The following is a 110,204-nucleotide window of genomic DNA, read 5'->3' as shown; positions in this document are numbered from 1 at the left end:
CGCGGCCGCTCTCGCAATTCGATCCGGCCGACCTGCCGAACGAGCCGGGCAAGCGCATCGTGCTCTCCTGCGCCGCCGGGGTCCGCTCGCGCCGGGCGCTGGAATACGCACAATCGGCCGGGCTCGATATCGACAGCCACTATGCCGGCGGCTTCAAGGACTGGCTGATGCATGGCGGGCCGGTCGCGCAGGACTGAGCGCCCGAGCCTCATTGGTAAGACGTGTCATTCGTAAGACATATTGCAGAAGACGGAATTGGATTGATGACGACCCGAAGCATTCTCCGCGGTGCCACCTGCGCCGCCGCCCTCGTCCTCGCTGCGCCGGCCCCCGTCTGGGCGCAGGGCGCGGCGACCGTGCCCACCAACAGCGCGAGCAAGGCACAGGACGAGGATCTCCAGGCCGCGATCAGCAAGTCGAACGCCTATACGGCGCTGATGAACCGCACGCTGCGCGCCATCCAGTCCTGGGAGCGCTATGGCAGCTGGGTCGACATGAAGAAGGGCCCGACCGGCAGGGAGCGCTACATCACCTACGGGCTCTACAGCGTCTATGACGTCACCAGCGAGACCAAGAAGGCCGAGGAGGCGATGGCGCGCGAGCCGAAGCTGCCGGCGATCGACGAGACCATGGGCCGCTACATCAAGGCCTATCAGGAGCTGGCGCCGCTGATCACCAAGGCCGAGCGCTACTACGACCGCAAGGACTATCGCGACGACAATCTCGCCGAGGGCCAGAGGCTGCATGCGCTGATGGTGCCGGCCGCGAAGACCTTCCTCGAGGAGCGCGCCAAGCTCGACGCGCTGATGCGGGTCTACAAGAAGGGGCTGGACCAGCGCGAGCTTGCCGCGACCGAACAGCGGGAAGGGCGCTCCGCCCGCTGGCAGGTGCGCAACATCATGATCAATGCGCGCGCCGTGATGGACCTGATGCCGAGCAACGAGAGCCCGGTCGTCGATCTCAAGGCCTTCAATGCCGCCGTGGCGGACTATGCGGCGGCGATCCGCGAGATGGACGCCTTCAAGGACAAGGAGCCCAAGGGCATCCCCTTCATCGAGAGCCAGGCGAGCTCCTGGCTCGGCAAGCTGCGCGATTTCAGCGAGAAGCTGGCCAAGAGCAAGGGCGATGTCCGCCGCGGCGCCGCGAACGACGCCAACTGGATCGTCAACAACTACAACACCATGGTCTCGCTTTCGGAGACGGCGGTCCGCATGTCGCGGTGAGGCGTAATGCTCCGAGCGCACCCCGGTGCATCCTGTACCGGGGGGCTGACGTGGCGCGATTTCTGTTTCAGTCTTTCATCAGACCTAACTGAGGATATGCCTCATGCGTCCCATGAAATTCGGTTTCGGCCAGCCGGTGCGGCGGGTCGAGGATCAGCGCCTGACGACCGGCACCGGCCGCTATACCGACGACATTGCCGCTGAAGGGGCGCTGCATGCCTTCGTGCTGCGGTCGCCCTATGCCCATGCCCGCTTCACCATCGGCGATACCGAGGCGGCCCGGAAGCTGAAGGGCGTCAAGCTGATCCTGACCGGAAAGGACGTCGCCGGATATGGCGACCTGCCCTGCAAGGGGCATATCGAGACCGTCTCGGGCGGGATGTCGCAATCGCTGCCGGTCCCGGTCCTTCCGGCCGACACGGTGCGCCATGTCGGCGAGGCCGTGGCCTTCATCGTCGCCGAGACCCTGGCGCAGGCGCGCGACGCGGCCGAGGCCATCGAGATCGACTGGGACCCGCTGCCGGCCGTGACCGGCATCGCCGAGGCGCTGGCGAAGGGCGCGCCGCAGGTTTGGGCCGACCGGCCGGGCAACGTCGCCTTCGAGGCCGAACAGGGCGACCGCGAGAAGACCGAGAAGGCCTTCGCCAAGGCGGCGCGCACGGTCTCGCTGACCATCGTCAACAACCGCCTCGCCTCCAACTACATGGAGACGCGCGCCTGCATCGCCGAATACGACAAGGCGGATAAGCGCTGGACGCTGACGCTGGGCAGCCAGGGCAGCCACGGCATGCGCGACCTGATCGCCAGCTACGTGCTGAAGGTCGACCCGAAGCGTATCCGGGTGGTGACGCCGGATGTCGGCGGCGGCTTCGGGACCAAGATCTTCCTCTATCGCGAATATCCGCTGGCGATGATCGCGGCCGAGAAGCTCAAGCGGCCGGTGCGCTGGGTTTCCGACCGCAACGAGCATTTCCTCGCCGACACGCATGGCCGCGCCAATCTTTCGACGGCCACGATGGCGCTCGACGCCAAGGGCCGGTTCATCGGCCTCAAGGTCGATCTTTCGGCCGAGATGGGTGCCTATCTCTCGCAATATGGGCCCTTCATCCCCTGGGTCGGCACGACGATGACGCCGGGCTGCTACAATATCCCGGCCGTGCATGTGCTGTTCCGCGGCGTGCTGACCAACACGACGCCGGTCGATGCCTATCGCGGCGCCGGCCGGCCCGAGGCCGCCTATCTGATCGAGCGGCTGGTCGACGCCATTGCCCGCGAGACCGGCAGGACGCCGGATGCGGTGCGGGCGCAGAATTTCGTCAAGCCCACGGAGATGCCGCACCGGACGCAGACCGGCCCGGTCTACGATTCCGGCGAGTTCGAGGGCCATATGCGCCGCGCCATGGAGGTGGCCGGCTGGAAGGACTTCAAGACCCGCCACAAGGCCTCGGCGAAGGCCGGCCGGATCCGCGGCATCGGCATGGCGAGCTATATCGAGGCCTGCGGCGGCGGCGGGCCGGAGAGCTCGACCGTGATCCTGGAGAAGGACGGTACCGTCACCGTGCTGATCGGCACCCAGTCGAATGGGCAGGGGCACGAGACCGCCTATTCGCAGCTCGTCTCGCAGCATCTCGATATCCCGATGGACCGCATCCGCGTGGTGCAGGGCGATACCGACCGGGTCGAGACCGGTTCCGGCACCGGCGGTTCCCGCTCGATCCCCGTCGGCGGCGCGGCGCTGAACAAGGCGACCGAGATCCTGACGGACAATCTCAAGCAGCTTGCCTCCGAAAAGCTCGAGGCGGCAGTCGGCGATCTCGAAGTCGTCAATGGCGCGGTCCGGATCGTCGGCACCGACAAGGCGCTGGACCTCGCCGCGATCGCGGCCTTGCCGGGTGCGACGCCCGCCATGCTGAAGGTGCATCAGAGCTGGACGCCGCCGGAGGCGACCTATCCGAACGGCACTCATATCTGCGAGCTGGAGATCGACCCCGGCACCGGCGGTACCGAGATACTGAACTATGTCGTGGTCGACGATTTCGGCGTGACGCTGAACCCGCTGATGCTGCAGGGCCAGGTCCATGGCGGATCGGCGCAGGGTATCGGCCAGGCGCTGATGGAGGAGATCCGCTTCGATCCGGACGGCCAGATGCTGACCGCGACCTTCATGGACTATGCCCTGCCGCGGGCGGTCGACGTCCCGAATTTCCATTTCGAGACGCGCAATGTCCGCTGCCTCACCAACGCCATCGGCGTGAAGGGCGCGGGCGAGGCGGGCGCGATCGGCGCCTGCCCGGCGGTGATGAACGCGGTCGTCGACGCGCTCGACCGCGCCGCCGGCATCAAGGCGATGGACATGCCGGCAACGCCGCTCAAGGTCTTCACCGCGCTGAAGGAGGCGGGGTATCGGCTCTGATGCAAGGGTGCATTTGCGCTCTTGCAAATGCACTCACGGAAAAGCGACTTGGCGAGGTCATGGTCATTCGTTGATCTAGAGGCCTTCTAAACGGCGCCGCCCGGCGCCGCTGCCTCGAAGGGGATATGAATGATCCGTACCGCTCTCGTGCTTGCCGGCCTCGGGCTCGGCCTTACCGCCGTCATGGCGCAGTCGAACCCGATCACGGAACGCCAGCAGGCGATGAAGGCGGTGGGCGCCGCGACCCGCGAGGGCGCCGCGATGGCCAAGGGTGAGGCCGCCTTCGATAGCGCCAAGGCGCAGGCGATCTTCAAGACCTACGCCGATGCCGCCAAGAAGATGCCCGCGCTCTTCCCCGACAGCTCCAAGACCGGCGGCGAGACCACGGCGGCGCCCAAGGTCTGGGACGATCAGGCCGGCTTCAAGGCGGCCTTCGCCAAGTTCGAGACGGATGCGGCGGCGGGCGCCACTGTTGCCAGCCTCGATGGATTCCGCACGGCGTTCGGCGCGGCAACCAAAAATTGCGGCGCTTGTCACGAGGTCTACCGCGTCAAGAAATGAGACCCGGCGCCCTGTCGGAAAAACTGGAAGCGGGCGGTCGATTCTGGCCGCCCGTTTTTTCATGACCTGTTTTTCCCGGCTTGCGGGAGCCATCCCGGCTGCGCCACCTTAGAACTGTCGCGGTTCGCGACTGGCTGCCGCCGGAAGCCACCGATTGCGCCTAGTGGAGATGCCGATGCTGTTGCTGCGCCGCCTGTTCGTGACCCTCGTCGTGCTGGCGGCCCTCGCTTTCGCCGGCTTCTACGTCCTCACCGATCCCCGCGTCGTCTCGCCCTCGCCCGAGATCGGCGCGCTGCCGGCGGCGGATATCGAGAACGGCAAGCTGCTGTTCGCGGCCGGGGGGTGCGCCTCCTGCCACGCCACGCCCGGCCAGGACGACAAGCTGAAGCTCGGTGGCGGGCTCGCGCTCGCCTCGCCCTTCGGCACCTTCCACGCGCCGAACATCTCGCCACATACGCGCGACGGCATCGGCAACTGGGGCGTGCAGGACTTCGTCGATGCGATGGCGGCCGGCGTCTCGCCGAACGGCCAGCATCTCTACCCGGCCTTTCCCTATACCTCCTACCGGCTGATGCCGCCCAAGGCGCTGGCCGACCTCTTCGCCTATATCCGGACGCTGGCGCCGGTCGAGGGCAGGGCGCCGCCGCACGAGCTGCCGTTTCCGTTCAACATTCGCCGCATGGTCGGTGGCTGGAAGCTACTGTTCTTCGAGGGGGCGGCCTTCCGGCCCGACCCGACCAAGAGCGAGAGCTGGAATCGCGGCGCCTATCTCGTCAACGGCCCGGGCCACTGCGCCGAATGCCACTCCGCCCGCAACGGGCTCGGCGCGATCATCCCCGCGACCCGCCTCGCCGGCGGGCCGGATCCGGAGGGCAAGGGCTGGGTGCCGAACATCACCCAGTCCGAGAACGGCCTGGCGAAATGGTCGAAGGAGGAGATCGCCGAATTGCTCAAGACCGGCTTCACGCCCGATTTCGACAATGTCGGCGGGACGATGGCGGCGGTGGTGCGCAACATGGCGCAACTCCCCGATACCGACCGGATGGCGATGGCGGAATATCTGAAGTCGCTCCCGGCGGTGGAGGGGCCGCCGCGTCCGCAGGCGAAATAGCAGCGGAGGCGCGCGCAGATCCGCGCAGGCCTATCGGAGGCGAGCTCATCGGCCCTATTCTCGGCCCATGCGTTTCAAGGCCCTGATGGTCGACGTCGATGGCGTCGTGATCGTGCACCCCGATCCGGAGGGCTGGTCGGTGCATCTCGAGCGCGATCTCGACCTGCCGAAGGCGCTGCTGCAATCGGCGTTCTTCGCGCCGCACTGGCAGGACATCATCCTGGGGCGGGCGGGATTGCGGGAGCGCCTTGTGCCGGTGCTTGCGGAGATCGCCCCCGGACTCAGCGCCGACAGGCTGGTGCGGTACTGGTTCGAGAACGACGCCCATCTCGACCATGGCTTGCTGGCGCAGCTTGCGGCCCTCCGGGCGGGCGGCATCGCGCTGCACCTCGCCACGGTGCAGGAGCATGAGCGCGCGCGCCACATCTGGGACGAGCTCGCGCTGAAGCAGCATTTCGACGGCATGCACTATGCGGCGGCGCTGGGCTGGGCCAAGCCGGAGGCGCAGTTCTTCCGCGCGGTCGAAGCCCGGACCAGCTTCTCTCCCGGCGAGATCTTCTTCATCGACGACAAGGCGGCGAATGTCGAAGCGGCGCGCGCGGCAGGCTGGAGCGCCGCGCTGTGGGATGGAAGCCGGCCGCTGGCCAGCCTCATGGCGGAAGCGGCGGAGCGCCCGCAGGGCCTGGCGTAAGGGGACGATCCTAGGCCGCCCTGACGACCTGTCCGGGCTTTGCGACCTCGATACGGTTGCGGCCGAGCATCTTGGCCCGGTAGAGCGCGTGATCGGCGGCGGCCAGAAGCGCGATCAGGTCGGTCTCCTGGCTGCTGGCCTCGGCGAGGCCGATGCTGACCGTGGCGGGAATCGCGAGTCCGTCGCTTCGCGCCGCTGCCTCGGCGAAGCGCCGCGCGATGCTCTGTCCGATCAGGCGCGCTTCCTCGCCCCTCATATTGGGCAGCAGGATCGCGAACTCCTCGCCGCCGAGCCGCGCGCTCATGGCGGAGGGCCCCGCGATCTCGCGGGCGATATCGGCGAAAAGCTTCAGGACACGATCGCCCGCATCATGGCCGTACCGGTCGTTGATCGCCTTGAAGTGATCGAGGTCGATGGCGAGGAGGGAATGCGATGCGCCCCTCGCTTCGCTACCCAGATGCCTGGGAGCGAGCTCGAAGAAGCCCTGGCGGTTGTTGAGGTCGGTCAGGAAATCGGTGCGGGCCGTTGCCAGCAGCCGGGCCCGATCCTCCTCCCGCACCAGTGAGAGCAGGGACATCGACATCGCCACGGTGAACAGCACGGCCTCGTACATCGTGCTCTTGGCGACGATGACCAGCACTGCCTCGCCCTGGACCGCCGCGAGGATCGGCACGGCGAAGGCGCGCAGGGCGTAGAACAGGCTGTGGCAGGCGAGGACGGCGATCGCGATCGGGCGGGAGCGCAGCCCCTGCGCGACCCGGCTGCGATGCAGCGCGAGCGCGGCCAGTGCACAGACCAGCGCGATCGGGAAGGCGCCGACATGGTTCCAGAACAGGCTGACCGAAGCCTGGCCGGCCAGAAGCCAGGCAGCGCCGAGCGCAGCGAGCAGCGTCGCGGTGAGGATGAGAGGCAGCCTCCGCCCGTCCAGCGCCAGAATCCCCTGCAGCACCAGGAGATAGCCGAGGATCATGACCAGATTGGTCAGCGCCGGTCCGAAGGCTCCGGCAAGAAGCTCCCGGTTCATCGCCAGCACGCATCCGAGGGCGAACACAGCATAGGCGCATGCCCAGAGGCCGAGCTCGCGCGACCGCTGGGCATGCGCCTTGCGCTCCCAGAGGGTCATGGCGGCTGCCACGAGCAGCGTTCCGGTCGTCAGATACCAGAGGGTCGGAAGATCCATCGGTATCGCCGTCAGCGGTGCCTGCGCTCGGCTTCAGGCATGATCAAGCTCCCAGCTCCCCGGCGCGGGAAACGTTCTAGTCCAAACAGGTTAATGTCAGCTTGTGGGGGGAGCTCTCCGGCGGATTCGCGTCGAGACCGAGAGGAAACTTGAAATCAGGGATGGCGATGTCGTTCGCGGCGGACGAAAATAATATCCGAGGTCGCGGTCTATATTTGCTTCTCTAAGCTATCGTCTTGTTGATCTGATCCTGCATCCATTTTGGTAAGATCGAGCATTTGGCCAGTCGACGGCAAGTAGCGGTGTCGAACGCCGAGCGTTTGCCTTGTGGTCGATCGTTCCATGCCGCCGGTGCCTGCCGGCGGCCCGCTGTCATGGGGGCTCCCGAGCGGGCGCCTACTCCATCACCGCGGCCTTGAGGATGCAGACCATGAGCGCATGGCCCGGCTCGTTGCCGACGCAGCGGACGACGTGGCGGCGGTCGCAACGGTAACGCAGCGTCTCGCCGGCCTTGGCGCGCTGGACGATGTCGCCGACCTCGACCTCGAACTCGCCCGAAGTCACCGACAGCGACTCGATCGAGCCGCGCTGATGGCCCTCGGAATCGAGTTCGCCGCCGGGCTCGGAGCTGACATCGTACCATTGCAGCCATTCGACGGTCTTGATCCAGCCGATGATGGCGAGCTTGAGCTTGCCGTCCTCGGAGACGAGGATCGGTGTGTCGGCGCGGGTCGTCTTGTCGATGAAGGGCTCTTCCTCGCCGCTGGAGAGGACGCGCTCGATCGAGATGTCGAGCGCCTGCGACAGCCGCCAGATCGTCGCCAGCGTCGGGTTTGTCTCGTTGCGCTCGATCTGGCTGATGATCGACTTGGCGACGCCGGACTGCTCGGCGAGGTCGGAGAGCGAGAAATTATAGGCCTTGCGCAGGCGCTGGATGGTCTTGCCGAGCTGGCCCGAGATGACCTGAGCCCCGGATTCAAGCTCCCGCCCGCCGCGCTCTTTCGTCTCGATTCCCATGAATTCGGCCCCTTTCGACTGTGAGGCCGTTTGTAACGGCGGACGATCGTTTGAACAAGCGAACAATGCCAGATCGTCGACGACAGGTCGGGTCGGGAAGGCCGCGTCAGGCGCTCAGGTCATCCGGCTGGGGCCGACCTCGCGCTGCTCGCGCCGCGCCAGGCCGAGCTGGCGTTCGCGCAGGATCACGTAGATGCCGGAGGTGACGACGATGAAGGCGCCGACAAGGATCGCCGCCGCCGGCCATTCGCCGAACCAGAACCAACCGATCGCGACCGCCCAGAGCATGGTCGAATATTCGAAGGGTGCGATCAGCGAGGCGTCGCCATAGCGATAGGCCTGCACGATCAGGATCTGGCCGAGGCCGCCGAGGATGCCGATGACGAGCATCAGCAGCGCGTCCTTGAGATCCGGCATGTTCCAGCCGAGCAGGATGGTGGAGAGGCCGAGCAGGCTGGTCAGCAGCATGAAGTAGAAGACGATGGCGCCGGTGCGCTCGGTCTGGGTGAGAAGGCGGACCTCGACAGAGGCGAAGGCCGAGCAGAAGGCGCCGGCGAGACCGAGCGCCGCGCCGAGCGCGGCATTGCCGCCGACGGGATGGCTGCCGGCGCCGAGATGCGGCGAGAGCATGATCAGCACGCCGACGAAGCCGATCGTCACCGCGCTCCAGCGATAGATGCGGACGCGCTCCTTGAGCACCAGCGCGGCGAGCACGACGACGGCGAGCGGCGCGGCATAGCCGATGGCGACGGCCTCGGAGAGCGGCAGGAACTGCAGCGCCGCGAAGCCGCAGAACATGCCGGTCGAGCCCATGATGCCGCGCTTGAGATGGCCGCGCAGATTGCTCGTCTTCAGCGCCGCCGGCAGCTCGGAGCGCCAGGCGAGCCAGAGGAGCAGGGGGATCATCGCGAAGAAGGAGCGGATGAAGACGATCTCGCCGGTCGGATAGCGCGTGGAGATCGACTTGATGGCTGCCGACATCAGCGTGAAGGCCAGCGCCGAGACCAGCTTGAGGGTGATGCCGAGAAGAGGGGACAAAGCGCGCGGCCGAGAGCTCGAACGGTTTCGAGCGAAACCGTTGCTCCTTAGAGCATGTCGAAGCCGGGAAGCGAAGCGAGAACTCTGCAACCCGGCTAGGCGGTGGGCGAGGGAAACCAAGCCGTCATTGCAAGGAGCGAAGCGACGAAGCAATCCAGGGGACGTCGAGCGCAGCCGCCCCTGGATTGCTTCGCTGCGCTCGCAATGACGGTGACGTTCGTCAGAACGTTCCGCGGAAGGCGCCGCCGTCGATCAGGAAGTTCTGGCCGGTGAGATAGCCGGCATGGGCGCTGGCGATGAAGGCGCAGAGCTTGCCGAACTCGTCGGGCGTGCCGAGGCGGCCGGCGGGGACCGCCGCGAGCCGGCGCTTCACGGCTTCGTCCATGCTGATGCCCTGCATCTCGGCCGCCTTGACGGTTGCGACCTTGATCCGGTCGGTGTCGAAGACGCCGGGCAGGATGTTGTTGATGGTGACGTTGGCATGCGCGACCTCGCGGGCGACGCCCGAGAGGAAGGCCGTGAGGCCGGCGCGAGCGGCCGAGGAGACGTCGAGCCCGGTCAGCGGGGTCACGACGCTGGCCGAGGTGATGTTGACGATCCGGCCGAAGCCACGCTCGACCATGCCGTCGATGACGCGCTGCACCAGCTCCAGCGGGGTCGCCATGTTCTGGACGACGCCTTCGAGCAGCCCTTCGCGCGTCACCTGGCGGAAGGGCTTGGGCGGCGGGCCGCCATTGTTGTTGACGAGGATGTCCGGATTGGGCGCAGCCGCCAGCAGGGCGTCCTGGCCGGCCTTGGTCGAGACGTCGGCGACGACGGCGATGACGGTCGCGCCCGTCGCGGCGCGGATCGCGGCGGCGGTGGCCTCGAGCGTGGTGGCGTCGCGGCCGTTGATCACCACGGTGCAGCCCGCCTGGGCCAGCGCTTCGGCGCAACCGCGGCCAAGCCCCTTGCTGGAGGCGCAGACGATGGCCGTGCGGCCGGCAATTCCGAGATCCATGACGTGCTCCGATCAGTCGGGGAAGCGTGTGATGCCCCTACCCAGACCATGGATTGGCCGCGCCGTCATCAAAGCGCAACGCAAATCAGACACACGCCGCGAGCAACGCAGCAGCGGGAGCTTTCCGGCATGGCCGACGAGGACGACGCGAAGCAGGTTCGCAGCATCTTCATCTCGGATCTGCATCTGGGGACACGTGGGGCACAGGCCGATCTCGTGCTGGAGTTCCTGCGCGCCTACGACGCGCCGACCATCTATCTCGTCGGCGACATCATCGATGGCTGGCGCCTGAAGAGCGGCTGGTACTTCCCCCAGGCACATAACGACGTGATCCAGAAGCTGCTGCGCAAGGTACGCAAGGGCGCGAAGCTGATCTACGTCACCGGCAATCACGACGATTTCCTGCGCGATTTCACGGGGCTGCAATTCGGCGGCATCACGCTGGTCGACGAGATCGTCCATGAGACGGCCGACGGCCGGCGCCTGCTCGTGATCCATGGCGACCTGTTCGACCTCGTGGTGCGCAACGCCAAATGGCTCGCGCTGCTCGGCGACTGGGCCTACACGGTCGCGCTCGGGCTCAACATGGCCCTCAACAAGGTGCGCCGCTGGCTGCAGCTGCCGCACTGGTCGCTCTCGGCCTGGGCCAAGCACAAGGTCAAGAATGCCGTGAACTATATCGGCGAGTTCGAGACCTGCCTCGCCGCCGAGGCCCGCCGGCACGATGCCGACGGCGTGATCTGCGGCCATATCCACCACGCGGCCTATCGCGAGATCGACGGGCTGACCTACATCAACACCGGCGACTGGGTCGAAAGCTGCACCGCCTTCGTCGAGCATTACGACGGGCGCTTCGAGCTGATCCGCTGGCCGCAGGGCCGGCTGAAGGGCGAGACGGCGATGCCGGTCGTCGTGCCGGCACGCCCTGTCTCCGTGCCGGATCTGATCGAGGCGGCGTGATGCGCGTCCTCGTCGCCACCGACGCCTGGCGCCCGCAGATCAACGGCGTCGTGCGTTCGCTGGAGCGGATGATCCAGGCGGCGCCGGATTTCGGCGTGACGGCGCAGGCGCTGACGCCGGAGGGCTTCCACCAGATCGGCCTGCCGAGCTACCCGGACATCCGGCTGGCGCTGGCGACGCGCCGGGCGCTCGCGGCCCGGATCGCCGAATTCGGGCCGGACCATATCCATATCGCGACGGAAGGGCCGATCGGCTGGCTGGCGCGCGCCGTCTGTCTCGCCCAGAAGCGACCCTTCACCACGAGCTACCATACGCGCTTCCCGCAATATATCGCGGCGCGCTGGCCCATTCCCGAAAGCTGGAGCTACGGGCTGCTGCGGCGCTTCCATGCGCCCGCCGCCGCCGTCATGGTCTCGACTGCGACGGTGGAGGAGGAGCTGCGCGCCAACGGCTTCGAGAAGCTGGTGCGCTGGGGCCGGGGCGTTGATCTCGGACAGTTCCATCCGCGCCCGCAGAGCGTGCTCGACCTGCCGCGGCCGATCTTCCTCAGCGTCGGGCGCGTGGCGGTGGAGAAGAATCTCGAGGCGTTCCTGTCGCTCAGGCTGCCGGGCAGCAAGGTGGTGGTCGGGGACGGCCCGGCGCGCGCAGATCTCCAGCGCGCCTATCCGGAGGCGCATTTTCTCGGTGTCAGGCAGGGCGAGGAGCTAGCGGCGATCTATGCCTCGTCGGATGTCTTCGTCTTCCCGAGCCTGACCGACACCTTCGGCATCGTGCTGCTGGAGGCGGCGGCGAGCGGCCTTCCGGTGGCGGCGTTCCCGGTCCAGGGACCGCGCGATGTCTTCGCCGGCAGCGGCGCGGCGGTGCTCGACGCGGATCTGCGCGGGGCTGCGATGCAGGCGCTCAGGGTTCCGCGCGAGGCCTGCCTCGAGCTCGCGACCCGCCATAGCTGGGCGAGCAGTGCGGCGCAGTTCTACGGCCATATCAGGCGGGTGGCGCAGCAGGCCGGCTATCTGCCGCGCGAGGCCGAGGCCGCCTCGACCGCGGGCTTCACAGCCTTCGCGAGCGCGCGTGGCGCGGAAGCGCGGGGGCTGCCGCGGCGCCTGACGGCTTGAGCTGGGCGCGGAAGCCGTCGCGCCGTTCATGCACCGAGGCGATAACCAGGCCCATCGGCACGCCGAGGCCGACCAGCGCCGCCTCCGACAATTGCAGGCTCGCCTCGATGGTTTCGGGCACGGCGTCGTTCACGCCGATCTCGTAGAGATGGCGGGCATGGGCCGCGTCGCGGGCGCGGGCGACGATGACGATGTCGGGCCGCAGCGTGCGGGCGGCCTGGACGATGGCGTCGACGGCGCGGGTATTGTCGATCGTGACGATCAGCGCGGTGGCTTCCTCAAGGCCGCAAAGGCGCAGGAATTCCGGCCTGGTCGCGTCGCCGTAGAAGGCCGGGCGGCCGGCCCGGCGCTGGGCCGTGATCAGCGACGCGTCCGAGTCGATGACGATGTGCGACTTGCCGTGCTCGTCCAGCATCGAGGCGACGAGCCGGCCGACGCGCCCGCCGCCGACCACGATCGCGCGCGGCGCATGATCGGCGGGCGGCAGGACGGCCGCCTCGTCGGGCAGGACGACGGCCGGCGCGAGCTTCTGGGCGAGATTGCGCGCGATGCGGGCGAGCAGCGGCAGCGTCACCATGGTGAGCGAGACGGCCGCGAGCGCGACGCTGGTCGCGCTGTGGTCGATCAGCTCGGCCCCGGTGGCGGCGTTGAGTAGGACGAAGGCGAACTCACCGCCCGGCGCGAGCAGGATCGCGGTCTCGAGGGAGGTCGCGCTGGACAGCCGGAACTGGCGCGCCAGCACGAAGATGATCGCCGCCTTGGCCAGCAGCAGCCCGGCTGCGACGGCGAGGATGGCCAGCGGGCTGGCGGCGATCTCGGCCGGGTTCACGCCCATGCCCACGGTGAGGAAGAAGACGCCGATCAGCAGCGATTTGAACGGGTCGATCGTGACCTCGATGGCGCGGCGGAACTCGGTCTCGGCCAGCAGCAGCCCGGCGATGAAGGCGCCCAGCCCCATGGAGAGGCCGGCGGCGGCGGCGATCAGCCCGGTGCCAAGCGCCGTCAGCAGGGTCGCCGCCATGAAGCTCTCGGTCGACTCGGTCGAGGCGACCAGGCGGAAGAGCGGCCGCAGCGCCAGCCGGCCGATGACGATGATGGTGGCGATGGCGGCGATCGCCTGGATGAAGGCCTGGGCCAGGCCCGCGAGCAGCGAACCGGCGCCGTTCTGCGCGTCGAGGACGTTGATCAGGAAGAGCAGGGGGATGACCGCGAGATCCTGGCAGAGCAGGATCGCGAAGCTGGAGCGGCCGGCCGAAGTCGTCATCCGCCGCTTGGCGGCGAGGAGCTCCACGACCATCGCGGTCGAGGAGAGGGCGAGGCCGAAGCCGATGATCAGGGCCGCCGTCGTTGGCTGGCCGACCGCATAGGCGACGAGCCCGATTGCCGCCGCGCTCAGGCCGACCTGGCCGAGGCCGAGGCCGAAGACCAGGCGCTTCATCGTCATCAGGCGCTCGAAGGAGAGCTCCAGCCCGATGACGAAGAGCAGGAAGGCGACGCCGAGCTCGGCCGGGCCGGCCAGCGCCTCCGGGTTCGAGACGGTGATGCTGCGCAGCAGCGGAATCGAGGATGCCAGGCCGCCGAGCCCATAGGGGCCGAGCAGCGCGCCGCAGGCGACGAAGGCGATGATCGAGTTGACCTTGAGGCTCTTGGCCAGCGGCACGATCACCCCGGCCGTCGCGAGCACGACGACGGCGTCCTTGAAGACGGAAGGATCGACGGTGGAGGCCACGGGGCGACCTTGCGATTCGAAGAGGCTGGGCGGTGCCGCAATTCTTGCGGTTTGCGGCGGCGCAACACAACCTTCGAATCGCCCTGGCGGGAAGAAATTCGCCTTGCCTGCCGAGCGCTTAGGCAAGAGGGCTCAGATGGCGGCAGCGAGGGCTTTTCGCGCCCGCCCGGGATGGGTTAGCGTCCGCTCGCTCAGAAGGAACGATCATGCGCTTTGCCGGTACCGAGAACTACGTCGCGACAGAAGACCTCACGGTGGCCGTGAATGCCGCGATCCGGCTGGAGCGCCCGCTGCTGGTGAAGGGCGAGCCCGGCACCGGCAAGACCGTGCTGGCGGAGGAGGTCGCAGCCGCGCTCGGCGCGCCGCTGATCACCTGGCACATCAAGTCGACGACCAAGGCGCAGCAGGGCCTCTACGAATATGACGCGGTGAGCCGCCTGCGCGACAGCCAGCTCGGCGATCCCCGCGTCTCGGACATCGCCAACTACATCAAGCGCGGCAAGCTCTGGGAGGCCTTCGCCGCGCCGGCGAGGCCGGTGCTGCTGATCGACGAGATCGACAAGGCCGATATCGAGTTCCCCAACGACCTGCTGCTCGAGCTCGACCGGATGGAATTCCACGTCTACGAGACCGGCGAGACCATCAAGGCGGCGCAGCGGCCGGTGATGATCATCACCTCCAACAACGAGAAGGAGCTGCCGGACGCCTTCCTGCGCCGCTGCTTCTTCCACTACATCCGCTTCCCCGACGCCGAGACGATGCAGCAGATCGTCGAGGTGCATTTCCCGGGCATCAAGAAGCGGCTGATGGAGGAGGCGCTGCGCCTGTTCTTCGAGGTGCGCGAGGTCCCCGGCATCAAGAAGAAGCCCTCGACCTCCGAGCTGCTCGACTGGCTGAAGCTGCTCGTCGCCGAGGATATCGGGCCGGAGGTGCTGCGCGAGCGCGACCCGCGCAAGCTGATCCCGCCGCTCCATGGCGCGCTGCTGAAGAACGAGCAGGACGTCTCGCTGTTCGAGAAGCTCGCCTTCATGGCGCGGCGCGAGAGCCGCTGAGGCCAGGGACCGCCTCGCAGGGCGGGATCGCGGTGGCCAGATCGACCTTCGGATCGGCCTCCCCGACGGCCTCGCGCAGATCGACGTCGCGCGTCAGCAGGACATAGTCCTGCGTCTCCGACGTCTTCAGATAGCTCGTCATCGGGATCGGCTTGCCGGAGAGGTCGCCGAGCCGGCAGGCCTTATCGGCCATCAGTGCCAGGCTGCCGCGATTGCCGCTGTTCTGCGGCCCGACGAACATTTCGTCCCGGAAAGCGCTGACGCGGGCAGCGTCGCCGTCGCTCAATCTGAACACGGCGAAGCGCCGTCCGGGCGTCGCCACCACCGGCAGTTTCGCCAGCTCGCTCGCATCGCGCACCTCCTCCAGCACCACCTTGCGTTCGTGGCGGCCGCCGTCCTGCGGCAGGGCCACGATCGTCATGGCGATGCCGCCCGGAAGCGGGCGGATGTTGGCCGGCAGGCTGACGCCGGCCCTCAGCTCGGCGAGCCGGGTCGTGCGGATGTCGACCTTCGACAGTTTCGGCAGGGAGGTCAGCGGGACATGCCCGCAGCCGGCGAGCAGGCCGGCAAGAAGGAGGCAGGCAGGCGTGGCGGTACGCATGGGAACCTTTGAATCAGCTTTTGACATTCAAAAATTCATCTATTAGTTTAATTTTGTCAATCGAGGGAAGAATCATGCCCGTCTCATCCCTGCCGGCTTCCGCATTCTCCCGGGAGACGAGCGATCGCCTGCGCAGCGTCAGCCGATGGGCACGCGCCTTCAGCTATGCCGCAGGATTGCTCATGCTCTTCGGCCTGATCTGGCTGTGGACCGATCCGGAAGCGCTTGCCCGCCATGCCCGCAGCGCGATCGGCATCGTCTCCGGCCCGGTGATGCCGTCGGCACGGGGCTACTGGGCGGCGTTCGCGCTCGCCTGGCTCCCGGCCGGGCTCTTCGTCCTGGCGATGCTGCGGCTGGGGCGGCTGTTTCGGGCCTTCGGCGAGGGGCGGGTTCTGGTCGAGGAGAACGCCGCCGGCCTGCTGCGCGTGGGCTGGCTTCTGGCGGGTTTCGGCGCGGCGACGCCAATTGTCCGCGCCGCGCAGAGCGTGGCGCTGACCTTCGACAATCCGGAGGGCCAAAGGCAGATCGCGCTGATGCTCGACCCCGGTATTTTCGCCGCCCTGGCCGCGGGAGCGACCCTCATCGCCTTCGGGCTCGTCCTGCGGGAGGCGATCCGGCTCTCGGACGAGAACCAGAGTTTCGTGTAAGCCGACATCATGCCGATCGTCGTCGAACTCGATGTCATGCTGGCGCGTCGCAAGATGCGCTCGAAGGAACTCGCCCAGCGGATCGGCCTGACCGAGCAGCAGGTCTCGCAGCTCAAGTCGGGAAAGGTGCGCGGCATGCGCTTCGACACGCTGTCGCGCATCTGCGACGTGCTGCAATGCCAGCCGGGCGATCTGCTGCGTTACGAGCCAGGTCCCGAAGCCGCCGAGGATTGACCCACGCACATCGCCGGCGTCGTCGCCGGGCGGCGTCACATGCTTCAGCCGATCCCGAGCAGGGGGCGGGCGTTGAGCGCCGCGACCAGGGCCGCAGCCGTCGCACAGCCATAGACGAGGGCGAAGGCATCGACCGCCAGCGGCGCCGCCGCCCTGCCAAGCGCCGAGGCGACCAACGCGAAGACGGGCAGGATCTGCATCGCGTGCAGGGCCAGGAAATGGGCGACGCGCAAATCGCCCGCGCTCAGCGACCAGCCGAAGAAGGGGACGACGGCCGCCGAAGGCGCGGGCGTGCCGACCGTGTGCGCGCCGGCCGCGCTCAGGACGGCGCCGGAGAGGATGCCGAGAACGCATGTCAAGGCGAGGCCGAGAATGAGCGCGCGGCGCAGTGCCGGCGGCAGCGGCACCGCATCCTTGCGGGCGAGGCCATAAGCGAGGAGCCCGCTCGCCGCGGTGAAGAGCACGGCGGCGACCCCCATCGCGGCGTAGAGGACAATGGCGGCGAGGCTGTCGCGGTTGTAGTGCGAGGCTTCCCCGCGCGAGGCGCGCCAGGCGATGTAGACGAGCTCGAAGAACAGCAGGGCGATCACCGGCCAGACCAGGAAGCGGCCGGGCCGGGAGCGCTGGAAGCGCTCGCTGGTCAGCGGCAGCAGGACCGCGAAGGAGAGCAGGTAGATCGCGATCGAGATCTCGAATTTCAGTGGCTTCAGCCAGACATTGTCGCCGGTGAAGAGGCGCGGATCGGCGGCGTAGGCGAGCGCGGTCGGGATGGCGAGCAGCAGCATCGCAATCCCCGCCGCCGTCAGCCGCGGCTCCCATTCGAGCACGCGGAACGGGGCGGGCAGGCGGGCGAGGAAGCGCGGGATGCGGTCCTCGCTCGCGATCCGCCGGCAGGCCTGGATGAGTTGGTAGAGCAGATAGCCGGCCGGCCCGAAGAGGAAGGTCAGGGCAAGCACGGGGATCATCGCCGCATGCGGCACGCCCTCGCGCTGCGCGCTGCGGAGCAGCCAGGCCCCGATCAGCAGGTCGAAGGCGAGGTAGTGAACCCAGCCCGCCAGCAGCAGCGGCCGTGCGGCGAAAAGGCTGGCGACGTCATCGAGCGATGAGAAGCCGCCCTGCGCATCGTGCCAATTCACCGCGATCAGGACGAGATAGCCGATCGAGAGCAGCACCGGCACGACAATGCCGGCGATGGTGAGCCCGATGCGCCAGCGCGGCGCCACGATCAGGAGCAGCCAGCCGCTCATGGCCAGCTGGCCGGCGCTGGAGAAAGCAGCATCGAGAGTCAGGACCGGCATGACACCCTCCGAACTTAACAGTGTTTAGTTGCAGGATGTTTCTGGCGCTATATCTTAACAGCGTCAAGATAATTTTGACGCTGTTAAGATCCGCAGAGAGCGCAATGGCCGAAGCGACGTCCCGCCCCGCGCGTGGGCACTACCACCACGGCGCCCTGCGCCAGGCGATGATCGCGGCTGCGGAGGACGTGCTGGCCGAGCGCGGCCTCGGCGGCTTCACCCTGCGCGAATGCGCCAGGCGGGCGGGGGTTTCGCCGGCGGCGCCTTCCCATCATTTCGGCAATCTGACCGGGCTGCTGACCGCGATCGCGACGCTGGGCTTCGACGATCTCGCGACGGCGATGGAAGCGGCGATCACGGCTGCGGAGGAGCAGGGAGGCAATCGTCTGGCTGCGATCGCACGGGCCTATGTCGAGACGGCGCTCGGCAATCCCGGGCGGTTTCGGGTCGTCTTCGGCCAGCGCGACATGGACCGGCTGGATCCGGCCTTCAGGGCGGCTGCGACACGCGCCTTCGGCATCCTCGTGCGCGAGGTGCGGCTGAGCCGTGGCCTGCCGCCCCTTGCGCCGCCCGGCGAGAAGCCTGCGATCCATGTCCTCGAGCCCGATTTGCCGGAGGTGCTGCTGGCCTGGTCCGTCGTCCACGGCTTCTCGACGCTGCTGATCGACGGTGCCCTCGATTTCCTGGGAGGCGAGGGGGGCAGGCAAGCCCTTCTCGACAGGAATGCGGGCCGGTTGTTCGCAATGCTGGCAGCCGCGCTTCCCACCGCGGAAGGGCTCGCAAAACCGAGCGGTCGCGATTAGGTTCTTGCCATGCGACGCCTCATGCTTCTGCGCCACGCCAAATCCCACTGGCCTACCGGTGTGGCCGACCGCGACCGACCGCTCGCCACGCGCGGCCGGGAAGCCGCCCCCGTGATGGGGCGCTATCTCGCCGAGGAACTGCTCCTGCCCGATCTCGTGCTGATCTCGCCGGCGAAGCGCACGGTCGAGACCTGGGAACTGGTCGCCCCCATGCTGGCGGAGAAGCCGGCGACGCAATACGAGCCGCGCATCTACGAAGCCAAGGTCGAGCGCCTGCTCGATGTCGTGCAGGAGATCGAGGGCGATGTCCGCACCCTGCTGATGATCGGCCACAATCCGGGCTTCGTCGAACTGGCGACGCTGCTGACCGGCCATGGCGACCGCTATGCGGCGGCACGGATGAGCCAGAAATACCCGACCTGCGGGCTCGCCGTGCTCGACTTCGCCGTCGATGACTGGCGCGATGTCGCCGAGCGCGGCGGAAGGCTCGACCGCTTCGTCACCCCGGCTTCGCTCGGCGAGGGGCCGGACGAATGAGAAGGCGCCCGCGACGTCGGCCGCCCGGCACGGCCGCCAGCGCTTCCTCTGCATGAGCGACGCTTCCTATCTCGACAATGCCCGCAATGCGGCGCTGGCTTTCGGCGACAGCCTGCTCGGGCTGGCGCGGCCGCGCCTGCGCATCGGCGTCACCGGCCTGTCGCGCTCGGGCAAGACCGTCTTCACCACGGCGCTGATCCAGAACCTGATGGAAGGCGCGAAGCTGCCCGTGCTGAAGGCGGCGTCCGAAGGGCGCATCGCCCGGGTGCGGCTGGTGCCGCAGCCCGATCCGGACGTGCCGCGTTTTCCCTACGAGGCCCATCGCGCCGCGATGAACGGCGCGGACCGACGCTGGCCGGATTCGACGCGCCGCATCTCGGAATTGCGCGTCGAGATCGACTATGAACGCGCCGCCGGCTGGTTCAAGGGCCCGGCAACCCTGACGCTGGACATCGTCGACTATCCCGGCGAATGGCTGCTCGACCTCGCCTTGATCGGGCAGGACTACAAGACCTGGTCGGCGCAGGCCGTGGCCGATGCCCGCAAGGCCCATCGCCGCGCCGCCGCCGAGGCCTGGCTCGCAGACCTGCCGTCGCGCGATCCCGACGGGCCGCCGGACGAGCTTGCGGCCGAGGCGGCGAGCGACCTGTTCAAGAGCTATCTGGCGCGGCTCCGGGCCGACCCGGAAGCGGTGGCGGTGACGCCGCCGGGCCGCTTCCTGATGCCGGGGGATCTCGACGGCTCGCCGGCGCTGACCTTCGCCCCGCTCGATCTCGGCCATGACCGCGAGCCGAGGCCCGGCACGCTGGCCGGGCTGATGGCGGAGCGCTTCGAGGCCTATAAGCGCGTCGTCGTCACCCCCTTCTTCCGCGATCATTTCGCCCGGCTCGACCGGCAGATCGTGCTCGTCGACGTGCTGGCGGCGCTCGATGCCGGCGCACCCGCGCTGGCCGATCTCGAAACCGCGCTGGGGCAGGCGCTCGCAGCCTTTTCCGTCGGCCGCAATTCCTGGCTGTCGAGCCTGTTCGCGCCGCGCATCGAGCGGGTGCTCTTCGCTGCGACCAAGGCCGACCATATCCATCACAGCAGCCATGACCGGCTGGCGGCGGTGATGTCGCATCTGGTCGGGCGGGCGCTTTCGCGGGCGCAGGGAGCGGGCGCGCGTGTCGAGGCGATGGCGCTCGCGGCGGTGCGGGCGACCCATGAGGTCCGGATCAGGCAAGGCCGCGAGGAATTGCCGGCCATCGCCGGGGTGCCGGAAGCGGGCGAGGAGATCGACGGGCAGGTCTTCGACGGCCTGGCCGAGGCGGCGATCTTTCCGGGCGAACTGCCGGAGCGGCCCGAGGCGATCTTCGATCCGAAAGCGCATTGGCAGGTGCGGGCGCCGCGCTTCCGGCCGCCGCTGGTTGCGCCGGATGCCGGCGGGCGCTCGAAGCCGCCGCCGCAGATCCGCCTCGACCGTGCGCTCGAATTCCTGATCGGCGACAGGCTGGCATGAGGAGGCTGCGGTGAGCGGATTCCGACCATGAGCAAGGCACCGCGCGCGATCCGCCTCGACCATCCGGGGCAGGAGGAGATCGTCGGCGACGGCGCGATCCGCCGGGGCGCTGTCGCGATCCTGCCGGAGAGCGAGCCGATCGACGCGGCAGAGCTCGTTGTCGCGCCTGCGGCGAAGCGCGGCTTCTCCTGGGGCACGCTGTTCGTCGCCGGGCTTTCGGGTTTTCTGGCGCTGGCGGCCGGCGTCTGGATCGAGAACACCATCGCCGCGCTGATGAGCCAGAATCCGGCGCTCGGCTATGCCGCCCTGGTCTGTGCGGCCGTCGCGGCGCTGGCCCTCCTCGTGATGCTGGCGCGCGTGCTGCGCGACATCCTGCGCGAGCGGAAGGTCGAGGCGCTGCGCGAACGCGCGACACAGGCACTCGCGGGCGGCACGCCGGACGAGGGCCGCGCGATCGCGGAGGAACTCGTCGGACTCTACAAGGGCCGGGCACAGACGGCGCAAGGCCGGGCCGCGCTGCAGGAGGCGCTGCCGCAGCTCTTTGCGGCACGCGACATGCTGACGGTGGCGGAGCGCAGCCTGCTCGTGCCGCTCGACGAGGCGGCTCAGGCGCAGATCGCGATCGCCGCGCGCCGCGTCTCGCTGGTCACGGCGGTCAGCCCGCGCGCGTTGATCGACGTCGCCTTCGTGCTCGTGGCCTGCGCCCGGCTGCTGCGCTCGATCGCCGGCATCTATGCCGGGCGGCCCGGCACGCTCGGCCTGCTCAGGCTGGCGCGGCAGGTGATGAACCATCTCGTCCTGACCGGCGGCATCGCGGCGGGCGATGCCGTGATCCAGCAGGTCGTCGGCCAGGGGCTCGCAGCCCGGCTTTCGGCGAAGCTCGGCGAGGGCGTGATCAACGGCATGCTGACGGCCCGCATCGGGCTCGCGGCGCTCGCGGTCTGCCGGCCTCTGCCCTTCGTGGAGGCGCGCCCGCCCTCCCTGGCGGAGGTGGCCGGCGATCTCGCCTCCTGGCGTGGCAGCAAGGACGGCGAAGCCTGACCGGACCGGGCAGATTCTGCCGGGTCGGGCGAATCTGCCCGGTCGTTACCGCCGGACAATCTTTCGTAAACGATGTAACCCGCTGAAATCACAGGAATGCCGGCATGGCACGCGCCATGCAGTTCCCGCCGCGAAGTTGTGGGCAGCCCTTGGGGGGCCGCCGGTCGAGGTGAGGGTTCCATGGGTGTTTTCAGTGCGCTGACGACGGCGGTTTCGGGGATGACGGCGCAGTCCTATGCGCTCGAGAACATCTCCGGAAACATCGCCAATTCGCGGACGGCCGGCTACAAGCGCGTCGACACGACCTTTGCCGATCTCGTGCCGGATGCGGCGCTCAACCGACAGATCGCCGGCTCGGTCGCCGCCTTCAGCCAGGCGACCAATTCGATCCAGGGCGATCTCAACGCCACCCGCATCGACACCAACGTCGCGATCAACGGCGACGGCTTCTTCGTGGTCGACCAGCGGGCGAGCGGCGTCGGCGCCAACACCCAGTTCGCCAACCAGAACCTCTACACCCGCCGCGGCGATTTCGACTTCGACGCCAACGGCTATCTGGTCAACGGCGCCGGCTACTACCTGAAGGGCCTCAAGATCGATCAGGTGACGGGCCAGCTCATCGGCACCCAGCCGGAGGTGCTGCGCATCACCAAGGAGCAGTTCCCGGCCAAGGCGACGACGTCGATCGAGTATCGCGCCAATATCCCGGCCTATCCGAAGACCAACCGCGCCGACAGCACCGCGCCCGGGTCCGAGCTTCTGGACGGCACCTCCGTTTCGGCGGGCGGCGCAGCTCCCTATGACGCGGTCCTGGGGCAGAACATCACCAACTTCCTGTCCAGCTCGATCCCGGGCGGGTCGGTGACCGTTTATGACGAGCTCGGGCGCGCCACCAGCGTCGAGCTGCGTTGGGCCAAGACCGCCAATGCCACGCCGGGGGACCCGGCGGCGGTGCCGCCCGTTCCCGCCGTCGAGGATACGTGGAGCCTGTTCGTCGCGCAGAACACCGGCGCGGGCACCGGCCAGGTGGCTTATGTCAAAGCCACCGACAACATCACCTTCGGCCCCACCGGCCAGATGACGTCGCCCGCCGACGGCAATATCGCGTTGCCCGACATCACCATCGGCGGGACGAGGGTCCAGGGCATCAACCTCACCACTGGCGGCAACGGCCTGACCCAGAACGGCGACGTCAGCGGCCAGATCGACGCCCGCAGCATCCGCCAGGACGGCTATACCGCCGGCACGCTCGACCGCGTCTCGGTCTCGGCCGAAGGCCAAGTGATCGGCACCTTCAGCAACGGCCAGGTCGTGGCCCTGGCGCAGCTCTCGGTGGCGCGCTTCAACGCCGACAACGCGCTCAAGCGGCTCGACGGCGGCGCCTTCGAGGAGACGATCGAATCCGGCCCGCCGATCATCGGCCTCGGCACCTCGCAGCTGGTCGGCGGCTCGGTCGAGCAGTCGAACACCGACATCGCCGACGAGTTCTCGAAGATGATCGTCACGCAGCAGGCCTATTCGGCGAACACCAAGGTCATCACCACCGCGCAGGAGATGTTGAGCTCGGTGTTCAACATCATCCGCTGAGCGGCGCGTCTGCCTAGGTTGCGGCCCAGAAGGGCCGCTTCTCGCAACAGGAGTTGGCGATGGGGCTGAGTACTTCCCTCAACACGGCGATCGGCGGGCTCAACGCCACGCAAGTCGGCATCGGCGTCGTCTCGCAGAACGTCGCCAATGCCGGCACGACCGGTTATGTCCGGCGGTCCGTCTCGACCGCCGACAGCCTGTCGGGGCTCACCATCGGCGTGCAGAGCACGCAGGTCCAGCGACTGCTCGACAAGATCGTCCAGCACCAGCTCTGGCAGGAGGCCTCGGGCGCCGCCTACACCTCGACGCGGGCGAGCGCTCTCTCCAACCTCGACAAGCTCTATGGCGCGCCGGGCAGCGCGACCGCGCTCGACACCATCTTCAACAAGTTCACCAGCGCATTGCAGTCGCTGCAGAACGATCCGTCCTCCTACAGCCTGCGCTCGCAGGTGATCGATTCCGCGACGCAGCTGGCACGCCAGCTCAACACGCTCTCGAACGGCGTGCAGGCGCTGCGCAGCCAGGCCGAGAACGGCATCGCCACCGGGGTGGCCAAGGTCAACGACCTGCTCGGCGCGCTGACCAAGGTCAACGCCCGGATCGTGGCGAGCCCGAACGACAGCGCGACGGCGAGCCTGCGCGACCAGCGCGACCTGATCCTCTCCGAGCTTTCGCAATACGTCGACATCAAGACGACCGAGGATGCGCGCGGCTCGGTCAGCATCGTGACGGGCTCGGGGACGCAGCTCTTCGACGGGCAGGCGGCCGTCACCTTCAGCTTCGACGAGCATACCGGGCTCGGGCCGGACGATCAGTGGAGCACCGATCCGGCGCTACGCGGCGTCGGCACGATCAAGATGAAGGACGCGTCCGGCAACGTCTCGGACGCGATCGCCAACCGGATCTTCCGGTCGGGCGAGATCGCAGCGAACATCGAACTGCGCGACAAGACGCTGGTCCAGGCCCAGGCGCAGCTCGACGAGATCGCCGCGCAGATGGCGAAGGCGCTCTCGGAGAACTCGATTCAGAGCGCGGCGTATCCGCCGGCGCCCGCGGCCCGGACCGGCCTCGATCTCGACCTCGGCTTCGACGTCACCAAGCAGCAGCTCAACACGCTGACATTCGACTACGTGCCGACGCCGGCAGGTCCCGCGCAGCGCTTCACCTTCGTCAACGCGCCCGCCGGGACGACCCTGCCGATCGGCACCGATCCGAACAACAAGGTCATCGCGATCGATTTCTCGGCCGGCCCGGCGGCGGTCGCCACGCAGATCCAGGCGGCGCTCGACGCGAACGGCGCGACCGGTTTCACCGTCGCGAACCCGAGCGGCTCGCTGCTGCGCATCACCGAGCCGGGCGGCCGCGTCTCAGGGCTCGGCGCCCAGACCACGGTCACTGCCGCCGATGCCGGGACACCCGGGTTGCCCCTCTTCGTGGATGCGGGGAACAAGCCCTATGTCGCGTCCTATGACGAGGCCGCACGCAAGGTCGGCCTGGCCGGGCGCATCTCGGTCAACAGCGACATCATCAGCGACAGGTCGCTGCTGGTCGGCCCCGCCGGCACGCCGGCCGGCGATACGACGCGCCCGAGCGCGCTCTACGACCGGCTGACGGGCAGCGTCCGCAGCTTCGACAACCGCTCCTCGCCGGACGGGGCGACCGCGCCGTTCTCCGGCACGATCACCAATTTCGTCCAGCGCGTGGTCTCAGCGCAGGGACAGGCCGTGGAGGCCGCCAAGCGGCTCGACGAGGGGCAGCAGGTCGCGCTCGCCTCAATCCAGAGCCGCTTCCAGGAGACCGCCCAGGTCAATGTCGACCAGGAAATGTCGATGCTGATCGAGCTGCAGACCGCCTACGCCGCGAATGCCCGCATCATCTCCACCGTCAAGGAGATGATGGACGTGCTGCTGAGAGTGTGAGCCCGCCATGACCATCACCTCCTATGGAACCGGTGCCTATCGCGCGGCCAAGCCCAACGAATTCGCCTCGACCCGCGCGCAGTTCGATGATCTCACGCGCCAGCTGGACACCAAGCAGCGCAGCACGAGCTATGGCGACCTCGGCATCGATCGCCGCCTCAGCCTGGACATCAACGGCAAGATCTCGGCGCTGGACTCCTGGCTGAGCGGCATCCAGCTGAGCGACGTCAATCTGAAGCTCTCCTCGCAGGCGGTCGAGAATTTCGCCAAGCTCACCAGTGAGACGCGCAACGACATGCGCTCCAACAGCTATGTGCCGAGCGCCAGCGGCCGCTCCGCGCCGCAGGTGCTGGCCGAGGAAAAATTCAAGCAGACGCTCGACCTGCTCAATATGGCGGTCAACGGCCGCTACCTGTTCTCCGGCCGGACCTCCGACACCCAGCCGACGGCGAACTTCGACGAGATCATGAACGGCGACGGGGCCGGCAAGGACGGGCTGAAGCAACTCATCGAGGAGCGCAGGCTGGCCGATCTCGGCACCGGCAAGATGGGTCGGCTGACGACGGGGATGAATGGAACCACGACGGTCCTGCTGTCGGATGCGGACCACGACTATGGCTTCAAGATTGGAACTATCGCTTCGATCGGGGCCGGGATTTCGGTTCAGCCGGAGACGCCGACGCCGGCCGGTTCCAAGGCAGCCTTCTCGATTGCGGTCACGGACCAGCCCAAGCCCGGCGACAAGGTCAACATCACGCTGAAGCTGCCCGATGGTTCCGAGGAGCAGATCACGCTGACCGCGCGCGCGCCCGGGACGACGGGTTCGAATACCGATTCCTTCGAGATCGGCGCCGACCTCGATACGACGGCGGCGAATCTGAAGACGTCGATCGATGCGGCCCTCCAGAACGAGGCCAAGACGACGCTTTCGGCCGCGTCCTCACAGGTGGCGGCCCAGAACTTCTTTGCCGGCAGCCTCAACAACCCGCCGGCACGCGTCCCGGGGCCGGACTTCGAGAACGCGATCGCTCCCCCGACGAAGGTCGGCGCGATCGACAACACGGTGATCTGGTATCGGGGCGAAGACGGCATCCTTCCGCTCGACAAGAACGATCCTGCTCTCGACACGCGGACGATCGTGGTGAGCCCGTCCTCCCGCGGCACTGCCTCGGTGCAGATCGACCAGGGTCAGACGGTCGGCACCGGCGCGCGGGCGAATGAGGAGGCGTTCCGCGTCGGCCTCGCCCAGTTCGCGATCATGACGCTCGAGAACTTCCCGGCGGATGAGCCGAGCTCCCAGGCACGCTACGAGGCGATGACCACGCGCGTCAGCGACAAGCTCGGCTTTGGCGGCAAGACGCAGAAGCCGGCCGAGATCATCACCGAGTTCGGCTCGGCCCAGACGGCGCTCGCCAATGCGAAGGAGCGCCACGAGAGCACGAAGAACTATCTGACGACGACTCTCGCCGGTGTCGAGAACGTCACGACCGAGGAGGTCGCGACGCAGATCCTGGCGCTGCAGACGCGGCTGCAGGCGAGCTACCAGGTGACCTCGATGCTCTCGCGGATGTCGCTCACGAACTATCTCTGAACACGCGCCAGGACGCCAAAACGAAAACGCCGCCCGGGTCGGGGCGGCGTTTTCATTTTGAGCGAAGCTTCCGGCGGACCGGAGCGGGGCGTCAGCGCCCGCGCAGGCCGGCGGCGATGTCGCGGTTGATGCTGACGAGCACGCCGAGGCTCTGCGGCTTCGGGTCGGCGGCGATCTTGAAGGTCTGGTTGAAGATGAAGTTCGCAAGACCGAGAATATTGGTCTTGATTCCGACCGGGAGCGGGTTGTCCTCGGCGATCACGGCGGAGACCAGCAGGGTCCAGAGCCGGCGGTTGTAGGTGAGCGCCTCGTCGAGTTCCCGCTCGCGCGCGCTCCAGTCGTCGGCGACGGCCTGGAGGCGGGTGGCGGCCTTGATCAGCAGGGAGGCTTCGAGCTCGCGGGGCGAAACGACGGATTGGGCTGCCTTGGCAGCGGCGGCGTAGGCGTTAAACCCGTTTTGCATGCTCGATCAGTTCCGCTTCGTACGCGATCAGCTTTTTGGCAGCCTTGAGAGCCTTGTAGAGTTCGCCGCTTAAAATGCGGTTATTGATCTCGTGAACATAGGGCAGAGCGCTGGGCGCAGCGGCGAGGAAGTCGCGGACGAGACCGAAGAAGATCTCGTGCTGATGCGTGGGGTCCTGCACCAGATACATGAGCTGGATGGCGAAATAGATCTTCTTGGCCGGGCTGTCCGCGGTGGCGGCCGTAAGGATGTCCTTCTCGCGCAGGATCGGTGCGTCGCCCTCGATGAAGAAGCGCGTGCGCTGCTCGTCGTTGCGGATCACCACCTGGCCGATGATGATCCGCTCGCGCGGCTTGAGCTCGACCTTGAGAGCCATGTCTGCCTGGGCTTTCTGGCTGGAGGAGGGGCCGGCGTCGGCCGGATCAGCCGAAGAGCCGCAGCACGCTCTGGTCCGCCTGCGAAGCGAGCGAGAGCGCGGTCTGCGAGAGCTGCTGGCGGGTGTTGAGGGCGAGCAGCTTGGCGCCTTCCTCATTCGAGTCGGCGAGGACGAGGTTGTCGGCGCCGATCGTCAGGGTATTCGCCATCTCCTTGGTGAAGTCCTGGCGGGTCTGCGCGACCGAGAGCTGCGAGCCGAAGGTCGAGGCCAGCGACTTCAGCGAGGTCAGGGCGCCGGTGAGGGCGCTCGTCGCCTTGTCGAGATCGAGGTCGTTCTGGAAGTTGAAGTAGCCGTCCAGCTGGGTATTCACCGCCTGGGAGATGCCGAGATTGTCGGCGGTCAGGTTGGTGCCCTGGATGTCGAGCTTGGTGCGGTTGGCGCCGGTCTTCTCGTTGAAGGCGATGGTGAGCTGGTCGCCGGCGAGGAGGTTGATGCCGTTGAAGCTCGAATCCTTGGCGAGTTCGTCGACCTGCTTGCGGAGGTCGTTGAACTGCTGGATCAGGTTCGAACGGGTGGCGGACGTGATGTTGGAGGAATCGACACCGTTGGTGCGATTGCCGATGGTGAGGCCGAACAGCGCGTTGCTGGTGCCGCCGGCGGCGGCGGTGCGGGCGGCGGCGAGGGCAGCCTCGGCATCGGTCTGAGCCGGCGGGCCGGCGACGGCAGCCGACGCACCCAGGCCGATTCCGACCGTCAAGGTCTCCGAGCCGGTGCCCTTGACATTGAGCTGGCCCTTCTCGTCGACGAAGGCGGTGGCGACGCCGGAATTGTTGATCGCGTTGACGACGTCGCGGACGGTGGTGTTCGCATCCAGGCTGACCTGGATTTCGGTCAACTGGCCATTCGCGACGGTCGGCACCGGGGTCTCGCCGCGGCCGATCTGGATGAGCATCGTCCGCGCGGTCGCGGCGCCGGTGGTGCCGGTCAGGTCGAAACCGAGGTCGCCGGCCGAGCTGGCAGTCGCGGCGGTGGCGGTGTTGGGAGCATAGGGAGGGCCGACTTCGCCGGCGGCACCGATGCGCTTGTCGAGCGCGATGTCCTTCAGGCTCTTGCTGGTCGCGGCCGCCTCGGTCGCGGAAGCCAGCGTCGTGCCGGTGCCGGTGATGGTCGGGCGGTTCTGGGCGGCGTCGGCCTGGGCCTGCTTGATCGTTGACTGCATCGAGCCGACGAGCTTGGTGATGCTGTCGATGCCCTTCGACGCGGCCTGGATGGTCTGGATGCCGTTCGAGATGCCGTCGAGTAGGCCGGTGAGCTGGCTGGAGCGATCGTTGAGCGACAGGGCAGTGAAGTAGTTCACCGGATTGTCGATGGCTGAATTGACCTTGCGCCCCGTGGCGAGACGGTTCTGGAGCACGGACTGCTCGGCTGCGGTCTTTTGCAGCGTCAGCAGGTTGTTGCGGACACCGCTCGAAAGAATCGTATTGGCCATCGTCGGGTTCCTGAAGCGCCTTCTGCGCCAGTCGGGTGATGGCCGATCATGACTCCTTAGGTATAACAAACGGTTAATCGGGCGGTTTGCTCGGTAAGGTTACCGTGGCGGAAGTCGTGGCGCGGGCAAAGAAAAAGGCGGCGGAGCCGAAGCTCCGCCGCCTTTTCATCTTCGGCCCGCCTTCTGCGGGCTGCCCGCTTCTGCGGACGAAGGATCAGAACAGACGCAGGACCGCCTGGTCGGACTGCGAGGCCAGCGAGAGCGCGGTCTGCGAGAGCTGCTGGCGGGTCTGCAGGGTGAGCAGAGCGGCAGCTTCCTCGTTGGCGTCGGCGTTGACGAGGTTGTCGGCACCGACCTTCAGGGTGTTCGCCATTTCCTTGGTGAAGTCCTGGCGGGTCTGCGCGACCGAGAGCTGCGAGCCGAAGGTCGAGGAGAGGGACTTCAGCGAGGTGAGGGCGCCGGTGAGGGCTTCGGTGGCCTTCTCCAGGTCGAGGTCGTTCTGGAAGTTGAACTGCGTCGCGAGCTGGGTGTTGCCGGCCTGCGAGATGCCGAGGTTGTCGGCCGTCAGCGCAGAGCCCTGGATCGTCATCTTGCTCTGGTTGGAACCGGTCTTCTCGTTGAAGACGAGGGAGACCTGATCGCCGGCGAGCAGGTTGACGCCGTTGAAGCCGGAGTCCTTGGCCAGTTCGTCGATCTGCGTACGCAGGTCGTTGAACTGCTGGATCAGGTTCGAGCGGGTCGCCGAGGTGACGCCCGACGAGGCCTTGCCGGCGGAGCGGTCGTTGGGGTCCAGGCCGAACAGCGCGTTGTTGGCGCCGGTCCCGGCGGCGGTGCGGGCAGCTGCGAGGGCGCCTTCGGCCGCGGGGACCGCCGGCGGGCCGGCAGCGTCAGCGGCCGAGCCGAGGCCCAGACCGACGCTCAGCTTCTCCGAGCCGGTTCCCTTGACGTTGAGCTGGCCCTTCTCGTCGACGAAGGCGGTGGCGACGCCGGAATTGTTGATCGCGTTGACGACGTCGCGGACGGTGGTGTTCGCGTCGACCGTCAGCTCGATTTCCGTGAGCTGGCCATTCGCGACCGTCGGCGTATCGCCGCGGCCGATCTGGATCACCATCGCCGCGGCGGTATCGGTGCCGGCGGCGCCGGTCAGGTCGAAGCCGAGGTCACCGGCCGAGCTGGCAGTCGCGGCGGTGGCGGTGTTGGGGACATAGGGAGGGCCGACTTCGCCGGCGGCGCCAAGGCGCTTGTCGAGCGCGATGTCCTTCAGGCTCTTGCTGGTCACGGCCGCTTCGGAGGCAGAAGCCAGCTTCGTGCCCGTTCCGGTGATCGTCGGGCGGTTCTGCGCCGCGTCGGCCTGGGCCTGCTTGATCGTCGACTGCATCGAGTTGACGAGCTTGGTGATGCCATCGATGCCCTTGGAAGCGGCCTGGATGGTCTGGATGCCGTTCGAGATGCCGTCGAGCAGACCCGTGAGCTGGTCGGCGCGATTGTTCAGCGACTGGCTGGTGAAGTAGTTCACCGGATTGTCGACCGCGGAGTTGACCTTCTTGCCGGTGGCGAGACGGTTCTGGATGCCGGCGGCCTGAGCGGCGGTGTTCTGCAGCGTCAGCAGGTTGTTGCGAACGCCGGCGGAGAGAGAGACAGCCATTTCTGTTACCTTCTGGTAGGTGCCTTCTGGCGTCATGGCCATTCTGGCCAGGACCGGGTGAACCTGGGGCTTATCCCGTAACAAGCGGTAAATTTCAGCCTGCAAATTGCAGTTGGGTCGCCGCTTGTGGGGCCATGGTTAACCGCCTGCCAATCCGTGGCCTGGCCTTGCACCCGCCAGATGCGAAACCGCCCGCGCAGGGCGCGGGCGGTTCGGGAAGACGATGGGAAAGGGCGCTGGCTGAGGTCAGGCTTCGCGCTCGACCTGCCGCCGCGTCTCCTGGTCTTCGCGGGCGCGCTCGCTCAGCTCGCGGGAGTAGGCGCGCAGCTTCAGCAGCGTCTCGTCAGGCAGCTGGGAGACGGTCTCGCCGGTCTCGCGATCCTTCTTCTGCATGACGATCGTGCGGGTCTGCGGATCGATGACGAGCTTGCGCTCGACCGTCTCGTCGACCGTCCGGTTCGCGGCGCGGCCGTTCTGGTCGTTGACGAAGGCGCGGCGCTCGCCATTGGCGCGGCTGCGCGCATCGCGATCCTCGGCCCTGACCTCGACATTGACGGCCGACCCGGCGGAGGCGGATTGCACGGTCTTCTCGGGCGGGAGATCGACGGCGACGCTGCCGGGCTGGGCCGTGACGTCGGAACGGGCGACGGGCGGTGCGCCGGGCGCGGCCACGATCCGGGGTGCGTTGCCAAACTCCATGACCACTCCTTCTGGAGCCGTTCACGGCGCCGTCGCGCCGGTTTCGTCCATTGCCGCAAGCAGGACAGACCTACCCGACATTGGCAACAATGGTAGAAAAGATTGAATCTGCCGTTAGGGAATTAGGTAAATTTTGAGGATTGCCGGACGCCGCCGCCAAAGGTGCGCGGCGCTCAGAGGCGCCGCGAGACCATCAGCGGGCCGGAATTCGGCCGGGCGAAGGCGCCGGCGCCGACCGAAGCGGCGGGGCCGTAGCCATTGGCGCGCATCGGCCTGTTGGCGTCGGCGGCGAGATCGCGGATCACCGATTCCGAGACGGCGCGGGCGGTCGCCAGCACGATCTGGTTGGTCTCGATCAAACCCTGGAAGGCGAGGTGGGCCTCCTTCAGGCGCTTGACCTGGTCCGGAACGAAGCGGGCGAGCGCAACGGCATTCAGCTTCACCTGCTCGACGCCGCGCATATAGACGCCGGCGAGCTCGGTCTTGCGCGGCTCGCGGCTCATCGCCTCGGGCAGGCGCCCGGCACGGACGAGCTCGGTCTCCTCGCCGACGAGATGCGAGAGTGCGCCGAGCGCCTCCAGCACCGCCTCGATCAGCGCCCGCGCGCCGATCGCGTCGGCGATGCGCGGCCTTTCGTCCAGGAGCTTAGCGGCCGACATTCTGGGCTCCGGAGGCGGCCTGCTCCTGCAGGCTGATCAGATCGCGCAGGATCTGGTCGGACAGGCCGATGCCGCCCGCCTTCTGGATCTGCTGCGCATATTGCTGGCTGAGCTGCGAGCGCCAGATGCCGCCGCCGGTGCCGTTCTCGCCGAGCGGCCCCTCGGTGCCCTCGCTGGCGAAAAGCCGCTCGGTCATCTGCTCGAGGAACATCGTCTCGAAATCGTCGGCCTGCTTCTTCGCCTTGGCCTTGGCGGGGTCGAGCGCGTCGGCGATGCCGCCGACGACCTTGCCGGCGATGCCGAGGGCGAGGTTCGCCGCGGGAAGCGCGAGAGTGGGGGACATCACATCACCTCGATTTCGGCCTGCAGGGCGCCTGCCGACTTGATGGCCTGGAGAATGGAGATCAGGTCGCGCGGGCCGATGCCCAGCGCGTTGAGCCCGTCGACGAGCTCCGCCAGCGTGACGCTCTCCTTGACGAGCGCGAGCTTGTTGCCGCCCTCGGTGTCGACCTTGATGCTGGTCTGCGGCGTCACCACGGTGCGGCCGCGGGCGAATTCGTTGGGCTGGCTGACCTGCGGGGTTTCGCTGATCGTGACGGTCAGATTGCCCTGCGCCACGGCGACGGTGGAGACGCGCACGTCCTTGCCCATGACGATGATGCCGGAGCGCTCGTCGATGACGATGCGGGCGAGCTGGTCGGGCTCGACGCGCAGCTGCTCGATATCGGTGAGCAGCTTGATCATGTTGCCCTTGAAGCGGGGCGGGATCTGCAGGACGACGGTCGAGGGATCGGTCGGCTCGGCCGAGTCGCCGCCGATGAAGTCGTTGATCGCGGCGGCCATGCGGCGGGCCGTGGTCAGGTCCGGATTGCGCAGCGACAGGCGCAGCGTCGAGAGCTTGTTCAGCGCGAAGTCGATCTCGCGCTCGACGACGCCGCCATTGGCGATGCGGCCGACAGTGGGCACGCCGCGGGTGATCTTGCTGGCGTCACCCTCGGCCGAGAAGCCGGAGATCGCGACCGGCCCCTGCGAGACGGCGTAGACCTCGCCATCGGCGCCGAGCAGCGGCGTGACCAGCAGCGTGCCGCCCTGCAGCGACTTGGCGTCGCCCATCGCCGAGACGGTGACGTCGACGCGGGTGCCCTGGGTGGAGAAGGGCGGCAGGTTCGCCGTCACCATGACGGCGGCAACGTTGGCGGTGCGCATGTTGGCGCCGCGAGTGTTGACGCCGAGGCGCTCCAGCATCGCCTGAAGCGACTGCTTGGTGAAGGGCGTGTTGTTCAGCGTGTCGCCGGTGCCGTTGAGGCCGACGACGATGCCGTAGCCGAGCAGCTGGTTGGTGCGCACGCCCTCGACGGCGGCGAGGTCCTTGATGCGCGAGAGCGCGAACACCGGCTGAGCCGACAGGCCGATCGCCACGGCCAGCAGGGCGGCCAGCGGCTTCAGCAGAGTCGTCAGGGCGGAGTTGCGGAACATGCTGCGGCACCGAGGGACAGTTCGAGTCGCCCGAGCCTTGCGAGCGGCGTGCCAGCTCGGTCAAACTTGAAAAGCGTTGTTTGTCAGTCGCTTGGAGTTCTGTTCCGGGCTTCGCGCCAACCTTGTCGGGCTGTCGTTCCTGCCGGGGCGGCAGTTTTTGCCGGGTGTTTTACCGGCTGTTAACCATGCCGGGCGAGGTTGGGACGGTCTGGATCGCCGGGCGCCTGGATCGGCGCATGATCGCGATCCATCAGTTTGTCGTATCGGACCTCTCCGAAAAGCGGTTCCCCCTTTTCGGCCCGATGCCAGCGAGGCCGCCGATGATCAGGATCGACCAGCGCGCGCCCGTCTCGAACGCCGGCCCAACCGGTTCCGCGAGGCGCTCGAGCGGCGCGTCCTTCTCGCTGCCGACGCAGGACTCCGCCACGGCGAGCCGCAGCAGCGGGGTCGGCGCGGCGGGGCCGCTCGACACGCTGCTCGCCGTCCAGGCGCAGGAGGATTCGCAGGATCGCAAGCGCCGGCAGGCCCGGCGCGGTCACGACCTGCTCGACGGGCTCGATCGGCTGAAGGCGGCATTGCTGGCCGGCCGGGTGTTGCCCTCCGAGCTGGAGCGGTTGCGCACGACGCTGGCGCTCCGGCGCGAGACGACCGACGATCCGCGCCTCGACGAGGTGCTGGCCCATATCGAGCTGCGCGCGGCGGTCGAGCTGGCGAAGCTCGGGCGGTAGGCACCGTCATGCTCGGGCTTGACCCGAGCATCTCGGAAACCAGAGCCTTCTCGTCATGAGATTCTCCGGTCTGCGCTTCGCTTCGCCCGAGAATGACGTCAGGTCGACCTAGCGGATGAACTGATCAACGTACTCCGCGCCCAGCCCGTTCTGGGCGTAGTGCGCGCGGCATTTGTCGATGCGGGTGAAGACGTCGTCATAGCCGAGGCACTTGCCGTCCGGGTCGACATAGATCATCGCGCCGTTCACCTGGAACATGGTGATCATTTCCTCGACATCGGGATCGACCACCAGCGTATGCGTCTCGCCGGGCGCCTCATAGACATAGGCGCCCTCGGTCGCGACCCAGTCATGCTCCAGGTAGCGCCACTTGCCCTTCAGCACATAGCCATGGACCGGCAGCGGGTGGCGGTGGCGCGAGAGCACGCCGGCACGGCGGACCTTGAGCAGGTTCATCCAGTAGCCGCGCGACACGCAGAAGAGCAGGGGGCGGAACCAGACATTGTCGTCGACCGGCACCCAGACGCGTTCGTCAGTCGGGATCACATTGGGGACGATCAGCTCCGGCGGCGATTCCTTCGGTTGAGGGTGGCGATAGGGCGTCCAGCGCTCCTCCTGCGTGGCCGCGACGGGCATCGGGCTCGTCGTGTTCATGGCGTCTCTCCCATGCTGATGATCTGATTCAACGGGTGTCCAGTCCGATTCAATATTTCCGTACAAGCGTTTGAAGTAACGTCATTTTCCGAAGTATCGCCGCTTCCGTCATTGCGAGGGGCGTCAGCGACGAAGCGATCCAGGGGGACTTGGCGAGGCACTCCACCCGGTCCCCCTGGATTGCTTCGCCGCGCTCGCAATGACGGCCTCTTTCGTTCGGGGAAAATATCCTAAACCGCGAGATAGCCGCCATCGACCGGCAGGATGGCGCCGGTGACGAACTCGGCCGCGTCCGAGAGCAGGAAGGCGATGGCGCCGCCGACATCGCCCGGCTTGCCCCAGCGGCCCATCGGCGTGCGGGCCAGGATCGGCGCGGAGCGCTCCGCATCCTCGACGAGCGGGCGGGTCAGCTCGGTCTCGATCCAGCCCGGCGCCACGGCGTTGACGCGGATGCCCTCCGGGGCCCAGGCAGCGGCGAGCGATTTGGTGAGCTGGCCGATACCGCCCTTGGACGCGGCATAGCCGGGCGCGAAGGCCGAGCCGTGGAAGGTCAGCATCGAGGCGATGTTGACGACGGCGCCGCCGGCCTTGTCCGCGGCCTTGGCGGCGAGCTTGTCCTTCGCGGCGAGGCACATCCGCATCGTGCCGTTGAGGTTGACCTCGATGGTCAGGCGGAAGGCGTCGATCTCGAATTCCTTGCCGCCGCGCTGGATCATGCCGGCGCAGTTCACCAGCGCGTCGATGCGCGGGCAGGTCGCGACGATTGCCGCGACCTGATCGTCGCTGGTCACGTCGAGCCGGGCGTGGCGGATGGCCGGGTGGGCCGGGGCGGCGACGACTTCCTCCTCGGTCAGGCCGGTGGCGAGGACCTCGTAGCCGGATTGGGCCAAAGCGAGGGCGGCGCCGGCGCCGATGCCGCGCGTGCCGCCGGTGACGAGAGCGAATTTGGTCGAAGTCGATGCTGTCATGAGCGGCAAGCTAGTGCGGCGGGCCGCGGCGGGAAAGGGCGCTGCCTGCAGGCCGGCATGCCGTGACGGCCGGGCGAGTCAGCGCAGCTTGTACTTGAAAGACAGCATGGCGCGTCCTTGCGTCTCGAAATCGCTGGCGACGAGCGGCAGCTTGCGCGCCAGCGCCAGGTCGAAGGAGGTCTGCCAGGGCAGGTCCGCGAGCTTGGCGAGATCGACGGAGAGCTTCATCTCCGGCGTCAGGGCGGAATGCAGCCCGTCGCCCGGCGCGAAGACGTAGTTGCCGGCCATGGCGAGCTGGGACGTCAGCGTCAGATGCGGAATCAGCTCGTGGCGGTAGCCGATCAGTGCCTCGCCGGTATGCTCGGGATTGCCGTAGAGCGAGCTGCCGCCCCCGGTGGCCAAGCCCCAGATGAAGCCCCGGCCGGAGGAGATCGGCTGGGCCAGGCGCCAGCTGATCTGCGCATCGCGCGTCGCGCCGGCGCTGGCGGGCGCGGAGAGCGTGGTCGAGAGCGAGAAGACATCCTTGCCGAGCTTGAAGCCGACAGACCGGTCTTGGGCAGCGCTCATCGTATCCTGGCGCGCGGCGAAGCCGTTGCGGATGATGTCGACGGGGATCGGCGCCCGGGCGCGCAGATGCGCACCGGAGGCGGCGCTGGCGCGGCCGATCGCCGCGAGAGCCGGGTTGAAGATCACCGCATCGGCGCCGGAGACCGTCGCTTCCGCAGCAGCCGCCTCGTCGGCATCGGGATCCAGCAGGGCCGCTCGCGGGATCGGCAGCTGGATCGCGAAGGGCTCCAGCGTGTCGTCCTGGGCGGAAACCGGGTCGGCGCCCGCGATGCAGGCGAGGATCAACGCAGCCGCTGCTGCGGCGGAAAGGGGCCAAATCGGGCGGAGCACGTCGTTCGTCCTGTCGCTGTGACGAGCGGTAGGTCAGGCTAGGCCGGGAAGGTGCCGATTTTGCGGCAGTGCAGCATAATCGGCATGCATCAGATTGCCCGAAAGCCGCGCTTCCCCCGCTGCCTCTAACCCGCTAGGAAGCGACCCAGCCGCGGGCCGCGGCCGCAAGCCGGGCCCGGGACCGTTCTATCTGGAGAGCACAGGGGTCATCGCATGAGCAAGATCAAGGTCGCCAACCCGGTCGTCGACATGGACGGCGACGAGATGACCCGGATCATCTGGCAGAAGATCAAGGACACGCTGATCTTCCCGTATCTGGACCTCGAGCTCGACTATTACGACCTCTCGGTCGAGAACCGCGACGCGACCAACGACCAGGTCACGATCGATGCCGCCAACGCCACCAAGAAGCACGGCGTCGCCGTGAAGTGCGCGACCATCACGCCGGACGAGGCCCGCGTGAAGGAATTCAACCTGAAGCAGATGTGGAAGTCGCCGAACGGCACGATCCGCAACATCCTCGGCGGCGTGATCTTCCGCGAGCCGATCATCTGCAAGAACGTCCCGCGCCTGGTGCCCGGCTGGACCCAGCCGATCGTCATCGGCCGCCATGCCTATGGCGACCAGTATCGCGCCACCGATTTCAAGTTCCCGGGCAAGGGCACGCTGTCGATCAAGTTCGTCGGGGAAGACGGCAACGTCATCGAGAAGGAGGTCTTCAAGGCCCCGGACGCCGGCGTCGCCATGGCGATGTACAATCTCGACGACTCGATCCGCGACTTCGCCCGCGCCTCGCTGAACTACGGCCTGATCCGCAAGTACCCGGTCTATCTCTCGACCAAGAACACCATCCTCAAGACCTATGACGGGCGCTTCAAGGACATCTTCCAGGAGATCTACGAGAAGGAGTTCAAGGCGGAGTTCGACAAGCTCGGCATCACCTACGAGCACCGCCTGATCGACGACATGGTCGCCTCGGCGATGAAGTGGTCGGGTGGCTATGTCTGGGCCTGCAAGAACTACGACGGCGACGTGCAGTCGGACACGGTGGCGCAGGGCTTCGGCTCGCTCGGCCTGATGACCTCGGTGCTGATGACGCCGGACGGCAAGACCGTCGAGGCGGAAGCGGCGCACGGCACCGTCACTCGCCACTATCGCGAGCACCAGAAGGGCCGCGAGACCTCGACGAACTCGATCGCCTCGATCTTCGCCTGGACGCGTGGCCTGGCCCACCGCGCCAAGCTCGACAACAACGCCGAGCTCGCCAAGTTCGCTTCGCTGCTCGAGAAGGTCACGGTCGACACGGTCGAGGCCGGCGACATGACCAAGGACCTCGCACTGCTGGTCGGCGCCGACCAGAAGTGGCTCTCGACGACCGGCTTCCTCGAGAAGGTCAGCGAGAACATGAAGAAGGCGATGGCGGCCTGAGGCACGCCCTCACGCGAAACTGACGAAGCCCGGCCGAAAGGCCGGGCTTTTTCATTGGCGCACAGCCAGGACAGGGAACGACGGCGCTTGGGTGCGCGTTGTCGGTCGCTGCTGGACGACGTGACCACCCGCTCCCATATCGATATGATGGGAGCCAATGCGGGTGGGCGCTTCGTGCATGAGGACGGTGCGCCCTTTCCTGCTGGCGAGGGCGCTGACTGTCGCTGTAGTCGAAAGAAGACTGGCCGATACGGAGAGCTGGGATGCCTGAGAACGCTTCGCAGATGGAACTCGACGAGCGGATCGCCATTGCCCGGAGGAATATCGCCGAGCTGATGGAACAGGCCACGGGCGTCTCGGGCGCCGCCGCCGAGGAGCGGCTGGCGACGCGGCTCAACGAGCAGCAGGACCTGCTCAACGAGCTGCTCAAGAAGCGCGAAGCGATGGGCTGAAGTACTCGCCGCGCGAGGTTGCAGGCGGCCCCGGCGAGCGTCCGGATCACTCCACGACGACGGCGCGGCGGGCGAGGATGCGCAGCCCGCTGACCGGGGCGTTCATCACATAGCGCAGCTCGTAGCTGCCCGGCTGATCCGGCGCTTCCAGCACCGACTCGACATTCTCCGCCGGGAAGAAGCGCGGGCCTTCCGCCTCGATGGGAGCGTCGGCGGCAACCAGCACGACGCGATCCTGCTCGCCGTTCGGCCCGATGCCACGCACGGGCAGCGCCTGGCTGCGGCCGACGCGGCCGGGTGCGGCGAGCGTGGCGCTGGGCTCGGTGGTGACGAGCGGCTGGCGCAGCAGGATGACGGGTGTGCCATCCTTCTCGGCGGTCAGGCGTAGCTCATAGGTGCCGGCGACGCCGGGCGTGGGCAGGGCGGGCACCGTGTTCTGCGGCTCGACCACGACGATCGCGCTGCTGGCGGGGTGCTCGGGGCGGGCTATGGCAAGGCGAGCGCCCTGCGGTGGTTGGCTCAGGAAGACGCCGAGCGGCGCGCCGGCCACGATGGTCCGTGCCGCCGACATGGCGGGGCCGGTTGCCGGCGCAGGCTTCTTCTTCTGCGCAAGGGCAGCCGCCGGCCAGAGGCCGGCAGCCAGCAACAGGGCGCGGCGGGAAAGCCTCAGGCCTGCCCCGCCGGTTCGCATCAGCCCATCGCGGCGGCGACGGCGTCGAGCGCGGCCTGCGCCTTGCTGCCGTCCGGCCCGCCGGCCTGGGCCATGTCGCGCCGGCCGCCGCCGCCCTTGCCGCCGAGCTGCTCGGAGGCCGCGCGCACCAGCGCGACCGCGTCGAAGCGCTCGGTCAGGTCGGGCGTGACGCCGACGACGACGCCGGCCTTGCCGTCATCGGCGACGCCGACGATGGCGACGACGCCGGAGCCGACGCGGGCCTTGGCCTCGTCGGCAAGGCTCTTCAGGTCCTTCATCTCGATGCCGGTGACGGCACGCGCCAGCAGCTTGGCGCCGGCGATCTCCTTGATCGGGTCCTCGGTCGCGCCGCCGCCGCCCATGGCGAGCTTCTTGCGGGCCTCGGTCAGCTCGCGGTCGAGCTTGCGGCGCTCCTCGATCAGGGCGGCGAGGCGGTTGCCGGCTTCGGCCGCGGGGACCTTGAGCAGGCTCGCCAGCCCGTCGAGCAGGCGCGATTCCTCATTGAGGCGCAGGCGCGCGCCATTGCCGGTCATGGCCTCGAGACGACGCACGCCCGCCGCGACCGCGCCTTCGCCGACGATGCTGACGAGGCCGATATCGCCGGTGCGCGCGGCATGGGTGCCGCCGCAGAGCTCGACCGAATAGGAGCGGCCGGCGGGGTTGGTCCCCATGGCGACGACGCGGACCTCGTCTCCGTATTTCTCGCCGAAGAGGGCGCGCGCGCCGGAGGCGATCGCCTCGTCGACGCTCATCAGGCGGGTCGTCACCGGCTCGTTCTTCAGCACGATCGCGTTGGCGATCTCCTCGACCTCGCGCAGTTCCTCCTCGCTGATCGGCTTGGGGTGCGAGAAGTCGAAGCGCAGGCGGTCGGGCGAGACCAGCGAGCCCTTCTGCGCGACATGGTCGCCGAGGACGAGGCGCAGCGCCTCGTGCAGCAGATGCGTCGCCGAGTGGTTGGCGCGAATCGCGGTGCGGCGCTCATGGTCGACGAGGAGTTCGACCGCCGCGCCGAGCTTGAGCTCGCCTTCCTTGACCGTGACGCTATGCGCGAAGACGTCGCCGAGCTTCTTCTGGACATCGCTGACCTCGACCAGCGTGCCGGGGGCCTTGACCAGACCGGCGTCGCCGACCTGGCCGCCGGACTCGCCGTAGAACGGCGTCTGGTTGACCAGCATGAAGCCGCTCTCGCCGGCCTTCAGCGACTGGACCTCGGCATTGTCGCGGATCAGCGCGGTGACCACGCCCTCGGCGGTCTCGGTGTCGTAGCCGAGGAACTCGGTGGCGCCGTGCTTGTCGCGCAGCGGGAACCAGAGCGTCTCGGTCGCGGCCTCGCCGGAGCCGGCCCAAGCGGCGCGCGCCTTGGCCTTCTGCTGCTGCATGGCGGCATCGAAGCCCTCGACATCGACCGTGATCTCGCGGGCGCGCAGCGCGTCCTGCGTCAGGTCGAGCGGGAAGCCATAGGTGTCGTAGAGCGTGAAGGCGACGTCGCCCTTGAGGCTCTGGCCGGCGGTCAGGTCCTTGGAGGCGTCGTCGAGCAGGGTGAGGCCGCGTGCCAGCGTGGTGCGGAAGCGGGTTTCCTCCAGCTTCAGCGTCTCGGTGATCAGCGCCTCGGCGCGCAGCAGCTCGGGATAGGCGCGGCCCATCTCGCGGGTCAGGGCCGGCACGAGCTTGTAGAGCAGAGGCTCCTTGGCGCCGAGCAGCTGCGCATGGCGCATGCCGCGGCGCATGATCCGGCGCAGCACATAGCCGCGGCCTTCGTTGGAAGGCAGGACGCCGTCGGCTATCAGGAAGGAGGAGCAGCGCAGATGGTCGGCGATGACGCGATGGCTCGCCTTCATCGGGCCGTCCGGATCGACCGAGGTGAGATCGGCGATGGCGCCGATCAGGGCGCGGAACAGGTCGATGTTGTAGTTGTCATGCGTGCCCTGGAGCACGGCCGCGATGCGCTCCAGCCCCATGCCGGTATCGATCGAGGGGCGGGGCAGGTCGGTGCGGATGCCGCCCGCGGCCTCCTCGTACTGCATGAAGACGAGGTTCCAGATCTCGATGAAGCGATCGCCGTCCTCCTCGGGGGAGCCGGGGGGGCCGCCCCAGATATGGTCGCCATGGTCGAAGAAGATCTCGGAGCAGGGGCCGCAGGGGCCGGTGTCGCCCATGCGCCAGAAATTGGCCGAGGTCGGGATGCGGATGATCTTGTCGTCGGTCAGGCCGGCGATCTTCTTCCAGAGGGCATGCGCCTCGTCATCCTCGGAATAGACCGTGACGAGGAGCTTGTCCTTGGGCAGGCCGAATTCGCGGGTGACCAGCGTCCAGGCGTGGTTGATCGCCTGTTCCTTGAAATAGTCGCCGAAGGAGAAGTTCCCCAGCATTTCGAAGAAGGTGTGGTGGCGCGCGGTGTAGCCGACATTGTCGAGGTCGTTGTGCTTGCCGCCGGCGCGCACGCATTTCTGGGCGGTGGTGGCGCGCGAATAGGGGCGCTTCTCCTGGCCGGTGAAGACGTTCTTGAACTGCACCATGCCCGAATTGGCGAACATCAGCGTCGGGTCGTTGCGCGGGACGAGCGGGCTCGACGGCACGACCTCGTGGCCCTGGGACTTGAAGTAGTCGAGGAAGGTCGACCGGATATCGTTGACGCCGCTCATCGCTCGTTGCGCTTCTCAAAACGGGCAGGGGCCGGGCTCGCGCCCGGCGGGAAGGACCGGTTCTAGTCAGGCGGCTCGCCCCTGTCCAGAAAGCTCGTTGCAGCGCACCACCTGCAAGGCCTTATCGGCAAACGAAAAGGGCGGCCCGAAGGCCGCCCGCTTGGGCTGGAACGTCATTCTCGGGCGGAGCGAAGCGTAGACCCGAGAATCTCTCTCAGGATAGGCCGCCTCATTCGGCCTGAGATGCTCGGGTCAAGCCCGAGCATGACGGCATTGGTTGTCTCAGGCTTCGCCTTCGTCGAGATCGTCCGCCGTCGGGGCCGCTTCGTCGAGGATGCGGTCGGCGACGAGGCCGGAATTCTGGCGGATCGTGGCCTCGATCTTGGCGGCGAGGTCCGGATTGGCCTTGAGGAAGCTCTTGGCGTTCTCGCGGCCCTGGCCGAGGCGCTGGCTGTCGAAGGAGAACCAGGCGCCCGCCTTCTCGACCATGCCGGCCTTGACGCCGAGATCGATCAGCTCGCCGACCTTGGAAATGCCCTCGCCGAACATGATGTCGAACTCGACCTGCTTGAAGGGCGGCGCGACCTTGTTCTTGACGACCTTGACGCGGACCTGGTTGCCGGTCGCCTCGTCGCGCTCCTTCAGCGTCGAGACGCGGCGGATGTCGAGGCGCACCGAGGCGTAGAACTTGAGCGCGTTGCCGCCGGTGGTGGTCTCGGGCGAGCCGTACATCACGCCGATCTTCATGCGGATCTGGTTGATGAAGATCACCATGCAGTTCGAGCGCGAGATCGAGGCGGTGAGCTTGCGCAGCGCCTGGCTCATCAGGCGGGCCTGGAGGCCGGGCTGGACATCGCCCATCTCGCCCTCGATCTCGGCGCGGGGCGTCAGCGCGGCGACGGAGTCGACCACGAGCACGTCGATCGCGCCGGAGCGGACGAGGGTGTCGGTGATCTCCAGCGCCTGCTCGCCGGTGTCGGGCTGCGAGATCAGCAGGTCGTCGAGGTTGACGCCGAGCTTGCGGGCATAGACCGGGTCGAGCGCATGCTCGGCATCGACGAAGGCGCAGACGCCGCCCTTCTTCTGGGCTTCGGCGATGGTGTGCAGCGCCAGCGTGGTCTTGCCGGAGGATTCCGGCCCGTAGATCTCGACGATGCGGCCCTTGGGCAGGCCGCCGACGCCGAGCGCGATGTCGAGGCCGAGCGAGCCGGTCGAGATCGTCTCGATCTCGATCGCCTGCGGGTTCTTGCCGAGCCGCATGATCGAACCCTTGCCGAAGGCACGTTCGATCTGGGAGAGCGCCGCATCGAGCGCCTTGGCCTTGTCCATCGAGGAGCCTTCCACGAGTCTGAGGTTTGCCTGATTCACGGTTCGGGCTCCTTATGGCAGGGCCAAGGGGACATCTCAATCAATCTTGACAGGAGAATGATCACTCTTTGTTCTTAGGGGCAAGTTCTTTTTTTGTTCTCGATGTCAGTTTCTGTCAGGAGAACGCGGGGGTGATGATTTCGGCATGGCGATGCCGTCATTCCGGGGCAGGCTGAAGGCCTGAGCCCGGAGCCCATGAACACGACATTTCCGTGGGGCGGGCTTGTCCCGACCATCCACGGCCGCCTTCGTGCAATGTGGCGTTCAGGAGGTGGATGCCCGCCACAAGGGCGAGCATGACGATAGCTGGAATGGCGTCGTGGCCATGGGTTCCAGGCTCTTCGCCGATGCGAAGCCCCGGAACGACGGTGCGGAAGACCTTCCGGGCTCAGCCCATCGCCGCCTTCACGGTCTCGACGAGCTGCTTCATGGTGAAGGGCTTCGGCAGGAAGTGGAAGCCTTCGCCCTCGGGCAGGTTCTTGCGGAAGGCCTCCTCGGCATAGCCGGAAACGAAGACGACCTTGGTGTTCGGGTTGCGCTGGCGCAGCTCGCCGAGCAGGGTCGGGCCGTCCATCTCGGGCATGACGACGTCGGAGACGACGAGGTCGATCTGGCCGTCGTTCTTCAGGAAGATGTCGAGCGCCTCGACGCCCGACGCTGCCTCGTGGACGGTATAGCCCCGCGAGACCAGCATGCGGGCGTTGAGCGCGCGCACCGCGTCCTCGTCCTCGACCAGCAGGATGACGCCGGCGCCGGTATGGTCGGCGGCGAGCTTCTTCGGCGCTTCCTTGGCGGCGGCCTCGGCGGCGATCTCCTCCTGGCTCGGGACGTGGCGCGGCAGGAAGATCTGGAAGGCCGTGCCCTTGCCGATGGTGGAATCGACGAAGACGTAGCCGCCGGTCTGCTTGACGATGCCGTAGACCATGGAGAGGCCGAGGCCGGTGCCCTTGCCGACCTCCTTGGTGGTGAAGAAGGGCTCGAAGATCTTGTCGATATGCTCCTGCGGGATACCGGTGCCGGTGTCCTCGACCTCGAGCAGCACGTAGTCGTCGGCGGGCAGGGCGGCGTGGTGGACGCTCGCGCAGTCCTCGCGGGCGAGGTTGCGGGTGCGCACCGTCAGCTTGCCGCCATCCGGCATGGCGTCGCGGGCGTTGACGGCGAGGTTGACGATGACCTGCTCGAGCTGGCCGAGATCGGCCTTGACCGGCCAGAGGTCGCGGCCCTGGCGGACGTCGAGCGTGACCTTGTCGGCGACGACGCGCTTCAGCATCAGCGAGAGATCGGAGAGCACCTCGCCGAGCTCCAGCACCTGCGGGCGCAGGGTCTGGCGGCGCGAGAAGGCGAGCAGCTGCCGGACCAGCGCCGCGGCGCGGTAGGCATTCTGCTTGATCTGCATGATGTCCGGGAAGGACGGGTCGGTCGGCCGGTGGCTCGCGAGCAGGAACTCGGAGGCGTTGATGATGACCTGCAGCACGTTGTTGAAGTCGTGCGCGATGCCGCCGGCGAGCTGGCCGACCGCCTGCATCTTGCCGGCCTGGTCCATATTGTCGCGCAGCTTGCGCTCGGCCGTGGTCTCCAGCGCGTAGACGATGGCGCGCTCGCCGTCGCCGTCCTCGGAGGCCGCGACGGGGGTGAGGTAGAGCTTGGCCGAACGCCCGTCCTCGCCGGCAAGCGCGAGATCGAGCGGGCTGACCCCGGCGCTGCCCTCGACCACCTCGGCGATTGCGCGCTCCAGCCCGGCATCCGGCGCGACCAGGTCATGGATGGTGTGCAGCTGCTTGTCGGCCGGCGCGAGGCGGGCAAAGGCGGCGTTGGAGCGTAGGATCGCCCCGGTCCTGTCGATGGTGGCGATCGCCATCGGCGTGGAATGGAAGAAGCGGGCGAAGCGGACTTCGGCATCGCTGCCGCCATCGGCGCCGGCCTCGCCGGGCGCGCGATTGAGGACGAGGGTGCGGGAGGAACCGGCGCGGCCGTCCTGTCCGAAGGCGACCTGGTGATGCAGGCGCACCGGCAGCGGGTTGCCGTTGCGGCGCTTCAGGTCGACGTCGAGCACCTCGACGCGGACATCGCCCGGCTGGCCCCTGATCGCCTGGATCAGCGCGGCGGCGGCCGGGGTGCAGATGTCGTCGAGATGCAGCCCGCCCGAGCCGAAGCGGGCGAGGTCGAAGTCGAGCCAGCTCGACAGGGTGGCGTTGAGATAGGAGACCTCGCCATCGGCATCGATCGAGATGAAGCCGGCGGGGGCGTGGTCGAGATAGTCGATGGCGTGCTGGAGTTCCTGGAAGGCGTTCTCCTGGCGCTCGCGCTCGGGGGTGATGTCGGACACCGACCAGAGCGTGGCGTTGCCGGTCTCGCGGCGAACCGGGGCGACGCGGACGCGATACCAGCCGACCTCGCTGCGCCCGTTGAGCGACGGCTCCAGCCGCACCTCCTCGACGAGGCGGCGATTCTCGCGGGCGGCCGCCGCCAGCCGGTAGATCGCCTCCGAGACATCCGCCCGGCCGGTCAGCAGGCGCCCGACCGGCTTGAGGTCGTTGGCGCCTGTCGCGCCGGCGAGCGCCAGATAGGCCTCGTTGGCATAGACGATCTCGTTCTCGCCCTCGGTGACGACGATGCCCTCGTCCGCGCTGTCCACAACGGTCTTGGTCAGATCGTTGCGGGCGGCCCGGCCGGAGAACTGGATCAGGCCGATGGCGAAGGCGAAGAGGCCGAAGACACCGACCACCGAGAGAATGGCGAGGAGCCCGAGGATGAGCGGCTGCGCCCATTCATTGGCGATGAAGCCGAGCGCGATCGCGGCGCCGACGAGCAGGCCCGCCACCAGCAGGATGACGCCGATATGGCCTGGCTTGTCGGAGCGATCGATCGTTGTGGTCGCCGTGGTGCCGCTCATGCGGTGGAGTCCGTTCGCTTGGGGCCGCACCGATAACATGGCGGCCGTCCTTCCTTCGCATTTCCTGCCGAGTTAGGCGCGCCGACCCTTCAGGCGCAAGACGTAACCGATGACTTCGGCCACGGCCTGGTAATGTTCGACAGGAATTTCGTCGTCGATGTCGACCGTGGCGTAGAGCGCGCGCGCCAGCGGCGGGTTCTCCACGATCGGCACGCGATGCTCGCCGGCGACCTCGCGGATCTTGAGGGCCATGCTGTCGACGCCCTTCGCCAGGCAGAGCGGCGCCGCCATGCCGGGCTCGTATTGCAGGGCGACGGCGAAGTGCGTCGGGTTGGTGATGATCACCGTCGCCTTCGGCACTGCCGCCATCATGCGCTTGCGCACGCGCTGGGCACGGATCTGGCGCAGCTTCGCCTTGATCTCGGGATTGCCTTCGGAGTTCTTGAACTCGTCCTTGATCTCCTGCTTCGTCATCTTCTGGCGCTGGTACCAGGAGAAGCGCTGCCAGGCGAAGTCGCCGATCGCGATGATGGCGAAGAGGGCGAGCACCGCGCCCATCAGCTTGATGGCGAGCGAGAGCGTCGCCGGCATCAGGGCGGCGACGTTCATCTGCACGAAGGCTTCGAGCCGATCGTGCTGGTTCCAGAGCGTGTACCAGACCACGGTTCCGATCAGGGCGGTCTTGGCGAGGCCCTTGGCGAAATTGACCCAGGCCTCCTTGCCGAACATCCGCTTGGCGCCGGCCATCGGCGAGATCCGGTTGAACTTCGGCATCAGCGGCTCGAAGGTCCAGAGCGGCTTGTGCTGAAGCATGGCGCCGGCAAGGCCGGCGCAGAGGATGAAGGCGAAGGGCAGGCCGAGCGCCATGAAGCCGGTGAATATTCCCTGACGCGTGACCTGCATGAAGGCGGCGCCGTCGGAGGGGACCTGATGCGCGTTCATCAGGAAGCCGCGCAGCGACAGCATCGCGTCGCGGGCCGACCAGCCGGCGGCGACCAGCAGCGCCAGCGTGAAGCCGCAGAGCACGAAGAAGGTGCCGATCTCCTGCGATTTGGGGACGTCGCCTTTCTCGGTGGCCTCGTCCAGCTTTCGCTGGGTCGGGTCCTCTGTCCTGTCCTCATTTTCGGTATCTTCGGCCATCGCGACCTCAGTTGCCGGTGAACTGGCGCAGGAAGGCGCCGAGATCGTTCATGAAGACGCTCATCATCACGCCGATGACGACGAGCAGGACGAGCATGCCGCCGAAGATCGAGGCCGGTACGGCGAGGAAGAAGACCTGGAGCTGCGGCATCATCCGGGCCAGCACGCCGAGGCCGAGATTGAACAGCAGGCCGAAGATCAGGAAGGGCGCGGCGATCTGGACCGCGAGCGCAAAGCCGCGCGCCGCCGACTGCACGGCGAGCGTGAGGATGTCCGGCAGATCGGGCACGCCGCCGGGCGGCAGCAGGCGATAGCTTTCATGGATCGCGGCGATGGCGATGTGGTGCAGGTCCGTGGTCAGGATCAGCGTGATGCCGAGCATCGTCAGGAAATTGCCGATCGAGGGGTTCTGCAGGCCGCCGGTCGGATCGACGGTCATGGCGAAGCCGAGCCCCATGGTCTGGGCGACGAGGGTGCCGGCCGTCTGCAGGCAGGCCATCACCAGCCGGGCGCAGAGCCCGATGACGAGGCCGATCAGCAATTCGCCGATCAGCAGCGCGACGACGCCGGAGATATCGGGGGGGATGCGCAGGGAGGGGCGGGCGACGGGCAGGATCATCAGCGCGATGAAGAAGGCGAGCGACAGCCGCCCGCGCGAGAAGATGAAGCGCTCGCCGATGCCGGGCATCAGCATGACGAGCGTGCCGACCCGCGCGAAGACGAGCACGAAAAGGGCGCTGATCTCGGGCAGGATCGCGATCTGCATCGTGCCGCGGGCACCTTCACACCAGGGCTGGCGCCGCGGGCCCGGCCCGGCAAGGGCCGGCAGCATTCGCGGCGAAATCATCCGCCCGTGGCGATTCGGGCGGCGACTCGCCCCATATAACCCGCCAGCGCGTCCCCCATGAACGGCAGAAACAGCAGGAGCGCGGCGAAGACGGCGATGATCTTCGGCACGAAGACCAGCGTCTGCTCCTGGATCTGGGTCAGCGCCTGCACCAGGGAGACGGCGAGGCCGACGACGAGCGCGATCGCCATCAGCGGCCCGCCGACCTTGAGGAAGACGACGATGCCGTCGCGGGCGACGTCGAGAATAGCTCCGGAAGTCATGATTCCCGTCCGATCCTGCCGCCGTCAGACCGGCATCCGCATGATTTCCTCATAGGCTGCGATGACGCGATCGCGCACCGCGACCAAGGTCTCGATCGCCGCCTCGCTCTCGGCCACGGCGGTGACGACATTGACGATGTCGGCTCGCCCGCCGGCGACGCTCGCGGTCTGGGTATCGGCCTTGCGACCGGCTTCGGCCGTGGCGTCGAGCGCCTTGCCGAGCAGGGCCGAAAAATCCGGGCCGCCCGCTTCCGCCCCGCCCGTGGCGATGGGCTTGCGCATCAGATTGCCGGCGCCAACCCCCTGGATGGAGGCATAGGCGCCCGCGGCGAAACCCGGAGTGGCCATGGCGGTTTAAGTCCCCTTCTGGAGCGGTGCGCGTCAGGCGCGCAGGATGTCGATCGTGCGCTGGATCATCCGGCGCGTCGAAGAGATCAGGTTGAGGTTGGCCTCGTAGCTGCGCTGGGCCTCGCGCATGTCGACCATCTCGACCAGCGAATTGACGTTGGGCATCTGGACGTTGCCGTTGGCGTCGGCGGCCGGGTTGCCGGGCTCGTGCTTGACCTTGAAGGCGCTCTGATCGCGCTGGACCTTGCCGAGTGCCACGAGCTGGGCGTCGAGCTCGCGGTCGAAATGGCGCTGGAAGGTCGGGACCTTGCGGCGATAGGGATCGGCGCCGGCGCGCTCGGGGCCGGAATCGGCGTTGGCGATGTTCTCGGCGATGACCCGCATCCGGCCGGACTGGCTGCGCAGGCCGGAAGCGGCGACGGCGATGCTCTTGATCAGGTCCATGATCCGGCTCCCCGTCAGCGGCCCTTGCCGATGGCGATCTTCATCAGCCCGAGGCCCTTGCTGTAGAGCGAGGCGGCGAGCTGATAGTCGGACTGGTTCTGCGCGACCTTGAGCATCTCGTCCTCAAGGTTGACCGCATTGCCGTTCGGCGTGGTCTCGAAGCGCGGGGCTCCGGTGCCGTCGAAGCCGCCATTGCCGGTGGAGAGGCTCATATGGCCGGCGCTGGTGCGGGCAAGGGCGATCCCGGCACGGGCCGGATCGAGGGGCGGCGGCTTGAGGTCGAGCGGGCGGAAGCCCGGGCTGTCGGCGTTGGCGACGTTCTCGGCGAGGACCTTCTGGCGCGACTGCTGGTAGTGCATGCGCTGTTTCAGCGCCTGCATCAGGCCGCCGCCGATGCTCAAGCCGTCATTCGCCATGCCCCCAGCCTTCCGTCGCGTTGCCCGTCACTGGGCAAATCCTGCCGGGTGCATGGTTAACGCCCGGTTAAGTCTCCGGCATTTCGTTGGTTGCATTAACCACGCGTTCACCATGTTTCCCGATAGTGAAAGCGTTGTGCTATAGCCAAGGTGTTGAACCTCGGGCGGAACTTCGGCCGTCGGGGGCCGCCGTCGCAGATGAGGCAGACCTTGCAGAGCTTGTTCGGATTGGAACTCTCGACCGCGCAGAAGGTGATCGTCGCCTCTGTCGTCATCCTGGTGCTTCTCGCGCTGCTCGGATTGTTCGTGCGACAGATACAGGGGGGGCGGTTGCGCCTGCGCGGACAGGCGGGCGGACGCCAGCGCCAGCCGCGACTCGGTGTCGTCGACACCTATGATCTCGACCGGCAGCGCCAGCTCGTCCTGATCCGGCGCGACAATATCGAACACCTCGTCATGATCGGCGGCGCTTCCGACGTCGTCGTCGAGACCAACATCCTGCGCAGCGGCGGCCGGGCCGTGGCCCCGAGCTATGCCGAGGCGGCGCTTCCGGATCGTCCGCTGCCGCCGTTCGACACGCTGGTGCCGCCGAGCGAGCAGCCGGTCCGGGGAGGCGAGGAGCCCCGCAGGAGCGGTCCTCTGGCCGATCTGCCGGACATGCTGCCGCCGCTGCCGCACCGGACCGCGCCGGCCCTTGCCGATAACGCCGCGGCGGCTGCCGCGGGGGCTGGCGTCGCCGCCGCGCTCGGTGTCGGCGGAAGCGAGCCGCCGGCCAAGCCCGCGGCGCCACCGCAGCCCGCCGCCCCGCCGCTGACGACCGGCCCAGCGCCGAGCTTTGCGCGCGAGCATGCGCCGCCTCCGGCGGTCAGCGCCGGCGAACTCGACGACATGACGCGGCAGCTGGAAGAGGCGCTGAAGCGGCCCTTCTCGGCAGTTCGTCCCGCCAACCTGCCGGGCGAAGCGCCGCAGCAGGAGCCGCCGGTTCCGTCGGCGAAGCCTCTTGCCGGGACCGCGAAGCCTGCCGCGGAGCCGCCGAAGCCCTTCGTGGAGCCGCCGGCCCCGGTGCCGCCGGCGCCGGTGCCCGAGCCCCGGATCGAACCCCGTTTCGAGCCCAAGCTCGAAACCAGGCCGGAGCCCACCCCGCCGCCCGCGCCGCCGCGCCCGGCCGCTCTTCCGAGCGATGTCGAGGCAGAGCTTGCGGCTGCGCTCGGCCTGACGCCGGAGCGTGCTCCCGCCAAGGTGCAGGAGCCCAAACCCGTCGAGCCCAAGCCCGTCGAAGCCAAGGCGCCCGAAGCCAGGGCAGCGGAGCCGAAACCCGCCACGCCGGAGCCGCTCCCGGCCAGCGAACCGGAGCCCAAAGCCGAGGCGAAGCCCGCCGTCCCGGCCGATGAGCCGATCATGGATATGGAGGAGCTCGACGCGGCCTTCGAGCAGACCGAGAAGCCGAAGGAGCCCGCCGCGGAGGCGAAGCCGAAGGCCGACAAGCCCAAGGAGGACAAGCCGGCCGAGTCCGACCCGAAGGAGATCGACCCGTTCTCCGTCGATGCCATCGAGGCCGAATTCGCCCGGCTGCTCGGCCGCGACCCCAAGGCGAAGTCCTGAGCCGGGATCGCCTGGATGCCTCCGCCGGTCGATGAGCCGGCGGCCATCAACAGGAATGTCGGGACCTTGCGTCTCCTGCGCCGCGCATCGGTTGCGCGGCGTTTTGCTGTGGCTAGCCTCGTGCCGCCTGATCGCGTTGAGTCGGGCGTAGCGGCGGCCATTTGTGACATTGAGTTCCAGACCAGCGAGACGCTATCGTTGCGGGCGCGCCGCGCTGGCAGCCATGCTGCTGCTCGCCCTGCAGGCGACGCCGGCGCTGCCGCAGACGCTCTCGCTCGATCTCGGGCAGGGCGGGGGCGTCGCCGAACGGGCGCTGCAGCTGATCGCCGTCATCACGGTACTGTCGCTGGCGCCGTCGATCCTGATCATGGTGACCTCGTTCACCCGGATCGTCGTGGTGCTGTCGCTGCTGCGCTCGGCGCTGGGCACGCAGACCGCGCCGCCCAACGCCGTGATCATCGGGCTGTCGCTGTTCCTGACCGGCTTCGTCATGGCGCCGACGTTGCGCGAGGCCTACACCGGCGCGGTGCAGCCGCTGGTCGCCGGGCAGATCCAGCCGCAGGAGGCCTATAACCGCGGCGTCGTACCCTTCAAGACCTTCATGCTGAAGCATGTCCGCGAGAAGGATCTCGCGCTCTTCCTCGACATGTCGCAGGGGCCGCGCCCGCAGCAGCCCCAGGATATCGGCGTCGAGGTGCTGGTGCCGGCCTTCATGATCTCGGAGCTCAGGCGGGCCTTCGAGATCGGCTTCCTGCTGTTCGTGCCCTTCCTGATCATCGACCTCGTCGTGGCCTCGATCCTGATGTCGGTGGGCATGATGATGCTGCCGCCGGTGACGGTGGCGCTGCCCTTCAAGCTGATCTTCTTCGTGCTGGTCGACGGCTGGGGGCTGGTCACCGGCTCGCTGGTGAAGAGCTACGGGGTCGGGGGGTGAAGCGAGTAGCCGTCATGCTCGGGCTTGACGCGAGCATCTCGTGACGTGCGGCTGCGGGAACCTCCACCTGCCAGCGATTCTCGGGTCTGCGCTTCGCTTCGCCCGAGAATGACGGCGTGGCGATCGGGTTTCAGCTCACCACGACCCGGCCGCGCTGGATGCGCAGGCTGAGCGTGCCGTTCTTCAGCGCGAGCGCCTTTTCGCCGAAGACGCCGCGGCGCCAGCCCTGCAGGGCAGGGACATCGGACAGCTCGTCGGAGGCGATGGCCTCGAGGTCGTCGCTGGAGGCGATGATCTTCGGCGCGACGCGCTCGGCATCGGCGACGGCCTTGAGCAGGACCTTGAGCAGGTCGAGCACGGCGCCGTTGGTCGGCCGGCCGCGCTCGCGCTCCAGCCTGGGCAGGGTCTTCGGATCGATGGCGCCGGCGCGCTCGATCGCCGCCAGCACCTCGCCGCCGCTGCGGGAGCGCTCGAAGCCGTTGGGGACGGAGCGCAGCTCGGCCAGCGCCTCGACCGTGCGCGGGCCGCGCTGGACGATGTCCATCAGCGCGTCGTCCTTGAGCACGCGCTGGCGCGGCACGTCGCGGCTCTGCGCCTCGCGCTCGCGCCAGGCGGCGACCTCCATCAGCAGCGGCAATTCGCGCGGCTTGCGGACGCGACCCTTCAGCCGCAGCCAAGCGTTCTCCGGCTTGACCTCGTATGTCGCAGGCGAGGACAGCACCGCCATCTCCTCCGCCACCCAGCTCTCCCGGCCGCTCGCATCGAGATCGGCCTTCAGCGCCAGGTAGATCTGGCGCAGATGGGTGACGTCGGACTCGGCATAGGCGAGCTGCGCCTCGGTGAGCGGGCGGCGCGACCAGTCGGTGAAGCGCGAGGACTTGTCGATGCGCGCCTTGGCGAGGTCGTTGGCGAGCTGCTCGTAGCCGACCGAGTCGCCATAGCCGCAGACCATGGCGGCGACCTGCGTGTCGAAGAGCGGAGTGGGCAGCACGCGTCCGAGCAGCCAGACGATTTCGAGGTCCTGCCGGGCGGCGTGGAAGACCTTCACCACCGCCTCGTTGATCATCAGCCCGAAGAAGGGGGCGAGATCGAGATCAGGCGCCAGCGGGTCGACCAGCACCGCCTCTTCCGGCGAGGCGAGCTGGATCAGGCACAGCTTCGGATAATAGGTCGTCTCGCGCAGGAACTCGGTGTCGACCGTCACGAAGGGATGGGCGGCGATGCAATCGCAGGCGGCGGCGAGTTCGGCGGTATCGGTGATCAGATGCATGGTCTTCGGCTCTTAGAACATGTTTCGCCAAAGTGGAAACCACTTTTGCGACGAATACATGCTCAACCTATTGATCTCACGCGAATTCTTGGGGTTCCTCCGAATGGAGGATGCGCTGCGGGCGCTGGCGGGCCGACGAAGTGGCCGTTCTTGACATTTCGGGCGCGCGCGTGTGCTTAGCCCCAAGCTGCTGCCGGCCCGATTTGGCCGGCTTTCGTTGCCTTTCCGAAAGACCGATCCCGTGACCCTGCATCGCTACCGTTCCCATACCTGCGGCGCGCTCCGCGAGAGCGACATCGGCAACACCGTGCGCCTTTCCGGCTGGTGCCACCGCATCCGCGACCATGGCGGCGTGCTCTTCATCGACCTGCGCGACCATTATGGCATGACGCAGGTGGTAGTGGATCCGGATTCGCCGGCCTTCGCCGATGCCGAAACGCTCCGTTCGGAATGGGTCGTGCGCATCGACGGCAAGGTGAAGGCGCGCCTCGCGGGCACCGAGAACCCCAACCTGCCGACCGGCGCCGTCGAGGTCTTCGCGACGGGCATCGAGGTTCTGGGTCCCTCGGCCGAGTTGCCGCTGCCCGTGTTCGGTGACCTCGAATACCCCGAGGACACCCGCCTGAAGTACCGCTTCCTCGATCTGCGCCGCGAGAAGCTGCACAACAACATCATGCTGCGCACCAAGGTCATCGACTCCATGCGCCAGCGCATGAAGGCGGCCGGCTTCTCGGAATTCCAGACACCGATCCTGACCGCCTCCTCACCGGAGGGCGCGCGCGACTTCCTGGTGCCGAGCCGCCTGCATCCGGGCAAGTTCTACGCGCTGCCGCAGGCGCCGCAGCAGTACAAGCAGCTGATGATGATGGCGGGCTTCGACCGCTACTTCCAGATCGCGCCCTGCTTCCGCGACGAGGACCCGCGCGCCGACCGCCTGCCGGGCGAGTTCTACCAGCTCGACGTCGAGATGAGCTTCGTCGAGCAGGAGGACGTCTTCGCGACGATGGAGCCGGTGATCACCGGCGTGTTCGAAGAGTTCGGCGACGGCAAGACGGTCACCCGCAACTGGCCGCGCATTCCCTATGCCGAGGCGATGGCGAAGTACGGCTCCGACAAGCCGGACCTGCGCAACCCGATCGAGATGCAGGACGTTTCCGAGCATTTCCGCGGCTCGGGCTTCAAGGTCTTCGCGCGCATCCTCGAGGGCGAGAAGAACCGCGTCTGGGCCATTCCCGGGCCGGGCGGCGGCTCGCGCGCCTTCTGCGACCGGATGAACTCCTGGGCGCAGGGCGAAGGCCAGCCCGGCCTCGGCTATCTGATGGTTAAGGAGGATGGCGAGGGGCAGGGCCCGATCGCCAACAACATCGGCCCAGAGCGCGTAGCCGCCATCATCAAGCAGATGGGGCTGAAGGGCGGCGATGCCTGCTTCTTCGTCGCGGGTGATCCGGACAAGTTCGTCAAGTTCGCGGGCTCGGCCCGCAACAAGGTCGGCCAGGAGCTCAACCTGATCGACGAGAACGCCTATGCCTTCGCCTGGATCGTCGACTTCCCGATGTTCGAGTACAACGAGGACGAGAAGAAGGTCGATTTCTCGCACAACCCCTTCTCGATGCCGCAGGGCGGCCTGAAGGCGCTGACCGAGGAGGATCCGCTCTCGCTCAAGGCGTTCCAGTACGACATCGCCTGCAACGGCTACGAGCTCGCCTCCGGCGGCATCCGGAACCACAAGCCGGAAGCGATGGTGAAGGCCTTCGAGATCGCCGGCTATGGCGAGGAGACGGTGATCGAGCGCTTCGGCGGCATGTATCGCGCCTTCCAGTATGGCGCGCCGCCGCATGGCGGCATGGCGGCCGGCATCGACCGCATCATCATGCTGCTGGCGGGCGCGACTAACCTTCGCGAGGTCGCGCTGTTCCCGATGAACCAGCAGGCCGTCGACCTGCTGATGGGGGCGCCGGCCGAGGCGACGCCGAAGCAGCTGCGCGAGGCGCATCTGCGGGTCAACCTGCCCGAGAAGAACGGCTGAGCGACCATGGCCTGCCTGCCTGCCGGGCGAGCGCTGTCGCTCGCCTGTATCCTCGCCTTGCCGCTCGGCGCCTGCGTCGCCGGCCAGGACACCAGCGCCGGGCGCGCCTCGGCGCTGGCGACGACGGTCTCGCGAGCCAGCGCCTGCAAGGCCGGCACGCCGCAGCGCACGACGCTCGACCGCTTCCTCGCGGCCGAGAAGGCGCGCGGCGCCAGCGACGAGCAGATCGCGGCCGCGCGTGCCGCCTATGTCGGCGTTTCCGAAGCCGAGATGATCAACCAGGGCGTGCGTCCGCAGCCCTGCACGGCCGAGGAACGGGCGCAGCTCCGGCAGCGGATGGGCCGCATCCGCGCCGGAAATTTCGACGCCTCCTGACCGCCGGCCGAGCCCATGACGATCCTCAAGCCGCTGGCCGCGGGGGCGATGCTGCTCGCCCTCGCCGGATGCACGAGCGTGGCCAATCCCCGGCCGGGCACGGTCGAATACGCTGCGGCGACCGTCTCGCGCGCCTATGATTGCGGCCTGCGCGTCGACCGCGGCGGCATCATCGCCCGACTCGACAGGCAGGACAGGCAACGCTTCGTCGAGGCCAATGCCCGCTTTGCGGTAAAATCCTACAAGGCACCGCATCGCTGCGACACGGCCGAGCGCGAGCGCGTCCAGGGCGAGATCGGCGTATTGGCGCGACGCTAGAGCCGCTTTGGGGCCAACAAGCGTTGCCCTGGAGACGCTGGGCTCTGAATTCGCTTGCGTCCGGCGCGCGGTCGAGGCCACAAGGCCGCGATGCCCGCCGCCTCCGTTACCGCCATCGTCGTCAGCTACGACAGCGCCGAGGTCCTGCCCGCCTGCCTCGATGCGCTGGCGGCCGAGGGCGTGCCGGCGATCGTCGTCGACAATGCCAGCGGCGATGCGAGCCGCGAGGTCGCTTCGGCGAAGGGCGCGCGGGTGATCGCCAATGCCCGCAACGAGGGCTATGGCCGGGCGAACAATGCCGGCGTGGCGGCGGCGACGACACCCTATGTGCTGATCGTCAATCCCGACCTGGAGCTGGGACGGGGGGCCGCGGCCGCTCTGGTCGCGGCAGCCGGGCGCTACCCCGATGCCGGCATGCTGGCGCCGCGGATCGTGGAGCCCTCGGGGCGCATCTTCGTGCAGCCGCGCTCGCTGCTCTCGCCTGATCACCTCAACCGCAGCGGCGCCATGATCGTGCCGGAGGGCGACGCCTGTCTGCCCTTCCTCTCCGGCGCCTGCCTGCTGATCCGGCGCGAGCTGTTCCTCGCGCTCGGCGGCTTCGACCCGGCGATCTTCCTGTTCTACGAGGATGACGACCTGTGCCGGCGGATGCGCGATGCCGGCCATGCGCTGATCCATGTCCATGGCGGCGAGGCGCGGCATGGGCGCGGGCGCTCGACGGCGCCGTCGCCGCAACGGCGCTTCAAGGCGCGCTGGCACCTCGCCTGGTCGGAACGCTACATCGCCCGCAAATACGGGCTGCCGGAGCCGGGGCCGATCCGCACGCTGGAGAATTTCGCGAAGGCGATCGGCTACGGCCTGCTGCTCAGGCGCGAGAAGATGAGCGCCCATGCCGGCTCGGTCGCAGGCGCGCGCGCCTGGGGGCGCGGCGAGACGGCGCTGGCACGGGAAGGGCTGGAGGTTTTGCCATGATCGGGCGTGCGCCACGCGTCTCAGAAGCGCTCGCCAATCCGCACAATAATTTCGGCCTGCTGCGGCTGGTGATGGCGGTCGCCGTGGTGATCTCTCATGCCTTCAGCGTCACCGACGGGCGGATCGAGCAGGAGCCCTGGTTCGCGACGACGGGCTTCACCCTCGGCGAGCATGCGGTCAACGGCTTCTTCGCCATCTCCGGCTTCCTCGTCACGATGAGCTTCCTGCGGCGCGGCTGGCGCGACTATGTGCTGGCGCGGGTGCTCAGGATCGCGCCCGGCCTGATCGCGGCGGTGCTGGTCGTCGCGCTCGTCCTCGGCGGGCTGATGACCAGCCTCGACAGGTCCGCCTATTTCAGCGATCCGCGGCTGTGGCGCTTCATCACCGCGACGCTGACCACGTTCAAGAGCGCGGCGGCCCTGCCGGGCGTGTTCGAGAACAACCCGCTGCAGTTCCCGATGGGGACGGTGTGGACGCTGAAATACGAGACGCTCTGCTATATCGGCGTGCTCGTCGCCGGCGTCCTTGGCCTGCTCGCCAGGCCGCGCCTCGCCCTCGCTGCGCTGGTGGCGCTCGCCTTGGGCGTGGTCATGCGGGAGGAGCTGACGCCGCTCGGGCCGAAGAGCACGGAGACGGCGCTGCGCCTGCCGCTGATCTTCCTCGCCGGCGGCGTGATCTACCTCTATCGCGAGCGGGTGACGCTCTCGCTGCCGTTGCTGGCGCTGGCGCTGCTGGCTCTCGTGCCGCTCTCCTTCACGCCGCTCTACAAGGCGGCGCTCTATCTCGTCACCTCCTGGGGCCTGCTTGTGCTCGCGCTCGCCCCGGCGCTGACGCGGCGCTCGCGCGAACCGCCGGCCGACCTGTCCTACGGGGTCTATCTCTATGGCTGGCCGGCGCAGCAAGCCCTGCATGCGCTGTTCCCGAGCCTGGGGGCGGTCACGCTGCTGTGGCCGTCGCTCGCGGTGACCTTCATCGTCGCGGCGCTGTCCTGGTTCCTGGTCGAGAAGCCGGCGCTCGACCTCAAGCGGCGCCTGCTGCAGGGCTCCTGGCCGCAGCGGCGAATTCCGCGACCCGGTCGCTCATGATGAGCGGCAGGAGCGGCACGAGCTGCTCGCGCGGCAGCTCCCACCAGCGGCTATCGAGCAGCGCCGCGACCGTTGCCTCGTCGAAGCGCAGCCGGACGATGCGGGCCGGGTTGCCAGCGACGATCGCATAGGGCGGCACGTCGCGCGTCACGACCGCCCGGGCTGCGACCACGGCCCCGTGGCCGATCCGCAGTCCCGACATGACCATGCATTGCGAGCCGAGCCAGACGTCGTGGCCGATGACGACGTCGCCGCGCGTGGTGTCGTATCCGGTCACGCCCGCGGCCTCGGGCCAGAGGCGCGGCATTGCCGGAAACGGGTAGGTCGTCGCCCAGTCGAGCCGATGGTTGCCGCCGAGCAGGATCTCGACGCCGTCGGCGATCGAGCCGTAGCGCCCGATGGCGAGCCGCGCCCCGCTTTCCGGAAAGCGGATCTTCGGCCGGCCATAGGTGTGGGGACCGAGGACGAACTGGCCCGGCCGCCGGGCGACGAGATGCGCCAGATGCAGCCGGGTCTGGTTGTCGGGGTTCAGCCGCCTGCGCAGCCAGCCGCGCGGGACCGCGGAGAGCCCCGCCCACCACGCCTGCAGCGGGGAGGGGCGCCAGTCGCGGTCCTCGGCGGCGGCGAGGCCCTCCAGATCAGAGGGCATCGGCCTTGAGGTCGATCTTGTCGAAGATCTCGGTCGGTTCCGTCATAGTGATGACGTCGGCGAGGCCGAGGCCGGTCTGCGACTTGGCGCTCGCCGCGACGTTGAGCGTGCCGGGCTTGGCGACGAAGCGCGAGACGGCTGCGGTCAGCGCCTTGGCGGCGTCGGAGGGGCCGAGGATCGCAGCGAGGCCGAGGCTCGCGATCATCGCATATTGCTGGCGGACCTCCTCGGCCTTGCGCTTCGACTTGCGCGCCTCGTTCTCGATCAGCTTCTCGATCAGGCCGAAATTCTGTAGCTTGACCTGCAGGCCGCGTGCCGTGGCGCCGAGCATCGCGACCTGGGCCAAAGCGAGATCGTTGGAGAACAGGTCCTTGGTGACATTGCCCAGCGTCCCGGAGGCATCGAGCTGGACAAGGCCGGCGCTGCCCAGCGACAGGCTGCGGATGGCGATCTCGTTCTTCGCGGCCTCCCAGGCGAGATCGAGCTTCGCCGAGAGGTCGAGCGAGCGGATGCCCATGGCGATCATGTCCTTCGCCGCGGGGTTGCCGCTGCCCTCGACGATCGGCGTCACCAGCCGGTCGATGGTCAGCGCCAAGCTGGTCGGGATGCCGTTGAGCTGCTCGCCGGCCTTGAGCTCGAAGGTGCCGAGCGCGATCTTGATCGGGTCCTTGCCGGCGATGATCGGCGGCGCGTCGATCGAGATCCCGGTCAGGCGCATGGTGCCGAGCGTCGGGATGAAGCGGCGGAAGTCGCTCTCGTCGAGCGGCTTCTCCGGCTCCATCAGCACGGCGCGCAGCTCGCGCAGCACCGGTGCGAGGGAGAAGCCGGAATAGCTGATCGAATCGACGCCGCCCTTCGCCGGCCCGGAACTGAAGCGCAGGCCCTCGACGGCGAAGCCGGATTTGGCGGGGGCGTTCTCGCCAAAGGCCATGCGCGCGATCTTCATGTCGACCGTCTCGGGCTTGTCGCCGGCCTTGGGCGGCGGCGAAACCGTCATGACGAAGTCGCGGGCCTCGCCGCTGCCGTATTCGAACATGTCGAAGAGCGCGAGGACGGAGAGGCCGAGGCGCCTCTCGGCTTCGCTCTTCCCGGCCGGCTTGCCGGCGTCTGCGTCCTTGCCGTCCTTGCCGGCGCTCTCCGCCTTCTCGGTCTCCTCGGCCGCCGCAGCGAGCTGGTTCATGACGTCGAGCAGCGGCTCGGGCCCGACCTTGGCGGAAAAGCCGCGGGCGGTGGTCTTGCCGAGCGACATCCGGCCGGCCTTGCCCATGTCGAGGCTGTAGCCATCCTGCTCGAAATTGCCGATCACCGGCAGCATCTTCTCCTCGACGCCGGGCGCGGCCTTCTCGGTGAGCACCCTGGCGGTCTGGCGCAGGTCGAGCGCGTCGAAGGCGGTGCGCTTGAGCTCGCCCTTCATCGGCCCGGTGGTGCCGGTGGCGGCGATCGACCCTTTCGCCGATTCGCCATGACCTATCTTGCCGTCGCGGATGTCGGTCAGGCGGATGTCGCGATAGGTCGTGGTCTGCTTCTGGTCGCCGATCGTCTGCACCAGATTGAGCTCGGGCGCGCTGATCTCCGCGGCGGTGAGGCGGGCGGCGCGCGTCGCCGCCGATTCGCTGCCCGCGCCGCTGAACAGCGCCAGGAACGCGTCCTTCTCCAGATTCGAGCCCTTGATCGCGATCTTCGGCGCGTTGATGACCAGCTTGCCGAGATCGATCTTGACGTTGTCGAGCTGGAAATCGGCCGCCCAGGCGGGGGCGGCAAAGGTCAGCAGGACGGCTGCCAGAGCCGTGCCGGCGAGGTGCGTCGGCCGACGAAGGCGCGCAACGGTCATATTGATCTCCTGCTTCGATTGCCGGGCGAAACTGCCGCAAGCGGATGGCGAAAGAAAGCCGCCTCGTGCCTATGGCTGGCGTCCCGCGTTCATATGATGACGAAAGGCTTGACCGGAAGCCGGGCGAGGGCTCCATCTGCCGAAGATTTGCCATCGATCTTGCCCAAAGCGGTGCATCGGCGATGGCCGCCATGGAGTCGAGACGTGATGCACGCCGTCAGAATCGTTCTTGCCGCGATCGCCGCGGCCTGGCTTGCGCTCGTCCCGGCCGGTGCGGGCGCGCAGGGGCAGCCCGCCGCCGGCGCCTCCGGGCTCGAGGCGCTCGTCATCGTCAGCGGCGGCACGCGCCACGCCTTCCAGGTCGAGGTGATGCGCACGCCCGAGCAGAGGGCGAAGGGGCTGATGTATCGCAACTACATGCCGGCCGATCGCGGCATGCTGTTCGACTTCGCTGCCAGCGAGCCGGTGGCGATGTGGATGCAGAACACCTATATTTCGTTGGATATGCTGTTTATCCGGGCCGACGGCACCATCGCCCGGATCGCGGAACGGACGGAGCCGCTCTCGACGCGCACGATTCCTTCCGGGGAGCCGGTGCTCTCCGTGCTCGAGATCAATGGCGGCGTCAGCCGGCAGCTCGGCATCAAGCCGGGCGACAAGGTCGAGCACGCGCTGTTCAAGCGCTGAAGGCGGGCGTTTCGACGCCGGCTTTCGGATCGCGGGCGGGTTCTCCCGTCCGTCGCTTCGGTGCGGGCGGCTTTCGCTTGCGGGCGCGGCCTGTGGCATGATAGCGAACCGCAACGTTTGGAATGCCTCGTCGGGGTATAGCGCAGCCCGGTAGCGCATCTGCTTTGGGAGCAGAGGGTCCCAGGTTCGAATCCTGGTGCCCCGACCATCATTCCAGGCTTCATGAAGCGGCTCGCGTCGCGAGCTGCAAAGGTTTGGTGACGGCAGAGCGCTTTCATGACCGCACGCATCTATCGCCCGGCCCGCACGGCCATGCAGTCCGGCACGGCCAAGACCGAGCGCTGGTTGCTCGAATACGAGCCGGAGCGGCCGCGCGAGATCGAGCCGCTGATGGGCTGGACCTCGTCCTCCGACATGAAGAGCCAGCTCAAGCTCTGGTTCGACAGCGAGGCCGACGCCGTCGCCTACGCCACGCGCAACGGCATTCCCTACCGCGTCGAGCAGCCGAACGAGGCGAAGCGCCGCGCGATCTCCTATTCGGACAATTTCAAGTTCACCCGCCTCGGCCAGTGGACGCATTGATCTGACGACGACAGGCGAGGGCACCACCCTCGCTTCCGGGCCCGTAGCTCAGTTGGATAGAGCAGCAGCCTTCTAAGCTGCTGGTCGCAGGTTCGAATCCTGCCGGGCTCGCCACTATTGTTTTTATTGAGGAATTTCCGGTTTTAGGACCGTTTCGGGGTTGGCTTTAGGACTGGTTTTTAGGACCGTTTTCGAACGCTCCGAATCCGGCCGGGAAGGACGGTCTTGGGGACCGTGCTGTTCAAGGTCTGGGCGACGATGATGTTGACGTTGTCGAGGACCTGATCATCGCCATGATCGACGAGGGGTGAGCGCGGGGCGCGCACACCCGCTCGCGTCGGATGACCGGGCCGGGCAACTTCGGCCGCTACGCGACCTCGGCCCGCCCGCTCCCCCGCCGATGACTCTCGCCCGGAGATGCGCGCGGAATACCCCTTTCACAGATCGTATTCCCTATAAGGATATGTAAGGAATACGACTACTGAAGGGGTTTTTCCCGAGAGAACTCCCCCTCAGGCCGCGCGGGATTTTGCGCGGCCGGTTGCCTCGTAGCGCCGATCCGAATCCATGTGCAGGCACAGCCCATACCGGGCGCGACCCAGAACACCTGCATGATGTTCGACGAGAACCTTGAGCAGGCGGAGGTTCACCAGCAACGTGTGGCGAGCGTCTCCCCGATGGCGAAAGCCGAGATTCCGGCCGCGGGTCTGGTTGAACTCGTCGATGTGACGAAGGCCGACGAGATCGTTGCGGCCCGTCCAGGCATTCAACGCCTGAAGCTGCTCGTACTCGAATGGCGTCATCCAGGGCATGGTCTGGAGAATGTCGCGCCCGATCAGCGCATTCGATCCCCGAGCCCCGACATGGGTCATGGTGTCGGTCAGCGTCTTGACCCGGTTGGAAACGATGAACCAGGAGTCCTTCGCCATGAGACCGCTCCCGCCTCGTAACTGATCTCAGAGGGCCTGCTCGCAGCAACCAACTACGAGTGGTCCCCCGTGTGGTTTCGACGCATAAATGAAGCTGGGGCTCAAGCCTCAGGGCGAATTTGTGGAGATTGCAATGGCCGATACCGCAACCCACGTGAAAGACGCTGTCTCACTACAGGAAGCAATCCGTCAAAAGGCCACCCGCATCGAGGTCGAGGGCCAGATCACTGATCTCTCCAGCCTGACGCTACCCACCAGAACCCACTTGTACGGCGCAAGCAACGGCGCAGAATTGTGCTTCAAGGAAGGACAGCCTGGATTGATGCTCAGCGCCGACAACCGGATCGCCGATTTGCGCTTGCTAACCGATGAGACACAGGTTGCGCTCGGTCTCGCGGACGACCAGGACGATCTCGGCGTCCTGATAATCAGCAATGTAAAGACCGTAGGTCGCGTCCATCTGGAGGGCAGCCGGGCGACGCGCGGCACTTTGAAACTTGACAATATCCACGTTGAGCGGGCCGACGCGCGGATGGCGGCTCACCGTCCGGCAGGCTTCGGTGTGGAGGTACTGCTTGGAGGGCTCACGGTCTATAATTCTTCGAAGTCCAGGGCGAGCCGCTGGACGTTGACGGCTCGAAACCTGTCCGGCGGGAGTAAGGAAAACCCGCTGGGTGGAAGTGGCGTATTTGTCTTTGGCGGATGGTCCGTCCCAATCGATGCCGACCCAAGCCAAGGCCCTGCGCCGACTCAGGAGGGGGGCAATATTGACTTGGAGATGCTGACCACTGGCGAAGTCCATTCGGACGGTGGCATCCCGAAAGGCACGTCGAACTTGATAACCGGGGGTGTTTTCGTCGGCTCGGGTGTTCATGCCCGGAGCGTCGTCAACGAGGGTTCTGTAACGACCTACGGCCCCAACGACATGGTGCTCGACAATTGGGGCAAAGTCGATGCCTGGAGGGGGCACGCAACTGTCGTGTCTTATGGCGACAGCGGCATCGGTTTCGTGAATTTCGGAGACATCGACCTTCTGAAGCTCGAAGGCCCCATCGAGACCCACGGCATCGGTGCACGCGGCTTCAACCTTTACGACGGCTCGCTGAAGGTAGCCGAGTTCCAGGCTATCACGACCTATGGCGACGGAGCCATCGGGGTGCAACTCTCCAAGCCATTCGGAACGATTGCCGTGGAACGGGATATCCGCACCAAAGGCGGCGAGGGTGAGAGCTTGGTCCGGGGCAAACTCGTTCACCTCAAAGCGCACGCCTTGAGCCTCAAGCCGGGAACTAAGGGAGACGAGTTCAAGGTCAAGGGTCACGTGATCGCTGAGAACAGCGACGTTCCCGACTACGACTTTGTAGCTCCGCCGAGCGTGATCGACCACCTGGAGGTTGGAGGAAAGGCGATTTCCTCTCCGCAATGACCTTCGGTTGGGCCTGGGTCGATGACACTTCGTCAGCTTCCCCAAAATGGGGCCACCGACCGATCATTTGAATTTCGACTTTCCGGCCCTGCCTGCCGTAGGATGATAAATATTGAAGCGCGGCCCGGCAGGCCAAGACGGAACATCCTCACCCGAACGATCAACCTCCGTTGGAGGGAGAAGAAATCGTTGGAGAGAATGGCCACCATCCAGTGGCGAGAACCCTGCACGACTGCCGGACGTGCAGGGTTTTTCATTACTGGATTTGAGCATGATCTATTCGAACACCGACACCGAGAACTTCAACACGTTGTGGCACGAACACATCGGCCCGAAGCTTGGCAAAGCGCCGCTGAGGCAGTTCCTCAAAGCCACGCAAAAGCAGGAAAAGTGGTTCGCCGACATCGTCCGTCCGAGGCTGTTCCTGCCGGATCAGTTCGGCGGCATCTATTACCCGGTGGACGTGACGACGTTCTCGGTTGGTCGCAACCACCACGTGGCGGAAACGATCGCTTCCGAAGCCGATCCGCTGACAAACTTCGGGCGTGATCCGTGGTCGGCTTTGACCTACTTCGCCAATCCACTTCGCGTCTGGCACCGTAGTCCAGTCGGCGAAGACCCGTCGATCAACGAGGCTTTCGCCGCCGACGCCCCGAAACACCGCGTGGTCCTCGGCGACTACCACATCCTGACCTACGAGTTCGATCAGAACGATGTCGAGTTTCTGAAGGAGCAGCTTTCGTGGTTGCGCTCCTCGGGGAACAAGCTCGATTCTCGTATTGGCGGCCTCTTCAAACATTGCTCGGGCTATGCCGACTTCGCCGGAATCACTGTGAACTACAGCGGCAGCAAGAGCCTGCACATCCACGTCGTGTTCTCGACCGCTCTCGCCCGCCAGAAGCTCGGGCTAGACGGCTGCGGGGCGACTGATCTGCGCGATGGCTTCGCCGCCCATTGGGAACGGCTCCACGAGACGCTGCTCCCGATCCTGGGCGTCGAAGGTATTCGCGCTGACTCGGCGCTTCGGTTCGCCGAAGCTTTCCGCCGCGTGGCGTTCTTCTGTCTGACGGGACAAGCCGCGGATGACGCGCGGATGCGGCGGGCGATTGAAGCGGTCTTGATCCGCTAGTCAGGGGAGAGACCGCCGCTGCCCCTTCGAATATCGTCAAATTCAGCACGACAGAAATGTGCGCGGACCACCAGCCTCGCGCACGCTTCCGAAGCCGGCCCCAACCTTGCGCCGCCGAGTTTCGAACAGGGCATGTCAGCCCAGTTTGAAACGAGAGCGGGCGAGATGGCGTCAAAGCGGGACGATCTTGGTTTCAATTCGAGCCCCAACGAGCAGACGGGGCCAGCCAGCCTATGAACCTTACCGAGTACATCGTCTCGTCGAAATACGGTCAGTGCCGGGCTCATCTGAAGAGCGCATATCTTTGCCTCACTGGTCTGAAGCCGGAAGACGAACGCCTGCGTGAGGCGATCGAATTGGTTCTAGGCGCCGTTGGTCGTGCCGAAAGTGCCGGCGCATCCTCAAATGTGATCCCGTTCCCCAGGAAAGAGAAAGCATCGGGCTGAGCTCTCACGCGCGCTGTGCGCGCATGGCAAAATCTGTAATTGCGTGTGTGGTCGATTACCTGGCCGTTGCGGCGGGAGGCGCGGGGAGAAGATCGGAGGCCCACTCCGGGGGCTCGCGCGACGCGCTTGGGGGGTGAACGCCGAACCGCGGCCCTTACCATGCGTTTCTGTTGGATCAGACCTGGCCACAGCCAAAAGGAGATCCACGATGCGCCGGTTCATTATTCTAGCGGCGCTTTTCGCCGGAGCGGCGGGTCTTTCGCCGGCCAGCGCCAGCGAAGCGCTCCCCTCGGCTTTTGAGAAGCAACTCGACAGACTGCCTGTCGAATTTGCGCGTCACACGCGCGAACACCGAATGGCAGAGATCGAGTGGAACATGAGGCGTCAGGACCGCTGGCGCCATCGCTACCGCGATGATGGCTATGGCTATGGCTACGGCCGGCGCTACGGCGGTCCGCCGCCTTGGGCGCCTGCCTATGGCTACCGTCGCCAGTATCGCGATTGGGTCGACGATTGACGGTATCGGAAGCTGGCCAGTCGGGCACGGCGTCGTTTACTTCGCCAGCTTTGCGATGATCCAAGCCGCGAGCCTTGGGCGAGGGGGCGGAGGATCCTCGGCAATGAATGGGCCGTGGACTTCGTAGACATACTCCTCGCGCAGGATCTGGCTGATCGACAAGCGATCCAGCAAGCGCATCTTCCTGGCCGGTGACTCGGAAGGCGTCGCGACCGAAAGAAGCGCGCGTTGGCTCAAGGTGTTCATTCCGCTCTCCCATGGTGGCCTTCACCGGCCATTGGTCCATGGGAGCGGATTCAGTGCTGATCGGTCTGTGATGCTGATCACGCAAGCCGGACGCGCCAACCGGTTCCAACCGGTGCCGGGCGCCTCCAACCGGTTGGTGCACCCATCGTCAGAGTGGAGAACACCGACCTGACGTTATTGCAGGCGTGTCCTCGCCCTCAGCATCCACCGGCCTTTGCAAGATATATTTTGAGACTCCACTTCGAACCAAATGCTCTAGACTTGCTCAGCTTCTTTCCCGGCACATCGGCACACCCTAAAGGGTGTGCGCCAGGGCGAAACGCATTCAGCCGAGCTGCGACTGCTCGCGAAACCGACGTGGCGTGATGCCTGTCATCCGGCGGAAGGCGCGACTGAAATGCGCCGGATCGGTGTAGCCGGAGGAAAAGGCGACATCGATGATCCTGCTGTCGGTGTCCCGCAGAAGCCTGCTCGCATGCTCGTACCTGACCGTGTCGAGCACATCCGAATAGGTAAGGCCCGCACGGGCGAGCCTGCGTTGTAGTGTCCGCGCGGTGACGCCTGCGATCTCGGCGACGTCGGCAAGAGCGGTCGTTCGCTGCTCCAGATAGGCCGGCAACATCATCTTGAGCAGTCCGACAATGTCATAGGCAAAAGCGTTTCCGTCGTGATCCTGCGGGGGGAGGACCGAAGCGGTCGATCGATTGGGGAGACCAAGCAGCGTGATCGGCAGGCTGATCGAGGCGGCGTTCTGCCCCGACAGAAACTGAACATTCGGCCACGAGGATCGCGTGGCCGGGGTTGGTGTATAGGACGATTCAAAGGCGATCGCCGTCGGCATCCACTCAGGACCGGCGAATTGGCGGACGATGTAGATCGAGAAAATATTCTGGATCCATTGCGCGTACTTCAGGTGCAGCAGACCCCTTGTGCCGGCGAGCCTGCTGCAAACCCGCACGTGATCCACATCATGCTCGATCCACATGCTCAGAATGGTGTCTTCCCGCGACGCCCAGTAGCAGGCATGCCGGAGGGCGACGAGCAGCGTGGGTGAATGCGCAATCAAGGCGCGCGTCTTTTGCCTCAGATGCGAGAAATGCAGGCGCTGCGCGGCGAGGAAGCCGAAATCCTCGATGCCCTGCGTTCTCTGGGCGTTGTCGACGAAACGCAGCGCCGGCAGGAGCGGAAGGTAGAGATCGCTCTTCTCGGCGAGAGACGTTGGCAGCCGGGACCGCTCCAGAAGCGTCTCCGTCGGAGCGCCAACGTCCTCGAGGATGCTGACGAAGGGCAGGAGGAACTGGCCGCGCGTCAAAGGGATATCAGCCATCGGACCTCGCCGCGATCATCCGGTCAGCGCCCCTCGAGGGATCGAATCTGGGCGCGCTTGCGACCGGCGCAGCGGGAACCGTACCCAGAGGTGATTGTCGCGAAAAGGCAAGACGAGCAGGTGCCCCATGCACGAAATGCTCGCAACGACATTCGCTGGCCGATGGGGCCGCGATCGCGTGCTGCCAGGCCCGAGGGCTCGCGGAGGGCGGGCAGGGCAGGGGGCAAGCAGCAATGTCCGGCGCAACGGTGCGCGATCTCGTCATCGGGTTTTCGCAGGACGTGACGCAGCACTGGCCTGCCGCAGCAACGGGCCGGTTCCGACTGGGGCACTCATGAGTTTGGCAATGTCGAAGGGAATGCGAATGTCGAAGACCGAGACTGTCGTGCGGGCCGGGCATATTTCCCTGCTCGCACTGCTCGCCTTCTGCGGACAGGCGCAGGCGGGCGATGCCCAGCCCAAGGTCTCCGACCCGCATTTCAAGATCGCGCCGGGATATCTGGAGCAGTCCGACCTGCCGAACAGCCTGGTCTTGCTCGGCCCGCCCCCCGAGGCGGACACGGCCGCGCTGGCTCGGGACGAGGAAATGCGCAAGGCGACGATCCCGCTCCGAGACACCGGGCGCTGGAAGCTCGCCTCGGCCGACGCCGATCTCGCCTTTCCGCAGGCGGCCGACAATTTCTCCTGCGCGATGGGTGTGAAGATCGACAGCCAGCAGACTCCGCGCCTCTACGCGATGATGCAGAAGATGCTGTCGGATTTCGGCCTCTCCACCTATGGCGTGAAGAACAAGTACAACCGGATCCGCCCGTTCGTGGTTCACAACGAGGCGACCTGCCGGGCGGATCAGGAGGCCATTCTGCGCCATGATGGCTCCTATCCGTCTGGCCACACCGCAGCAGGCTGGGGCTGGGCGCTCGTGTTCGCGCAGATCAACCCCGAGCGCGCGGATGCTCTGCTCAAGCGCGGTATCGAGTTCGGGCAAAGCCGCGTGATCTGCAACGCGCACTGGCAGAGCGATGTCGATGCCGGGCGGATCATGGGCGCGGCGACCGTTGCGCGGCTGCAAACCGACCCGACCTTCCTTGCCGATCTCAAGGCCGCGGAAGCAGAGATGAAGGCAGCAAAGGCCAAGCGGACAAGCCAGATGCCAGATTGCGCCGCCGAGGCGGCAGCGTTGTCCGGGCAGTGATGGTTCCGGCCGGCTCCGAAAATCGAAAATGCCCGGCCTCTCCGACAGAAATCCGTTGGATTGAGATTTCAATTATCTCACGAGATGGCAGATCAAATTTGGCTGACTGCAACTAGATTTTCTATTTTATGGAGGGTCTATGGAGCGAGATATTTCTGAGATTGCGGTTGTTACAGCGACATCAATTATATATACGCTGGTATGCTGGGTATTTATCGCGATTTTTGATATCAATAACTAAAATTACCTGTACAGAATATTATTCTGACCCTAGTTAAAGTCGCGCGTGAACTCATTCGATCTTGCCCTTGAATAATGGATCAAAGATACAAATGAGGTACTGTTCAATGCGAATGACCTTGGTCTATGGCCTGGGCTTTCTGATTCTCGCACCCTGCGTGGCGTCCGCACAGCCCGTTCCGGTCAATGTCGACAACTTCAAGCGGGCCGAGTCCGATTTCTATATGGCCAAAACGGCCGAGGCAGGTGGTCTCGGCAAGTTCGTCCATAACCGGACGCCGACGCCGATCGACAAGCAGCCCGTGGTCCGGATGAACCGGGATACCCTCTATTCCCAGGCGCTCTTCGACCTCGACGCCGGCCCGGTGACCATCACACTTCCCGATGCCGGCAAGCGCTTCATCTCGATGCAGGTCATCAGCGAAGACCATTACACCCCGATGGTGGTCTACAAGCCCGGCCGCACCACGCTCACCAGGAAGAAGGTCGGCACCCGCTACGTGTTCGTCGCGGTCCGTATCCTTGTCGACCCCAACGACACCAAGGATCTCGCGCAGGTTCACACCCTGCAGGATGCACTGAAGGTGGAGCAGAAGTCGGTCGGCAAGTTCGAGGTCCCGAACTGGGATCTGGCTCAGCAGAAGAAGATCCGCGAGGCGCTCGAAACGCTCTCCGCCACATCAGGCAACTTCAGCAATGCTTTCGGCCCGAAGGGGAAAGTCGATCCGGTCAAGCACCTGCTCGGCACCGCGGCCGGCTGGGGCGGCAACCCCGACAAGGATGCAGCCTACCCTTCCGTGACCCCTGCCAAAAACGACGGCAAGACGGTCTACAAGCTCCGGCTCAAGGATGTCCCCGTCGACGCGTTCTGGTCGATCAGCGTCTATAACGACAAGGGCTTCTTCCAGAAGAACGAATACGACGCCTATTCGGTCAACAGCATCACCGGCAAGAAGAGCGCCGATGGCGCGATCGACATCCAGTTCGGCGGCTGCGACGGCAAGATCGCGAATTGTCTGCCGATCACGCAGGGTTGGAACTACACTTTGCGGCTCTACCGTCCGCGCGCCGTGTTCCTGAACGGCACCTGGAAGATGCCGGAGGCGCAGCCTGCATCGTAGAAGGCGGCTCGATCGAGCGGCCGAGGCTGCGGGTCTGCCCGGGCAATAACGAGCCGCCGCTCCCAAGCGGGGGCTCGCCATTCCTTCCCATCCTCTCTCCGGGTCAGTCCTCGCGGCCCCAGTTGCGCAGGCGGCGGATCGCTCCGGCCGGGTCGCGCGGGCGCACTCGCCAGAGGCTTCGCGCCAAGCTGACCGCAGCGAAGAGCACGAAACTCGGAGCGATCAAGACGGCCGGCACCGTCAGCAGGCCCATGGCGCAGCCGCCGGAATCGCCCGGGCCGCTGCATTTCAGGTCGAAGATCATCAGCCCGGTAACCCAGATCAGCCCGAAGAGCGGGCCGAGCATCAGGCCGATGAGGCCGGCCCGCAGCGCTTTCAGCACGATATCCGTCATGCCCGTCCCTTCCCTGGCGCGCAGCTTAGCGGAGCCCGGCGCGGCCCTCGCCGCGCTCAAGCTTGCCCGGATCGGCCCGGCGGCGTAAATCCCGCGCGGCTTCGCCTTGATCGTGCCCGAAAGGCCCGGCATCCGGGCGGCGCTCCAGCGCGACCCGGCTTTTCAGCACAGGCGCGGCCCCGCGGTCGCGAGGATGGATGATGTTTTCGCTCACCCCGGCGATCGACCGGCTCAGGGATGCAGTCAGCGCCAGCCATGCGCGGGCCTGCGCCTTCCTGATCCTGCTCTCGCTCGCCGCCTTCCTGCCCGGCTTCAGCACGCTGCAGCCGCTCGACCGCGACGAGCCGCGCTTCGCCCAGGCGAGCAAGCAGATGCTCGAGAGCGGCGATTTCGTCGACATCCGCTTCCAGGATGAGGCGCGCCACAAGAAGCCGGTCGGCATCTACTGGCTGCAGAGCGTCGCGGTGAAGGCCGGGGAACTCGCCGGCGTGCCGCAGGCCCGCACGCAGATCTGGCTCTACCGCATACCCTCGCTGATCGGCGCCATCGCGACGGTGCTGCTGACCTATTGGGCGCTGCTTGCCTTTCTGGCGCGGCGCTATGCGCTGCTTGGTGCGTCGCTGATGGCGGCGGCGGTGCTGCTCGGCGTCGAGGCGCGCATCGCCAAGACAGATGCCGTGCTCACCGCCTGCGCCGTCGCCAGCATGGGCGCGCTCGCCCGGGCCTGGCTCGACTGGACGCGCTCGCTCGCCTTCGTGCCCGACCGGCGCAACTGGCTGATCTTCTGGGGCGCGACGGCGCTCGGGCTCCTGGTCAAGGGGCCGATCGTGCCGATGGTCTGGGGGCTGGCGATCCTGGTGCTGAGCGCCAGCCAGCGCTCCTTCCGCTGGCTGAAGCCGCTGCGCTTCGGGCCGGGCCTGCTGCTCTGCCTGATCGTGGTGCTGCCCTGGTTCGCCGCGATCATGCTCAAGACCGGCGGCAGCTTCTTCGCCGACAGCGTCGGGCAGGACATGCTCGGCAAGGTGGCCGAAGGGCAGGAAAAGCATTGGGGGCCGCCCGGACTCTATCTGCTTTTCTTCTTCGCGACCTACTGGCCGGCCGCCGCCTTCGCCGCCATGGCGGTGCCCTTCGCCTGGGCACGGCGCAAGGAACCGCAGGTCCTGTTCCTGCTCGCCTGGATCGTGCCGTCCTGGCTGGTCTTCGAGGCCGTGCCGACCAAGCTGCCCCACTATGTCCTGCCGCTGTATCCGGCGATCACGGCGCTGCTGCTGCTGGCGGTGATCAATGGCGGCATCGACCGCTTCCGCCGCGGGGCGGTGGCGACGGCCTGCCTCGTCGTCCTCGTGCCGCTGGCGCTGATGGGCGTCATCGTCTACGGCAACTGGACGCTCGACCATCTCCTGCCGCGACTTGCGCTGCCGGGCTTCGCGCTGGTGCTGCTCGTCACGGTTCTCGTCGTCGCGGCCTTCCGGCGGCAGGATTTCGAGGGCGCGCTCTGGCGCTGCGTGCTCGCCAGCCTGATCCTGACGGCCTCGGTCTATCCCTTCGCCATCGAGAGCCTGCGCTCGCTCAAGCTGTCGCCGCGCCTCGCCCAGGCGGCGCAGGCGATCTGCGCCGACCCCGCCGTGGTGACGCTCGGCTATCGCGAGCCGAGCCTCGTCTTCCTGACTGGCACCAACCTCGCCATGGCCGCGAGCGGGGCGCAGGCCGCCGCCTTCCTGGGCCAGCCGGGATGCCGCGTCGCCTTCGTCGAGAGCCGCCATGCCGAGGAGTTCGCGGCGGCGCGTGCGGCCCTGTCGGAGCAGCCGCGGCTCGTCACCACGATCCACGGCTTCAACCTCAATGGCGGCCGCCGGCTGAAGATCGACGTCTTCGCCAGGGGGACGAATTGAGAAATGCTTGCCCTCCCGCCTGTGCTGACGCAGTTTGCGCGCCGTTTCCCCGGGTGATGTCCTCTTGACCGAAACCACTTCCCATCCGCTGCTCAGCGTCGTCGTGCCGGTGCGCAACGAGGTCGGCAACATCGCGCCGCTCGTCGCGGATATCGAGAAGGCCTGCGCCGCGATCGGCCCGTTCGAGATCGTCTACGTCAATGACGGCTCGACCGACGGCACCGCCGCGGCGCTGACGGAGCTTGCCGCGACGCGGCCCTGGCTGCGCGTCGTGACCCACGCCCAGTCCTGCGGCCAGAGCGCGGCGGTGCGCACCGGCGTGCGCCATGCCCGCTCGGCCATCGTCGCGACGCTCGACGGCGACGGGCAGAACGACCCGTCCTTCCTGCCGGCGATGGTCGAGGCCTTGCAGGCTGGAGGCCTCCATGCCGGGCTCGTGCAGGGGCAGCGCGTCGGGCGCAAGGACACCGGGTTCAAGCGCTGGCAGTCGAAGATTGCCAATGGCGTGCGCGGGCGCGTGTTGAAGGACGATACGCGCGATACCGGCTGCGGGCTGAAGTGCTTCCGCCGCGAGGCCTATCTGGCCTTGCCCTATTTCGATGCGCTGCACCGCTTCATGCCGGCGCTGATGGCGCGGGAGGGCTACAAGGTGCTGCATGCCGATGTGCACGACCGGCCGCGCCTGACCGGCGTCTCGAACTACGGCTTCTTCGACCGGCTCTGGGTCGGGATCCTCGATCTCGCCGGCGTGTGGTGGCTGATCCGGCGGCGCAAGCGCGTGCCGCAGATCGTTTCGGAGACGATGTGATGCTGATCGATCTGCAGCAGACCATCGGCAACTATTTCCACGACGTGTTCGTGAACAATGTCGATTGGTGGGTCCTGCTCGGCGTCGTGGCGCAGGGGCTCTTCACCATGCGCTTCGTGGTGCAGTGGTGGGCAAGCGAGAAGGCCCAGCGTTCTGTCGTGCCGATGACCTTCTGGTGGTTCTCGATCGGGGGCGGCGCGCTGCTGCTGATGTATGCACTCTACCGGCGCGACCCGGTCTTCATCCTTGGCCAGGGCTTCGGCGTCTTCGTCTATGTCCGCAATCTGCAGTTCGTTCTCCGCGCCAAGGCGCGCGGCGAGGATACGAATTCCGGGCCGGGCTGAGCGGCAGCCACTCAGCTGCGCCGGGAGGCTGTCTCGGCCGTCGCGCCCTGTGTCGGCGAGGGCAGGGGAGCCGCCGGCGGCTGCGGCTTGCGCATGGCGGCCGAGAGGCCGGGATAGCGCTCGCGATAGGCCTTGAGGAATTCCGAGACCGTATCGGCGCTGGCGGTGGCGCGGGCCATCTCGCGGATGTCGGCGGCGCGCGCCCGGTTCGCCCCGGTGACGAAGGCGAAGGTGCGCGCATCGATGCTGCGCGCCATCTTGGGCGCGAACTTGCTGCGCAGCCGGTCGAGCGACAGTGCCTCGCTGGCCATGATGTAGGAAACGCCGGCGCGCATCGCGTCGGCACGCTCGGAATCGGTCAGGGCGGCGTCGCCGCGCCAGCTCTCGTCGAGGATGCGCTCATAGGCCTCGCCCGCCTCGCGCCAGCGCCGGCCGGTCCAGTAGATGTCGGCGCGCAGGCGGTCGACCTCGGCGCCGCGCTCGCCCTCCAGCATCTCCAGCGCCTGGTCGGTGCGGGACAGGTCCGACAGGGCCTTGGCTTCCAGCAGGAGCCGGGCCCGCTTGACGTCGGCCGGCAGCTCGACGAGCCGGGTCGCGTTGAGCGCGCGCACCGCATCGGCCGGCTTGCCGTTCATCAGTTCGATCATCGCCAGGCGCGCGGCGACCGTCGAGCGCGCCGCGCCGGTCAGGCGGCGGTCCATCTGGTAGCGCAGGATCTCGGCCGCCTGGTCGAGCAGATCGAGCTCCACCAGCCGGTCGGCGAGCAGGCGGGTGATCTCGTCGCCGCGCCGGCCGATCGGCAGGAACTCCTTGAAATCGTAGAACAGCGCCAGCGCCTCGATGCGCGGCAGGTCGCCGAGCCCCGCGCCGCTGAACAGCTCGGCGAAGCGCTGGGCCGTCTCGTCATGCATGCGCCGGGTGAGCGGATCGTCGGGGAAGTTCTCGTTGGCGCGGCGGGCGACCATGAAGGCGTCGCGCCAGCGCTGCTGGTCGCCATAGAGGCGGCCGAGCTCGGCCAATGCCTCGATCTCCAGCCGGCCGCCGCGCCAGATGACGGAGACCGTCTCCAGCCGGGCGATCGCCTCCTCCGCCTTGAGATCGCTCCGCTTCTCGGCATCGGCCAGCCTGACGGCGCGCAGCTGCGCTTCGGCCGCGACCGGGCGACTCCTGGCCTCGAAGAGCGGCTTGTAGGCGTTCATCGCTGCTTCCGGCCGTCCGCTGGCATCGTCCAGCATGGCCTGGAGGAGCGCCAGGCGCTCCTGGTCGAAGCTGCCGCGCGGCATGTCGGCGAGGGCCTGGACCTGCCGTTCGGCGACGCCCATGTCCTGCATCGAGAGCGCCGCGCGCGCCATCGCCTCGCGGAATTCGCCCTGCAGATCGGCCGGATAGTGCTCGAGCAACGCCTCGCCCCGGCGGAAGCCGACGAGGGCCTGTCCGGCGCGGCCGAGACGCTGCTGCACCAGGGCGCGCCAGAGCCCGGCCTCGACATCCTCCCTGATCGGCTCGGCCTCGAAGGCGGCGAGCGCGTCCTGGTCGCGGTGCATCCCGGCCGCCACGACGCCTTTCAGGAACAGGACCTCGCGGTTGCTCCGCATGGCGGCGTCGTCGGCCTGCAATGCGGCGAGGGGGCCAGCCGCCTCGGGCATCAGGCCGTTGGCCGCATAGAAGCGCGCCAGAGCCAGTCTCGCCTCGGTCTTGCGGCCGCGCGAGGTGTCGGTGACGTCGAGCAGGAGGGCGCGGGCACGGTCGCGCAGATTGCCGAGCCGCAGCTTCGCCCAGGCCTCGGTGTCGATGAGAGGTGGCGTCTCGTTCTTTTCGGCCGCGGCTTCGGCCTGCTGCCGGTTCGGCTCGGCGACATCGAGCGAAACCGTGAGGCCGCCGGCCCGGCCGATCCGGACCTGCTCGGCGCCGGAACGGACGACGATGTCGTCCGAGCGCGGCTGCACGGCGAGGCCCTGCGCGGTCTGGAGCAGGCCGAACTCGACGAACTGATAGGGCTTCGGCGTGAGGTGGACGGGGCCGGTCGCGGTCGCGACGGCGACGGGCAGCCCGGCGGGACCTGCGTCGAGCCAGTGGATGCCGGTGAGGCCGGCGAGCGGCACGGTGACGATGGTCTGGCCGCGCTCGTCCATGCTCCGCTGCGGCTCGACCGGCGTCGCGATCCGGCCGGCATCCTCGCCGAGATCGAGCGTCCAGCTGTTACCGTCGTCGAAGAAGCGGGCGAGCGGCTCGCCCGCCAGACGCAACCTGACCAGCGTGACCCTGCCTTCGCGGGACACCGAGCTCTCCTCGACCAGCTTGGGCAGGAGGCCGGCGAGATGGGCCGGATCGATCGTGTCGCGCGTGTCGAAGACCAGGGTCATCACCCCGGCATCGAGGAAGGCAGCGGCGCCGGTGGCGCGCGGAAAGCGGAAGTCGAGCCGCTTCTCGCCGGCGCTGATGGCGACCGGGCCGGGAGGAGGCTCTGGCGCCGGCGTAGGTACGGCCACGACCGGCTGGACGGACGGGGTAGCCACCGCAGGCTGAGGGACGGCGGGCACGGCGACCGTGGCTGCGGCTGGCGCGGCCGGCGGCACCGGCAACGGCTCGGGAGCAGTCAGCGACAGGATTGTCGGCTTCACCGGGCGGAGCAGATCGACCACCAGCCCGGTCTCGTCATTGAAGGTCCGGGCCTGCCAGTCCTTGGGGATGACCAGCGTCAGGCTGAGCGCCTCCTTGCCGGCATCGAGCCCGGCGAGGGCGACATCGGCCGGCAGGGCGTTGCGGATGGCCGGTGCCTCGGCATTCATCGCCTTGTCGAAGACGAGCCTGAGCGTGCCGTCCGAGAGCTCGCTGCTCAGCCGGGTTTCCGCCGGTGCCTTGAAGATCAGGCGCTCCAGCGTCGGCAGGCTGGCAGAGCGCAGGGTCAGGACGGGGGGCTGGGCGGGCGGCTGGCGGGCGGCTTCCTTCGCCCTGGCTTCGGCCAGGCGCAGCCGCTCGGTCAGCTCGGCGATGACCTCGGGCGGCGGGCCGGGCATCACGCCGGCCCAGCTCTGCGGAAGCAGATCGATGAAGGCCTTGTCGCCGGCCTCGATGAGATTGGCCTTGTAGGGCTGCGTCAGAGCGAAGCGCATGCCGCGCCCGTCCGGGTCGATGCGCGCGATCGAGACGTAGTTCGGCAGCTCGCGGGCGATGCGCGCGACATCGACGCGGACCGGGCTGCCGAAGGCGACGATCAGCACGCCGTTGGCGACGCGGATGCGGGTCTGGGTGGGTTCGTCGAAGGCGAGCGAGACGCGGCCGAAGCCCGCCGGCATCGCCTCGCCGCGCAGGGTGGCGCTGGCGGCGAGCGCAGGCGCGTTCAGCCCGGCGGCGTGCGCGAGGGCGGCCAGTCCGATACCGAAGGCGAGGGAACGCGACAGACGCAAACCGGAATACTCGACCCAACGCGACAGCGGGCCCCGCCGCATCAGCTGGACGCAGCGACCCTCGGGCACGCTAGCGCGTCAACCATAACGCCGCCTTAACGCGGCGCTCCCGCGGCTCGGTGTTCTCCGGTTCAAGGAAAGGCGGTTCTGGCCCTGCCGATGCTCAGCGCTGCGGCGGCGCGATCGCCGGCAGCTCGTTGCCGGGCAGGGGGGCTTCGGCCGTCGTGCGCTCGAAGCTCGGCGCGCGCCCGCTGGTCGCCAGCGCGACGGTCAGTTTCTCCGCACGCTCCGGCGACATGGCGGCGAGCACCTCCGACATCTTGCGCGGGTTCATCTGCTGCACGACCGGCACCAGCACGTCGAGACCAAGCCGGTCGAACACCCGGGCGGCATCCTTCGGCTTCATCGCCTCGTACATGATGACGAGGTTCTTGATCGCCTTCGCCTCGTCCGCGGAAGCCTTGGCAGCCGGGCTGACCTTCTCCTCGAGGGTCTTCAGGTCGCCGACGCGGCCATCGAGCTTCTTCTCGGCCGAATCGAGCAGGCGCTCGCGCATCTCGAGCTCGCGCATCCGGCTTTCCAGCTCCTCGCGCCGCTCGCCGAGCCGCTCCAGGAGCGCCTTCTCGGCCGGGGAGACGGGCTGGGCCGCGCCGTTCATGATGGCGGCCTTGTTATTGGGGTTGGCCGCACGCGCGGCCTCGGCGTCCTTGCGCTCCTGCTCCTTCTTCGGATCGGGCGCGGGGACGGAGCCGGTGGTCTCCGGATCGAAGACGTCGGGCGCATGGGCCCGGGCGATCACCTTGGCGAGGCCCCAGACCTCCTTCTCCGCCTTGGGCTTGGCTTCGGCGGGGCTGGCGAAGACCGGCGGGGCCGCCGGAATTTTGCCGGGGCCGGGCTCCGCCGTCCAGGCGAGCAGCTTCAGCGCCAGGAGACCCATGGCGCCGAGAATGACTGCCGGCAGGAGGCGGGGCTTCTCGATCACGCAGCCTGTTCCTCGAGGCGGCGGGCGGCGCGGGCGCGGATCGCGGCGGCGGACTGGGCCGCGCTTTCGAGGCGGGAAACGGGGGCGGGCTGCGGCACGGCGGGAGGTGCGGGTTCAGCTGTGGGCCTGGCACCGACGAGGCTGGCGGCGCTGACGATCTGGCCGATGCGCTCCATCACGGTCTGGCCGGCCTCGACCTGCGCGGCGAGATCGGCGGCGTAGCGCTCGGCGGTACGCAGGCGCTCCTCCAGCGTGCGGTCGCAGTCGCCCAGCGTCGATTTGAGGCCGGCGATGGCGCGCTCGGCATTGTCGGTCGCGGTGATCAGGGCGCCGACGGTCTGGCGCATCCCGGCCTCGTCGGCCTTCAGGCGCTCGATGCGCTTGGCCAGGATGAAGCAGGTGATGATCGTGGCGACCAGCAGGGCGGCGACGAGCACATCGGCGATAAGGGTGAGCGTCATGGCATCCTGCTTCAGGTCGTGGCGCCGAGATGGCTGGCGAGGCTGTCGAAAGCGGCAAGCGTGGTCTTGGAGCGCCGGAGCGGGCTCACGACCTGCACCGCGATCTTGTCGTCGACGCGCCCGATGCGACCCTCGCTGACGATGAAGTCGCCGCAGCGCAGCGAGACGATCGAATCGGGGCGGGCGTCGAACATCAGCGTGTCGCCGATCTCCAGCTTCATGACGCGCTTCAGCGGCATGCGGGTCTCGTGCAGCACGCAGGTGACGTCGACATCGGCCTGCCAGACCTCGGTCGCGAGATGGTTTTCCCAGATCGGGTCGCGGCCCAGCTTCTCGCCCATGAAGCTTTCGAGCAGCAGCTCGCGGATCGGCTCGATGGTGGCGTAGGGCAGCAGCAGGTGAAGCGCGCCGCCGCGCCCTTCCATGTCGAATTTCAGCTCGACGCGGATCGCGGCATTGGCGGGGCGGGAGATCGAGACGAAGCGCGGATTGGATTCGACCCGGTCGACGGTGAACCGCACCGGCGAGAGCGGCCTGAAGGCGGCCTCGGCATCGCCGAGCACCAGCTCGATGACGCGGCGGACCATGCGGATTTCGATGGAGGTGAAGGGGCGGCCATCGATGCGCGGCGCCGGCTGGCCGCGCTTGCCGCCGAACATCGCATCGAGGACGGAGTAGATCAGCGCCGATTCGATGGTGATGAGGCCGAAATTGTCCCACTCCTCGGCCTTGAAGACCGAGAGCAGCGCCGGCTGCGAGATCGAGTTGACGTAGTCGCCGAAGCGCACCGAGCGGATGCTCTCCAGCGTGACCTCGACATTGTCGGTGAAGAAGTTGCGCAGGCTGGTCGAGAGCAGGCGCACGAGACGCTCGAAGATGATCTCGAGCATCGGCAGGCGTTCATAGGCGACCGAGCCGGAATCGACGATGGCCTGGATGCCGTTGCGGGACGAGCCGTCGTCGCCGCTGGAGAAACCGAGCATCGTGTCGATTTCGTCCTGCGACATCAGGCGGTCGGTACCGCCTTCCTGTTCGCCATCTTCCTCGACGATGTCGGGCATCGCTGCCCAGCCGGCCGCCATGCTCTCCGGCGTCAGCGGCTCGTCGCTCGGTACGGTGTTGTCGCGCTCGGTGCTCATCGTTCCGCCGTCATCTCGGTGCGGTTTCCAGGGCCGGCAGGCCGGCTCACTGCACCAGCAGTTCCTTGAACAGCACGGCGTCGACCTTGGCCGGATAGACGGTCAGGTTGACGCGGCGCAGCAGCTCCTCCTTCAGCCGGTACATGCCGGCCGAGCCCTCGAGGTCGGAGGGGCGCAATTCGCGCATGAAGACCTGAAAGGCGTCCTCGACGCGCGGCAGCAGCGGCTTGACCTCCTCGGACGCCTTCGCATCGGCGATCTCGAGCACGACCTTGATCTTCATCACCGGCTGGCGGTCCTGCTGGCCGCCATTGGACATGCCGATCATCATGTCCTTCATCTCGAGGAAGGTGGCGGGCTTCTTGGCCTTGGCGGCTTCGGCCGCGGCGATCTGCTCGGGCGAGGGCTTCTTCAGGAAGAACCAGCCGCCGGCGCCGGCGGCCGCCAGCAGCACGACGCCGCCGATGACGAAGAGCTTCTTCCTGCTCTTCGGCGCCTCCTCGGCCGGGGCGCCTTCCTCTTCCGACTTGGCTTTCTTCGCCATCTCTTCTGCGCCCTGGCCCTGAGGCGGCATCCTGCCGCCCGTGAAAGCCACCTTCGTCAATCACGGTTAACGCGTCGTTAAGGACGGCAGAATTTGCCGGGTCGTTCCTGCCGGTTCTGCAGCTCCTGCCGAGGGCGGTGGGTCGATGGGTTGAGGAGGATAATCAGAGATATCAATGACTTGTGAGAATTAACCATGCTGGCACGGCCCTTGCGGAGTATGGGCCGTGGCGACTGCGCTGGGGAGCGTCGAGGTCGCCGCGGGACATGATCGGGAGTTGAGCCGTGGAGAACGCGCTTCTCATCGGCCTGTCGCGCCAGGTAGCTCTGGCGCGCGAGCTGGACGTCATCGCCAACAACATGGCGAATGTCGGCACCAATGGATTCAAGGCGCGCAGCGCGCGCTTCAACGAATTCATCATGCCGGTCGCGAAGGCCGACGCCTTCAAGCCGCTCGACCGGCCGCTGTCCTATGTCGTCGACAAGGGCACCCCCCTCGACCTCTCCCAGGGCATGATCGAGCGCACGGGCAACCCGCTCGACGTCGCGCTGAAGGGCGACAACTACCTCGTCGTGCAGACGCCGAATGGCGAGCGCTATACCCGCGCGGGCTCCCTGACCGTCGACCGCCAGGGCCGGCTCGTCACCCAGACGGGGCTGCCGGTCATGGGCGATTCCGGCCCGATCACCTTCGGCACCAGCGAATATGCGATGAACATCGCCGCCGACGGCACGGTGAGCAGCGACCAGGGCACGCGCGGCAAGCTGCGCATGGTCCGCTTCGCCGATCCGAGCGTGCTCGCCAGCGAAGGCAGCAACCTGTTCTCCGCGACCGCCGCCGCCCAGCCTGCCGGCCCGCAGGCGCGGCTGGAGCCGGGCGCGATCGAGCGTTCGAACGTCAAGGCCGTGGTGGAGCTCACCCGGCTGATGGAAGTGCAGCGCAGCTACCAGAGCGTCGCCAGCATGATCGGGAAATCCGACGATCTGCGCAGCAAGGCGATCTCGCGCCTCGCTGACCAACAGGCCTGATAGCGGAAAGGAGCGACCCCATGCGCGCCATGCAGACAGCCGCGACCGGCATGATGGCCCAGGAGATGAACGTCCAGGTCATCTCCAACAACATCGCCAACGTCCGGACCACCGGCTACAAGCGCCAGCAGATCCATTTCCAGGACCTGCTCTACGAACATTTCCGGCGCGCCGGCTCGGCGACCTCCGACCAGAACACGCAGGCGCCGGCCGGCACCTTCATCGGCTCGGGCGTCAAGACGGTGTCGACCGGCCGCGTGATGACGCAGGGCAACCTGACGCCGACCGAGAAGCCCTACGACCTCGCCATCCGCGGCGAGGGCTTCTTCCGGATTCGCATGCCGGACGGGCGCACCACCTATAGCCGTGACGGTTCCTTCGATCTCGATGCCCAGGGCCAGATCGTCACGCGCGACGGTTATCAGGTCGAGCCGGGCATCACGGTGCCGAACAACGCGACCAGCATCAGCATCAACGCGCAGGGCACCGTCGAAGCGATGCTCCCGGGCCAGACCGCGCCGCAGCAGCTCGGCCAGATCCAGCTGGTGCGCTTCGTCAACAAGGTCGGCCTCGAGTCGATCGGCGACAACCTCTACATCGAGACGGCGGCATCGGGGCAGCCGATCGACGGCTTCGGCGGCGGCGAGGGCTTCGGCACCCTGCAGCAGAACTATCTCGAAGAAGGAAATGTCCAAGCGGTGACGGAGCTCTCCTCCCTCATCGCGGCGCAGCGCGCCTATGAGATGAATTCCAAGGTCATCACCGCCGCCGACCAGATGATGTCGGCGACGACCCAGATGTTCCGCGGCTAGGGCGGGGTGGCATGATAATCCGTCTTTCCCTCGCCGCCCTGCTGCTCTCCGGCACCGCCGCCCTGGCGGCCCCGCAGCAGGCCCTGCCCACGCAGGTCGCGGTCGCTTCGCCGACCACGGCCCCGGTCGCCACGCAGGCGCGCAGGCTCCAGCTGCGCCCCGAGATCAGCCTGGCGCGCGATCTCGTCACCTTCGGCGATCTCATTCCCGCCCTGACGGGCGACGCGGCCGCGACCGCCGCCTTCCGGGCGCCGGGCCTCGGCGAGACCGGCACGATCCAGGTCGCCCGCGTCGTCGATGCGGCGCGCGCCGCCGGCATCATCCGCGACGCGGCCGAGCTCGAGGGCCGGGGCTTCGCCCAGGTCGTGGTGACGCGCACGGCCCGCCGGGTCACGGCCTCCGATCTGGAGGCGGCGGTGAAGGCCGGACTGCAGGAGCGCTTCGGCGTCGATGCCCGCATCTTCGCGCTGGCGATCGACGGCGGGGCGCCTGCCGTCGCGGTCGAGCCGGAGCTGACGGGCGAGGTCGCGATCGTCGACCTGTCCTTCGATGCCCGCTCGCGCCGGCTGCAGGCCAGGCTCACCGTGCCCGGCAGCACCGCGCTCAGGCTGAAGCCGCTGCGCATCTCCGGCCAGCTCGTCGAGACGGTCGAGGTCGTGGTGCCGAAGCGGCAGATCGCCCGCGGCGAGACGCTCGGCAAGGACGATGTGGTGGTCGAGCGTCGGCCGCGCGACGGGCAGGGCAGCGAGATCATCAGCGACGTCCGCGCGGCGATCGACAAGGTCGCACGTCGGGCCCTTCTCGCCGGCGTGCCGCTGCGCGGCAGCGACGTCCAGCGCGAGGAGATCGTCGGCAAGGGCGATCTCGTCACCATCGTCTACGAGGCGAAGGGTCTGCTGATCACGCTCCGCGGCCGGTCCAACGAGGCCGGCGCGATGGGCGATGTCGTCTCCGTCACCAATCCCCAATCCAAGCGCGTGCTGCAGGGCACGGTCAGCGGGCCGGGACGGGTCTCCGTCCAGCCTTCGTTGAACGGCCGCATCGCCAGCGCCCAGTGAACACGTGGAACCCATCATGTCCGTGAACCGCCTCGCCAAGCTCTCCGGCCTGCTGCTGCTCACCGCCTCGCTCGGTGCCTGCGGCATCGGCGACCGCCTCGCCAATGTCGGCCAGGCCCCGACGCTCTCGCCGATCGAGGACCCGACCGCGGTCAAGGGCTACAAGCCGGTGCAGATGCCGATGCCGGCGATGGAGCACGCCTCCTTCGCTCCCAATTCGCTGTGGCGCACCGGCTCGCGCGCCTTCTTCAAGGACCAGCGCGCCCGTAACATCGGCGACCTCGTCACCGTCAAGGTGAAGTTCACCGACCGGGCCCAGCTCGAGAACACGACCAAGCGCAGCCGCAAGAACGGCGAGGATTTCGGCGCGGCCCGGCTGATGGGCTTCGAGAACAAGCTCGACAAGTTCCTGCCCGACGGCTCGAGCGCCGGCGAATTGCTGAAGCTCGATTCCGAGGGCTCGAGCGAGGGCAGCGGGTCGGTGCGTCGCGCCGAGCAGCTCGCCACCAATGTCGCGGCGGTGGTCACCCAGAAGCTGCCGAACGGCAACCTCGTGATCGAGGGCAAGCAGGAGATCCGCGTCAATTTCGAGGTGCGCGAGCTGATCGTCGCCGGCGTGATCCGGCCGGAGGACATCGAATCGGACAACACCGTCGATTCGACCAAGATCGCCCAGGCCCGCATCGCCTATGGCGGCCGCGGCCAGATCACCGATGTCCAGCAGCCGCGCTACGGCCAGCAGGTGATGGATATCCTGCTGCCCTTCTGAGCCCCCTTCCCGATCCGGACGGCGCGGAACGCTCCCCCTTGTCTCCGCGCCGGTTCGGCCGGCGGTCTCTCCCGAGCCGCCGACAGCCCCGGCCGCTCGCCACGCTCCCCAAGCTATCAAGGCAGGCGGCCAGAAGCCCCGCGTTCTCCCGACGCGGGGCTTTCCCCATCAGCGGCGAGGTTGCAGCCGCGGCTCAGCCGCCGGAGCGCCGGGCGGCTTCACGCTGCGACACCGCCAGGAAGGCCTTGCCCATCAGCGAGCCTTCGCCATCGATCGCCTTCTGGAGGATGGCCGCGCGATCGGCCTGGATCCGGCGATCATCGGGCGCACTCGCTCCGGCGAGCTCGATGAGCGCTACGGCGAGGCGCATCCGGCCGGATTCCGACAAGGCGCGCGCCCGTTCGGCCAGCCGGTCGGCGCCGCCGGCGAGAGTGGCGATCTCGGCCGCGAGCTCGGCCGTCCTGGCTGGCTTGAGATGCGCCGCATCGCCGTCGAACCAGCCGCCATAGAGATGATAGATGCCGCGGACGAGGAACTCCGGGTCGTCGTATTTCGCCAGCAGATAGGGCTTCGCCAGATAGGCATCGGGCAGCCTGACCGCGTGGAGGACCTCGTCGAGGGAGGCGCCGCGATTCATCAGGCCGAGTGTTTCGCGGACGAGATGTTCCAGCGCGGCGGCACCGTCCCCGACCATCTGGGCGATGCGCGCCTCGCCGAACACCACGGGGCCGTGGCCGGGAATCAGCACCGCGGGCTTCAGGCTCTCGATACGGCGCAGCGCAAGCGCCCATTCGGCGGCGTAGCGCTGGACCTTGCGCGGATTGCCGGCATTCGGGAACACCCAGATGACGAAGTCGCCGCTGGCGAGGACGCGCCGCTCGGGCAGCCAGACGATCGTCGCGTCGTCGGTCTCGCCGCGCCCATGGAAGAGCTCGATGCGCTCGCCGCCGATCTCCAGCGTCAGCGCCTCGTCATAGACCTCGTCCGGCCGCCTCTGGCCGATCGGGTAGACATAGCCGGGCATGTCGAATTGCTGGCCCTGGACATGGCTGTTGAAGCCTTGCGTATCCGCGTAGCGCTGCATCCGGCGGGCGACGTTGCGATGCGCGACGATTCGCGGCCGCGGCCAGCCGCGGGCATCGGCCTCCGCATCGATGACGGTGATGCCGCTGGTATGGTCGATATGGCCATGGGTGAAGATGACCGTGTGGATCGGCCCGTCATCCCAGGAGCGGACGACCTCCAGGGTCCGCCTGGCCGTGTCGGGCTTGGCGGTGTCGATCAGCACCAGCCCTTCCGTCGTCCGGATGGCGGTGACGCTGCCGCAGAAATAGGTCGTGTGGACGGTGACGATGTCGTCAGCGACGGCGGTAAGCGCGCCCTGCGAGACTGCCTCGGTCCATTCCTCCATCCGGGCGGAGCCGTTCCAGAGCCGTTCGAACAATGCGTCCTGTGACATGGGGCCCTCCGGCACGCTGGCGATCCCGCCAGTCTGCGGCAGGGAAGGCGGCATGAGTAGGCGCCTTGCTGACAAGGCGGGTCAGCAACGGGCGATGGTCGCCGCACCAGCGCTCGCCACCATGCAAAAGGCCCCGCTCCTGGGGAACGGGGCCTCGGAAACGGCGTGGCGAGCGGCTCAGTCTCAATCGTCGCGGAAGACGCGCTCGTTGCGCTCGTGGCGTTCCTGCGCCTCGAGCGAAAGGGTCGCGATCGGGCGGGCTTCGAGGCGCTTCAGCGAGATCGGCTCGCCGGTTTCCTCGCAAAAGCCGTAGGAGCCGTCGTCGATGCGGGCGATGGCGGCGTCGATCTTGGCGATCAGCTTGCGCTGGCGGTCGCGGGCGCGCAGCTCGATGGCGCGGTCGGTTTCGGAGGATGCCCTGTCGGCGATATCAGGGTGATTCTCGCTCTCGCTCTGCAGCGTGACGAGGGTCTCCTTCGCCTCCTTCAGGATCTCGTCCTTCCAGGCGAGGAGCTTGCCCCGGAAATATTCGCGCTGACGATCGTTCATGAACGGCTCGTCATCGCTCGGCTTGTAGTCCGCATCGAGAAGGATCTGCTTCGACATGGGCGCGCTCTCTGCTGGTCCTGTCACACGCCCACCGGCTGTGCCGCGGGAGGGTGAGCCGATTTGGCGCCCTTATAGCGATCCGTTTCAAGCGGAACAATCGCTTCCGACAGGCCTTCAACCGCTTCCTGCAAGATTCGTCCCAGCGGGGCAAAAAGCGGCCATTTTCGCTGATTTTCGGTCAGTCCACGGCCTGAATCGCCCGCGCGATGTCGGCTTCGATCAGCCGTGCGATCGGTTGGCGATAGTGACTATGGTCGAAGAAGAGCTTCGGATCGTGCAGTTCGGGCCGGTCCACGCGCCAATCGACCAGTGCCGTGCGCGGCCGGCGGGCGGCCAGATCGCCGAAGGCCTTGCGGCAGGCCGCATCGGCGGCGGCGTCCGCTGTGCCGGGCTTCGGCAGGGCCGTGGCATAGACCGGTGGGCGCACGAGAATCAGCTTGGTCTGCGCCGGCGCGGAGGCGATCAGCGCCTCTAGGCCGGTCGCTGCCGGGAACGGGCCGTCGATGTTGCCGCCGCCGGTCTCAAGCGGCTTGTCGAGCCGGCCGCGCAGCTCGGGAACGGCGTCATAACCCTGGACGCTGTAGCCCGATTCGTAGTCCCAGTAGCCGTCGGGCCGGGCGCGGTCGGCCTTGCCGGATGCGAGGTAGCCGATGCGGCGCGGCAGCTCCTCGATCAGGTCGAAGCGCAGGAGCCCGCCGAGATATTCGGGCAGGCTGCGGCTCATGAGCCAGAACGGGAAGGGCTTCTCGTTGGGCAGGGCGGGGTTGGCGGTGCACCAGTAATTGTCGATGCCGATCACCATCGCCTTCGGCGGTGTCTGGCGGTGATGGCGCAGGAACCAGTCGATCGTCGCGAAGGTCTCCTTCGGCATGGTCGCCGGCGCGATCAGCGAGACGAAGGGAATGCCTGTCTGGCGGCGTAATTCCTCCGGCGAGATCAGCTGGATATGGGAATTGCCGAAGATCGCGCCGGTGAAGGCCGGGTCGCGGCCGCGGCTCGCCAAAGCGGTGCGCGGCCCTTGCGGGCGCACGCCCTCCTTCAGCTGCAGCGGGGAACGCCCTGAATCGTAGGGATCGAGCAGGAAGGCGAAAGCCAGGAAGCTGGCGACGGCCACCGCCGCCGCCGTCAGGAAGGTCGCGGTGAAGCCCGTCCACCTCGCCGCCTGAGCGGGCTTGCCGGCCGGCTCAGAACTGGAAGTAGATGAACTCATAATTGGCGTCTTCGCCGATCTTCAGCAGGATGATGACGAACAGCAGGCCCAGCACGACGGCGAGCCAGCGGGCCGGCGGCAGCTTGTGGACGAGGTTCCAGGCGGTCGGCCCGATGATGGCGAAGGCTGCGGCCGGCAGCAGCGCCCGCCATTTGAAACCCGTGCCGACCGGGGCGAGGCCGAAGAGGCCCTTGTAGATGGTGAGCGCCGCCTCGAAGTTCGCGGCGCGGAACAACACCCAGCAGAACATCACGAACAGGAAGGTCAGCAACCAGCCGAGCGCGGCCGGCATCGGCAGCCCGGCGCGGCGCCAGAACAGCGCGACGATCAGCGCGAGGCCATGCGCCACGCCCCAGGCGACGAAGGTCAGGCCGGCGCCATGCCAGAGGCCGCCCAGCGCCATGGTGGCGAACAGCGCCCAGACCTGGGTGGGCAGGCCGCTGCGCGAACCGCCGAGGGGGATGTAGAGATAGTCGCGCAGGAAGCGCGACAGCGTCATGTGCCAGCGCCGCCAGAAATCCTGGATCGAGAACGAGCGATAGGGCGCATCGAAGTTTTGCGGCAGGACGACGCCGAAGAGCAAAGCCAGACCCAGCGCCATATCAGTGTAGCCGGAGAAGTCGAAATAGATCTGGAAGGTGAAGGCGAGCGTCGCCTGCCAGGCTTCCGCCATGCTGACGACCTTGCCGGCCGCGGCGGCGGCGAAGACGGGGTTGGCGTATTCCGCGAGCGGATCGCCGATCAGGACTTTCTTGGCGAGGCCGAAGGTCAGCAGCATCAGGCCGCGTGCGATCCGCTCGGCCGCGTCGGAGCGCTGATAGGGCCGTTCGTCGAGCTGGTGCATGATCTCGCGCCAGCGCACGAGCGGGCCGGCGAGCACCTGCGGGAAGAAGGCGATGTAGAGCGCGTAGCGGACGAGATCGTAGCGCGGCGCCTGTCCGCGCCTGAGATCCGTCAGGTACATGATGTGGTGGAAGGTGAAGAAGGAGATGCCGAGCGGCAGCGCGATATCGAATTTCGGCGCCGGCAATCCCGGAATCATTCCAGCGAGATCGGCGAAGAAGTTGAAGTACTTGAACACCGCCAGAACGGCGAGGTTCAGCACGATCGCCAGCGTGATCAGCCCGCTCGCCTTGGTCCTCTGGAAGCCTTCCGCGATCAGCCAGTTCAGCCCGATCGAGAGCGCGAGCAGCGGCAGGAAGCGCCAGTCCCAGTAGCCGTAGAAGGCGAAGGACAGCGCCACCAGCACCGGCAGGCGCCAGCTCGGAGCGAAACGCTCCGCCAGCCAGTGCAGCGCGAGCGCCAGCGGCAGGAAGGCGAGCAGGAATGCGAAGGAGTTGAAGAGCATCGGGCGGGGAAGGGAACAGGGGTCGGCAGCCCTTAGACCATTCTCCCGCGTGAGTCATGTCACGGCGTCCCCGCGAGTCGCGGAAATCCGTCCGCCGCCGGGCAGCCGGCTGCCTCATAAATTCAATCAATCGATTGATTGAATTCTGGATCGGGCGTATCATCGAAGGCATGAAAGCCAATTCCGAGAAGGACGCGGGAACGCGCGAGGCCCTGATCCGCGCCGGGCTCGATCTGTTCGGCCGCCACGGTTACGAAGCGAGCTCGATCCGCGACATCGCCAGGGCGGCCGGGGTCAACAGCGCCGGTATCGCCTATCATTTCGGCGGCAAGGACGGGCTGCGCCAGGCCTGTGCGGAGACCATCGTCGCGACGATGCAGAGGCAGGTGCTGGGGCCGGAGCCGCTGCCGCCGCTACCGCCCGACCTCGACCCGGACGCGGCGCTGGAGGCCATCCTCGCCGCCGTCGGCCGGGTAACGGCCTTCGCCGCGCGCGCGCCCGAGAGCGAAACGATCGCCCGCTTCGTCGTGCGCGAAATGATGGAGCCGACACCGGCTTTCGAGTTGCTCTACGAGGGCCTGGTCGGGCCGGTCCATGGCCGGCTCTGCGCCCTGTGGGCGGCGGCGGCAGGCACGGAAGCGGAGGCGCCCGCGACCAGGCTCTCGGTCTTCGCGATGATCGGGCAGGTCCTCTATTTCCGGCTCGCGCGCCCGGCGGTGATGCGGCGCATGGGCTGGCAGGCGATCGGCGTGGAGGAGGGGGAGGCCATCGCGGGCATCATCCGCGCCGCCGTGGCCGCCTCCGTCCTCGCCGCGCGGGGAGACACGCCATGATCCTCGGTTTCCTCTGCTCGTTCGGGCTGATCGCGGCGAGCTTTTCCGCCTGCGGGGCGGATGCGCTGCGGATCGCCGGCTATGTCGAAGGCGAATATGTGCGGCTCGGCCCGATCGACACCGCGCGGATCGAGCATATCGAGGTGCGCCGCGATGACCGGGTCGAGGCCGGCAAGGTCGTCGCCGTCCTCGAAAAGGCCGATGCCGAGAACGCCGTCGCCGAAAGCGAGGCGCGGCTGGTGCAGGCGCAGGCGCAGCTCGACAATCTGCGCATCGGCAAGCGCCCGGAAGAGATCGCGGTGATCGAGGCAAGCCTGGCCTCCGGCAGAGCGCAGGAGCGCGAGAGCGAACGGGCGCTGGAGCGCCGTCAGGATCTTTTCCGGCGCGGGGTCTCGTCCCAGGCCGATCTCGACCAGGCGCTGACCGCACGGGACGTCGCCAGCGCGCGCGTGCGGGAGTTCGTCGCCAATCTGGCGGTCGCGCGGCTGGCGGCCCGCCCGGAGGAGATCAAGGCGAGCGAGAACGCGGTCGAGCAGGCAAAGGCGGCGCTGGCGCAGGCTCGCTGGCGGCTGTCGCAGCGCGAACTCGTCGTGCCCTCGGACGGCCGGATCAGCGACGTGCTGCGCCGCGTCGGCGAACTTGCCGGGCCGAGCGCGCCGGTGCTCCTGATGCTGCCGGACGGCGCGGCCAAACTGATGCTCTATGTGCCGGAGGTGTGGATCTCCAGCGTGAAGCCCGGGATGCAGCTGCAGGTCCGCTGCGACGGCTGCGCTCCGGGGCTGAGCGCAACCGTGACCTATGTCTCGCCGCAGCCCGAGTTCACGCCGCCCGTGATCTATTCGGCGCAGACGCGCCAGAAGCTGGTCTATCTCGTCGAGGCACGGCCGGATGGCGGGGCGCTGTCCCCGCTTCAGCCGGGGCAGATCGTCGACGCGATGCTGCGGAGGCCGCGGTGAGCACGAGCCTTGCCATCGACGTGCGCGGCATGACCAAGCGCTTCGGCAAGCGCACGGTGGTCGACGATGTCGATCTCGCGGTGGCGACGGGCGAGATCGTCGGCTTCCTCGGCCCGAACGGCTCGGGCAAGACGACGACGATCCGGATGATCTGCGGGCTGCTCAAGCCCGATGCCGGGGAGGGCACGGTGCTCGGCCTCGATGTCCGCACGCAGAGCGCCGCGATCAAGCGCCAGGTCGGCTACATGACGCAGCGCTTCTCCTTCTACGAAGACCTGACCATCGCCGAGAACCTGATCTTCGTCGCCCGGCTCTATGGACTCAAGCCCGCGGAGCAGGCGGTGGCGAAGACGCTGGAAGGGCTCGGGCTTGCCTCGCGCCAGGACCAGCTCGCCGGCACGCTTTCCGGCGGCTGGAAGCAGCGTCTGGCTCTGGCCGCCTGCATCATGCACCAGCCGAAGCTCCTGCTGCTCGACGAGCCGACCGCCGGCGTCGACCCGAAGGCGCGGCGCGAATTCTGGGACGAGATCCATCGCCTCGCCGGCGACGGCATGACGGTCCTCGTCTCGACCCATTACATGGACGAGGCCGAGCGCTGCCACCGCATCGGCTACATCGCCTATGGCCGGATGCTGGCGACCGGGACGGTGGAGGAGGTGGTGCATGGCTCGGGCCTCGTCACCTTCGTCGTCCATGGCGCCGTGAAACCCGCGCAAATGAGGGTGCTGGCGGCCGCCGACGGCGTCGAGCAGGTCGCCCCATTCGGGGCGACGCTGCATGTCGTCGGCACCGACCGGGCGAAGCTCGAGGCGGCGCTCGAACCGCTTTCGCGCGAGACCGGCCTCCGCGTCGAACCGGGCGAGACAAGCCTCGAGGACGTCTTCATCAAGTTCATGAGTGGTGCGCAGGAGCGGGCGGCATGACCGGCCTGTTCTCGTCCCGCCGGCTCGGCGCGATGCTGGCCAAGGAGTTCGTGCAGATGCGGCGCGACCGCATCACCTTCGCCATGATGTTGGCGGTTCCGGTCATCCAGCTCCTGCTCTTCGGCTATGCCATCAACAACGACCCGCGCGGCCTGCCGGCGGCGATCCTGGCCCTCGGACAGGATCGCTACACCCGGGCGGTGGTCTCGGCGCTGGAGGTCTCGAACTATTATCGCTTCGGCCAGCGGCCGCAGAGCGCCGCCGAGGCCGAGAGCCTGATGGCGAAGGGCGAGATCTCCTTCCTCATCACCATTCCCAGCGATTTCGGCACCCGCGTCGAGCGGGCCGACCGGCCGCGCATCCTGGTCGAGGCCGATGCCACCGATCCGGCGGCGGCGAGCGGCGCGGTCTCGGCGCTCGGCACCATCGCCGGCCGCGCCCTGGTCCGGGCGCAGGGGCGCGAGCCGGTGACCGACCCGGCCGGAGGCGAAGGCGACAGCCTCTCCTTCGTCGTCCACCGCCGCTACAATCCGGAGAACATCACCCAGTACAACATCGTGCCGGGGCTGCTCGGCGTCATCCTGCAGATGACCATGGTGATGATGACGTCGATGGCGCTGACCCGCGAGATCGAGCGCGGCACCATGGAGAACCTGCTCGCGATGCCGGCGACGGCCGGCGAGATCATGCTCGGCAAGGTGCTGCCCTATCTCGCGGTCGGGGCTGTGCAGGTGGTGATCGTGCTGGGCGCGGCCAAGCTGCTCTTCGCGGTGCCGTTTCTCGGCGGGCTCGGCCTGCTGCTCTCCTGCGTGCTGGTCTTCGTGCTGGCGCTGGTGCTGCTCGGCTACACCATCTCGACGATGGCACGCACGCAGCTCCAGGCGATGCAGCTGACCTTCTTCTTCTTCCTGCCCTCGCTGATGCTGTCCGGCTTCATGTTCCCCTTCGCCGGCATGCCGGGCTGGGCGCAGGCGCTGGGCGAGCTGTTCCCGCTGACGCATTTCCTGCGCATCATCCGCGCGATCATGCTGAAAGGCGCCGATCTCGGGGATATCGGCGACGAGGTGGTCTATCTCAGCCTGTTCGTGCCGGTCTTCGCGGGCGTCGCGCTGATGCGGTTCAGGAGCACGCTGGATTGAGGTGCAGCTGATTGCTGCCGATCCCTTCGCCGCCGCCAGTTTCCGTCATTGCAAGGAGCAGCGCGACGAAGCAATCCAGGGGTCCGGGCGAGCGTTCAGCCAAGTCCCCCTGGATTGCTTCGCTACGCTCGCAATGACGGCGACAATGCTGGATCGACAGGCTCCGGAGGCGCCAGCCTTTGCCAAAGCCGGAGCCTCATCCTGCATGAGATGCTCGGGTCGAGCCCGAACATGACGCGCCCTGGGGCCTCAGAGCGGAATGTTGTCGTGCTTGCGCCAGGGCCGCTCGACGCTCTTGGTGCGCAGCATCGCGAGCGCCCGCGCGATGCGGCGGCGAGTCGAGTGCGGCATGATCACCTCGTCGATATAGCCGCGCTCGGCCGCGACGAAGGGGGACATGAAGCGGTCCTCGTATTCCTTGGTCTGGCGCGCGATGGTCTCGGCGTCGCCACCGCGGAAGATGATCTCGACCGCGCCCTTGGCGCCCATCACCGCGATCTGCGCCGTCGGCCAGGCATAGTTGACGTCGGCGCCGATATGCTTGGAGGCCATCACGTCATAGGCGCCGCCGAAGGCCTTGCGCGTGATGATCGTGACCAGCGGCACGGTGCATTCCGAATAGGCGAAGAGCAGCTTGGCGCCGTGCTTGATCAGGCCGCCATATTCCTGTGCCGTGCCCGGCAGGAAGCCGGGAACGTCGACGAAGGTGACGATCGGGATCTCGAAGGCGTCGCAATAGCGCACGAAGCGCGCCGCCTTGCGCGAGGCGTCGGAGTCGAGCACGCCGGCCAGCACCATCGGCTGGTTGGCGACGATGCCGACGGTGCGGCCCTCGATCCGCGCGAAGCCGGTGACGATGTTCCGGGCGTAGGCTTCCTGGATCTCGAAGAAGTCGCCCTCGTCGACCGTCTTCAGGATCAGCTCCTTGATGTCGTAGGGCTTGTTCGGGTTGTCCGGGACGAGCGTGTCGAGGCTGGTATCGACCCGGTCGGGCACGTCGAATGACGGCCATTCCGGCACGCCGACCGTGTTGTTGGCCGGCAGGAAATCGAGCAGCCGGCGCACCTGCAGCAGCGCTTCGACGTCGTTCTCGAAGGAGCCGTCGGCGACCGAGGACTTGCTCGTATGGACCTTGGCGCCGCCGAGCTCCTCGGAGGTCACGGTCTCGTTGGTGACGGTCTTCACCACCTCCGGGCCGGTGACGAACATGTAGGAGGTGTCGCGGACCATGAAGATGAAGTCGGTCATCGCCGGGGAGTAGACGTCGCCACCGGCGCAGGGGCCCATGATCACCGAGATCTGGGGAATGACGCCCGAAGCCTGCACATTCCGCTTGAAGACCTCGCCATAGCCGCCGAGCGCCGCGACGCCCTCCTGGATGCGGGCGCCGCCGGCATCGAACAGGCCGACGATCGGCGCGCGCATCTTCAGCGCCATGTCCTGGATCTTGATGATCTTCTGGGCGTGGGTCTCGGAGAGCGAGCCGCCGAAGACGGTGAAGTCCTTGGAGAAGACGAAGACGGTGCGGCCGTTGACCGTGCCCCAGCCGGTGACGACGCCGTCGCCGGGGATCTTCTCGGCCTTGTCCATGCCGAAATCGACGGCGCGATGCTGCACGAACATATCGAACTCCTCGAAGGAGTCCTTGTCGAGCAGCAGTTCGATGCGTTCGCGGGCCGTCAGCTTGCCGCGCTTGTGCTGCGCCTCGATGCGTCGCTCGCCGCCGCCCTTGCGGGCGCCTTCGCGGCGGGATTCGAGCTGTTCGAGGATGTCCTTCATGGCGGCAGGCTCCCGGCCGGAAATCGCGTCTCGAAAGCCGGCTTAAGCGGCGCGCCGGGCGAAGTCCATTACGACGTTTGCGGAAGTGCGGAACCGCATCATGCCGATCGTTCGGCCGGGTTGCCCAGTTCGGCGTTCAGCCGGACCGCCTCCCTGACCAGCGCCGCCACCAGATCGGCGTCGACGGAGTCGCCTTCGCGGAGCTCCCAGGTCGCCAGCTCGAACTTGCCGCCGGGCTTCAGCCGCGGCGCGATCTCGCGCAGGCGCTTGCCGCGCCAGAAGCCGAACAGCACCCGCTTCGCCTCGGCGCGGATCAGCAGCACCGGCCCGTTCGAGAAATAGATCAGATGGGTCCATTTGATGCGCTCGTCGAGCGGGGCGGCCGCCAGGACATCCTTGCGTAGCCGCTCGACGAGCATGCGCTGCCAGCCGGCGAGCGCCGCGACATAGCCATCGGGAGATGCCTGCGCCGCGCCCATCGCCATCGGAGCTATCCTTTCATCAGAAGCAGTACGGCGGCATCGTATTCGAGGCGGCGGGCGGCGCGCCGTTCGGCCGCCTCCTCATCCTGCCCCCAGACCGAGATCTGGTAATCCTCGTCGAGATGGGCGGCCTCCCAAGCCGCTTCCGCATCGATCCGCCCATTCGCCAGGGCGAGCATGAGGATGGCCGAGCCCGTCAGTGTCATGACGTTGTGTGCGCCCGCGAGCGCGAGGGGAGCGGGGATGGCGGCGACCTGCCTGGCGACCGCGGCGAGGGTCTCGGCCGACTGTTCCGCGAAGACGATGCCCTCGGCCAGCACGAAGCGGGCGCCGATCAGCGCCTCGACGGCGGTCAGGATCGGCTGCCAGGTCTCGTCCTGGCGCGCGACGAGCGCCTCGGGCTCGCCGGCGCGGTAGCAGAGCGCATCCGAGCCGGCATAGCGGACGATCTCGGCACGCACGGCCTCCTGCTGGTCCTCGACGCCGTCGAGTGCGGAGTTGACCAGGCGGGTGAGCGGCATGCGGGCGGGATCGATGCGTTCGAGCTGCCGGTCCCATTCGGCGGCGAGCGCCTCCGCAACGGTGCGCGAGCCGATCGCCAGCGGCTTGCGCGCCGGGGTGCGGGCCGTCCTGCCGTCGAGCGCGACATGGAACAGCCCGTTCTGCTCGAGCACGCCGGCCTGCTTGTAGAAGCGGGCGGGCAGGGCGTTGCGCATCGCCTGCTGGGCGGCGGCGACCGGGTCGGGCTGGCGCTCGCCGGGCGAGCCGAAGCGGGCGAGGAAATCATCGGTGGACATGGCCTCGCCATAGCGCATTCGCGCCTGGCAAGGAACCGGCGGGTTCAGGCCGCCCTGATGCGGTCGAGGAACTGGGCGACCTCGGCGTCGAGATGGGTCGACTGGCGCGAGAGCCGGTCGGCGGATTCCGCGATGTGGCTGGCGACCTCGTCGGTCTCGGTCGCGACGCGGCTGACGATGTCGATATGGCTCGCCGCCGCGATGGTCTCGTCGGCGGCCTGGCGGATGTTCTCGGCGATGCCGGCGGTCGCGGCGTTCTGCTGCTCGATCACCACCGCGACCATGCCGGAGATATGGTTGAGCGAGCCGATGGTCGCGTTCATTGCGTCGAGCGCGGCGGTCGCTTCGGCGCCGGAGCTGTGGATCGCCTCGATCTGGCCCTGGATCTCCTCGGTGGCGCGCCAGGTCTGGTTGGCGAGCGCCTTGATCTCCTGGGCGACGATGGTGAAGCCGCCGCCCGAGCGGCCGAGGCGGGCGGCCTCGATCGAGGCGTTCAGCGCCAGCAGGTTGGTATGCTTGGCGATCGAGGAGATCACGCCGGCGATGTTGCCGATCGCGTCGGCCTTGCGCGAGAGCTCGCCGACCGTCTCCAGCACGGCGCCGGCCTGGCGCGTGGTCTCGCCGACGATGCGGCTGGTCTCCGCGACCTGCCGGTCGACCTCCGCGAAGGATTGCGCCAGCTCGGAGGTCACCTGCGTCACCGCGACGACATTGGACGATGTCTGCCGCGAGGATTGCGAGGCGGCGCTCGAACGCTGCGAGACCTCGACCGCACCGCTCTTCATCTGCTGCGAGGCCACTCGCAGCGACTGGATGGATTCGACGACGTCGCGGGCGATGCCGGCGACCGCCCGCTCGAAATCATGGGCGACGCCGTGCAGCACCCTTTGCTTTTCGGTCGCGGCCCTGGCCGTGGTTTCCGCAACGTCGCGCCTCGCCTCGTCCGCGACCTGCCGTGCGGAATCGGCCTGCTCGCGCTCGTTCTCCGAAATCTCGAGGGAACGGCGCAAGGATGTGACCAGCCAGCTCAACGCCGCCGCCTGGACCATCACGATGGCGCCGTGCAGTAGGACGCGGCCGCCGTCGTTGCCGTTCGGAAACACGCCGGCCGGCTGGGCCAGGCTGAGGATGAAATGGTGGCAGACGATCGCGACGGTGGTGGGAATGAAGATCCGCCAGTCGAGCCAGCCGGCCAGCACGGCCAGCATGGCGAAGAAGTACATGTGCATGTCGGATTGGTAGGGGTGGCCGGCGAAACCGTAGACCAGCAGCATGACCTGGCCCATCGTCGCGATGCTGGTCACCTGCCGCGTCGGCCAATCCGTGCCGCAGATGCGCCAGACCAGCAGGCTGAGCGCGGCCAGCCCGGCGCCGGCCACGATGAGGTTCGTCCGGTCCAGCAGCGGATCGGCGAGGGGCGCGAGGGCTAGCAGGCCGACATTGATCCAGAGGACGAGGAGCAGGAGGCGGGCAAAACCTTGGCGAAACCGCTCCACGTCGCTCATCGGCTGCTCCATCTGGCATTGCTCGAACAGAGTTGCGCGACGGCCGCGTCGATCACGAGCCAGGCGCCGGCGCGGTAGAGCGCGGTGGAAAAGCCGCCCTTCTCGCCGAGCGTGATCACCACCGGGGATTCGCTGTCGAGCTGGAGGAGGCGGCCGCCGGCTTCGGCCACGGCGATCGAGATGTCCCGCGAGGAACTGCCGGCCGGGAAGTAGGCGGCGACGGGCCGGCCTTGCACCGGCCAGGCCGCAACCAGGAGGGCCCCGACCGCCGTCGCGAAGGCACAGGCGAGGCCAAAGCCGATCTCACGCATCCTGCACCCCCCGGCCGATCGGCCTGCAGGCTGAAACCTATCGCTGAGGTTGCGGGGAGTCGGGTTGCGTTTCGGTAAATGTGTTGCCGCCGTTGCGTCGGAGTTTGTGCGGCGGTTCAGCCGCCGAAGCGGTCGCGCCAGGCCGGCTTGCCGCCGGGAAAGGGCAGGGCCGTCGCGGCATGGACGCCGCGCGCGACCGCGCGGGCCAGGACGTCGGCGGCCGTCGCGCAGAGCTCGGTGAGCGCGAAGGCGTCGGACGGGGCGCCGCTATGGCCTGTGGCGGCGGCGAAAACGACGTCGCCGTCGAGCGGGGCGTGGGCCGGGCGCAGGGCGCGGGCGAGCCCGTCATGGGCGGCAAGGGCGAGGCGCCTGGCCTGGGCCTTGGTCAGGGCCGCGTCGGTCGCAACGAGGGCGATGGTGGTATTCTGGCCGGTGCCGCCCTTGAAGCGCAGCGCCGTGTCGGCCGGCCCGATCGTGGCGGGCCAGCCGCGGCCGCCGAACTCGCCGTCGCGCTCGAAGGGCGCAGCCCAGAAATGCGGGCCATCGCCGATCGTCGCCGTGCCGACCGCATTGACCGCAACGAGGGCGCCGACGATCTGGCCGGTCGCGGCGCGGGCGCTGGCGGAGCCCAGACCGCCCTTCAGATTCGCCGTCGTCGCGCCATAGCCGGCACCGGCCGTGCCAAGGCTGAAGCTGCTGGCGGCGGCCGCCGCCGCCCTGGCGCCCAGCTCGCGATAGGGCGTTTCGCCCTCGCCGCGCGCCCAGGGCTTCTCGCCGCCATTGGCGAGATCGAACAGGATCGCCTGCGGCACGATCGGCACGCGGAAATTGCCGATCGAGAAGCCGCGCCCCTGGCCGGCGAGCGAGCTCATCACTCCTTCCGCCGCCCCGAGCCCCCAGATCGAACCGCCCGAGAGCACGATGGCGTCGATATGCTCGACCGTCATCTCCGGCTGGAGCAGGGCGGTGTCGCGCGTGCCCGGCGCGCCGCCGAGCACGGCCGCCGAGGCGATGGTCGGGCGCTCGAAGACGGCGACGGTGACACCTGTCGCGGCCACTGGATCTTCCGCCTGGCCGACGAGAAGGCCGCGGACATCGGTGATGAGGTTCTGCATGATCGGCCCGATGGCGAACAGAATCGCGCCTTGCGCGTTGTCGCCACATTACGATCTTTTCATGCACTGGCCATTGCCGGGTCAGAGGCGGACGGCCAGGCTGCAGCCATCGCCCCATCGGCTTCGAGACCCGCTGAGCGAACTTGCCACCGGACTGCCCCAAGGAGCACGCCCATGAAACCCCTCGCCCTCATCGCTGCCTCTTCGATCGCGATGCTCGCCGGTAGCTTCGCCCTGGCCCAACCGCAGCCGGTTCCGCCCGCCGGGGGCGAGCAGAGGCAGGAGCGCAGCGAGAGCCGCGAGCAGCGCCGCGAGGACATGCGCGAGCGTCGAGCGGAGCGGGCCAAGGCGCGGCTCGAGGAGCGCCTGTCGAAGGTGCGTGCCGATCTCAAGCTCAAGCCGGAGCAGGCGCCGCTGTTCGACAGGGTCGAGAGCCTGATCAAGCAGCGCGCCGCGCAGCGCGGCGACCGTTGGGCGGAGATGCGGGAGCAGCGCGAGAAGCTGCGCCACGCCGATCTGATGGAGCGCCTGGACGCCACCGCCAACCGGCAGGGCGAACGCGCTGCGCGTGCGAAGGAACTCGCCGACGCCGTGCGCCCGCTCTGGAGCACGCTGAGCGACGAGCAGAAGACGGTGCTGCGCCGTTCCGTTCGCGAGGCGATGGCGGAAGGGCGCGAGCGCATGCGCGAGATGCGGGCCTGGCGTGGCGGCTGGGACCATGACGGCGACGACGACCGCCGTGGGCGCCGCTGGCGCGACCGGGATGATCGCTATGATCGGGGCGATCGGGACGACTGACCGCGCCCGTTTCCGCGCCGAAGACAGATCAGCCGCGCCCGGCCCCCGGACGCGGCTTTCCATTGGCCGGCTCGTGTCAGCCGCCGACGGCGTCCGTCACGCATTTCTTGGTGAAGCTCGCCTTGGCCGCGCCGGCGAGCTTCCTGTCCGCCGCCTGCTTGTCGCAGGCCGCCGTGGCGTCCTTCTCGCATTTCGTCAGGAAGCTGGTCTTGGCAGCGCCGGCGAGCTTCTTGTCCGAGGCTTGAAGATTGCAGCTCTGCGCCTGGGCCGCGCCGGCGGCGCAGCAGAGGGCCAATGCGATCAGCCAGGTCCGGTTCATGCGAATCACCTCCATGTGGAAGCGCGACGCTAGGGCATTCCACTGTCTGGAGAAACGGGAGGCATGGTATCGCCTTGCTTTCGCCGAACTTGCTAACGTGCGGATCTCAAACGGGTTTCCGATGTTCACCATATCCGTTCAGTTTGGATTCACGGCTCGCTGTTTACGGTTTGTCAGGAACTGCGATGCGAGAGGTCGGCCATGAAGCAGACATGGTTAGCATGGGCGATGCGGGCCTTTATCGGCTCCGTCTTTGTCATCTGCCTGTTCGGCCCCTATGCGCTGTCGATCCTGATCGGCTGCGTCGGCCTGGGCTGCTACTACTTCCGCAACGAGGTCGGCTCGCATCTGTGAAGCGTCACGGCTGCGCCGTGCGCATCGACCACGCTTCTCTGCGCTTGCCGCGATGTGCCATGGGTCGGTCATCGTTCGGCTGACGGACCTTGCGGCAGATGCTATATGATGCCTTGAATCTCAAGCTGATGCTTGGAGATTTGCCGCGTCGACTTTCGCGATGCTGCCCTGAACTGATCACCCCATAGAATTCGTTGTGCCTACGCCTTGGATTGCTTGACTTGTAGGCGGGGGATGCGTCGATGCGGCGTGCTGCAGTGCTGGCCTGTGTTTGTGCCCTGTATGCGGCCCATGAGGCGACGGCGGGGCCGCAGCCGGTGACCCGGCAGGCGCGCGCCTGTCTCGCCTGGGACAAGGAAATCCACCGCATGCTCGGCTGGAGCGAGCTCTACGATCTGCACAGCGCGGGTCTGCGCGACGGCATCCGTGCGGAAACGGACAGGCTACGGGACAAATGCGTCCGCGACATCAGCATGGCCTCGCTCAATCGCTATGTCATGCTCATGAAGATGCTCTACGACGACGAGGCGGACGAGTTCGAGAGCTTCGATTGAAGGGGCGGCGGCCGGCTTCCACGGCTCGGGCTCGCGATGCGGGCCTTTGCGTGAGGGCAGGATCCGGCCTTGCCGCTTCCATCCCCGATAGCTCCGTGGAACCTTGGGGCTATCTCTTCCAACGCGAGAGGTATCGCATGGCTTCCGTTGCCGTCGAGCTGAGGAATGTCGCGGGTACCCAGGCCGCGATCGGCTGGGCCGGCGGGCACACGATCGTCGTGGACCGTCCGGAGGGGAAAGCCGGGGGGATGGGGCTCGGCTTCAACGGCGCGCAATTGCTGGCGCTCGCGATCGGCGGCTGCTTCTGCAACGACCTGAGATATGTCGCTCAGGAGATGGGGGTGGGGCTGGGCGCCATCGAGGTGTCGGTCGTGCTGACCCTTGCGGGCGAACCATTGCTGGCGATGGCTGCGGCGATGTCGGTGAAGTGCGAGACGCTCGACGGCTCCGATGCCCGGCTCGTGATCGCGCGGGCCAGGCAGAGCTGCATGGTCAGCAATTCGCTGCGCCAAGGGGTGCCGGTGACCATCGAAGCGGCCGGGTCAGGCCGGTCATCGGCGCGATGGGATGAAGGCGGCGGACTGAGCGGGAGCGGCGGAAGCCATTGGGGGAGAGCAAGCAGGGCCGGAGCGAAGGCGCGACGGGCTGATCCCAGAGATGTCTGCGAGAACGGCCCGGAAAAACAAAAAAGGGGACGGCGAAGTCTCGCCATCCCCCAAATCGTTGAACCTGAACGGGTATCGCTCCCGTTCCAGGCCACTCAGCGCGAGTAGAACTCGATGACCAGGTTCGGCTCCATCTGCACCGCGTAGGGCACGTCCGACAGGGTCGGGGTGCGGGTGTAGGTGGCCGTGGACTTGGAGTGGTCGGCGTCGATGTAGTCCGGCACGTCACGCTCGGCGAGGGTGGCCGACTCGATGACGATGGCGAGCTGGCGGGAGCTCTCCTTGACCGCGATCACGTCGCCCGGCTTGACCTGGTAGGAAGCGATGTTGACGCGCTTGCCGTTCACCGTGATGTGGCCGTGGTTGACGAACTGGCGGGCCGCGAAGACGGTCGGCACGAACTTGGCGCGGTAGATCACCGCGTCGAGACGGCGCTCGAGCAGGCCGATCAGGTTCTCGCCCGAGTCGCCCTTGAGGCGGATCGCCTCGGCGTAGTAGCGGCGGAACTGCTTCTCGGAGATCGAGCCGTAATAGCCCTTCAGCTTCTGCTTGGCGCGGAGCTGCGTGCCGAAGTCGGACGGCTTGCCCTTGCGGCGCTGGCCGTGCTGGCCGGGGCCGTACTCACGGCGGTTGACCGGGGACTTCGGGCGGCCCCAGATGTTCTGACCGAGACGGCGGTCAATCTTGTACTTCGCCTCGTGGCGCTTCGACATGTCGCGTGTCCTCTCAGGTTCGCGAGTTGAGGACCGCGCCCTCCTGCTCCCTGGCAGCCTGCCGCGCATCCTGCGGATGCACCTTTGGCGAGCTACCATTTTCCTTGCATCGGTTTTGCCCGAAAAGCGGAAGCCACTGTTCGGACCGATGCACCGGGGCGACAGATCCGGCTTCCGAAGGAAAGCGGATCACGGGTGCGGAAAAAGCCACGCGGCCCCGTAGGGAGCCGCGCGACGGATGGCGATATGGCGTAAAGCCGGCTTCGAGTCAATTCCGCGGGGGCGGAAAACGATCTCAGTCCCAGTAGCCGTAGGGCCGATAGCCATAATAATAGTGGCGCGGGCGGTGCTTGTACCAGCCATAGTGGTTGCCTCGATACCAGCCATAGTGCCGCTTCGGGCCATGACGGTAGAAGCCGTGATGTCCGTGCCCCTTGTGCCAGCCATGGGGCTTCGCCTGGGCTTCGGAGCCGCCCCCGATTCCGACAAGCGCGAAGCCGACGGCCAGCGCTGACAGCAGCAACCATTTTCTCATGCGTGTTCGTTCCTCGCGATGTGCGCCATCGCAAGAAACGCGCAGGGCGTGCCGGGGTTCCGTCAGTTCGCCAGCGGCATCGGCTCGATGGCGACCTGCGCCAGGCCGTGGCCGGCGAGCGCGATCCGCAGCGGCCCGCTCAGGCTGGTGCCGGACGTGAAGACGGCGGTGGCATCGGGGCAGGAGGCGTCGCCCATGGGGCCGAGCAGGGCGGCGACGCGGCGCGCGATCGCGGGGGCCGGGTCGATCCATTCCACGGGCCAGGGGGCGAGCCGCTTCATCCGCTCCAGCAGCAGCGGATAATGGGTGCAGGAGAGCGTCACCACGTCGGTGCGGCGCCCGCCGGCCTCGACGAAGCAGGGCGCGATCTCGGCGAAGAGGGCGCCATCGTCGACCGCCTCGCCCTTCAGCGCCTGCTCGGCGAGGCCGGCCAGGCGGGTCGCGCCGACCAGGTTCACGTCGCATGCGCCGGCATAGGTCTCGATCAGCTCGCGGGTATAGACCCGCGCGACCGTGCCGGGCGTGGCGAGGACGGAGATCATCCCGCTCCTCGTCGCGGCCGCCGCCGGCTTGATCGCCGGCACGGTGCCGACGAAGGGGATGGCGAAGCGGGCCCGCAGCGCCGGCAGCACCAGGGTCGAGGCCGTGTTGCAGGCGATGATCGCAAGGTCGGGGTGGAAGCGCGCGATCAGGCGTTCCATCACCGCGAGCACACGGACGACGAGCGCCTCCTCGCTCAGCCGGCCATAGGGGAAGCCGGCATCGTCGGCGGCATAGACGATGTGGGCGCCGGGGCAGGCCTGAGTCGTCCGCGACAGGACGGTCAATCCGCCGAGCCCGGAATCGAAGACGAGGATGGTGGGTTGGGGGCGCGGGATCGCGAGGGGGCGATATCCCGTGCCGGCAAGAAGATCGACCTGCATGTCAGTGCCGCGAGACGTCAAAGCCCGATACCGCCAGAGACCCGTTAAGGGAGCGTCAATGCGGGGTTGCCGGGCCGCTCCAAATTTAGTTGACTCCGTCCATTAAATGGCATCCTCTCGATGCGGAGGTGAGCCATGCATGCCATCGCGCCAGATGCCGTCGCCGCGATTCGTCGCTTCAATCGCTTCCATACCCGCTGGGTCGGGGCGCTCGGCGGCAGCCTCCACGGATCCGGCCTGTCGCTGACGGAGGCGCGCGTGCTCTACGAGCTGGCGCAGGATGATGGCTGGCGCGCGGCCGAGATGGCCAAGGCGCTTGCGCTCGACCCCGCCTATCTCTCGCGCATCCTGCAGCGCTTCGCGACGCGGGGCTGGCTCGGGCGCAGCCGGTCGGCGGCCGACGGGCGGGCCTGGCGCCTGCGTCTCACGGCACAGGGCAGGGCCGTCTTTGCCGCGCTCGACCAGGCCTCCGATGCGGAGGCGCGGTCGATCCTGGCGCGGCTTGCTCCCGTGGAGCAGGCTGCGCTGGTCGGTGCGCTGGATACGGCGCAGCAACTGCTGTCGGGCGAGGCCAAAGCCTCTCCGAAACCGCTCATCCGCGCGCATCGGGCCGGCGATATCGGCTGGGTGGTCGCGGCCCATGGTCGGCTCTATGCGGAAGAATATGGCTGGGACGAGAGCTTCGAGGCACTGGTCGCCGAGATCGCCGCCAAGTTCCTGCGGGATTTCAAGCCGGGGCGCGAGCGCTGCTTCATCGCCGAGCTGGACGGCACGCCGGCGGGCTCGGCCTTCGTCGTCGCGGCGGACGAGGAGACGGCACAGCTCCGGCTCGTGCTGGTCGAGGCGCGCGCGCGGGGGCTGGGGCTCGGCAAGGCGCTGGTGCGCGAGGCGATCGGCTTCGCCCGCGCCGCCGGCTATCGGCGCATGGTGCTCTGGACCAACGACATCCTGCATGCGGCGCGGGCGATCTATATCGCGGAGGGCTTCCGGCTGGTGGGTGAGGAACGGCACCGCTCCTTCGGCCGGGATCTCGTCGGACAGAACTGGGAACTGGTGCTGTAGCCGGCGCCTGGCGCCGTCCGGTCAGGCCTTCAGTCGCGCCAGGGCCGCGGCTGCCGCGCGGCCGGCCAGCGTCGCGCCGCCGACCGTCATCGCGCCTCCGCCGGCCGTGGCCTCGCCGGCGATCAGCAGGCGCCCGCCGATCGGCTGGGCGAGAGCCTCGCGCGCTCGGTCATGCCCGGGGTCGCAGACGGAGTAGGAGCCGCGGGCGCAGGGGTCGGTCCACCAGGCCGGGAAGGCTACGGCCCCGACCTTTCGGCGGAAGTCCGAGCCGACCATCTTCACCAGCAGGTCGACGACATGGGCGCGGGTCTCCTCGGTGCCGGCCTCTGATAGCTTGCGCGCATAGTCGCCGCCGCAATAGCCGATGACGATGTCCTTGCCGTCCGGGAACATGTCGAAATTCATCATGCGTTCCGGCGCGCCCGCCTCGAGGAGGCTCGTCCCCGGCACGATGCCGGCGCGGTCGCCCTCAACCTTGAGTGCGATCTTGGTCAGCGCGCCCATATGGAGGCCGCCCAGCGCGTCACGGGTGGCGGCAGGAAGTTCCGGGGTGAAGCGGATCGTACCGGCCTTGAGGACGCCGACCGGGACGGTGACGATGCAGGCGCCCGCGCGCAATTCGCCGGAGCGGGCGGTGACGGTGACGCCGGCCCCGTCCCAGCGGATGGCGGTGACCGGCTCGCCCAGGCGGATGTCGAGGCCCTGCGCCGCGCGGGCGACCAGATTGCCGTAGCCGGAGGGGATGACGAGGTCCTCACCGGCCCAGAGGCGCTGGTAGTCGCGCGCCGAGATCCGGCTCGATTCCTCGCCGATCGAGAGCAGCAGGCCCGAGGCGGCGACCGGTGCGCTGGCCGGGCCGAGATCGCCGAGCAACTCGGCGATCGACATGTCGCGGGCGCCGAGATCGATCGTCTCCAGCTTGCGGTCGATCTGACGGAAGGCGTCCCGTCGGCGGCGGCGCTCGGCGTCGGCCATGGGGCGGCCATCGGCGAAGACCTGGAAGCCGCTGCCTCCGGGTTCTGCCGCCGTCTCGACGCCGAGGTCGCGGGCGATCTGGGTCCAGGGGTTGCGCTCGGCCCAATGGATGAACATCGCGCCGGCGTCATAGGCCGGGCCGAGGGACGTGTCGGTGAAGGCCCGGCCGCCGATGCGGCTTCGGGCCTCGAGGATGATCGGACGGCGTCCGGCCGCGCGCAGCGCGTGGGCGGCGGCGATCCCGGCCGCCCCGGCGCCGATCACGACGACATCGGTATCAGCCGCGGCGGCCCCGCGGCCGCCGATCGCAAAGGCGGCCAGGGCGCTGCCGGCGGTCAGCAGCGTGCGCCTGCTTGGCCTGGCGGGGTGCGTCGTCATGACCGGACAATGCGCGCGGCATTGGCGGTTGCAATGGTGCGGGCGGCGACAAAGCGGTCGCGGGCGATCACGACCTCGGGAGCACCGCTCGCGGCGAAATCGCTCCCGATCAGAAATCTACATTAGAATAGTTATTCATTAGAGAGAGTCTATTGTTGTTCTTGAGTCTTCATCGGTAATTGACAGTGTATGTTACGATCAGTATCGCTCCGGTCGTCTTGTATGAAAGTATAAGATCTTCTTTTTACTCATTTTAAATTACTGAGGCAGGCTGCTGGGCCGCCCGGTGAGAACGGGACTTGGGCGATGGGGTATCTTTCCGGTCAGCTTCGCGGCGGTGTCGCGCTCGGGAGCCTGGTATTGGTGCTGCTGGCATCTGCCGCGCAGGCGCAGCAGCAGAACCGGGGCGCTTCGGCAGCGCCGTCTCCTGCCGGCGAAGCGCCGGTGGTGCTGGACCAGATCAATGTGCAGGGCGGCGGCGTGCCCGGCGGAGCGCTGCTGAGCGGCCCGACGACGACGCGCACGACCCGTGAGGAACTCGACCGCGAGCAGATCCAGAGCCTGACCGATCTCTCCAACCGGGTCGAGGCGGGCATTACCTTCAACCGCCAGAACAATACCTTGAACATCCGCGGTCTCGACGGCGCGCGCGTGCTGACGACCATCGACGGCATCCGCCAGCCCTTCCTGGTGGACACCCGCGTCAATCGCGGCGGCAGCAACGCCTTCGACTTCGATTCGCTGTCGACCCTCGACCTACTGCGCGGCGGCAGCGGCGCCAGCACGCTCGGCAGTGGCGCGCTCGGCGGCGCGCTGGCGGTCCGCACGCTCGATCCGGAGGATCTGATCAAGAGCGGCCGCTCCTACGGCGCCCTCGCCAAGACCGGCTATGACAGCACGGACCGCGCCTGGTTCGGCAGCGCCGCGGCGGCGGCGCGCCTGAACAACACCTGGTTCCTGCTGCAGGGCGGCTTCCGCGACGGCCACGAGATCGACAGCAAGGGCAACGTCAAGACGATCGGCCCGACCCGCACCGCGCCCAATCCGGCCGATTTCAACCAGTACAACATCCTCGCCAAGGTCCATCACTATGTCGACGAGGTGCACCGCTTCGGCCTGACCGGCGAGCTCTTCAAGCGCTCCGACCGGGTCCAGACCCGCACCAACGCGGTCTCTCTCTCCGGCAATTTCCGCCCGGGCTCCTACGAGACCGGCGAGGATATCGAGCGCAACCGCGTCTCGCTCTCCTATGACTACAAGCTGCCCGGCAGCTTCCTCGACGAGGCGCATGCGACGCTCTACTGGCAGCGCCTGAAGCGCAACGACCTCGTCAGCGCCTGGCGCTACACGAGCATCGTCGGCCCCTATGGCCGCGACAACCAGAACGAGGAGAACGCCTACGGCTTCAATGGCTATGTATTGAAGAACTTCCAGACCGGGGTGTTGTCGCACCGGGTGACGCTCGGCACCGAGCTGCGCATGTCGTCGCTCGAGCAATATTCGGCCGGCATCGACAACTGCCCGCCGAAGCCGGCCTCCGGCCGCTACACCGGCGCCTTCACGACCTGCAACAACCTGCACACCAACCAGGCCGACCAGCCCAAGGTGGATGGCAAGCTGATCGGCCTCTACGCCCACGACGAGATCGGGTTGCTCGACAACCGCCTGCGCATCACGCCTGGCGTGCGCTTCGACTGGTACGAGGAGAAGCCGCAGGCGACCGCCGCCTATACGCTCGGCGGCTCCCAGCCGGTCGGCCTGCCGCCATCCTCCAGCGATTCCGCTTGGTCGCCGCGGCTGCGGCTCGAATACGACATCCTGAAGAACGCTCCCGGCGTGAAGGACCTCACCGTCTTCGCGCAATGGTCCAAGACCTTCCGCGCGCCGACGGCGAATGAGCTCTATGGCCGTTTCGGCGGGCCGGGCACCTATCTGCGTACGGGCGATCCGACCCTGCGGCCCGAGATCGGCAACGGCATCGATGTCGGCCTGCGCTTCGGCGACAGGCAGCTCGGCGGCTCGGTGACCTATTTCCACTCGAATTACCGCAACTTCATCGAGCAGGTGCAGATCGCGCCTCCGGGCGGGCTCTATCCGCAGGGCGGCATCGTCAGCTTCCAGAACATCAACCGTGCCGAGATCCAGGGCATCGAGCTCAACGGTCGGTACGCCTTCGCGCCGAACTGGCTGGTGCGCGGCTCCTTCGCCTATACTCGCGGCGTCAACAAGGACACCGACACCTTCCTGAACTCGATCCCGCCGATGCAGGGCATCGTCGCCGTCGCCTATGGCACGGACCGCTGGGGCGCCGAGGTCTCGGCCAAGCTCGCCGGCAAGCGCGACGACGTCGCCGCGACGACGGGGACCACCCAGGGCTTCCGGGCGCCGGGCTATGCGATCTTCAACGCCACGGCCTGGTGGCGACCGGTGCCGCAGATCGCGGACCTTGAATTGCAGGTCGGCGTCTACAATATCTTCGACAGGAAATACTGGGATGCCGTCAACGTGCCGACCGGCGTGCTGGCCCAGGCCCGCGATTACTACAGCGAGCCCGGCCGCACCGTGAAGGCGACGCTGAAATACCAGTTCTGACCGGGACGTTTCGAGACCCCCCGACCAGACGAGCCGGCCCTTCGGGGCCGGCTCTTTTTTGTGAGCTACCCCGAGCCTTGCCGTCATGGTCATGGTCGGGCTCGTCCCGATCCTCCACGTCTTCCTCTGTCGAAATGTATGGTCCGCTCCGTCATTGCAAGGCGATTTGGAGGGCTGCTGACGATTGACAGTTTGCGTAAATGTATCCGGCCTCTCGCGAGTGGGCTGCTGTTGCAGCCAGGCCATGATGAGATGCGCGCATGCCGTTCCCACTAAGCTGGTTCGGGCGCGGAGCCCGCTTTCGACCGAAGGGCTTACGGCATGCCGATCGACTGTCTCGTCATCATTCTCCCGAGCCTCGCAATCTGCTTCCCGGGCGCTTCTACGGCATGAACGCAGGATCGCGTCGTTCGTAGAGCGCCCCCGGCTTCTGGATGATCACCCACGCAATGCGAGCGATCTTGTTGGCCAAGGCGACAGTCACCTTGTTGATGTGCATGCGCTGCTCCAGCGCATCGAGCCAGGCCCCGAGGGCGTGGCGTGTCCGATCCAGATGCATCAGACAGGATCGTGCGCCGTGGATCAGCAGGCGTCGGACATAGCCGTTGCCGCGCTTGCTGATCCCCAACAGGGTCTGCTTGCCGCCGGTTGAGTGTTCCCGCGGCACGAGTCCGAGCCAGGCTGCGAGGTCGCGCGCCCTCCTGAACTGGACGCCGCGGCCGACGGCCGCCAGGAGCGCGGAGGCGCCGAGGGGGCCGATGCCGGGAACCGTCATCAACCGCCGGGCGACGTCATCGCGCTGAACCAGCGCTTCGATCTCACGTGTGATCTGGGCGATCCGACCTTCGAGGCGCTCCAGGTCTTCGAACAAGCCTGTCACCAATCGGCGTATCGCCGGCGATAGATCATTCTCCTCATCGGCCACGACTCGCGGCAGATCCAGCTTGAAAACACCGGCGCCTTGCCTGATGGCGACACCATATTCGAGACAGAAGCCACGCATCTGGGTGATCAGGCGCGTGCGCTGCATCACCATCTGGTCCCGCACGCGATGCAAAGACTGGACGTCGATCTGCTCGATTGCCTTGACCTCGACGAACCGCATGGATGGGCGCGTCACCGCCTCCGCAATCGCTTCGGCATCCAGCGTGTCCGACTTGTTCGACTTCAGATATGGCTTCACGAATTGCGCAGGCATGATGCGCACGCGATGGCCGAGACCTTGGAGCTTGCGCGCGAGCCACTGCGAGCCAGGGCAGGCCTCCATGCCGACGAGAGCCGGCGCCGCGCGATCGAAGAACGCCAGCAAGGTCTCGCGCCGGAACTTCATCCGCCGCAGGAGCTGACCGCTCTGATCCACGCCGACGACGTGGAAGATGTTCTTGCCGAGATCCACACCGTAGACGGCGGCATCACAAGACTGATGCTGGCTCATGACTCTTCTCCTCCTGGATCGTCACAGCATGACGGTGGGAGACGGAGCGGACCATCCCATTAGC

General features: G+C 67.5%; 108 protein-coding genes and 2 tRNA genes (1 of these 110 running past the window's edge). 54 read left to right on the top strand and 56 right to left on the bottom strand.

The window, feature by feature from the left end:
- From B5Y19_RS00540 to B5Y19_RS00515, 6 genes are all read left to right on the top strand, one after another.
- Positions 1–197: the 3' portion of a rhodanese-like domain-containing protein gene (locus tag B5Y19_RS00540; protein WP_055728947.1), read on the top strand. 121 nt of this gene lie to the left of the window's left edge; 197 of the gene's 318 nt are visible here — the last part of the coding sequence; the start codon falls outside the window, past its left edge; it ends in the stop codon at positions 195–197.
- Positions 198–263: 66 nt separating this feature from the next.
- Entirely contained in the window at positions 264–1,223 is a 960-nt protein-coding gene (locus B5Y19_RS00535) for a YiiG family protein (RefSeq protein WP_055728948.1), read from the top strand.
- Positions 1,224–1,326: 103 nt separating this feature from the next.
- Positions 1,327–3,636, top strand: a complete 2,310-nt coding sequence (locus tag B5Y19_RS00530; protein WP_055728949.1) for a xanthine dehydrogenase family protein molybdopterin-binding subunit — start codon at positions 1,327–1,329, stop codon at positions 3,634–3,636.
- A 129-nt stretch (positions 3,637–3,765) separates the two neighbouring features.
- Positions 3,766–4,197 carry a c-type cytochrome gene (locus B5Y19_RS00525; RefSeq protein WP_055728950.1) on the top strand — a complete coding sequence of 144 codons (432 nt, stop codon included), beginning with the start codon at positions 3,766–3,768 and terminating at the stop codon, positions 4,195–4,197.
- Positions 4,198–4,378: 181 nt separating this feature from the next.
- Complete coding sequence (locus B5Y19_RS00520) at positions 4,379–5,308, top strand: c-type cytochrome (protein ID WP_411914132.1); 930 nt, start codon at positions 4,379–4,381, stop codon at positions 5,306–5,308.
- 85 nt (positions 5,309–5,393) lie between these two features.
- Positions 5,394–5,999, top strand: a complete 606-nt coding sequence (locus tag B5Y19_RS00515) for an HAD-IA family hydrolase (protein ID WP_244555434.1) — start codon at positions 5,394–5,396, stop codon at positions 5,997–5,999.
- Between the two features lie 10 nt (positions 6,000–6,009).
- On the opposite strand, the gene B5Y19_RS00510 is transcribed toward B5Y19_RS00515, so the two are convergent.
- The 4 genes from B5Y19_RS00510 to B5Y19_RS00495 all read right to left on the bottom strand — a co-directional run bounded on the left by B5Y19_RS00510 (position 6,010) and on the right by B5Y19_RS00495 (position 10,234).
- Positions 6,010–7,179 carry a GGDEF domain-containing protein gene (locus B5Y19_RS00510; RefSeq protein ID WP_197282446.1) on the bottom strand — a complete coding sequence of 390 codons (1,170 nt, stop codon included), beginning with the start codon at positions 7,177–7,179 and terminating at the stop codon, positions 6,010–6,012.
- Positions 7,180–7,575: 396 nt separating this feature from the next.
- Positions 7,576–8,196, bottom strand: coding sequence for a type II toxin-antitoxin system RelB family anti-toxin (locus tag B5Y19_RS00505; RefSeq protein WP_055728954.1), 621 nt, complete (start codon positions 8,194–8,196; stop codon positions 7,576–7,578).
- Positions 8,197–8,310: 114 nt separating this feature from the next.
- Positions 8,311–9,234, bottom strand: coding sequence for a DMT family transporter (locus tag B5Y19_RS00500; RefSeq protein ID WP_079590950.1), 924 nt, complete (start codon positions 9,232–9,234; stop codon positions 8,311–8,313).
- A gap of 220 nt (positions 9,235–9,454) precedes the next feature.
- Positions 9,455–10,234: an SDR family oxidoreductase gene (locus B5Y19_RS00495; protein WP_055728956.1), complete on the bottom strand. Its 780-nt coding sequence runs from the start codon at positions 10,232–10,234 to the stop codon at positions 9,455–9,457.
- A 129-nt stretch (positions 10,235–10,363) separates the two neighbouring features.
- On the opposite strand from B5Y19_RS00495, the gene B5Y19_RS00490 reads away from it, so the two are divergent.
- Positions 10,364–11,194: a UDP-2,3-diacylglucosamine diphosphatase gene (locus B5Y19_RS00490; RefSeq protein ID WP_055728957.1), complete on the top strand. Its 831-nt coding sequence runs from the start codon at positions 10,364–10,366 to the stop codon at positions 11,192–11,194.
- Positions 11,194–12,306, top strand: a complete 1,113-nt coding sequence (locus tag B5Y19_RS00485; protein WP_079590949.1) for a glycosyltransferase family 4 protein — start codon at positions 11,194–11,196, stop codon at positions 12,304–12,306. Before B5Y19_RS00490 ends, B5Y19_RS00485 begins: the two co-directional genes overlap by 1 nt.
- Here B5Y19_RS00485 and B5Y19_RS00480 read toward each other — a convergent pair.
- The gene (locus tag B5Y19_RS00480; RefSeq protein ID WP_055728958.1) at positions 12,242–14,035 is read right to left on the bottom strand and encodes a cation:proton antiporter domain-containing protein; all 1,794 of its coding nucleotides are present in this window, start codon (positions 14,033–14,035) and stop codon (positions 12,242–12,244) included. The genes B5Y19_RS00485 and B5Y19_RS00480 overlap by 65 nt on opposite strands.
- A gap of 206 nt (positions 14,036–14,241) precedes the next feature.
- Between B5Y19_RS00480 and B5Y19_RS00475 the strand changes: the two genes are divergently transcribed.
- Positions 14,242–15,087: an AAA family ATPase gene (locus tag B5Y19_RS00475; protein ID WP_055728959.1), complete on the top strand. Its 846-nt coding sequence runs from the start codon at positions 14,242–14,244 to the stop codon at positions 15,085–15,087.
- Here B5Y19_RS00475 and B5Y19_RS00470 read toward each other — a convergent pair.
- A complete protein-coding gene (locus B5Y19_RS00470; RefSeq protein WP_055728960.1) occupies positions 15,062–15,688 on the bottom strand; it encodes a hypothetical protein in 627 nt (208 codons plus the stop codon). The genes B5Y19_RS00475 and B5Y19_RS00470 overlap by 26 nt on opposite strands.
- Before the next feature lie 74 nt (positions 15,689–15,762).
- On the opposite strand from B5Y19_RS00470, the gene B5Y19_RS00465 reads away from it, so the two are divergent.
- Both B5Y19_RS00465 and B5Y19_RS00460 read left to right on the top strand, forming a co-directional pair.
- Positions 15,763–16,335: a DUF2975 domain-containing protein gene (locus B5Y19_RS00465; RefSeq protein ID WP_079590948.1), complete on the top strand. Its 573-nt coding sequence runs from the start codon at positions 15,763–15,765 to the stop codon at positions 16,333–16,335.
- A gap of 9 nt (positions 16,336–16,344) precedes the next feature.
- Positions 16,345–16,569: a helix-turn-helix domain-containing protein gene (locus B5Y19_RS00460; RefSeq protein ID WP_055728962.1), complete on the top strand. Its 225-nt coding sequence runs from the start codon at positions 16,345–16,347 to the stop codon at positions 16,567–16,569.
- 44 nt (positions 16,570–16,613) lie between these two features.
- Here B5Y19_RS00460 and B5Y19_RS00455 read toward each other — a convergent pair whose 3' ends face one another.
- Complete coding sequence (locus tag B5Y19_RS00455; RefSeq protein WP_079590947.1) at positions 16,614–17,867, bottom strand: ABA4-like family protein; 1,254 nt, start codon at positions 17,865–17,867, stop codon at positions 16,614–16,616.
- A 104-nt stretch (positions 17,868–17,971) separates the two neighbouring features.
- Here B5Y19_RS00455 and B5Y19_RS00450 point away from each other — a divergent pair, with 104 nt between their 5' ends.
- The 7 genes from B5Y19_RS00450 to B5Y19_RS00420 all read left to right on the top strand — a co-directional run bounded on the left by B5Y19_RS00450 (position 17,972) and on the right by B5Y19_RS00420 (position 26,843).
- Positions 17,972–18,670, top strand: coding sequence for a TetR/AcrR family transcriptional regulator (locus B5Y19_RS00450; RefSeq protein WP_055728964.1), 699 nt, complete (start codon positions 17,972–17,974; stop codon positions 18,668–18,670).
- A 9-nt stretch (positions 18,671–18,679) separates the two neighbouring features.
- Positions 18,680–19,207: a SixA phosphatase family protein gene (locus B5Y19_RS00445; RefSeq protein ID WP_055728965.1), complete on the top strand. Its 528-nt coding sequence runs from the start codon at positions 18,680–18,682 to the stop codon at positions 19,205–19,207.
- Between the two features lie 52 nt (positions 19,208–19,259).
- A complete protein-coding gene (locus tag B5Y19_RS00440; protein WP_055729001.1) occupies positions 19,260–20,705 on the top strand; it encodes a YcjX family GTP-binding protein in 1,446 nt (481 codons plus the stop codon).
- A 27-nt stretch (positions 20,706–20,732) separates the two neighbouring features.
- Positions 20,733–21,746, top strand: a complete 1,014-nt coding sequence (locus tag B5Y19_RS00435) for a YcjF family protein (protein ID WP_055728966.1) — start codon at positions 20,733–20,735, stop codon at positions 21,744–21,746.
- 180 nt (positions 21,747–21,926) lie between these two features.
- The gene (locus tag B5Y19_RS00430; RefSeq protein WP_055728967.1) at positions 21,927–23,333 is read left to right on the top strand and encodes a flagellar hook protein FlgE; all 1,407 of its coding nucleotides are present in this window, start codon (positions 21,927–21,929) and stop codon (positions 23,331–23,333) included.
- Between the two features lie 59 nt (positions 23,334–23,392).
- Complete coding sequence (flgK, locus tag B5Y19_RS00425; RefSeq protein ID WP_055728968.1) at positions 23,393–25,252, top strand: flagellar hook-associated protein FlgK; 1,860 nt, start codon at positions 23,393–23,395, stop codon at positions 25,250–25,252.
- Positions 25,253–25,259: 7 nt separating this feature from the next.
- Complete coding sequence (locus B5Y19_RS00420) at positions 25,260–26,843, top strand: hypothetical protein (protein ID WP_055728969.1); 1,584 nt, start codon at positions 25,260–25,262, stop codon at positions 26,841–26,843.
- Positions 26,844–26,934: 91 nt separating this feature from the next.
- On the opposite strand, the gene flaF is transcribed toward B5Y19_RS00420, so the two are convergent.
- The 8 genes from flaF to B5Y19_RS00380 form a co-directional block, all read right to left on the bottom strand.
- On the bottom strand, positions 26,935–27,306 hold the full coding sequence (gene flaF / locus B5Y19_RS00415; protein ID WP_055728970.1) for a flagellar biosynthesis regulator FlaF: 372 nt from the start codon (positions 27,304–27,306) through the stop codon (positions 26,935–26,937).
- Positions 27,290–27,682, bottom strand: coding sequence for a flagellar biosynthesis repressor FlbT (gene flbT / locus B5Y19_RS00410; RefSeq protein WP_055728971.1), 393 nt, complete (start codon positions 27,680–27,682; stop codon positions 27,290–27,292). The genes flaF and flbT overlap by 17 nt, the downstream gene beginning before the upstream one ends.
- 46 nt (positions 27,683–27,728) lie before the next feature.
- Positions 27,729–29,171: a flagellin N-terminal helical domain-containing protein gene (locus B5Y19_RS00405; protein ID WP_055728972.1), complete on the bottom strand. Its 1,443-nt coding sequence runs from the start codon at positions 29,169–29,171 to the stop codon at positions 27,729–27,731.
- A 214-nt stretch (positions 29,172–29,385) separates the two neighbouring features.
- Positions 29,386–30,816, bottom strand: a complete 1,431-nt coding sequence (locus tag B5Y19_RS00400; protein ID WP_055729002.1) for a flagellin N-terminal helical domain-containing protein — start codon at positions 30,814–30,816, stop codon at positions 29,386–29,388.
- 246 nt (positions 30,817–31,062) lie between these two features.
- On the bottom strand, positions 31,063–31,515 hold the full coding sequence (locus tag B5Y19_RS00395) for a hypothetical protein (RefSeq protein WP_055728973.1): 453 nt from the start codon (positions 31,513–31,515) through the stop codon (positions 31,063–31,065).
- A 173-nt stretch (positions 31,516–31,688) separates the two neighbouring features.
- Positions 31,689–32,174 carry a hypothetical protein gene (locus B5Y19_RS00390; protein WP_055728974.1) on the bottom strand — a complete coding sequence of 162 codons (486 nt, stop codon included), beginning with the start codon at positions 32,172–32,174 and terminating at the stop codon, positions 31,689–31,691.
- Positions 32,161–32,517, bottom strand: a complete 357-nt coding sequence (locus B5Y19_RS00385; RefSeq protein WP_055728975.1) for a rod-binding protein — start codon at positions 32,515–32,517, stop codon at positions 32,161–32,163. The genes B5Y19_RS00390 and B5Y19_RS00385 overlap by 14 nt, the downstream gene beginning before the upstream one ends.
- Complete coding sequence (locus B5Y19_RS00380; RefSeq protein ID WP_055728976.1) at positions 32,517–33,650, bottom strand: flagellar basal body P-ring protein FlgI; 1,134 nt, start codon at positions 33,648–33,650, stop codon at positions 32,517–32,519. The genes B5Y19_RS00385 and B5Y19_RS00380 overlap by 1 nt, the downstream gene beginning before the upstream one ends.
- A gap of 320 nt (positions 33,651–33,970) precedes the next feature.
- Here B5Y19_RS00380 and B5Y19_RS00375 point away from each other — a divergent pair, with 320 nt between their 5' ends.
- Positions 33,971–34,378, top strand: a complete 408-nt coding sequence (locus B5Y19_RS00375) for a flagellar assembly protein FliX (protein ID WP_244555433.1) — start codon at positions 33,971–33,973, stop codon at positions 34,376–34,378.
- A 108-nt stretch (positions 34,379–34,486) separates the two neighbouring features.
- Here the strand turns inward: B5Y19_RS00375 and B5Y19_RS00370 are convergent, their stop codons facing one another.
- From B5Y19_RS00370 to B5Y19_RS00360, 3 genes are all read right to left on the bottom strand, one after another.
- Complete coding sequence (locus B5Y19_RS00370; protein WP_079590944.1) at positions 34,487–35,032, bottom strand: 2,4'-dihydroxyacetophenone dioxygenase family protein; 546 nt, start codon at positions 35,030–35,032, stop codon at positions 34,487–34,489.
- A gap of 230 nt (positions 35,033–35,262) precedes the next feature.
- On the bottom strand, positions 35,263–36,000 hold the full coding sequence (locus B5Y19_RS00365; protein WP_055729005.1) for an SDR family NAD(P)-dependent oxidoreductase: 738 nt from the start codon (positions 35,998–36,000) through the stop codon (positions 35,263–35,265).
- A 78-nt stretch (positions 36,001–36,078) separates the two neighbouring features.
- A complete protein-coding gene (locus B5Y19_RS00360; protein WP_139384204.1) occupies positions 36,079–36,897 on the bottom strand; it encodes a hypothetical protein in 819 nt (272 codons plus the stop codon).
- 213 nt (positions 36,898–37,110) lie between these two features.
- On the opposite strand from B5Y19_RS00360, the gene B5Y19_RS00355 reads away from it, so the two are divergent.
- The gene (locus B5Y19_RS00355) at positions 37,111–38,325 is read left to right on the top strand and encodes an NADP-dependent isocitrate dehydrogenase (protein ID WP_055728978.1); all 1,215 of its coding nucleotides are present in this window, start codon (positions 37,111–37,113) and stop codon (positions 38,323–38,325) included.
- A gap of 263 nt (positions 38,326–38,588) precedes the next feature.
- Positions 38,589–38,777, top strand: a complete 189-nt coding sequence (locus tag B5Y19_RS00350) for a hypothetical protein (protein ID WP_055728979.1) — start codon at positions 38,589–38,591, stop codon at positions 38,775–38,777.
- Positions 38,778–38,823: 46 nt separating this feature from the next.
- Here B5Y19_RS00350 and B5Y19_RS00345 read toward each other — a convergent pair whose 3' ends face one another.
- From B5Y19_RS00345 to flgB, 10 genes are all read right to left on the bottom strand, one after another.
- Positions 38,824–39,468: a hypothetical protein gene (locus B5Y19_RS00345; protein ID WP_055728980.1), complete on the bottom strand. Its 645-nt coding sequence runs from the start codon at positions 39,466–39,468 to the stop codon at positions 38,824–38,826.
- A complete protein-coding gene (gene alaS / locus B5Y19_RS00340) occupies positions 39,468–42,110 on the bottom strand; it encodes an alanine--tRNA ligase (protein WP_079590943.1) in 2,643 nt (880 codons plus the stop codon). Before alaS ends, B5Y19_RS00345 begins: the two co-directional genes overlap by 1 nt.
- 282 nt (positions 42,111–42,392) lie before the next feature.
- Complete coding sequence (gene recA, locus B5Y19_RS00335; protein ID WP_055728981.1) at positions 42,393–43,478, bottom strand: recombinase RecA; 1,086 nt, start codon at positions 43,476–43,478, stop codon at positions 42,393–42,395.
- A 388-nt stretch (positions 43,479–43,866) separates the two neighbouring features.
- A complete protein-coding gene (gene cckA, locus B5Y19_RS00330) occupies positions 43,867–46,371 on the bottom strand; it encodes a cell cycle histidine kinase CckA (RefSeq protein WP_055728982.1) in 2,505 nt (834 codons plus the stop codon).
- A gap of 72 nt (positions 46,372–46,443) precedes the next feature.
- A complete protein-coding gene (gene flhB / locus B5Y19_RS00325; RefSeq protein ID WP_055728983.1) occupies positions 46,444–47,511 on the bottom strand; it encodes a flagellar biosynthesis protein FlhB in 1,068 nt (355 codons plus the stop codon).
- Positions 47,512–47,518: 7 nt separating this feature from the next.
- Entirely contained in the window at positions 47,519–48,277 is a 759-nt protein-coding gene (gene fliR / locus B5Y19_RS00320) for a flagellar biosynthetic protein FliR (RefSeq protein ID WP_055728984.1), read from the bottom strand.
- Positions 48,278–48,354: 77 nt separating this feature from the next.
- Positions 48,355–48,621, bottom strand: a complete 267-nt coding sequence (fliQ, locus tag B5Y19_RS00315; RefSeq protein WP_055728985.1) for a flagellar biosynthesis protein FliQ — start codon at positions 48,619–48,621, stop codon at positions 48,355–48,357.
- A 24-nt stretch (positions 48,622–48,645) separates the two neighbouring features.
- Positions 48,646–48,969 carry a flagellar hook-basal body complex protein FliE gene (locus tag B5Y19_RS00310; protein ID WP_055728986.1) on the bottom strand — a complete coding sequence of 108 codons (324 nt, stop codon included), beginning with the start codon at positions 48,967–48,969 and terminating at the stop codon, positions 48,646–48,648.
- Positions 48,970–49,002: 33 nt separating this feature from the next.
- Positions 49,003–49,413 carry a flagellar basal body rod protein FlgC gene (flgC, locus tag B5Y19_RS00305; protein ID WP_055728987.1) on the bottom strand — a complete coding sequence of 137 codons (411 nt, stop codon included), beginning with the start codon at positions 49,411–49,413 and terminating at the stop codon, positions 49,003–49,005.
- Positions 49,414–49,427: 14 nt separating this feature from the next.
- Positions 49,428–49,829 (bottom strand): flagellar basal body rod protein FlgB, encoded by a 402-nt coding sequence (flgB, locus tag B5Y19_RS00300; RefSeq protein WP_139384203.1) that lies wholly within the window; start codon positions 49,827–49,829, stop codon positions 49,428–49,430.
- Between the two features lie 210 nt (positions 49,830–50,039).
- On the opposite strand from flgB, the gene B5Y19_RS00295 reads away from it, so the two are divergent.
- Complete coding sequence (locus B5Y19_RS00295) at positions 50,040–51,431, top strand: flagellar biosynthetic protein FliO (protein WP_176168529.1); 1,392 nt, start codon at positions 50,040–50,042, stop codon at positions 51,429–51,431.
- A 223-nt stretch (positions 51,432–51,654) separates the two neighbouring features.
- The gene (gene fliP, locus B5Y19_RS00290) at positions 51,655–52,365 is read left to right on the top strand and encodes a flagellar type III secretion system pore protein FliP (protein WP_055728009.1); all 711 of its coding nucleotides are present in this window, start codon (positions 51,655–51,657) and stop codon (positions 52,363–52,365) included.
- A gap of 130 nt (positions 52,366–52,495) precedes the next feature.
- Here fliP and rnd read toward each other — a convergent pair whose 3' ends face one another.
- Entirely contained in the window at positions 52,496–53,635 is a 1,140-nt protein-coding gene (rnd, locus tag B5Y19_RS00285; protein ID WP_055728008.1) for a ribonuclease D, read from the bottom strand.
- 247 nt (positions 53,636–53,882) lie between these two features.
- Between rnd and aspS the strand changes: the two genes are divergently transcribed.
- The 5 genes from aspS to B5Y19_RS00260 all read left to right on the top strand — a co-directional run bounded on the left by aspS (position 53,883) and on the right by B5Y19_RS00260 (position 58,411).
- Complete coding sequence (gene aspS / locus B5Y19_RS00280; protein WP_055728030.1) at positions 53,883–55,661, top strand: aspartate--tRNA ligase; 1,779 nt, start codon at positions 53,883–53,885, stop codon at positions 55,659–55,661.
- A 6-nt stretch (positions 55,662–55,667) separates the two neighbouring features.
- Positions 55,668–56,036: a hypothetical protein gene (locus B5Y19_RS00275; protein WP_055728007.1), complete on the top strand. Its 369-nt coding sequence runs from the start codon at positions 55,668–55,670 to the stop codon at positions 56,034–56,036.
- A 15-nt stretch (positions 56,037–56,051) separates the two neighbouring features.
- Positions 56,052–56,354 carry a hypothetical protein gene (locus B5Y19_RS00270; RefSeq protein ID WP_055728006.1) on the top strand — a complete coding sequence of 101 codons (303 nt, stop codon included), beginning with the start codon at positions 56,052–56,054 and terminating at the stop codon, positions 56,352–56,354.
- Positions 56,355–56,444: 90 nt separating this feature from the next.
- Positions 56,445–57,326, top strand: coding sequence for a glycosyltransferase family 2 protein (locus tag B5Y19_RS00265; RefSeq protein WP_055728005.1), 882 nt, complete (start codon positions 56,445–56,447; stop codon positions 57,324–57,326).
- Positions 57,323–58,411, top strand: a complete 1,089-nt coding sequence (locus tag B5Y19_RS00260) for an acyltransferase family protein (RefSeq protein ID WP_055728004.1) — start codon at positions 57,323–57,325, stop codon at positions 58,409–58,411. The genes B5Y19_RS00265 and B5Y19_RS00260 overlap by 4 nt, the downstream gene beginning before the upstream one ends.
- On the opposite strand, the gene B5Y19_RS00255 is transcribed toward B5Y19_RS00260, so the two are convergent.
- Together B5Y19_RS00255 and B5Y19_RS00250 are read right to left on the bottom strand one after the other, a co-directional pair.
- On the bottom strand, positions 58,347–59,060 hold the full coding sequence (locus tag B5Y19_RS00255; RefSeq protein WP_079590940.1) for a CatB-related O-acetyltransferase: 714 nt from the start codon (positions 59,058–59,060) through the stop codon (positions 58,347–58,349). The two genes, B5Y19_RS00260 and B5Y19_RS00255, sit on opposite strands and share 65 nt — an antisense overlap.
- A complete protein-coding gene (locus B5Y19_RS00250; protein ID WP_055728003.1) occupies positions 59,050–60,891 on the bottom strand; it encodes an aq_1923 C-terminal domain in 1,842 nt (613 codons plus the stop codon). The genes B5Y19_RS00255 and B5Y19_RS00250 overlap by 11 nt, the downstream gene beginning before the upstream one ends.
- Before the next feature lie 207 nt (positions 60,892–61,098).
- Between B5Y19_RS00250 and B5Y19_RS00245 the strand changes: the two genes are divergently transcribed.
- The 4 genes from B5Y19_RS00245 (at position 61,099) to B5Y19_RS00230 (ending at position 62,274) form a co-directional block, all read left to right on the top strand.
- Positions 61,099–61,578 carry a DUF192 domain-containing protein gene (locus tag B5Y19_RS00245; protein WP_055728002.1) on the top strand — a complete coding sequence of 160 codons (480 nt, stop codon included), beginning with the start codon at positions 61,099–61,101 and terminating at the stop codon, positions 61,576–61,578.
- A gap of 131 nt (positions 61,579–61,709) precedes the next feature.
- Positions 61,710–61,786 (top strand) — tRNA-Pro (locus tag B5Y19_RS00240).
- Positions 61,787–61,854: 68 nt separating this feature from the next.
- Positions 61,855–62,160, top strand: a complete 306-nt coding sequence (locus B5Y19_RS00235; RefSeq protein ID WP_055728001.1) for an ETC complex I subunit — start codon at positions 61,855–61,857, stop codon at positions 62,158–62,160.
- Positions 62,161–62,197: 37 nt separating this feature from the next.
- Positions 62,198–62,274, top strand: a tRNA-Arg gene (locus tag B5Y19_RS00230).
- A gap of 398 nt (positions 62,275–62,672) precedes the next feature.
- Here B5Y19_RS00230 and B5Y19_RS00225 read toward each other — a convergent pair.
- Complete coding sequence (locus B5Y19_RS00225; protein ID WP_176168528.1) at positions 62,673–63,089, bottom strand: hypothetical protein; 417 nt, start codon at positions 63,087–63,089, stop codon at positions 62,673–62,675.
- A gap of 88 nt (positions 63,090–63,177) precedes the next feature.
- Here B5Y19_RS00225 and B5Y19_RS00220 point away from each other — a divergent pair, with 88 nt between their 5' ends.
- The 3 genes from B5Y19_RS00220 to B5Y19_RS25525 all read left to right on the top strand — a co-directional run bounded on the left by B5Y19_RS00220 (position 63,178) and on the right by B5Y19_RS25525 (position 66,607).
- Positions 63,178–64,515 (top strand): hypothetical protein, encoded by a 1,338-nt coding sequence (locus B5Y19_RS00220; protein WP_210190109.1) that lies wholly within the window; start codon positions 63,178–63,180, stop codon positions 64,513–64,515.
- 271 nt (positions 64,516–64,786) lie between these two features.
- Complete coding sequence (locus tag B5Y19_RS00215) at positions 64,787–65,644, top strand: hypothetical protein (RefSeq protein WP_055727999.1); 858 nt, start codon at positions 64,787–64,789, stop codon at positions 65,642–65,644.
- Between the two features lie 654 nt (positions 65,645–66,298).
- The gene (locus B5Y19_RS25525) at positions 66,299–66,607 is read left to right on the top strand and encodes a hypothetical protein (protein WP_139384202.1); all 309 of its coding nucleotides are present in this window, start codon (positions 66,299–66,301) and stop codon (positions 66,605–66,607) included.
- 36 nt (positions 66,608–66,643) lie between these two features.
- Here the strand turns inward: B5Y19_RS25525 and B5Y19_RS00210 are convergent, their stop codons facing one another.
- Both B5Y19_RS00210 and B5Y19_RS00205 read right to left on the bottom strand, forming a co-directional pair.
- Entirely contained in the window at positions 66,644–66,853 is a 210-nt protein-coding gene (locus B5Y19_RS00210) for a hypothetical protein (protein WP_055727998.1), read from the bottom strand.
- Between the two features lie 325 nt (positions 66,854–67,178).
- Entirely contained in the window at positions 67,179–68,180 is a 1,002-nt protein-coding gene (locus tag B5Y19_RS00205; protein ID WP_079590938.1) for a helix-turn-helix transcriptional regulator, read from the bottom strand.
- A gap of 127 nt (positions 68,181–68,307) precedes the next feature.
- Between B5Y19_RS00205 and B5Y19_RS00200 the strand changes: the two genes are divergently transcribed.
- A complete protein-coding gene (locus tag B5Y19_RS00200) occupies positions 68,308–69,372 on the top strand; it encodes an acid phosphatase (protein ID WP_244555432.1) in 1,065 nt (354 codons plus the stop codon).
- Between the two features lie 347 nt (positions 69,373–69,719).
- Entirely contained in the window at positions 69,720–70,733 is a 1,014-nt protein-coding gene (locus tag B5Y19_RS00195; protein ID WP_079590936.1) for a DUF1254 domain-containing protein, read from the top strand.
- A gap of 103 nt (positions 70,734–70,836) precedes the next feature.
- Here B5Y19_RS00195 and B5Y19_RS00190 read toward each other — a convergent pair whose 3' ends face one another.
- The gene (locus tag B5Y19_RS00190; protein ID WP_079590935.1) at positions 70,837–71,127 is read right to left on the bottom strand and encodes a hypothetical protein; all 291 of its coding nucleotides are present in this window, start codon (positions 71,125–71,127) and stop codon (positions 70,837–70,839) included.
- 200 nt (positions 71,128–71,327) lie between these two features.
- On the opposite strand from B5Y19_RS00190, the gene B5Y19_RS00185 reads away from it, so the two are divergent.
- The 3 genes from B5Y19_RS00185 to B5Y19_RS00175 all read left to right on the top strand — a co-directional run bounded on the left by B5Y19_RS00185 (position 71,328) and on the right by B5Y19_RS00175 (position 74,171).
- Positions 71,328–73,019 (top strand): ArnT family glycosyltransferase, encoded by a 1,692-nt coding sequence (locus B5Y19_RS00185; RefSeq protein ID WP_244555431.1) that lies wholly within the window; start codon positions 71,328–71,330, stop codon positions 73,017–73,019.
- Between the two features lie 64 nt (positions 73,020–73,083).
- Positions 73,084–73,827 carry a glycosyltransferase family 2 protein gene (locus B5Y19_RS00180; protein WP_055727993.1) on the top strand — a complete coding sequence of 248 codons (744 nt, stop codon included), beginning with the start codon at positions 73,084–73,086 and terminating at the stop codon, positions 73,825–73,827.
- A complete protein-coding gene (locus B5Y19_RS00175) occupies positions 73,827–74,171 on the top strand; it encodes a lipid-A-disaccharide synthase N-terminal domain-containing protein (protein ID WP_139384200.1) in 345 nt (114 codons plus the stop codon). The genes B5Y19_RS00180 and B5Y19_RS00175 overlap by 1 nt, the downstream gene beginning before the upstream one ends.
- An 11-nt stretch (positions 74,172–74,182) precedes the next feature.
- On the opposite strand, the gene B5Y19_RS00170 is transcribed toward B5Y19_RS00175, so the two are convergent.
- The 5 genes from B5Y19_RS00170 to B5Y19_RS00150 form a co-directional block, all read right to left on the bottom strand.
- Positions 74,183–77,647 (bottom strand): hypothetical protein, encoded by a 3,465-nt coding sequence (locus B5Y19_RS00170; protein WP_139384199.1) that lies wholly within the window; start codon positions 77,645–77,647, stop codon positions 74,183–74,185.
- Positions 77,648–77,741: 94 nt separating this feature from the next.
- The gene (locus B5Y19_RS00165; RefSeq protein WP_079590932.1) at positions 77,742–78,560 is read right to left on the bottom strand and encodes a MotE family protein; all 819 of its coding nucleotides are present in this window, start codon (positions 78,558–78,560) and stop codon (positions 77,742–77,744) included.
- Positions 78,557–79,021: a DUF6468 domain-containing protein gene (locus B5Y19_RS00160; protein ID WP_055727990.1), complete on the bottom strand. Its 465-nt coding sequence runs from the start codon at positions 79,019–79,021 to the stop codon at positions 78,557–78,559. Before B5Y19_RS00160 ends, B5Y19_RS00165 begins: the two co-directional genes overlap by 4 nt.
- Positions 79,022–79,032: 11 nt before the next feature.
- Positions 79,033–80,160, bottom strand: a complete 1,128-nt coding sequence (fliM, locus tag B5Y19_RS00155; RefSeq protein ID WP_079590931.1) for a flagellar motor switch protein FliM — start codon at positions 80,158–80,160, stop codon at positions 79,033–79,035.
- A 46-nt stretch (positions 80,161–80,206) separates the two neighbouring features.
- On the bottom strand, positions 80,207–80,704 hold the full coding sequence (locus B5Y19_RS00150) for a flagellar basal body-associated FliL family protein (RefSeq protein WP_055727989.1): 498 nt from the start codon (positions 80,702–80,704) through the stop codon (positions 80,207–80,209).
- A gap of 284 nt (positions 80,705–80,988) precedes the next feature.
- Between B5Y19_RS00150 and flgF the strand changes: the two genes are divergently transcribed.
- Genes flgF through flgH form a run of 4 tightly spaced genes read left to right on the top strand, consistent with a single transcriptional unit; the run spans position 80,989 to position 84,371 of the window.
- On the top strand, positions 80,989–81,732 hold the full coding sequence (gene flgF / locus B5Y19_RS00145; RefSeq protein WP_055727988.1) for a flagellar basal-body rod protein FlgF: 744 nt from the start codon (positions 80,989–80,991) through the stop codon (positions 81,730–81,732).
- A 20-nt stretch (positions 81,733–81,752) separates the two neighbouring features.
- A complete protein-coding gene (gene flgG / locus B5Y19_RS00140) occupies positions 81,753–82,544 on the top strand; it encodes a flagellar basal-body rod protein FlgG (RefSeq protein ID WP_055727987.1) in 792 nt (263 codons plus the stop codon).
- Between the two features lie 11 nt (positions 82,545–82,555).
- A complete protein-coding gene (flgA, locus tag B5Y19_RS00135) occupies positions 82,556–83,602 on the top strand; it encodes a flagellar basal body P-ring formation chaperone FlgA (RefSeq protein WP_055727986.1) in 1,047 nt (348 codons plus the stop codon).
- 16 nt (positions 83,603–83,618) lie between these two features.
- A complete protein-coding gene (gene flgH / locus B5Y19_RS00130) occupies positions 83,619–84,371 on the top strand; it encodes a flagellar basal body L-ring protein FlgH (RefSeq protein ID WP_055727985.1) in 753 nt (250 codons plus the stop codon).
- A gap of 193 nt (positions 84,372–84,564) precedes the next feature.
- Here flgH and B5Y19_RS00125 read toward each other — a convergent pair whose 3' ends face one another.
- The 4 genes from B5Y19_RS00125 to B5Y19_RS00110 all read right to left on the bottom strand — a co-directional run bounded on the left by B5Y19_RS00125 (position 84,565) and on the right by B5Y19_RS00110 (position 88,997).
- Positions 84,565–85,830, bottom strand: coding sequence for an alkyl sulfatase dimerization domain-containing protein (locus B5Y19_RS00125; RefSeq protein ID WP_176168527.1), 1,266 nt, complete (start codon positions 85,828–85,830; stop codon positions 84,565–84,567).
- Positions 85,831–86,013: 183 nt separating this feature from the next.
- The gene (gene dksA / locus B5Y19_RS00120) at positions 86,014–86,436 is read right to left on the bottom strand and encodes an RNA polymerase-binding protein DksA (RefSeq protein ID WP_055727983.1); all 423 of its coding nucleotides are present in this window, start codon (positions 86,434–86,436) and stop codon (positions 86,014–86,016) included.
- Positions 86,437–86,617: 181 nt separating this feature from the next.
- Positions 86,618–87,649 (bottom strand): hypothetical protein, encoded by a 1,032-nt coding sequence (locus tag B5Y19_RS00115; RefSeq protein WP_055727982.1) that lies wholly within the window; start codon positions 87,647–87,649, stop codon positions 86,618–86,620.
- Positions 87,624–88,997, bottom strand: a complete 1,374-nt coding sequence (locus B5Y19_RS00110; protein WP_055727981.1) for an MBOAT family O-acyltransferase — start codon at positions 88,995–88,997, stop codon at positions 87,624–87,626. Before B5Y19_RS00110 ends, B5Y19_RS00115 begins: the two co-directional genes overlap by 26 nt.
- Positions 88,998–89,167: 170 nt before the next feature.
- Between B5Y19_RS00110 and B5Y19_RS00105 the strand changes: the two genes are divergently transcribed.
- From B5Y19_RS00105 to B5Y19_RS00090, 4 genes are read left to right on the top strand one after another with little or no spacing between them, the layout of a single operon-like run.
- Complete coding sequence (locus B5Y19_RS00105) at positions 89,168–89,830, top strand: CerR family C-terminal domain-containing protein (RefSeq protein WP_055728026.1); 663 nt, start codon at positions 89,168–89,170, stop codon at positions 89,828–89,830.
- Complete coding sequence (locus B5Y19_RS00100) at positions 89,827–90,786, top strand: HlyD family secretion protein (protein WP_055727980.1); 960 nt, start codon at positions 89,827–89,829, stop codon at positions 90,784–90,786. The genes B5Y19_RS00105 and B5Y19_RS00100 overlap by 4 nt, the downstream gene beginning before the upstream one ends.
- 29 nt (positions 90,787–90,815) lie before the next feature.
- Positions 90,816–91,709, top strand: a complete 894-nt coding sequence (locus B5Y19_RS00095) for an ABC transporter ATP-binding protein (protein ID WP_079591070.1) — start codon at positions 90,816–90,818, stop codon at positions 91,707–91,709.
- Positions 91,706–92,848: an ABC transporter permease gene (locus tag B5Y19_RS00090; protein ID WP_055727979.1), complete on the top strand. Its 1,143-nt coding sequence runs from the start codon at positions 91,706–91,708 to the stop codon at positions 92,846–92,848. Before B5Y19_RS00095 ends, B5Y19_RS00090 begins: the two co-directional genes overlap by 4 nt.
- A 249-nt stretch (positions 92,849–93,097) precedes the next feature.
- Here B5Y19_RS00090 and B5Y19_RS00085 read toward each other — a convergent pair whose 3' ends face one another.
- The 6 genes from B5Y19_RS00085 to B5Y19_RS00060 all read right to left on the bottom strand — a co-directional run bounded on the left by B5Y19_RS00085 (position 93,098) and on the right by B5Y19_RS00060 (position 98,837).
- Positions 93,098–94,627: an acyl-CoA carboxylase subunit beta gene (locus B5Y19_RS00085; protein WP_055727978.1), complete on the bottom strand. Its 1,530-nt coding sequence runs from the start codon at positions 94,625–94,627 to the stop codon at positions 93,098–93,100.
- A 98-nt stretch (positions 94,628–94,725) separates the two neighbouring features.
- Positions 94,726–95,112: a DUF1801 domain-containing protein gene (locus tag B5Y19_RS00080; protein ID WP_055727977.1), complete on the bottom strand. Its 387-nt coding sequence runs from the start codon at positions 95,110–95,112 to the stop codon at positions 94,726–94,728.
- 5 nt (positions 95,113–95,117) lie between these two features.
- Complete coding sequence (locus B5Y19_RS00075; RefSeq protein WP_055728024.1) at positions 95,118–95,906, bottom strand: ATP12 family chaperone protein; 789 nt, start codon at positions 95,904–95,906, stop codon at positions 95,118–95,120.
- Positions 95,907–95,950: 44 nt separating this feature from the next.
- Positions 95,951–97,411 carry a methyl-accepting chemotaxis protein gene (locus tag B5Y19_RS00070; RefSeq protein ID WP_176168526.1) on the bottom strand — a complete coding sequence of 487 codons (1,461 nt, stop codon included), beginning with the start codon at positions 97,409–97,411 and terminating at the stop codon, positions 95,951–95,953.
- Entirely contained in the window at positions 97,408–97,722 is a 315-nt protein-coding gene (locus B5Y19_RS00065; RefSeq protein WP_055727975.1) for a hypothetical protein, read from the bottom strand. Before B5Y19_RS00065 ends, B5Y19_RS00070 begins: the two co-directional genes overlap by 4 nt.
- A 116-nt stretch (positions 97,723–97,838) precedes the next feature.
- The gene (locus B5Y19_RS00060) at positions 97,839–98,837 is read right to left on the bottom strand and encodes a P1 family peptidase (protein WP_055727974.1); all 999 of its coding nucleotides are present in this window, start codon (positions 98,835–98,837) and stop codon (positions 97,839–97,841) included.
- 174 nt (positions 98,838–99,011) lie between these two features.
- On the opposite strand from B5Y19_RS00060, the gene B5Y19_RS00055 reads away from it, so the two are divergent.
- The gene (locus tag B5Y19_RS00055) at positions 99,012–99,635 is read left to right on the top strand and encodes a Spy/CpxP family protein refolding chaperone (protein ID WP_055727973.1); all 624 of its coding nucleotides are present in this window, start codon (positions 99,012–99,014) and stop codon (positions 99,633–99,635) included.
- Between the two features lie 76 nt (positions 99,636–99,711).
- Here B5Y19_RS00055 and B5Y19_RS00050 read toward each other — a convergent pair whose 3' ends face one another.
- Positions 99,712–99,954, bottom strand: a complete 243-nt coding sequence (locus B5Y19_RS00050; RefSeq protein ID WP_055728023.1) for a hypothetical protein — start codon at positions 99,952–99,954, stop codon at positions 99,712–99,714.
- A gap of 201 nt (positions 99,955–100,155) precedes the next feature.
- Between B5Y19_RS00050 and B5Y19_RS25945 the strand changes: the two genes are divergently transcribed.
- The 3 genes from B5Y19_RS25945 (at position 100,156) to B5Y19_RS26680 (ending at position 101,635) form a co-directional block, all read left to right on the top strand.
- Positions 100,156–100,308 carry a hypothetical protein gene (locus B5Y19_RS25945; protein WP_156367042.1) on the top strand — a complete coding sequence of 51 codons (153 nt, stop codon included), beginning with the start codon at positions 100,156–100,158 and terminating at the stop codon, positions 100,306–100,308.
- 242 nt (positions 100,309–100,550) lie between these two features.
- Positions 100,551–100,862, top strand: coding sequence for a hypothetical protein (locus tag B5Y19_RS00045; RefSeq protein ID WP_079590929.1), 312 nt, complete (start codon positions 100,551–100,553; stop codon positions 100,860–100,862).
- A gap of 137 nt (positions 100,863–100,999) precedes the next feature.
- A complete protein-coding gene (locus B5Y19_RS26680; protein ID WP_079590928.1) occupies positions 101,000–101,635 on the top strand; it encodes an OsmC family protein in 636 nt (211 codons plus the stop codon).
- Here the strand turns inward: B5Y19_RS26680 and rpsD are convergent.
- The 3 genes from rpsD to murI all read right to left on the bottom strand — a co-directional run bounded on the left by rpsD (position 101,623) and on the right by murI (position 103,698).
- The gene (rpsD, locus tag B5Y19_RS00035; protein ID WP_055727971.1) at positions 101,623–102,240 is read right to left on the bottom strand and encodes a 30S ribosomal protein S4; all 618 of its coding nucleotides are present in this window, start codon (positions 102,238–102,240) and stop codon (positions 101,623–101,625) included. The genes B5Y19_RS26680 and rpsD overlap by 13 nt on opposite strands.
- 295 nt (positions 102,241–102,535) lie before the next feature.
- Positions 102,536–102,775, bottom strand: a complete 240-nt coding sequence (locus B5Y19_RS00030) for a hypothetical protein (RefSeq protein WP_079590927.1) — start codon at positions 102,773–102,775, stop codon at positions 102,536–102,538.
- A 62-nt stretch (positions 102,776–102,837) separates the two neighbouring features.
- Positions 102,838–103,698 (bottom strand): glutamate racemase, encoded by an 861-nt coding sequence (gene murI, locus B5Y19_RS00025; protein ID WP_055727969.1) that lies wholly within the window; start codon positions 103,696–103,698, stop codon positions 102,838–102,840.
- A gap of 135 nt (positions 103,699–103,833) precedes the next feature.
- Between murI and B5Y19_RS00020 the strand changes: the two genes are divergently transcribed.
- Positions 103,834–104,760 carry a bifunctional helix-turn-helix transcriptional regulator/GNAT family N-acetyltransferase gene (locus B5Y19_RS00020; protein ID WP_055727968.1) on the top strand — a complete coding sequence of 309 codons (927 nt, stop codon included), beginning with the start codon at positions 103,834–103,836 and terminating at the stop codon, positions 104,758–104,760.
- Between the two features lie 21 nt (positions 104,761–104,781).
- Here the strand turns inward: B5Y19_RS00020 and B5Y19_RS00015 are convergent, their stop codons facing one another.
- Positions 104,782–106,113, bottom strand: coding sequence for a flavin monoamine oxidase family protein (locus B5Y19_RS00015; protein ID WP_055727967.1), 1,332 nt, complete (start codon positions 106,111–106,113; stop codon positions 104,782–104,784).
- Positions 106,114–106,419: 306 nt separating this feature from the next.
- Between B5Y19_RS00015 and B5Y19_RS00010 the strand changes: the two genes are divergently transcribed.
- Complete coding sequence (locus B5Y19_RS00010; protein ID WP_079590926.1) at positions 106,420–108,705, top strand: TonB-dependent hemoglobin/transferrin/lactoferrin family receptor; 2,286 nt, start codon at positions 106,420–106,422, stop codon at positions 108,703–108,705.
- Between the two features lie 382 nt (positions 108,706–109,087).
- Here the strand turns inward: B5Y19_RS00010 and B5Y19_RS00005 are convergent, their stop codons facing one another.
- Positions 109,088–110,140 (bottom strand): IS110 family RNA-guided transposase, encoded by a 1,053-nt coding sequence (locus B5Y19_RS00005; RefSeq protein ID WP_079590925.1) that lies wholly within the window; start codon positions 110,138–110,140, stop codon positions 109,088–109,090.
- Between the last annotated feature and the right edge of the window lie 64 nt (positions 110,141–110,204).

Origin of the sequence: Allobosea thiooxidans (genome assembly GCF_900168195.1) — a bacterium.
GTDB classification, from domain to species: domain Bacteria; phylum Pseudomonadota; class Alphaproteobacteria; order Rhizobiales; family Beijerinckiaceae; genus Allobosea; species Allobosea thiooxidans.
Note: the sequence above shows the minus strand (reverse complement) of the source record. Positions and strands in the feature narration are given on the sequence as shown.

Bases quoted from the DNA above. Each gene is read 5' to 3' on its own strand.
- B5Y19_RS00260 (WP_055728004.1), top strand. From the start codon at position 57,323: ATGATCGGGCGTGCGCCACGCGTCTCAGAAGCGCTCGCCAATCCGCAC.
- flgG (WP_055727987.1), top strand. From the start codon at position 81,753: ATGCGCGCCATGCAGACAGCCGCGACCGGCATGATGGCCCAGGAGATG.
- fliP (WP_055728009.1), top strand. From the start codon at position 51,655: ATGCTGCTGCTCGCCCTGCAGGCGACGCCGGCGCTGCCGCAGACGCTC.
- B5Y19_RS00440 (WP_055729001.1), top strand. From the start codon at position 19,260: ATGAGCGACGCTTCCTATCTCGACAATGCCCGCAATGCGGCGCTGGCT.
- B5Y19_RS00115 (WP_055727982.1), bottom strand. From the start codon at position 87,649: ATGAGTTCATCTACTTCCAGTTCTGAGCCGGCCGGCAAGCCCGCTCAG.
- B5Y19_RS00400 (WP_055729002.1), bottom strand. From the start codon at position 30,816: ATGGCTGTCTCTCTCTCCGCCGGCGTTCGCAACAACCTGCTGACGCTG.
- B5Y19_RS00070 (WP_176168526.1), bottom strand. From the start codon at position 97,411: ATGAGCGACGTGGAGCGGTTTCGCCAAGGTTTTGCCCGCCTCCTGCTC.
- B5Y19_RS00095 (WP_079591070.1), top strand. From the start codon at position 90,816: ATGACCAAGCGCTTCGGCAAGCGCACGGTGGTCGACGATGTCGATCTC.
- B5Y19_RS00530 (WP_055728949.1), top strand. From the start codon at position 1,327: ATGCGTCCCATGAAATTCGGTTTCGGCCAGCCGGTGCGGCGGGTCGAG.
- B5Y19_RS00255 (WP_079590940.1), bottom strand. From the start codon at position 59,060: ATGCCCTCTGATCTGGAGGGCCTCGCCGCCGCCGAGGACCGCGACTGG.
- flgC (WP_055728987.1), bottom strand. From the start codon at position 49,413: ATGGACCTGATCAAGAGCATCGCCGTCGCCGCTTCCGGCCTGCGCAGC.
- B5Y19_RS00105 (WP_055728026.1), top strand. From the start codon at position 89,168: ATGAAAGCCAATTCCGAGAAGGACGCGGGAACGCGCGAGGCCCTGATC.
- B5Y19_RS00055 (WP_055727973.1), top strand. From the start codon at position 99,012: ATGAAACCCCTCGCCCTCATCGCTGCCTCTTCGATCGCGATGCTCGCC.
- flgK (WP_055728968.1), top strand. From the start codon at position 23,393: ATGGGGCTGAGTACTTCCCTCAACACGGCGATCGGCGGGCTCAACGCC.
- B5Y19_RS00345 (WP_055728980.1), bottom strand. From the start codon at position 39,468: ATGCGAACCGGCGGGGCAGGCCTGAGGCTTTCCCGCCGCGCCCTGTTG.
- B5Y19_RS00270 (WP_055728006.1), top strand. From the start codon at position 56,052: ATGACGATCCTCAAGCCGCTGGCCGCGGGGGCGATGCTGCTCGCCCTC.
- flgA (WP_055727986.1), top strand. From the start codon at position 82,556: ATGATAATCCGTCTTTCCCTCGCCGCCCTGCTGCTCTCCGGCACCGCC.
- B5Y19_RS00385 (WP_055728975.1), bottom strand. From the start codon at position 32,517: ATGTCCCCCACTCTCGCGCTTCCCGCGGCGAACCTCGCCCTCGGCATC.
- B5Y19_RS00380 (WP_055728976.1), bottom strand. From the start codon at position 33,650: ATGTTCCGCAACTCCGCCCTGACGACTCTGCTGAAGCCGCTGGCCGCC.
- B5Y19_RS00075 (WP_055728024.1), bottom strand. From the start codon at position 95,906: ATGTCCACCGATGATTTCCTCGCCCGCTTCGGCTCGCCCGGCGAGCGC.
- B5Y19_RS00475 (WP_055728959.1), top strand. From the start codon at position 14,242: ATGCGCTTTGCCGGTACCGAGAACTACGTCGCGACAGAAGACCTCACG.
- B5Y19_RS00355 (WP_055728978.1), top strand. From the start codon at position 37,111: ATGAGCAAGATCAAGGTCGCCAACCCGGTCGTCGACATGGACGGCGAC.
- B5Y19_RS00395 (WP_055728973.1), bottom strand. From the start codon at position 31,515: ATGGAGTTTGGCAACGCACCCCGGATCGTGGCCGCGCCCGGCGCACCG.
- B5Y19_RS00150 (WP_055727989.1), bottom strand. From the start codon at position 80,704: ATGGCGAAGAAAGCCAAGTCGGAAGAGGAAGGCGCCCCGGCCGAGGAG.
- B5Y19_RS00005 (WP_079590925.1), bottom strand. From the start codon at position 110,140: ATGAGCCAGCATCAGTCTTGTGATGCCGCCGTCTACGGTGTGGATCTC.
- B5Y19_RS00370 (WP_079590944.1), bottom strand. From the start codon at position 35,032: ATGAACACGACGAGCCCGATGCCCGTCGCGGCCACGCAGGAGGAGCGC.
- B5Y19_RS00110 (WP_055727981.1), bottom strand. From the start codon at position 88,997: ATGCTCTTCAACTCCTTCGCATTCCTGCTCGCCTTCCTGCCGCTGGCG.
- B5Y19_RS00405 (WP_055728972.1), bottom strand. From the start codon at position 29,171: ATGGCCAATACGATTCTTTCGAGCGGTGTCCGCAACAACCTGCTGACG.
- B5Y19_RS00510 (WP_197282446.1), bottom strand. From the start codon at position 7,179: ATGGATCTTCCGACCCTCTGGTATCTGACGACCGGAACGCTGCTCGTG.
- flaF (WP_055728970.1), bottom strand. From the start codon at position 27,306: ATGCAAAACGGGTTTAACGCCTACGCCGCCGCTGCCAAGGCAGCCCAA.
- B5Y19_RS00030 (WP_079590927.1), bottom strand. From the start codon at position 102,775: ATGAGAAAATGGTTGCTGCTGTCAGCGCTGGCCGTCGGCTTCGCGCTT.
- flhB (WP_055728983.1), bottom strand. From the start codon at position 47,511: ATGGCCGAAGATACCGAAAATGAGGACAGGACAGAGGACCCGACCCAG.
- B5Y19_RS00190 (WP_079590935.1), bottom strand. From the start codon at position 71,127: ATGACGGATATCGTGCTGAAAGCGCTGCGGGCCGGCCTCATCGGCCTG.
- B5Y19_RS00185 (WP_244555431.1), top strand. From the start codon at position 71,328: ATGTTTTCGCTCACCCCGGCGATCGACCGGCTCAGGGATGCAGTCAGC.
- B5Y19_RS00535 (WP_055728948.1), top strand. From the start codon at position 264: ATGACGACCCGAAGCATTCTCCGCGGTGCCACCTGCGCCGCCGCCCTC.
- B5Y19_RS00235 (WP_055728001.1), top strand. From the start codon at position 61,855: ATGACCGCACGCATCTATCGCCCGGCCCGCACGGCCATGCAGTCCGGC.
- B5Y19_RS00210 (WP_055727998.1), bottom strand. From the start codon at position 66,853: ATGAACACCTTGAGCCAACGCGCGCTTCTTTCGGTCGCGACGCCTTCC.
- fliR (WP_055728984.1), bottom strand. From the start codon at position 48,277: ATGCAGATCGCGATCCTGCCCGAGATCAGCGCCCTTTTCGTGCTCGTC.
- flbT (WP_055728971.1), bottom strand. From the start codon at position 27,682: ATGGCTCTCAAGGTCGAGCTCAAGCCGCGCGAGCGGATCATCATCGGC.
- B5Y19_RS00045 (WP_079590929.1), top strand. From the start codon at position 100,551: ATGCGGCGTGCTGCAGTGCTGGCCTGTGTTTGTGCCCTGTATGCGGCC.
- B5Y19_RS00090 (WP_055727979.1), top strand. From the start codon at position 91,706: ATGACCGGCCTGTTCTCGTCCCGCCGGCTCGGCGCGATGCTGGCCAAG.
- fliM (WP_079590931.1), bottom strand. From the start codon at position 80,160: ATGAGCACCGAGCGCGACAACACCGTACCGAGCGACGAGCCGCTGACG.
- B5Y19_RS00435 (WP_055728966.1), top strand. From the start codon at position 20,733: ATGAGCAAGGCACCGCGCGCGATCCGCCTCGACCATCCGGGGCAGGAG.
- B5Y19_RS00430 (WP_055728967.1), top strand. From the start codon at position 21,927: ATGGGTGTTTTCAGTGCGCTGACGACGGCGGTTTCGGGGATGACGGCG.
- B5Y19_RS00485 (WP_079590949.1), top strand. From the start codon at position 11,194: ATGCGCGTCCTCGTCGCCACCGACGCCTGGCGCCCGCAGATCAACGGC.
- alaS (WP_079590943.1), bottom strand. From the start codon at position 42,110: ATGAGCGGCGTCAACGATATCCGGTCGACCTTCCTCGACTACTTCAAG.
- B5Y19_RS00085 (WP_055727978.1), bottom strand. From the start codon at position 94,627: ATGAAGGACATCCTCGAACAGCTCGAATCCCGCCGCGAAGGCGCCCGC.
- B5Y19_RS00265 (WP_055728005.1), top strand. From the start codon at position 56,445: ATGCCCGCCGCCTCCGTTACCGCCATCGTCGTCAGCTACGACAGCGCC.
- B5Y19_RS00525 (WP_055728950.1), top strand. From the start codon at position 3,766: ATGATCCGTACCGCTCTCGTGCTTGCCGGCCTCGGGCTCGGCCTTACC.
- B5Y19_RS00215 (WP_055727999.1), top strand. From the start codon at position 64,787: ATGATCTATTCGAACACCGACACCGAGAACTTCAACACGTTGTGGCAC.
- rpsD (WP_055727971.1), bottom strand. From the start codon at position 102,240: ATGTCGAAGCGCCACGAGGCGAAGTACAAGATTGACCGCCGTCTCGGT.
- B5Y19_RS00275 (WP_055728007.1), top strand. From the start codon at position 55,668: ATGGCCTGCCTGCCTGCCGGGCGAGCGCTGTCGCTCGCCTGTATCCTC.
- B5Y19_RS00445 (WP_055728965.1), top strand. From the start codon at position 18,680: ATGCGACGCCTCATGCTTCTGCGCCACGCCAAATCCCACTGGCCTACC.
- rnd (WP_055728008.1), bottom strand. From the start codon at position 53,635: ATGCATCTGATCACCGATACCGCCGAACTCGCCGCCGCCTGCGATTGC.
- B5Y19_RS00390 (WP_055728974.1), bottom strand. From the start codon at position 32,174: ATGTCGGCCGCTAAGCTCCTGGACGAAAGGCCGCGCATCGCCGACGCG.
- B5Y19_RS00220 (WP_210190109.1), top strand. From the start codon at position 63,178: ATGAAGCTGGGGCTCAAGCCTCAGGGCGAATTTGTGGAGATTGCAATG.
- B5Y19_RS00490 (WP_055728957.1), top strand. From the start codon at position 10,364: ATGGCCGACGAGGACGACGCGAAGCAGGTTCGCAGCATCTTCATCTCG.
- B5Y19_RS00495 (WP_055728956.1), bottom strand. From the start codon at position 10,234: ATGGATCTCGGAATTGCCGGCCGCACGGCCATCGTCTGCGCCTCCAGC.
- B5Y19_RS00250 (WP_055728003.1), bottom strand. From the start codon at position 60,891: ATGACCGTTGCGCGCCTTCGTCGGCCGACGCACCTCGCCGGCACGGCT.
- B5Y19_RS25525 (WP_139384202.1), top strand. From the start codon at position 66,299: ATGCGCCGGTTCATTATTCTAGCGGCGCTTTTCGCCGGAGCGGCGGGT.
- B5Y19_RS25945 (WP_156367042.1), top strand. From the start codon at position 100,156: ATGAAGCAGACATGGTTAGCATGGGCGATGCGGGCCTTTATCGGCTCC.
- flgH (WP_055727985.1), top strand. From the start codon at position 83,619: ATGTCCGTGAACCGCCTCGCCAAGCTCTCCGGCCTGCTGCTGCTCACC.
- B5Y19_RS00460 (WP_055728962.1), top strand. From the start codon at position 16,345: ATGCCGATCGTCGTCGAACTCGATGTCATGCTGGCGCGTCGCAAGATG.
- B5Y19_RS00100 (WP_055727980.1), top strand. From the start codon at position 89,827: ATGATCCTCGGTTTCCTCTGCTCGTTCGGGCTGATCGCGGCGAGCTTT.
- B5Y19_RS00505 (WP_055728954.1), bottom strand. From the start codon at position 8,196: ATGGGAATCGAGACGAAAGAGCGCGGCGGGCGGGAGCTTGAATCCGGG.
- cckA (WP_055728982.1), bottom strand. From the start codon at position 46,371: ATGAGCGGCACCACGGCGACCACAACGATCGATCGCTCCGACAAGCCA.
- B5Y19_RS00195 (WP_079590936.1), top strand. From the start codon at position 69,720: ATGCGAATGACCTTGGTCTATGGCCTGGGCTTTCTGATTCTCGCACCC.
- B5Y19_RS00160 (WP_055727990.1), bottom strand. From the start codon at position 79,021: ATGACGCTCACCCTTATCGCCGATGTGCTCGTCGCCGCCCTGCTGGTC.
- murI (WP_055727969.1), bottom strand. From the start codon at position 103,698: ATGCAGGTCGATCTTCTTGCCGGCACGGGATATCGCCCCCTCGCGATC.
- B5Y19_RS00125 (WP_176168527.1), bottom strand. From the start codon at position 85,830: ATGTCACAGGACGCATTGTTCGAACGGCTCTGGAACGGCTCCGCCCGG.
- B5Y19_RS00310 (WP_055728986.1), bottom strand. From the start codon at position 48,969: ATGGCCACTCCGGGTTTCGCCGCGGGCGCCTATGCCTCCATCCAGGGG.
- B5Y19_RS00465 (WP_079590948.1), top strand. From the start codon at position 15,763: ATGCCCGTCTCATCCCTGCCGGCTTCCGCATTCTCCCGGGAGACGAGC.
- B5Y19_RS00225 (WP_176168528.1), bottom strand. From the start codon at position 63,089: ATGGCGAAGGACTCCTGGTTCATCGTTTCCAACCGGGTCAAGACGCTG.
- B5Y19_RS00515 (WP_244555434.1), top strand. From the start codon at position 5,394: ATGGTCGACGTCGATGGCGTCGTGATCGTGCACCCCGATCCGGAGGGC.
- B5Y19_RS00365 (WP_055729005.1), bottom strand. From the start codon at position 36,000: ATGACAGCATCGACTTCGACCAAATTCGCTCTCGTCACCGGCGGCACG.
- B5Y19_RS00350 (WP_055728979.1), top strand. From the start codon at position 38,589: ATGCCTGAGAACGCTTCGCAGATGGAACTCGACGAGCGGATCGCCATT.
- B5Y19_RS00455 (WP_079590947.1), bottom strand. From the start codon at position 17,867: ATGCCGGTCCTGACTCTCGATGCTGCTTTCTCCAGCGCCGGCCAGCTG.
- B5Y19_RS00420 (WP_055728969.1), top strand. From the start codon at position 25,260: ATGACCATCACCTCCTATGGAACCGGTGCCTATCGCGCGGCCAAGCCC.
- dksA (WP_055727983.1), bottom strand. From the start codon at position 86,436: ATGTCGAAGCAGATCCTTCTCGATGCGGACTACAAGCCGAGCGATGAC.
- B5Y19_RS00200 (WP_244555432.1), top strand. From the start codon at position 68,308: ATGCACGAAATGCTCGCAACGACATTCGCTGGCCGATGGGGCCGCGAT.
- fliQ (WP_055728985.1), bottom strand. From the start codon at position 48,621: ATGACTTCCGGAGCTATTCTCGACGTCGCCCGCGACGGCATCGTCGTC.
- B5Y19_RS00470 (WP_055728960.1), bottom strand. From the start codon at position 15,688: ATGCGTACCGCCACGCCTGCCTGCCTCCTTCTTGCCGGCCTGCTCGCC.
- B5Y19_RS00080 (WP_055727977.1), bottom strand. From the start codon at position 95,112: ATGGCGATGGGCGCGGCGCAGGCATCTCCCGATGGCTATGTCGCGGCG.
- B5Y19_RS00245 (WP_055728002.1), top strand. From the start codon at position 61,099: ATGCACGCCGTCAGAATCGTTCTTGCCGCGATCGCCGCGGCCTGGCTT.
- B5Y19_RS00205 (WP_079590938.1), bottom strand. From the start codon at position 68,180: ATGGCTGATATCCCTTTGACGCGCGGCCAGTTCCTCCTGCCCTTCGTC.
- B5Y19_RS00020 (WP_055727968.1), top strand. From the start codon at position 103,834: ATGCATGCCATCGCGCCAGATGCCGTCGCCGCGATTCGTCGCTTCAAT.
- flgB (WP_139384203.1), bottom strand. From the start codon at position 49,829: ATGGCGAATGACGGCTTGAGCATCGGCGGCGGCCTGATGCAGGCGCTG.
- B5Y19_RS00175 (WP_139384200.1), top strand. From the start codon at position 73,827: ATGCTGATCGATCTGCAGCAGACCATCGGCAACTATTTCCACGACGTG.
- B5Y19_RS00065 (WP_055727975.1), bottom strand. From the start codon at position 97,722: ATGCGTGAGATCGGCTTTGGCCTCGCCTGTGCCTTCGCGACGGCGGTC.
- B5Y19_RS00050 (WP_055728023.1), bottom strand. From the start codon at position 99,954: ATGAACCGGACCTGGCTGATCGCATTGGCCCTCTGCTGCGCCGCCGGC.
- B5Y19_RS00010 (WP_079590926.1), top strand. From the start codon at position 106,420: ATGGGGTATCTTTCCGGTCAGCTTCGCGGCGGTGTCGCGCTCGGGAGC.
- B5Y19_RS00060 (WP_055727974.1), bottom strand. From the start codon at position 98,837: ATGCAGAACCTCATCACCGATGTCCGCGGCCTTCTCGTCGGCCAGGCG.
- B5Y19_RS00375 (WP_244555433.1), top strand. From the start codon at position 33,971: ATGATCAGGATCGACCAGCGCGCGCCCGTCTCGAACGCCGGCCCAACC.
- B5Y19_RS00450 (WP_055728964.1), top strand. From the start codon at position 17,972: ATGGCCGAAGCGACGTCCCGCCCCGCGCGTGGGCACTACCACCACGGC.
- B5Y19_RS26680 (WP_079590928.1), top strand. From the start codon at position 101,000: ATGGCTTCCGTTGCCGTCGAGCTGAGGAATGTCGCGGGTACCCAGGCC.
- B5Y19_RS00015 (WP_055727967.1), bottom strand. From the start codon at position 106,113: ATGACGACGCACCCCGCCAGGCCAAGCAGGCGCACGCTGCTGACCGCC.